At 40.4% G+C, this 115,343-nt stretch carries 114 protein-coding genes, 22 pseudogenes and 1 riboswitch (3 of these 137 running past the window's edge); of the genes and pseudogenes, 36 read left to right on the top strand and 100 right to left on the bottom strand.

Going from position 1 to position 115,343, the window contains the following annotated elements:
- Positions 1-14 carry the 3' portion of an acyltransferase family protein gene (locus G4D76_RS15495; protein WP_250129993.1) on the top strand. It extends 292 nt beyond the left edge of the window, so the window shows 14 of its 306 coding nt (coding positions 293-306); the start codon falls outside the window, past its left edge; the stop codon is at positions 12-14.
- Positions 1-1,699: the 3' portion of an acyltransferase family protein gene (locus G4D76_RS12645; RefSeq protein ID WP_371814698.1), read on the top strand. 5 nt of this gene lie to the left of the window's left edge; only the last 1,699 of its 1,704 coding nucleotides appear in the window; its start codon lies off the left edge, out of view; the stop codon is at positions 1,697-1,699. The genes G4D76_RS15495 and G4D76_RS12645 overlap by 19 nt, the downstream gene beginning before the upstream one ends.
- A gap of 196 nt (positions 1,700-1,895) precedes the next feature.
- Here the strand turns inward: G4D76_RS12645 and G4D76_RS12640 are convergent, their stop codons facing one another.
- Entirely contained in the window at positions 1,896-2,657 is a 762-nt protein-coding gene (locus G4D76_RS12640) for an ATP-binding protein (RefSeq protein WP_213809565.1), read from the bottom strand.
- Positions 2,647-4,175 (bottom strand): annotated as a pseudogene (gene istA / locus G4D76_RS12635) (IS21 family transposase). The gene G4D76_RS12640 and the pseudogene istA overlap by 11 nt, the downstream one beginning before the upstream one ends.
- Before the next feature lie 251 nt (positions 4,176-4,426).
- Here istA and G4D76_RS12630 point away from each other — a divergent pair.
- Positions 4,427-5,574, top strand: a pseudogene (locus G4D76_RS12630) (IS3 family transposase).
- A 291-nt stretch (positions 5,575-5,865) separates the two neighbouring features.
- On the opposite strand, the gene G4D76_RS15490 reads toward G4D76_RS12630, so the two are convergent.
- From G4D76_RS15490 to G4D76_RS12595, 8 genes are all read right to left on the bottom strand, one after another.
- Entirely contained in the window at positions 5,866-6,276 is a 411-nt protein-coding gene (locus G4D76_RS15490) for an SGNH hydrolase domain-containing protein (RefSeq protein ID WP_250130330.1), read from the bottom strand.
- A gap of 47 nt (positions 6,277-6,323) precedes the next feature.
- Complete coding sequence (locus G4D76_RS12625; RefSeq protein WP_213810068.1) at positions 6,324-7,769, bottom strand: acyltransferase family protein; 1,446 nt, start codon at positions 7,767-7,769, stop codon at positions 6,324-6,326.
- 66 nt (positions 7,770-7,835) lie between these two features.
- The gene (locus G4D76_RS12620; protein ID WP_213810067.1) at positions 7,836-8,429 is read right to left on the bottom strand and encodes a hypothetical protein; all 594 of its coding nucleotides are present in this window, start codon (positions 8,427-8,429) and stop codon (positions 7,836-7,838) included.
- On the bottom strand, positions 8,426-9,043 hold the full coding sequence (locus tag G4D76_RS12615) for a heparinase II/III family protein (RefSeq protein WP_213810066.1): 618 nt from the start codon (positions 9,041-9,043) through the stop codon (positions 8,426-8,428). Before G4D76_RS12615 ends, G4D76_RS12620 begins: the two co-directional genes overlap by 4 nt.
- Positions 9,040-9,465, bottom strand: a complete 426-nt coding sequence (locus tag G4D76_RS12610) for a heparinase II/III family protein (protein WP_213810065.1) — start codon at positions 9,463-9,465, stop codon at positions 9,040-9,042. The genes G4D76_RS12615 and G4D76_RS12610 overlap by 4 nt, the downstream gene beginning before the upstream one ends.
- Positions 9,466-9,486: 21 nt before the next feature.
- Complete coding sequence (locus G4D76_RS12605) at positions 9,487-10,293, bottom strand: hypothetical protein (protein WP_213810064.1); 807 nt, start codon at positions 10,291-10,293, stop codon at positions 9,487-9,489.
- The gene (locus G4D76_RS12600) at positions 10,290-11,810 is read right to left on the bottom strand and encodes a hypothetical protein (RefSeq protein ID WP_213810063.1); all 1,521 of its coding nucleotides are present in this window, start codon (positions 11,808-11,810) and stop codon (positions 10,290-10,292) included. The genes G4D76_RS12605 and G4D76_RS12600 overlap by 4 nt, the downstream gene beginning before the upstream one ends.
- 2 nt (positions 11,811-11,812) lie before the next feature.
- On the bottom strand, positions 11,813-12,301 hold the full coding sequence (locus tag G4D76_RS12595; protein WP_213810062.1) for a competence protein ComK: 489 nt from the start codon (positions 12,299-12,301) through the stop codon (positions 11,813-11,815).
- Between the two features lie 215 nt (positions 12,302-12,516).
- Between G4D76_RS12595 and G4D76_RS12590 the strand changes: the two genes are divergently transcribed.
- From G4D76_RS12590 to G4D76_RS12580, 3 genes are all read left to right on the top strand, one after another.
- A complete protein-coding gene (locus G4D76_RS12590; RefSeq protein ID WP_213810061.1) occupies positions 12,517-12,984 on the top strand; it encodes a sigma-70 family RNA polymerase sigma factor in 468 nt (155 codons plus the stop codon).
- A gap of 74 nt (positions 12,985-13,058) precedes the next feature.
- Positions 13,059-13,271 (top strand): DUF2187 family protein, encoded by a 213-nt coding sequence (locus G4D76_RS12585; RefSeq protein ID WP_035785876.1) that lies wholly within the window; start codon positions 13,059-13,061, stop codon positions 13,269-13,271.
- A 120-nt stretch (positions 13,272-13,391) separates the two neighbouring features.
- A complete protein-coding gene (locus G4D76_RS12580) occupies positions 13,392-14,471 on the top strand; it encodes an LCP family protein (protein ID WP_213810060.1) in 1,080 nt (359 codons plus the stop codon).
- 292 nt (positions 14,472-14,763) lie between these two features.
- Here G4D76_RS12580 and G4D76_RS12575 read toward each other — a convergent pair whose 3' ends face one another.
- The 12 genes and pseudogenes from G4D76_RS12575 to G4D76_RS12530 form a co-directional block, all read right to left on the bottom strand.
- Positions 14,764-15,576 carry a metallophosphoesterase family protein gene (locus G4D76_RS12575; RefSeq protein ID WP_213810059.1) on the bottom strand — a complete coding sequence of 271 codons (813 nt, stop codon included), beginning with the start codon at positions 15,574-15,576 and terminating at the stop codon, positions 14,764-14,766.
- A gap of 64 nt (positions 15,577-15,640) precedes the next feature.
- Positions 15,641-16,936, bottom strand: coding sequence for a TrkH family potassium uptake protein (locus G4D76_RS12570; RefSeq protein ID WP_213810058.1), 1,296 nt, complete (start codon positions 16,934-16,936; stop codon positions 15,641-15,643).
- Between the two features lie 178 nt (positions 16,937-17,114).
- The gene (locus tag G4D76_RS15485; RefSeq protein ID WP_250129992.1) at positions 17,115-17,522 is read right to left on the bottom strand and encodes a S1C family serine protease; all 408 of its coding nucleotides are present in this window, start codon (positions 17,520-17,522) and stop codon (positions 17,115-17,117) included.
- Between the two features lie 14 nt (positions 17,523-17,536).
- Positions 17,537-18,556 carry a S1C family serine protease gene (locus tag G4D76_RS12565; protein WP_250129991.1) on the bottom strand — a complete coding sequence of 340 codons (1,020 nt, stop codon included), beginning with the start codon at positions 18,554-18,556 and terminating at the stop codon, positions 17,537-17,539.
- 82 nt (positions 18,557-18,638) lie between these two features.
- Complete coding sequence (locus G4D76_RS12560) at positions 18,639-19,409, bottom strand: TerC family protein (protein WP_026860044.1); 771 nt, start codon at positions 19,407-19,409, stop codon at positions 18,639-18,641.
- Positions 19,410-19,669: 260 nt separating this feature from the next.
- Positions 19,670-21,222: pseudogene (locus G4D76_RS12555) on the bottom strand (peptide chain release factor 3).
- A complete protein-coding gene (locus G4D76_RS12550) occupies positions 21,206-21,466 on the bottom strand; it encodes a YueH family protein (RefSeq protein WP_213810057.1) in 261 nt (86 codons plus the stop codon). The pseudogene G4D76_RS12555 and the gene G4D76_RS12550 overlap by 17 nt, the downstream one beginning before the upstream one ends.
- Entirely contained in the window at positions 21,441-22,940 is a 1,500-nt protein-coding gene (locus G4D76_RS12545) for a UDP-N-acetylmuramoyl-L-alanyl-D-glutamate--2,6-diaminopimelate ligase (protein ID WP_213810056.1), read from the bottom strand. Before G4D76_RS12545 ends, G4D76_RS12550 begins: the two co-directional genes overlap by 26 nt.
- Before the next feature lie 130 nt (positions 22,941-23,070).
- A pseudogene (locus G4D76_RS12540) lies at positions 23,071-23,696 on the bottom strand (twin-arginine translocase subunit TatC).
- Between the two features lie 56 nt (positions 23,697-23,752).
- Positions 23,753-23,917, bottom strand: coding sequence for a hypothetical protein (locus tag G4D76_RS15480; protein WP_250129990.1), 165 nt, complete (start codon positions 23,915-23,917; stop codon positions 23,753-23,755).
- Between the two features lie 17 nt (positions 23,918-23,934).
- On the bottom strand, positions 23,935-25,659 hold the full coding sequence (locus G4D76_RS12535) for a GMC family oxidoreductase (RefSeq protein WP_213810055.1): 1,725 nt from the start codon (positions 25,657-25,659) through the stop codon (positions 23,935-23,937).
- A 235-nt stretch (positions 25,660-25,894) separates the two neighbouring features.
- Positions 25,895-26,593, bottom strand: coding sequence for a gluconate 2-dehydrogenase subunit 3 family protein (locus G4D76_RS12530; protein WP_371814494.1), 699 nt, complete (start codon positions 26,591-26,593; stop codon positions 25,895-25,897).
- A 326-nt stretch (positions 26,594-26,919) separates the two neighbouring features.
- Here G4D76_RS12530 and G4D76_RS12525 point away from each other — a divergent pair, with 326 nt between their 5' ends.
- On the top strand, positions 26,920-27,312 hold the full coding sequence (locus tag G4D76_RS12525) for a hypothetical protein (protein WP_213810054.1): 393 nt from the start codon (positions 26,920-26,922) through the stop codon (positions 27,310-27,312).
- Between the two features lie 27 nt (positions 27,313-27,339).
- Here the strand turns inward: G4D76_RS12525 and G4D76_RS12520 are convergent, their stop codons facing one another.
- From G4D76_RS12520 to G4D76_RS12505, 4 genes are all read right to left on the bottom strand, one after another.
- Positions 27,340-28,116, bottom strand: a complete 777-nt coding sequence (locus G4D76_RS12520) for a M23 family metallopeptidase (protein WP_213810053.1) — start codon at positions 28,114-28,116, stop codon at positions 27,340-27,342.
- Positions 28,117-28,276: 160 nt separating this feature from the next.
- Positions 28,277-29,230, bottom strand: a complete 954-nt coding sequence (locus tag G4D76_RS12515) for an IS3 family transposase (protein ID WP_213810052.1) — start codon at positions 29,228-29,230, stop codon at positions 28,277-28,279.
- Positions 29,227-29,814 (bottom strand): helix-turn-helix domain-containing protein, encoded by a 588-nt coding sequence (locus G4D76_RS12510; protein ID WP_213810051.1) that lies wholly within the window; start codon positions 29,812-29,814, stop codon positions 29,227-29,229. Before G4D76_RS12510 ends, G4D76_RS12515 begins: the two co-directional genes overlap by 4 nt.
- A gap of 100 nt (positions 29,815-29,914) precedes the next feature.
- Entirely contained in the window at positions 29,915-30,817 is a 903-nt protein-coding gene (locus G4D76_RS12505; RefSeq protein ID WP_371814493.1) for an AI-2E family transporter, read from the bottom strand.
- Between the two features lie 268 nt (positions 30,818-31,085).
- Between G4D76_RS12505 and G4D76_RS12500 the strand changes: the two genes are divergently transcribed.
- From G4D76_RS12500 to G4D76_RS12495, 3 genes are all read left to right on the top strand, one after another.
- Positions 31,086-31,874 carry an alpha/beta hydrolase gene (locus G4D76_RS12500; protein WP_371814697.1) on the top strand — a complete coding sequence of 263 codons (789 nt, stop codon included), beginning with the start codon at positions 31,086-31,088 and terminating at the stop codon, positions 31,872-31,874.
- 66 nt (positions 31,875-31,940) lie between these two features.
- Positions 31,941-32,192: a 2'-5' RNA ligase family protein gene (locus tag G4D76_RS15475; RefSeq protein ID WP_250129989.1), complete on the top strand. Its 252-nt coding sequence runs from the start codon at positions 31,941-31,943 to the stop codon at positions 32,190-32,192.
- Positions 32,164-32,448 (top strand): 2'-5' RNA ligase family protein, encoded by a 285-nt coding sequence (locus tag G4D76_RS12495; RefSeq protein ID WP_371814492.1) that lies wholly within the window; start codon positions 32,164-32,166, stop codon positions 32,446-32,448. Before G4D76_RS15475 ends, G4D76_RS12495 begins: the two co-directional genes overlap by 29 nt.
- Positions 32,449-32,475: 27 nt before the next feature.
- Here the strand turns inward: G4D76_RS12495 and fabI are convergent, their stop codons facing one another.
- The 4 genes and pseudogenes from fabI to G4D76_RS12475 all read right to left on the bottom strand — a co-directional run bounded on the left by fabI (position 32,476) and on the right by G4D76_RS12475 (position 36,159).
- Positions 32,476-33,243 carry an enoyl-ACP reductase FabI gene (gene fabI, locus G4D76_RS12490; protein WP_213810050.1) on the bottom strand — a complete coding sequence of 256 codons (768 nt, stop codon included), beginning with the start codon at positions 33,241-33,243 and terminating at the stop codon, positions 32,476-32,478.
- An 82-nt stretch (positions 33,244-33,325) separates the two neighbouring features.
- Entirely contained in the window at positions 33,326-34,705 is a 1,380-nt protein-coding gene (mgtE, locus tag G4D76_RS12485) for a magnesium transporter (protein ID WP_026860032.1), read from the bottom strand.
- 21 nt (positions 34,706-34,726) lie between these two features.
- A pseudogene (locus G4D76_RS12480) lies at positions 34,727-35,520 on the bottom strand (NAD kinase).
- Between the two features lie 18 nt (positions 35,521-35,538).
- Positions 35,539-36,159 carry a GTP diphosphokinase gene (locus G4D76_RS12475; protein ID WP_026860030.1) on the bottom strand — a complete coding sequence of 207 codons (621 nt, stop codon included), beginning with the start codon at positions 36,157-36,159 and terminating at the stop codon, positions 35,539-35,541.
- A gap of 229 nt (positions 36,160-36,388) precedes the next feature.
- On the opposite strand from G4D76_RS12475, the pseudogene G4D76_RS12470 reads away from it, so the two are divergent.
- From G4D76_RS12470 to G4D76_RS12455, 4 genes and pseudogenes are all read left to right on the top strand, one after another.
- Positions 36,389-36,913 (top strand): annotated as a pseudogene (locus G4D76_RS12470) (CYTH domain-containing protein); the annotation flags it as partial.
- A 69-nt stretch (positions 36,914-36,982) separates the two neighbouring features.
- Positions 36,983-37,264 (top strand): globin domain-containing protein, encoded by a 282-nt coding sequence (locus G4D76_RS12465; RefSeq protein WP_371814696.1) that lies wholly within the window; start codon positions 36,983-36,985, stop codon positions 37,262-37,264.
- 134 nt (positions 37,265-37,398) lie between these two features.
- Positions 37,399-38,096 (top strand): annotated as a pseudogene (locus tag G4D76_RS17175) (DsbA family protein).
- 87 nt (positions 38,097-38,183) lie between these two features.
- On the top strand, positions 38,184-38,864 hold the full coding sequence (locus G4D76_RS12455; RefSeq protein ID WP_213810048.1) for a Crp/Fnr family transcriptional regulator: 681 nt from the start codon (positions 38,184-38,186) through the stop codon (positions 38,862-38,864).
- Here G4D76_RS12455 and G4D76_RS17170 read toward each other — a convergent pair whose 3' ends face one another.
- The 9 genes and pseudogenes from G4D76_RS17170 to spxA all read right to left on the bottom strand — a co-directional run bounded on the left by G4D76_RS17170 (position 38,865) and on the right by spxA (position 46,807).
- On the bottom strand, positions 38,865-39,176 hold the full coding sequence (locus G4D76_RS17170; RefSeq protein WP_371814491.1) for a hypothetical protein: 312 nt from the start codon (positions 39,174-39,176) through the stop codon (positions 38,865-38,867).
- A 259-nt stretch (positions 39,177-39,435) separates the two neighbouring features.
- Positions 39,436-39,966: pseudogene (locus G4D76_RS15470) on the bottom strand (SCO family protein).
- A 119-nt stretch (positions 39,967-40,085) separates the two neighbouring features.
- Positions 40,086-41,717 (bottom strand): cbb3-type cytochrome c oxidase subunit I, encoded by a 1,632-nt coding sequence (locus G4D76_RS12435; protein WP_213810045.1) that lies wholly within the window; start codon positions 41,715-41,717, stop codon positions 40,086-40,088.
- A 4-nt stretch (positions 41,718-41,721) separates the two neighbouring features.
- Positions 41,722-42,192 (bottom strand): cytochrome c oxidase subunit II, encoded by a 471-nt coding sequence (locus tag G4D76_RS12430; protein WP_026860022.1) that lies wholly within the window; start codon positions 42,190-42,192, stop codon positions 41,722-41,724.
- Between the two features lie 18 nt (positions 42,193-42,210).
- Positions 42,211-42,360 (bottom strand): hypothetical protein, encoded by a 150-nt coding sequence (locus G4D76_RS12425; protein ID WP_156897234.1) that lies wholly within the window; start codon positions 42,358-42,360, stop codon positions 42,211-42,213.
- Positions 42,361-42,663: 303 nt separating this feature from the next.
- Positions 42,664-44,469 (bottom strand): oligoendopeptidase F, encoded by a 1,806-nt coding sequence (gene pepF / locus G4D76_RS12420; RefSeq protein ID WP_213810044.1) that lies wholly within the window; start codon positions 44,467-44,469, stop codon positions 42,664-42,666.
- Positions 44,470-44,524: 55 nt separating this feature from the next.
- Positions 44,525-45,499 (bottom strand): competence protein CoiA, encoded by a 975-nt coding sequence (locus G4D76_RS12415; protein ID WP_213810043.1) that lies wholly within the window; start codon positions 45,497-45,499, stop codon positions 44,525-44,527.
- Between the two features lie 65 nt (positions 45,500-45,564).
- Positions 45,565-46,236, bottom strand: a complete 672-nt coding sequence (mecA, locus tag G4D76_RS12410; protein WP_213810042.1) for an adaptor protein MecA — start codon at positions 46,234-46,236, stop codon at positions 45,565-45,567.
- Between the two features lie 172 nt (positions 46,237-46,408).
- A complete protein-coding gene (spxA, locus tag G4D76_RS12405) occupies positions 46,409-46,807 on the bottom strand; it encodes a transcriptional regulator SpxA (RefSeq protein WP_026860018.1) in 399 nt (132 codons plus the stop codon).
- Between the two features lie 380 nt (positions 46,808-47,187).
- Here spxA and trpS point away from each other — a divergent pair, with 380 nt between their 5' ends.
- Positions 47,188-48,189 (top strand): tryptophan--tRNA ligase, encoded by a 1,002-nt coding sequence (gene trpS, locus G4D76_RS12400; protein ID WP_213810041.1) that lies wholly within the window; start codon positions 47,188-47,190, stop codon positions 48,187-48,189.
- A gap of 223 nt (positions 48,190-48,412) precedes the next feature.
- Here trpS and fabF read toward each other — a convergent pair whose 3' ends face one another.
- From fabF to G4D76_RS12365, 7 genes and pseudogenes are all read right to left on the bottom strand, one after another.
- Entirely contained in the window at positions 48,413-49,654 is a 1,242-nt protein-coding gene (gene fabF, locus G4D76_RS12395; protein ID WP_213810040.1) for a beta-ketoacyl-ACP synthase II, read from the bottom strand.
- A complete protein-coding gene (locus G4D76_RS12390) occupies positions 49,654-50,610 on the bottom strand; it encodes a beta-ketoacyl-ACP synthase III (RefSeq protein ID WP_026860015.1) in 957 nt (318 codons plus the stop codon). The genes fabF and G4D76_RS12390 overlap by 1 nt, the downstream gene beginning before the upstream one ends.
- A 149-nt stretch (positions 50,611-50,759) precedes the next feature.
- Positions 50,760-52,196, bottom strand: a pseudogene (locus G4D76_RS12385) (oligopeptide ABC transporter substrate-binding protein).
- A 582-nt stretch (positions 52,197-52,778) separates the two neighbouring features.
- A pseudogene (locus G4D76_RS12380) lies at positions 52,779-53,655 on the bottom strand (ABC transporter permease).
- A gap of 251 nt (positions 53,656-53,906) precedes the next feature.
- The gene (locus tag G4D76_RS12375) at positions 53,907-54,836 is read right to left on the bottom strand and encodes an ABC transporter permease (RefSeq protein ID WP_213810039.1); all 930 of its coding nucleotides are present in this window, start codon (positions 54,834-54,836) and stop codon (positions 53,907-53,909) included.
- Between the two features lie 8 nt (positions 54,837-54,844).
- Entirely contained in the window at positions 54,845-55,777 is a 933-nt protein-coding gene (locus G4D76_RS12370; protein WP_213810038.1) for an ATP-binding cassette domain-containing protein, read from the bottom strand.
- Entirely contained in the window at positions 55,774-56,823 is a 1,050-nt protein-coding gene (locus G4D76_RS12365) for an ABC transporter ATP-binding protein (RefSeq protein WP_213810037.1), read from the bottom strand. The genes G4D76_RS12370 and G4D76_RS12365 overlap by 4 nt, the downstream gene beginning before the upstream one ends.
- A 309-nt stretch (positions 56,824-57,132) precedes the next feature.
- On the opposite strand from G4D76_RS12365, the gene G4D76_RS17165 reads away from it, so the two are divergent.
- From G4D76_RS17165 to G4D76_RS12350, 3 genes are all read left to right on the top strand, one after another.
- Entirely contained in the window at positions 57,133-57,243 is a 111-nt protein-coding gene (locus G4D76_RS17165) for a DUF2929 family protein (protein ID WP_371814490.1), read from the top strand.
- 198 nt (positions 57,244-57,441) lie between these two features.
- A complete protein-coding gene (glpK, locus tag G4D76_RS12355) occupies positions 57,442-58,938 on the top strand; it encodes a glycerol kinase GlpK (RefSeq protein ID WP_213810036.1) in 1,497 nt (498 codons plus the stop codon).
- Between the two features lie 28 nt (positions 58,939-58,966).
- Positions 58,967-60,622 carry a glycerol-3-phosphate dehydrogenase/oxidase gene (locus tag G4D76_RS12350; RefSeq protein WP_371814695.1) on the top strand — a complete coding sequence of 552 codons (1,656 nt, stop codon included), beginning with the start codon at positions 58,967-58,969 and terminating at the stop codon, positions 60,620-60,622.
- 623 nt (positions 60,623-61,245) lie between these two features.
- Here G4D76_RS12350 and clpB read toward each other — a convergent pair.
- A pseudogene (clpB, locus tag G4D76_RS15465) lies at positions 61,246-63,829 on the bottom strand (ATP-dependent chaperone ClpB).
- A 163-nt stretch (positions 63,830-63,992) separates the two neighbouring features.
- Here clpB and G4D76_RS12330 point away from each other — a divergent pair.
- Positions 63,993-64,812: pseudogene (locus G4D76_RS12330) on the top strand (undecaprenyl-diphosphate phosphatase).
- A gap of 52 nt (positions 64,813-64,864) precedes the next feature.
- On the opposite strand, the gene G4D76_RS12325 reads toward G4D76_RS12330, so the two are convergent.
- A complete protein-coding gene (locus G4D76_RS12325; protein WP_213810032.1) occupies positions 64,865-65,161 on the bottom strand; it encodes a metal-sulfur cluster assembly factor in 297 nt (98 codons plus the stop codon).
- A 223-nt stretch (positions 65,162-65,384) separates the two neighbouring features.
- Here G4D76_RS12325 and G4D76_RS17160 point away from each other — a divergent pair, with 223 nt between their 5' ends.
- From G4D76_RS17160 to G4D76_RS15450, 6 genes are all read left to right on the top strand, one after another.
- A complete protein-coding gene (locus G4D76_RS17160) occupies positions 65,385-65,531 on the top strand; it encodes an HAD hydrolase family protein (RefSeq protein ID WP_371814489.1) in 147 nt (48 codons plus the stop codon).
- A gap of 116 nt (positions 65,532-65,647) precedes the next feature.
- Positions 65,648-66,085, top strand: coding sequence for an HAD-IIB family hydrolase (locus G4D76_RS17155; protein ID WP_371814488.1), 438 nt, complete (start codon positions 65,648-65,650; stop codon positions 66,083-66,085).
- A gap of 12 nt (positions 66,086-66,097) precedes the next feature.
- A complete protein-coding gene (locus G4D76_RS12315) occupies positions 66,098-66,940 on the top strand; it encodes a DegV family protein (protein WP_213810031.1) in 843 nt (280 codons plus the stop codon).
- 1 nt (position 66,941) lies between these two features.
- Positions 66,942-67,748: an FAD-dependent oxidoreductase gene (locus G4D76_RS15460; RefSeq protein WP_250129987.1), complete on the top strand. Its 807-nt coding sequence runs from the start codon at positions 66,942-66,944 to the stop codon at positions 67,746-67,748.
- Positions 67,708-68,013: a hypothetical protein gene (locus G4D76_RS15455; RefSeq protein WP_250129986.1), complete on the top strand. Its 306-nt coding sequence runs from the start codon at positions 67,708-67,710 to the stop codon at positions 68,011-68,013. Before G4D76_RS15460 ends, G4D76_RS15455 begins: the two co-directional genes overlap by 41 nt.
- 10 nt (positions 68,014-68,023) lie before the next feature.
- Positions 68,024-68,275 (top strand): hypothetical protein, encoded by a 252-nt coding sequence (locus G4D76_RS15450; RefSeq protein WP_250129985.1) that lies wholly within the window; start codon positions 68,024-68,026, stop codon positions 68,273-68,275.
- Between the two features lie 168 nt (positions 68,276-68,443).
- On the opposite strand, the gene G4D76_RS12305 is transcribed toward G4D76_RS15450, so the two are convergent.
- The 28 genes and pseudogenes from G4D76_RS12305 to G4D76_RS12170 form a co-directional block, all read right to left on the bottom strand.
- Positions 68,444-69,646, bottom strand: coding sequence for an alpha-amylase family glycosyl hydrolase (locus G4D76_RS12305; RefSeq protein ID WP_213810030.1), 1,203 nt, complete (start codon positions 69,644-69,646; stop codon positions 68,444-68,446).
- Positions 69,613-69,879 (bottom strand): hypothetical protein, encoded by a 267-nt coding sequence (locus tag G4D76_RS12300; protein ID WP_213810029.1) that lies wholly within the window; start codon positions 69,877-69,879, stop codon positions 69,613-69,615. The genes G4D76_RS12305 and G4D76_RS12300 overlap by 34 nt, the downstream gene beginning before the upstream one ends.
- Before the next feature lie 287 nt (positions 69,880-70,166).
- Entirely contained in the window at positions 70,167-70,307 is a 141-nt protein-coding gene (locus G4D76_RS15445; protein ID WP_250129984.1) for a hypothetical protein, read from the bottom strand.
- A 187-nt stretch (positions 70,308-70,494) separates the two neighbouring features.
- Positions 70,495-71,385, bottom strand: coding sequence for a fumarylacetoacetate hydrolase family protein (locus G4D76_RS12290; RefSeq protein WP_213810027.1), 891 nt, complete (start codon positions 71,383-71,385; stop codon positions 70,495-70,497).
- A gap of 50 nt (positions 71,386-71,435) precedes the next feature.
- On the bottom strand, positions 71,436-71,819 hold the full coding sequence (locus tag G4D76_RS12285; protein WP_213810026.1) for a DUF418 domain-containing protein: 384 nt from the start codon (positions 71,817-71,819) through the stop codon (positions 71,436-71,438).
- 53 nt (positions 71,820-71,872) lie between these two features.
- Positions 71,873-72,532, bottom strand: coding sequence for a hypothetical protein (locus G4D76_RS12280; RefSeq protein ID WP_213810025.1), 660 nt, complete (start codon positions 72,530-72,532; stop codon positions 71,873-71,875).
- Positions 72,529-73,806, bottom strand: coding sequence for a 3'-5' exonuclease (locus G4D76_RS12275; protein WP_256440589.1), 1,278 nt, complete (start codon positions 73,804-73,806; stop codon positions 72,529-72,531). The genes G4D76_RS12280 and G4D76_RS12275 overlap by 4 nt, the downstream gene beginning before the upstream one ends.
- A gap of 82 nt (positions 73,807-73,888) precedes the next feature.
- Positions 73,889-75,982, bottom strand: a complete 2,094-nt coding sequence (locus tag G4D76_RS12270; RefSeq protein WP_213810023.1) for a UvrD-helicase domain-containing protein — start codon at positions 75,980-75,982, stop codon at positions 73,889-73,891.
- Positions 75,975-76,475 (bottom strand): PD-(D/E)XK nuclease family protein, encoded by a 501-nt coding sequence (locus G4D76_RS16250; protein WP_213810022.1) that lies wholly within the window; start codon positions 76,473-76,475, stop codon positions 75,975-75,977. The genes G4D76_RS12270 and G4D76_RS16250 overlap by 8 nt, the downstream gene beginning before the upstream one ends.
- 28 nt (positions 76,476-76,503) lie before the next feature.
- A complete protein-coding gene (locus G4D76_RS16245; RefSeq protein ID WP_213810021.1) occupies positions 76,504-77,184 on the bottom strand; it encodes a PD-(D/E)XK nuclease family protein in 681 nt (226 codons plus the stop codon).
- Positions 77,181-77,672 carry a hypothetical protein gene (locus tag G4D76_RS12255; protein ID WP_213810020.1) on the bottom strand — a complete coding sequence of 164 codons (492 nt, stop codon included), beginning with the start codon at positions 77,670-77,672 and terminating at the stop codon, positions 77,181-77,183. Before G4D76_RS12255 ends, G4D76_RS16245 begins: the two co-directional genes overlap by 4 nt.
- A gap of 5 nt (positions 77,673-77,677) precedes the next feature.
- A complete protein-coding gene (locus G4D76_RS12250) occupies positions 77,678-78,166 on the bottom strand; it encodes a hypothetical protein (RefSeq protein WP_213810019.1) in 489 nt (162 codons plus the stop codon).
- A complete protein-coding gene (locus tag G4D76_RS12245; protein ID WP_213810018.1) occupies positions 78,150-78,554 on the bottom strand; it encodes a 3'-5' exonuclease in 405 nt (134 codons plus the stop codon). Before G4D76_RS12245 ends, G4D76_RS12250 begins: the two co-directional genes overlap by 17 nt.
- Entirely contained in the window at positions 78,551-78,847 is a 297-nt protein-coding gene (locus tag G4D76_RS12240; protein ID WP_213810017.1) for a hypothetical protein, read from the bottom strand. The genes G4D76_RS12245 and G4D76_RS12240 overlap by 4 nt, the downstream gene beginning before the upstream one ends.
- 8 nt (positions 78,848-78,855) lie before the next feature.
- A complete protein-coding gene (locus G4D76_RS12235; RefSeq protein ID WP_371814694.1) occupies positions 78,856-79,296 on the bottom strand; it encodes a hypothetical protein in 441 nt (146 codons plus the stop codon).
- 7 nt (positions 79,297-79,303) lie between these two features.
- Complete coding sequence (locus tag G4D76_RS12230) at positions 79,304-79,444, bottom strand: hypothetical protein (protein WP_213810015.1); 141 nt, start codon at positions 79,442-79,444, stop codon at positions 79,304-79,306.
- A gap of 71 nt (positions 79,445-79,515) precedes the next feature.
- Complete coding sequence (gene lepB, locus G4D76_RS12225) at positions 79,516-80,046, bottom strand: signal peptidase I (RefSeq protein WP_213810014.1); 531 nt, start codon at positions 80,044-80,046, stop codon at positions 79,516-79,518.
- Between the two features lie 185 nt (positions 80,047-80,231).
- The gene (locus G4D76_RS12220; protein WP_250129983.1) at positions 80,232-80,657 is read right to left on the bottom strand and encodes a TVP38/TMEM64 family protein; all 426 of its coding nucleotides are present in this window, start codon (positions 80,655-80,657) and stop codon (positions 80,232-80,234) included.
- Positions 80,658-80,763: 106 nt separating this feature from the next.
- Complete coding sequence (gene trpA, locus G4D76_RS12215) at positions 80,764-81,498, bottom strand: tryptophan synthase subunit alpha (protein ID WP_250129982.1); 735 nt, start codon at positions 81,496-81,498, stop codon at positions 80,764-80,766.
- Positions 81,499-81,539: 41 nt separating this feature from the next.
- Positions 81,540-82,750, bottom strand: a pseudogene (gene trpB / locus G4D76_RS12210) (tryptophan synthase subunit beta).
- Positions 82,734-83,360, bottom strand: a complete 627-nt coding sequence (locus G4D76_RS12205) for a phosphoribosylanthranilate isomerase (protein ID WP_213810013.1) — start codon at positions 83,358-83,360, stop codon at positions 82,734-82,736. The pseudogene trpB and the gene G4D76_RS12205 overlap by 17 nt, the downstream one beginning before the upstream one ends.
- Positions 83,361-83,375: 15 nt before the next feature.
- Positions 83,376-84,121: pseudogene (gene trpC, locus G4D76_RS17150) on the bottom strand (indole-3-glycerol phosphate synthase TrpC).
- Positions 84,118-85,081: pseudogene (trpD, locus tag G4D76_RS12195) on the bottom strand (anthranilate phosphoribosyltransferase). Before trpD ends, trpC begins: the two co-directional pseudogenes overlap by 4 nt.
- Before the next feature lie 1,035 nt (positions 85,082-86,116).
- Positions 86,117-87,361 carry a Glu/Leu/Phe/Val family dehydrogenase gene (locus tag G4D76_RS12190; RefSeq protein ID WP_213810012.1) on the bottom strand — a complete coding sequence of 415 codons (1,245 nt, stop codon included), beginning with the start codon at positions 87,359-87,361 and terminating at the stop codon, positions 86,117-86,119.
- Between the two features lie 58 nt (positions 87,362-87,419).
- Positions 87,420-88,619 (bottom strand): ornithine--oxo-acid transaminase, encoded by a 1,200-nt coding sequence (locus G4D76_RS12185; protein WP_026859986.1) that lies wholly within the window; start codon positions 88,617-88,619, stop codon positions 87,420-87,422.
- A 281-nt stretch (positions 88,620-88,900) separates the two neighbouring features.
- A pseudogene (gene ygs, locus G4D76_RS12180) lies at positions 88,901-89,263 on the bottom strand (S1 domain-containing post-transcriptional regulator Ygs); the annotation flags it as partial.
- A gap of 198 nt (positions 89,264-89,461) precedes the next feature.
- Positions 89,462-89,683 (bottom strand): hypothetical protein, encoded by a 222-nt coding sequence (locus G4D76_RS12175; RefSeq protein ID WP_342664949.1) that lies wholly within the window; start codon positions 89,681-89,683, stop codon positions 89,462-89,464.
- Positions 89,684-89,870: 187 nt separating this feature from the next.
- Complete coding sequence (locus G4D76_RS12170; RefSeq protein WP_213810010.1) at positions 89,871-90,461, bottom strand: peptidylprolyl isomerase; 591 nt, start codon at positions 90,459-90,461, stop codon at positions 89,871-89,873.
- A gap of 204 nt (positions 90,462-90,665) precedes the next feature.
- On the opposite strand from G4D76_RS12170, the gene G4D76_RS12165 reads away from it, so the two are divergent.
- The 7 genes and pseudogenes from G4D76_RS12165 (at position 90,666) to mnhG (ending at position 96,505) form a co-directional block, all read left to right on the top strand.
- Positions 90,666-93,065 (top strand): Na+/H+ antiporter subunit A, encoded by a 2,400-nt coding sequence (locus G4D76_RS12165; protein ID WP_213810009.1) that lies wholly within the window; start codon positions 90,666-90,668, stop codon positions 93,063-93,065.
- Positions 93,049-93,516 carry a Na(+)/H(+) antiporter subunit B gene (locus G4D76_RS12160; RefSeq protein WP_213810008.1) on the top strand — a complete coding sequence of 156 codons (468 nt, stop codon included), beginning with the start codon at positions 93,049-93,051 and terminating at the stop codon, positions 93,514-93,516. The genes G4D76_RS12165 and G4D76_RS12160 overlap by 17 nt, the downstream gene beginning before the upstream one ends.
- The gene (locus tag G4D76_RS12155) at positions 93,516-93,857 is read left to right on the top strand and encodes a Na(+)/H(+) antiporter subunit C (RefSeq protein ID WP_026859980.1); all 342 of its coding nucleotides are present in this window, start codon (positions 93,516-93,518) and stop codon (positions 93,855-93,857) included. The genes G4D76_RS12160 and G4D76_RS12155 overlap by 1 nt, the downstream gene beginning before the upstream one ends.
- A pseudogene (locus tag G4D76_RS12150) lies at positions 93,847-95,336 on the top strand (Na+/H+ antiporter subunit D). The gene G4D76_RS12155 and the pseudogene G4D76_RS12150 overlap by 11 nt, the downstream one beginning before the upstream one ends.
- Complete coding sequence (locus G4D76_RS12145; protein WP_213810007.1) at positions 95,337-95,816, top strand: Na+/H+ antiporter subunit E; 480 nt, start codon at positions 95,337-95,339, stop codon at positions 95,814-95,816.
- A 61-nt stretch (positions 95,817-95,877) separates the two neighbouring features.
- Positions 95,878-96,111 (top strand): Na(+)/H(+) antiporter subunit F1, encoded by a 234-nt coding sequence (locus G4D76_RS12140; protein ID WP_371814487.1) that lies wholly within the window; start codon positions 95,878-95,880, stop codon positions 96,109-96,111.
- The gene (gene mnhG / locus G4D76_RS12135; RefSeq protein WP_213810005.1) at positions 96,089-96,505 is read left to right on the top strand and encodes a monovalent cation/H(+) antiporter subunit G; all 417 of its coding nucleotides are present in this window, start codon (positions 96,089-96,091) and stop codon (positions 96,503-96,505) included. The genes G4D76_RS12140 and mnhG overlap by 23 nt, the downstream gene beginning before the upstream one ends.
- A 447-nt stretch (positions 96,506-96,952) precedes the next feature.
- On the opposite strand, the gene G4D76_RS12130 is transcribed toward mnhG, so the two are convergent.
- The 20 genes and pseudogenes from G4D76_RS12130 to G4D76_RS12050 form a co-directional block, all read right to left on the bottom strand.
- Positions 96,953-97,327: a PaaI family thioesterase gene (locus G4D76_RS12130; protein ID WP_026859975.1), complete on the bottom strand. Its 375-nt coding sequence runs from the start codon at positions 97,325-97,327 to the stop codon at positions 96,953-96,955.
- The gene (locus tag G4D76_RS12125; RefSeq protein ID WP_213810004.1) at positions 97,320-98,807 is read right to left on the bottom strand and encodes a leucyl aminopeptidase family protein; all 1,488 of its coding nucleotides are present in this window, start codon (positions 98,805-98,807) and stop codon (positions 97,320-97,322) included. The genes G4D76_RS12130 and G4D76_RS12125 overlap by 8 nt, the downstream gene beginning before the upstream one ends.
- Before the next feature lie 12 nt (positions 98,808-98,819).
- On the bottom strand, positions 98,820-99,137 hold the full coding sequence (locus G4D76_RS12120; RefSeq protein ID WP_213811052.1) for a YuiB family protein: 318 nt from the start codon (positions 99,135-99,137) through the stop codon (positions 98,820-98,822).
- A gap of 70 nt (positions 99,138-99,207) precedes the next feature.
- Positions 99,208-100,432 (bottom strand): annotated as a pseudogene (locus tag G4D76_RS12115) (NAD(P)/FAD-dependent oxidoreductase).
- A 114-nt stretch (positions 100,433-100,546) separates the two neighbouring features.
- Positions 100,547-100,906, bottom strand: a complete 360-nt coding sequence (locus tag G4D76_RS12110) for a HesB/IscA family protein (RefSeq protein ID WP_213810003.1) — start codon at positions 100,904-100,906, stop codon at positions 100,547-100,549.
- A gap of 88 nt (positions 100,907-100,994) precedes the next feature.
- Positions 100,995-101,240, bottom strand: a complete 246-nt coding sequence (locus tag G4D76_RS12105; protein WP_213810002.1) for a DUF1450 domain-containing protein — start codon at positions 101,238-101,240, stop codon at positions 100,995-100,997.
- Positions 101,241-101,301: 61 nt separating this feature from the next.
- Positions 101,302-101,544 (bottom strand): NifU family protein, encoded by a 243-nt coding sequence (locus G4D76_RS12100; RefSeq protein WP_026859969.1) that lies wholly within the window; start codon positions 101,542-101,544, stop codon positions 101,302-101,304.
- A gap of 93 nt (positions 101,545-101,637) precedes the next feature.
- Positions 101,638-102,165: a biotin transporter BioY gene (locus G4D76_RS12095; RefSeq protein ID WP_213810001.1), complete on the bottom strand. Its 528-nt coding sequence runs from the start codon at positions 102,163-102,165 to the stop codon at positions 101,638-101,640.
- A 100-nt stretch (positions 102,166-102,265) separates the two neighbouring features.
- The gene (locus G4D76_RS16225) at positions 102,266-102,346 is read right to left on the bottom strand and encodes a hypothetical protein (RefSeq protein ID WP_256440586.1); all 81 of its coding nucleotides are present in this window, start codon (positions 102,344-102,346) and stop codon (positions 102,266-102,268) included.
- A gap of 44 nt (positions 102,347-102,390) precedes the next feature.
- Positions 102,391-102,807 (bottom strand): HAD-IIA family hydrolase, encoded by a 417-nt coding sequence (locus G4D76_RS16220; RefSeq protein WP_256440487.1) that lies wholly within the window; start codon positions 102,805-102,807, stop codon positions 102,391-102,393.
- Positions 102,804-103,028, bottom strand: a complete 225-nt coding sequence (locus G4D76_RS15430) for an HAD family hydrolase (RefSeq protein WP_250129981.1) — start codon at positions 103,026-103,028, stop codon at positions 102,804-102,806. Before G4D76_RS15430 ends, G4D76_RS16220 begins: the two co-directional genes overlap by 4 nt.
- On the bottom strand, positions 103,018-103,446 hold the full coding sequence (locus tag G4D76_RS12085) for a DUF86 domain-containing protein (RefSeq protein ID WP_213810000.1): 429 nt from the start codon (positions 103,444-103,446) through the stop codon (positions 103,018-103,020). Before G4D76_RS12085 ends, G4D76_RS15430 begins: the two co-directional genes overlap by 11 nt.
- 74 nt (positions 103,447-103,520) lie before the next feature.
- The gene (locus tag G4D76_RS12080; protein WP_051239074.1) at positions 103,521-103,856 is read right to left on the bottom strand and encodes a YutD family protein; all 336 of its coding nucleotides are present in this window, start codon (positions 103,854-103,856) and stop codon (positions 103,521-103,523) included.
- A 193-nt stretch (positions 103,857-104,049) separates the two neighbouring features.
- Positions 104,050-104,805, bottom strand: a pseudogene (locus G4D76_RS15425) (Na+/H+ antiporter NhaC family protein).
- Between the two features lie 16 nt (positions 104,806-104,821).
- Positions 104,822-105,487, bottom strand: a complete 666-nt coding sequence (locus G4D76_RS17145) for a Na+/H+ antiporter NhaC family protein (protein WP_213809998.1) — start codon at positions 105,485-105,487, stop codon at positions 104,822-104,824.
- 73 nt (positions 105,488-105,560) lie between these two features.
- Positions 105,561-105,727, bottom strand: a riboswitch (Lysine riboswitch).
- Positions 105,728-105,771: 44 nt separating this feature from the next.
- The gene (locus G4D76_RS15420) at positions 105,772-106,224 is read right to left on the bottom strand and encodes a 5'-nucleotidase C-terminal domain-containing protein (RefSeq protein WP_250129980.1); all 453 of its coding nucleotides are present in this window, start codon (positions 106,222-106,224) and stop codon (positions 105,772-105,774) included.
- 146 nt (positions 106,225-106,370) lie between these two features.
- Positions 106,371-106,775 (bottom strand): bifunctional UDP-sugar hydrolase/5'-nucleotidase, encoded by a 405-nt coding sequence (locus tag G4D76_RS15415; RefSeq protein WP_250129979.1) that lies wholly within the window; start codon positions 106,773-106,775, stop codon positions 106,371-106,373.
- A 20-nt stretch (positions 106,776-106,795) separates the two neighbouring features.
- The gene (locus G4D76_RS17140; RefSeq protein WP_371814693.1) at positions 106,796-107,425 is read right to left on the bottom strand and encodes a TSUP family transporter; all 630 of its coding nucleotides are present in this window, start codon (positions 107,423-107,425) and stop codon (positions 106,796-106,798) included.
- Positions 107,426-107,780: 355 nt separating this feature from the next.
- A complete protein-coding gene (locus tag G4D76_RS17135; RefSeq protein ID WP_371814486.1) occupies positions 107,781-107,915 on the bottom strand; it encodes a hypothetical protein in 135 nt (44 codons plus the stop codon).
- Between the two features lie 11 nt (positions 107,916-107,926).
- Positions 107,927-108,774 (bottom strand): annotated as a pseudogene (locus G4D76_RS12050) (DUF72 domain-containing protein).
- A 49-nt stretch (positions 108,775-108,823) separates the two neighbouring features.
- On the opposite strand from G4D76_RS12050, the gene G4D76_RS16210 reads away from it, so the two are divergent.
- The 4 genes from G4D76_RS16210 to G4D76_RS12035 are packed head-to-tail and all read left to right on the top strand — an operon-like array spanning position 108,824 to position 111,196.
- Complete coding sequence (locus G4D76_RS16210) at positions 108,824-109,012, top strand: ATP-binding cassette domain-containing protein (protein WP_256440486.1); 189 nt, start codon at positions 108,824-108,826, stop codon at positions 109,010-109,012.
- Positions 109,013-109,049: 37 nt separating this feature from the next.
- Positions 109,050-109,520 (top strand): ABC transporter ATP-binding protein, encoded by a 471-nt coding sequence (locus G4D76_RS12045; protein WP_256440485.1) that lies wholly within the window; start codon positions 109,050-109,052, stop codon positions 109,518-109,520.
- Entirely contained in the window at positions 109,520-110,278 is a 759-nt protein-coding gene (gene fetB / locus G4D76_RS12040; protein ID WP_213809997.1) for an ABC transporter permease, read from the top strand. Before G4D76_RS12045 ends, fetB begins: the two co-directional genes overlap by 1 nt.
- Positions 110,279-110,326: 48 nt before the next feature.
- Positions 110,327-111,196, top strand: coding sequence for a DMT family transporter (locus G4D76_RS12035; RefSeq protein WP_213809996.1), 870 nt, complete (start codon positions 110,327-110,329; stop codon positions 111,194-111,196).
- A 56-nt stretch (positions 111,197-111,252) separates the two neighbouring features.
- Here G4D76_RS12035 and xylE read toward each other — a convergent pair.
- The 4 genes and pseudogenes from xylE to xylA all read right to left on the bottom strand — a co-directional run.
- A pseudogene (xylE, locus tag G4D76_RS12030) lies at positions 111,253-112,694 on the bottom strand (D-xylose transporter XylE).
- A 20-nt stretch (positions 112,695-112,714) separates the two neighbouring features.
- Complete coding sequence (locus G4D76_RS15405; protein ID WP_250129977.1) at positions 112,715-113,566, bottom strand: FGGY-family carbohydrate kinase; 852 nt, start codon at positions 113,564-113,566, stop codon at positions 112,715-112,717.
- A 33-nt stretch (positions 113,567-113,599) separates the two neighbouring features.
- On the bottom strand, positions 113,600-114,022 hold the full coding sequence (locus G4D76_RS15400; protein WP_305794292.1) for an FGGY family carbohydrate kinase: 423 nt from the start codon (positions 114,020-114,022) through the stop codon (positions 113,600-113,602).
- Positions 114,023-114,211: 189 nt separating this feature from the next.
- A pseudogene (xylA, locus tag G4D76_RS12020) lies at positions 114,212-115,343 on the bottom strand (xylose isomerase); it runs 170 nt beyond the window's last position.

Below are 115,343 nucleotides of genomic sequence, written 5' to 3'. Positions count from 1 at the left end.
TAGAACAATTTTAGATAAAACATTTTATGAGATAATCGCATCTCTCTTTTATTATCAAAATTGGCAGCTCGCTTTTTCTAACACTGATTATTTAAGTCAGGAGCAAATGAGTACCCCACTGGAACACTTTTGGGCCATGTCTATTCAAGGACAATTCTATCTTATTTGGTTTGTTTTATTCGCATTTGCATTCTATTTATTAAAAAAGAATATTAATTTAAATGGTGTGAAAATAATAAATTATATATTAATTATTTTATTTATATCTTCATTTACATATTCTATATATTTAACATCAGTTAATCAGCCATGGGCATACTTCGATACATTTACGAGAGTCTGGGAATTTTCTATTGGCGGTATACTTGCAATAAACTTATCAAAAATTAAAATCAATTCGTTTATAAGTAATATTCTCGGATGGCTTGGATTCATTGGGCTATTATTAACGGGTATTATATTTGATGTTTCAACGATGTTCCCGGGTTATATCGCATTGTGGCCGACACTTTGTGCAGTCGCAATTTTAATTGCTGGGAACAGTTCAAGTAATACCGGAGTTACTAAATTCCTTGGATCTAATTTAATGGTTAAACTTGGAGGTATCGCTTTCGGTATATATTTATGGCACTGGGTGTTGTTATCATTCTATAATTATCATTCGGAAACAAATCCAAGCATCCTCATAGGTATAACAATTATAATCACTTCTATTGTTCTCGCCTTGTTTATGTCCAAATTCATTGAAACACCTTTTAAAAACATGGAGATATCGATAAGACCGTTAAAATATATTGGTTACGGAATATTGATTAATTTGTTTATATTAATTGGATTGTTTACTATTTATAATAAATCTGCGCCAAATATTGAAGAATTAATAAATGACCCTGACTATCCTGGTGCATCTTCAATTTTCTATGATATGGAAGTACCGAACGCCACTCCTATCCCAACCCCAGAGGAAGCTATGGACGATCTTGCAGAATCTTATGATGACAAAATGAATCAATCTAAAAACGTAGGTTCTTTAAAAATTGGGGAGTATGGTCAATTGGAAAATAATCAATACACTGTAGCTTTAGTAGGTAGTTCCCATTCTGCGCATTGGCTTGGTGCGTTACAATATTTTGCAGAAGAAGAAAATATAAAAATTCTTAATATAGTTCAGGTAGGAAGTCGCTTTTCTTCAACTAACACATCAGACACCACTGCAGATTGGAATAATAATGTCATGAATTACTTAGAAGATAGTAAAAATGAAATTGACTTAGTCGTTGCTACTTCAGATATCGGGAGCGTAGATTCCCCTCTCCCACCAAAAGGTATGGCTAATCAATTAAATACTATTGGTGATGAGATAAAATTACCTGTAATGGCTATACGTGACACACAACGTTTTGGATTTAATATTCCTGAATATTTAGATCAACATGGTTATGAAGCTACAAAAGAAAAAATGAATTCTATTGAACCTATCAGTGAAACGATGCCTTGGGAGAAAATAGATTATAAATCTCCATTAGTCCACCCTGTAGATTATAATGATTACTTTAAAGTTAATGGTGAGTACGAACCTGTTATTGGAAATGTTCTTGCGTATTTTGATGGAAGTCATATTACGAATACTTATTCAAAAACAATGGGACCAGTGTTACGTGAAGATGTTATAGAATTGCTTGATAAATATTCTTCGTAAAATTTAATGGTGAGCGTTATTAATCTCCAACATCAAACATTCTATGAAAATATAAAAAAACTACCTCAGGTGCTGTAGTGCACCCAAAAAGTTGAACTTTTTTGGACTTGGTATAATAAATTGTGCATACGGCGCTGCTAAGTTACCATAAAAACGCGATTTACGATACCACGTAAATCGCGTTTGTCATTACCACTTAAATCGACGTATCGATACCATCGATTTTACGTAAGGATTCACCACTTAAGATGAGTTTATAGGATTTTGAACATGCACGATCTAAAATAGCGTCCGCAATCGCACCGCCACCTAATTTTTTGTGCCATTCTGCTGAAGACATCTGTGAACACAAAATTAAAGATTTCTCGCGACTCCTTAACTCAAAGACTTCCATCAAATGCTTTTGCTCCTGTTCTTTAGTCGACGTTAAGAGAAAATCATCAATCACCAGCACATCTATTTTCATGAGTTTCTTCAACAATTTATCTAACGTGCCATGAAATTCAGCGAGATCAATATCATTCAATAATTCAGTCATCCGATAATATTTACCTGTAAATCCAGATTCAATCGCATGATTGACGAGAGCGTTGGCTAAATAGCTTTTACCTGTACCTGTCGCCCCTTGAACAATGACATTTCGATGATGTTGAATATAATTGTTGGTTGATAATTGTTCAATACTTTCTTTGCGTAATCCTCTGGTCGATTCATAGCGGATATCTGAAATCTGTGCCTCTTTATGTGACAGAGTGGCTTGTTTTCGATACCGTTCAATGCGATTATCTTGTCTGATTTGATACTCTTCGTTAACGATTACTTCTAAATAATCCAGTGGCGTCAACGCATGATTCTGCTCTGACAAATACATACTATGGAGCTGATCTGCCATTGTTGTCAGTCGCATCTCACGTAACTGACTGATAATCATTTGTAAGCGCTGTTGATTATTGCTCATAATAATCAGCCCCTCTCAAAAAGGATTGTTCCGGACTTTCCGGGGTGCTAGACTTTAAGTGGGACGTGCCAGTGTTCAGTAATTGCGTGATTAAGCGATAAGCTGGATGAGATGTACGTTCTAATGCATGATGGCAGGCAACATTCAGGGCGGAATCTGAATGAGTGTCTGCCAATTTCAATAGTGCGTGGACCCGTTTGTAGTGTGTTTGTTCCGGGCCATCCGAAAACATCTTTTCAACGACTAAATGGACGTCGGGACCAATATGTCGCGCCCACTTCAAATAGCGTTGACTATTCCACTCGCCATGTGTCGCACTATTTTTAGGTAAGTGCTCGAGGACCGTAGTATAGCCGCCCGGCAGTTTATTCAATGTCTCATGCTCACATAACATGCGGTCTTGATACCATACCTGGATCTTTTTCGCATAAATTTTAAGTTTGAGACGCTGACCGATATATTGATACGGCACAGAGTAATGGTGCTTCTGATAACTGATATGCGCATTATTATAACCTTCACTGTTTTATATTCACAGTACTCAAATGGGACAGTTGGCAAAGATTGAAGGGCCGTACGCTCCATGTCGTTAAACATAGAGAATCGAGAGCCTGGCTTCTTTTGAAACGGTTTTTGATTAAAACGATTCAGTTCTTTTCTTAAGTAATCATTGTAATCATCCAAGCCAAAGCATTGATAATTCCGCATGCGTGCAATAATGTGGGTCGTTAATGATTTGACCGTATTTTCAACAGTCGCCTTATCCTTTGGCTTGCGTACCCGAGTCGGTAAAATAATCGTGTGATAATGATTCGCCATCGATTCGTACGTTTCATTTATTTTAAGCGTCGTTCGGGTATGCTTCGTTACGCCTGTTTTCAAATTATCGGGGACCAGCACGGTCGGCACCCCTTGAAAATATTCAAACATCTGAAGATGTGCATTAATCCAACTGGGCTGCTTCATATCATGACAGCCCATCGCAAATCCATATCCACTGAAGGGCAACACAGCGACAAACAAGTACCCATAAATCACTTCACCGGTATCTGGATCGATCCAGCGTATTTTTGTGCCGGCCCAATCCACTTCCACACGTTCACCTGCTTTGTGTTTCATGACATGCGTAAATGACTTCTGACTCAGATAATCATTAAAATACTTTTTAAATTGCGTCAAACGATAGTACGGTTGACCAGTATGCCGGCACATATCGACATACTCTTCCCATAATAACTGCATTGTCACACCCGGCTGGGCGAGCGACTTGGATAACGATGCGTAATCCGGCAAGGTGTAATGCATGTCTCGTTGAGTGGGTTTGGATGGCCTGGGTCCAAACAATGTATCGAGCCGGTCGGCATCCCAGCCACTTAATTCTTTGTAGGTTAGTTTGTGCTGACTGGCGGTATCGATGGTGCGTTTAATGACGGGCCGACCGGATCCGACCATGTCACTGATTTTCCTTTGACTGAATGATAATTCATTCAATCGGACAATCTCTAAATAATTGGGCATTGACTGCCACCTCCATAAATATTTTATGCCGCTGTTGTGCGACATAAAACATTTATAGCACTAATGAGATTGAAAAAGTAAGTCATAAAAAATAATCCTCTATCAGAGGATTAGGTGCGTCTATATTATCCGATTTAGGTGGTAACGAGCGGTGCGATTTGGGTGGTATCAAACGCAACGACGCAGTGGTAACTTAGCAGCGCCGTAAGCATAAATTGGACATTAAGTTAAGAGAAAATGGGGAATTTATTATGCCAAGAAGAACCTATGATAAACAATTTAAGATTCAAGCCGTTAAGTTAGTTATGGAAGACGAGTTTTCAGTTAAAGAAGTATCAGAACAATTGGAGGTCCATCATAACAGTTTATATAGGTGGGTCAGCGAGTACGAAAATATGGTGATAGTGCGTTTCATGGCAAAGGTAGCGCACTTTTTGATTTGCAGTATGAAAATAAGAAGCTAGCCAAAGAAAATGAACGGTTAAGAGAGGAATTAGAGCTTTTAAAAAAGTTCCAGGTCTTCTTGAAGCAAAACAAGAAATAAGATTTAAGTACCTTAAAGCGCACCGGTCTGAACTAAATATTAAACGAGCGTGCAAGATACTGAATGTATCTCGCTCAGGGTTCTATGATACCTTCATAGACAAAAATCCAAAAGACAAATTGAAAATGAAGTTTTAAAAGAAAAAATCAGTAAAATATTTCACGAACATCATGGTCGCTACGGAACGATTAGAATCACAAAAGTTTTAGACAAAGAAGGTATACATGTCAATCGCAAACGAGTCGGTCGTTTGCTTCATGAGATGGCGCTGTATGCCAAAGGAAGCAGGTACAAATATAAATACAAAAATCATAAAAGACCCTCACTGATTCATCCTAATTTAGTCAATCAACCATTTCTAGCCACACGAAAGAACATCATATGGCTAGGAGATATCACTTACATTAAAGTCTCAGAACGGTTTCTATTCTTAGCTGTTTACATAGATGTATTTACTCGTAAAATTGTAGGTTGGTCATGGATACACGTATGAAAGACCAGCTAGTTATTGATGCTTTAAATCAGGCTGTTGGCAAGGAACAACCACAACCCGGCTTAATTATTCATCAGACAAGGGTCACAATACACAGGTAGTCGATTCCAATCTTTATTACGTCAACATAATTTTAAAGCCAGCATGAGTCGAAAAGGTAATCCTTATGATAATGCATTGATGGAGTCCTTTTATAAAACCATAAAAGAGAGCTTATTCATGATGCCAATTTCGCATCGATTGAACAAGCTCAGTTAGAAATATTTAAATATATCGAAACATATTATAACACTAAAAGATTACACTCTTCTCTTGGATTTCTATCCCCCAAAGAGTTTAAAATTCTAAATAATCAGGATTAACTTACAAAAGTCTCTTAACCTCGTGTCTAGTTTTTCTTGACAAGTCCACCCTAAAGTTGAATTTTGGAGTTCAACTTTAGGGGTGCACATCAGTGCACGATTGCGCCTGAGGTAGTTTTTTATTAAGAATCAGTACTCGTGTCCCAGCTCAGAAAAAAGACTATTATTTTTATCTGTATACATGACAGCGACAGTTAATATTGAAGTTACAATGATTTTTGCTTTAACGTAGTAGTATTTTTTCAATGTCTTTTCGAATAATTGGTGCAAAAGTTTTGTTAAAAGTTTCAGTCATATGATTTTGTCTCGATAAGCTAAAACATTTCCAACTATAGGGGGACACGTAGTTCCGTCACACAAGTAATCTGTATAATCCACATATGTTACGTTCTTCGGCGGATTTGACAACTTCTCCCATGCAGATATAGGAGCTAGAGTTTTAGATTTCTCTATGCTGCACTCACCAGGTTCATTCGCCTGACTCAAACATTCCACAACGTCTTTCTCGAAATAAGGAGTATCTCGAATAGCTAGTATGGGAATATTATAATCATTTAGTCTTTCAAATTGCTTAAGAAAACCTTTCGGAACTTCTTCATATTCCCTATCTGCAATATCTGCTAATGTTATTACTAAATTTGGTTCATACTCTGCAAGCTCATCTACTACTTTAGTATTCCACTCATAACAATCGTCTGCAATGCCTTCACTGTTATCTAAAGAGAATCTACACCCGCTCTTTGTAACATTCAGTATCTATAATTATCTCCAAGATTTTGAAGACTCGGCAGCCAATGCGTTGATTTCGATCCTCCTACTAAAGCAACCGTATGTTCATAGTCATCAGTATTGCCATACTCACAAACTTTAACTTCGGATTCTCCAGGAGAAAGCTGACAACCGTCAGCATATGGAGAGGGGGTGTCTTCCTTAGCAGTTTCGAGAGACGGTATAGGTTTTGAACCTTCAGGAGAGAATGATATGTCTTCTGAAAGAGCCCCTGGGTAATCGCTGTTACCTAGAAGCTTCTCCTGATTTGAACTCTGCAGTTCGCCTGCTCCATACCATGCTCCAAGCAGAGTGAGCACTACACCTAACTGAATTGCGATAGGTATGAACTTTCTAAACGTAAAATTATTTTTTCCAATTAATTTGTTGATTGGTGTTTCTAAAAATTTGTTCCCCAGATAGCTTAAGATTAGTGATATAAGTATGATTAACATCCCATGTAATATACTGACATCAGTCGTGTCAAAAATTACGTAATAAAAGCTTAATAATGGCCAATGCCATAAATATAATCCGTAACTCAATCCACCGAGCCAGACCATTAATTTACTGCCCAGAAATTTTTCTACACCCAGTTTCGATGAGTTTTCTCCTGCTACTAAAATGAACACTGCTGCTATTACAGGAAGTAATGCAATGTATCCTGGGAAGCTTTTTTCAACATCTAGCATTAATCCTGTTCCTAACAGAATTAATAAACCAATCCAGCCTATTACCGTGCTTATAAATCCCGGCAATTTAATTTTATATATAATAATTAAAAGTAATCCGCCTATACCAAATTCCCAAACCCTTGTCCTGGTATCAAAATATGCCAGGGGCTGATTGACAGCAGTCAGATATACAGAATAAATAAATGATAATATTATTATAGTTAATAATATTCCTACAAATGACTTTTTAAAATCAACTTTAAATTTCTTGTGGATTATAATTGCTAAGCTTACAATTAAAAACCATATTACATAAAATTGTCCTTGTATAGACATAGCCCAAAAATGCTGGACCGGACTTTTTTCACTTCCCTGATTTAAATAATCTGTTCCTGATACAGCCAGCTGCCAGTTTTCAAAATAAAATATCGATGCAAAAATCTCTTTTATTATTCCAGCATGCCGATACTCCGGCATAATAAAGTAACTTGCTATCAACACAACCGTTAGTACCAATAGAGCATTTGGCAACAGCCTTTTTAGCAAACCGAATATAAAGTTAAAGAAATTAATATATCCATCTCTTGCATATCTTGAAAGCAATGAAGTTGTTATTAAGAATCCGGACACTACAAAAAACACATCTACGCCGCCTGAAACTCGCATCATCCAAATATGATACACCGCTACAAGCAATGCTGCTACTGCTCTCAAACCTTCTATTTCTGGTCTGAATTTACGTTTTATTTCCATTAAAATACCTCGTTACTTTACTTAATCAATAATTAAATTTGTAAATTCAGCTATTTAACTGACTACCTAAATTAGGAACTTTGGTAATTCATAAACCTTATCATCAAATTTCACCTGAATACTATTAGATACTTCAAAGATATTTAATGATTTTGGTTCTTCCAAATGAATGACAAAATAATTATTGAACTCCGAAGCATTTTCTTTGGTATTAAGTATTTGATGAGTTTTTACTACCTTGCCACTTGAAGGCGAATTTACCGCTCTTGGCCACTTAGACTCAGTATTTCCATTTAAAATATTTACATCGCTATTTTCCGGAAATTCTAAAGTAATACTTACATCATCATTTTTCAGCTTAAATTTTTCATCTGATAAGTGTTCCAGCGTTACATTGTGGTCTAGATTTAATCTTTGATGCCAAGTATCAAGATTTTTGCTAGTTCCATTATCAAATACAATGATTATATTTTCTTGATGTAAATAATAGATAGTCCTTCTAAGTCGTGCATCATCATAACCATTGTTATAACCTGAAACAACAGTATACAGACTACTATCTAAAAATTTATCAGTCCAAATTGTTTTATGAATTTTATTTAATTTATCTTTTTTATAATTTTTTGCTAATGAAAAACTGCTGTGTGCTTGTCTTTTCACGATATATTTCTAAATTTACTAGTACTATAATTAAATTTCCCAGGATCTACAAAAAAATCTTTATATTTATAGTTTAAAATAAAACTTAAATCATCAGAATGTTTATGTGTGATTGTAGAAAAACCACATATGAATGCTAAATATAATAAGCTTTCTTTATTTTTTATAATACTTATTCCAGCTGCTGGTTCACTAAAGTTTTCCCATATATTTTCTATTTTATTTGAATTATTTACATGAAAACTATCGCCTATTGGCGGGAATTTATTGTCAGGCTTTAAAACCAATGAATAATATTTTCTTATAAGCGGAAACATGTTAGTGACTTCTACGCCTAATGATCTATTATTTCTTTGTAAATACTCTTCCAATCCCTCATATAAACCAAATACCATCTGATGGTATTCTGGTGAATTTTCCAAATGAACTCCATTATCTGAGTATGTCACCCAAAAAATTGATTTAACTCGTTCATAGCCTTTAAGAAAAAAAGATTCATTATTTGTTGCCAAACCGAGGACTATTAAGGCTTTGTCCATCATAATCCCGTGATTATTATACCTATGAATTTCGTCATCACATAACAGTTCTGCATGTTTTGACAGTATATTCATATATCTATTTTCATCAATGGATATCTTTTCTTTTTTAGCATTATAAAAAAATCAATAAGAACCTGGCTTCTTGCACCTATAGCATGATCATACCAAGTCATCTTAGTTTCATTGCCGGCATCAATATAATCAAACCAACTTTCTATAATTTCTTTTGATTTAATTATAAATTCATCATTAGCAGTTTCACGATATTGATTTAATAACTCATTAACTACACGTAAGTTTTGAAGATATAACTGATAACTTGTTTCTACTTTTGGATGCTTATATTCCCAATCGAAATCTTTTTTAAATTCTATATCATCAAATTTGGGAAATGGTTCTATAATATTATTCAGTGCCTTTTCTGCAATCCTTTTAGTATTATTTGATGTTTCCAATAATGGAAATACATTGTTTTCATTTAAGTCTAAATTCATAATATTCTCCTTAAGCAATTTTTAAGCCTCCACTATCCGCTTCAGCTGTTCTATCTCGACAAAGCCGATAGAGTTTCTCTCGTTCAGCTGTACATATGACGGCAGTTTATCTGCTGATTCCAATAATTTCTTACTCACCTGGAATTTTCCGATAATCACCATAACCCTGTGTACTAGAGTGGCCAGCTCATCGACGATGTCCTGATTCAGCTTAGACACTTCAAGGTGGATAATCGGATTTTTGCGTTCCTTAGACGGGAACATGATTGTTCGTATCCATTTAAGCTCGCTTGCTGTCAGTTCCTGTTTTGTTTTTAATTCAAGTATCAGGAAGGGGAATCTGTCTTCATCTTTAAACGCATTGTCATACTGCAGTTTAAAATGATAAAATTCAAAACCGTGTTCTTCATATCTGATTAAATACTGGTGTTTTTCCTGCTGAACAAAAAATACAGTGCCGTATTCTACATTTGTACTGTTCTCCAGTTCCTTGAATTTATCAACTACGTTAACGAGCTGCGAGTAGTCGAGCAGCACCTGCCCTGCTTTTTGTCCCTCTTCCGACTTTTTCTGCGTTACTGTAATCTCTGCTTTGTCAGATGTCAGTATCGCTTTTTCCTTGCCGTGAAACAGGGTCGATGTTTTTAATTTGTGAAATTCCCCATATGTATACCCCATCGTTTTGATGCCTGGTAAGTACGATTCAAATATCAGATCTTCCTGCACCAGTTTTCCAAGCAGCAGATCGACTGTGGATTCGGCAGGCACATCTATTTTAATAATTGAAATGCCGCTTTCAAAATCTCTCACTTTAACTTTTAGTTTCAAGTTTCTCTCTCCTTCTCCAACTGGACAAATGATTTTAATATGTCCACTCTTAACGCAACGAGTTCAGCGTCTTCATACATTGATTGTACTTTAACATCGCGCAGTTGAGAACTGTTTGAAGGAATTTTCTCCGTGATAAATTTCATAAATGTAATTGCATAGTCTTCTTTAACATTCGTTGCCTGATACGGAACATAAAAATCCGTTACATTATTATTGTAAAAGCCTTCGAGCTGAAAGCGGCTTTTATCGGAGTTTTCAAGCCATGATTCATCGTACTGCGACCAGAAACGGTCGGCATGATTATCAATAATTGTATCTTCTTTAATACATGTTATATCAGTACTGTCACATGCTTCGTCGAAATCCTCAATCGGCAGTGAGTAGATGTGTCCAAATTCATGTATCAAATTACGATATTGTGTTGCTTTATGTGTATTATCACGTACATCCATCGCCAGCACCGTCCCATCCTTTTCAATCGTCACATAGGCGGCGGTGTTGCCTTCACCATCCGAAAACAAACGGTATTCATTAATGTTCTCTATATAACGATTCGGGAATACTTGCTTGAATACATGCCACATTGATTTAAATGTTTCTTCATCACCGAACGGCAGCGGATTTTTTACATCACTGCCGGTAATTTCAAAGTCTTCTATTTCATAATTGATAAATGTTGTCCGTGTTCTGTTTTCAAAAAATATATGCGGTTCATCCTGCAGGTCAACATATTCCCTGAGGTCTGACAAATAACGGTCACCGAGATCCGCACATGTTTCAACTGTACTGCAGTCATCATGTACAACTTCTTTTGACCAGTCGACCTCTGCTTTAAAGTTTTCACTGTCTGTGCTGATTGATTCCAGCAGTTTAAAACCGCCGGTAAATAACAATATCAGTACTAAAGCGAGTAATAACAACTGGATAAACATCTTCCCCGATTTGCGCAGACCTGTTTCAGGTATTTGACGGTTTTTTGCTGGCGTACTGCTGATAAACTCACGTTCTGTAAGAATTGACTTTATCTCATTTAAATAATGATGATAATTAGGTATACCGCTGTCATCAAGAATAATTAAATCTTCATCATTGACTTGAGGTATATATTCACCGCAGCTAAACACAATTGTCTCGAGCTTTCGTTTACGTGCAAAGTTTAATATATACCTGAAATCCCGTTCACCGATATCTGTCGTTAAGATAATTTTATCAAGCTGCTGTAAATACTTTGCTTTCGGGTTAAATGTTTCATACACATTAGAGTTAACGATAAACTCATCAGCGCTGACGATACCGTACGGGGCTGATACTGCCTGTGCACTTGAATGAGTGACTCCGCTTTTACGCAACGTTTCTTTTAATTCGGCAGTCAGTGCAGTTTCTTCTGAGCTGAAATTAGTATGCAGATACACATCGCTGTATGTATGCTGTGCTGCGAGGGCAGATAAAAATACGCCGCCGGTGAGATTCTGTTTTTGATTTTTATAAATACCGCCGGCTGCGAGTATCGCCATTCTTATCCCTCCCTATCTTTAAAGTACCTTCTGAGCGCTTTTTGATTTTTTACAGATCTGTCGAGTATAAACAGCGTCTTTTCATACTGTTTTTTTGCAAAGTTATAATCGTAGTCCGTTTCCACTTCCCGGCCGTCTATAAATATAATGACCAGTTTGCCGTTCACCATTTTAAAATCAATCAGCTGGCGCAGGTTCACAAAGAATGGATTTTTGTATTTGCAGCTGTGCAGCGGAAAAAATACAAACTGATATTTCTCGTCGATAATAATCGGCTGCAGGCGGTGGACATTATGTATCAGTTTCACGTTCTGACGTTTCACTTTAATACTGCTTGAATAAAAGTATACCAGTGTATCATCAATCCATTTCTCCGAAGTCTTACTACAGTATATTACACCATCAGTATGAACAGCACGGCATAAGTATCCAGGCTCTGCTACCGGTTCAATATAGAGCACCTGCGGAGACAGCTCAGGGACAGTCAGCATATTCTCACCCCATCATCAATTTAATAAAGCCTCTTAATTATAACCTTAAGTTAACTTATTTAATATAAATATAACTATTGTTAACAAAAATAGCATTTAAGTTGTATTAAGCTTACAATTTTAGTTCTTTCTGCGTTTTATCATCTGCATAATGTTTCATATTATAGACATCCGGAAATACAAAATATGAATCGATTCATTTAAGGACTGCTTAAATGACAGTAAACGATAAAATAACTTCCTACGAACCGATGATTCACAGTATCGTGCAGCAGCTGAATATTTTATATGATAAAGATGAGTATATGCAGATCGGCCGTATTGCTGTTTTTGAAGCAATAAATAAATTTGATGTTAATAAAACTTCGTGCAGTGAATCACAGTTTGTCTATACGCTCATACGCCAGCGGCTGATTGATGAGATCAGAAAAGTGTCACGTTATCAGGAACGCTATACACCGGTTGAAAATAACAATCTCGAAACACCTGCTTCAGGGGATTCTTATAATCTTGAAAATACAGCTGCCAAAATACTGAATACACGTGAATACCGGTGGTTTACACTCGCTTTATCAGGATATTCTCTAAAGGAAACTGCTGAAATACTCGGCGTCAGTGTCTCAACTGCAAAAAATATAAGAAAAAATGCGAGAGCTAAGCTCGGGAGAAGCTTATCACATTAAGGGTAAACACTTGTAATTCTCTGTATATATAGTATAATGTCAGTCATTATCACTATTGTAGTGGAGGAATTTACATGGACGCTAAGAAGAAAGAAAAAGAAGAATTAGATGTTAAAGTAGGTAACATTGTTTCATTTGATGACATGATTGGTAAAGTTGAAAAGATTAATGATAATTCCGTCATTGTTGATCTTACTATTAATGATAATTTTGACGAGCATGAAATGTTCGAAAAAACTGTAGTTAATCATAAAAGATACAAAATTATTGATGATTCGACAGATTAATATTTTAAAAAGGCAAATGGCTTTGACCATTTGCCTTTTTTAATACCTTTCATTGACAACCGCAGTGAATTAAATATATATTTACATTAACATTGAAAATCTTCCAAAGTGGGTATTAGTATGAAAAAAATTCTATGGACTATCTTTATCATTTTAGGTGTCGTGCTCCTCGCAGCAGTCATCTATATTCTTTACCTATTTAATGCTTTTAACAGCGGGATATCAGATTCTTATGAGGAAATTGACCGCGACCGTTCTGAACTCCGCGTCGACGATGTCGATGCATCGAACGATAACTTTACTGTACTCATCCTCGGTATCGATGCCGATGCTGAAAGAACACAGGACGGTGAGATTAACGCCGATCACTTCCGTTCGGACAGTATGATTTTAGCAACATTTGACCGCGATAATGACGACGTTAAAATGGTAAACATTCCGCGTGATACGCTGGCGTATATCGATTCGATGAATTACTTCGATAAGATTAACCACGCTCACGCATTTAACGGACCTGTCGGTGCAATGAATGCAGTCGAATCATTATTAAACGTACCGGTCGACCAATTCGTCCGCGTTGATATGAACGCAGTTGTAGAAATAGTCGATGCAATCGGCGGTGTTGAATTCGATGTACCTTATGAAATGAACGGCCTTCAGCCGGGAGTTCAGCACTTAAGCGGTGAACAGGCACTTGCAGTTATTCGCAACAGAAGTATCGACTCAGATTTAGGTCGCGGTGTACGACAGATGGACCTTATTGAAGCAGTGTTTAAACAGGCTCAATCATTCAGTACACTGTCACAAGTTGACGATTTGATTAACATCTTTACAAGCAATACCAGCCATAACTTTGCGACAGGTGATATCCGCTCGCTCGCATCATATTATTTATTCAATGACGTAGCATTTGAATCATCACAGCTGCAGGGTACAGGATTTACAGCTCAGTCTAACGGTATATACTACGCATGGCCGGACGAAGAACATCTCTTCGCATTATCCAATACCATTCGCGATATACTCGGACTTGATCCATCAACAGCCAATGATCTAATCAGCATCAGACTTGGTGAACAAATCCAGCCGGTACAGGAAGTCAGCACAGATTTACTCGAGAACTTTACACTCGATAATCCGCCGGCTTACACTGAAGAAGGCGCACAAAACCAGTACGGTGACGGTTTCGGAATCGAATAATTTTATTATTAAAGCCATCTGCAGCTGCAGATGGCTTTTTTGTGTTGTGTTTATCCGGAATAAACAGTTGTCCTCCGATCATGCCAGTCCCGGAGATTCCGGATACACATGAGACCCGATCATGCCAGTCCCGGAGGTTCCGGATACACATGAGACCCGATCATGCCAGTCCCGGCGGGTCTGGATACACATGAGACCCAATCATACCAGTCCCGGAGGTTCCGGATACACATGAGATCCGATCACGCCAGTCCCAATTAAAAAAACCCGCGAATAGGCGGGTCAATCAATTTCACAAGTATCTGTAAACAAGATCTAGATATTCAATGTCCTCAGCGACTTTGGAGAATTCTTTATCTCTTACAGCTATGCTGTGACCGAGGTACTCAAATGTATTAACTCTCGTTTTAAACCGTATATCGAGTTCCATTATATGTCCGTTATGCACGTGATGATACAAGGGAACTTTCTCCCCGTGTACCCGGGTTGTGCTGAATGCCGGTGTCTGTTCATCATAATTCGCTTCGTAAGCTGAACCGGTAATTACAATCCCGACTCCTTCCAGACTGTTTTTTAATTCTTCAATGCATGCTGAGTCGTCTGTAAAGTCGGACACAAAGACGATAACATAGTCCGGATTTTCTATACTGTGCATATATCGCAGCCATTTTTTTAATGATGCCTGCAGATTCACCACTGAAATCTGCTCTGTTTTATCTTCTCCCGGTCCACCATATCCGCCTACTACTGCAATTTTCATTCTGTTCATATTAAATATTCTGTACGGCTGCCCGTAAAATGGTTCATTCGTATATTTCTGTACTATATTTGTGCTGATCCATGGAAAATACGATGTTCTCATCGCTTTACTCGTACCGCCAATATTATGAAGGTCATTCACATTGAGTGTCGCAAATTTATAGCGCAGGTGATTCATGCTCATAATATGAGGATTTTGCGGCCCCTTTGTATTTACAGAATTTCCGACCGCTCCGCCGAGATCGCAAAATATCGGCCGTTCGTATTCCTTCATATTCATACTGTTAACCGCGCTGGATATTTTACCGAATGTAACACCTTCTCTTTTACCGAGACGTTCATTCATATGCTGTGTAATATTAATTTAACATTTAAAAATTCAGAAACCATTTAGTTCACTCCCTGCTGATTTAGCCTACCATCAGGCGTTCTTCAGAGTATTTATAAGTCAGTTCTCGCTGTCTGCCTGCGATTGACAGTAAGAATGAAACAAATCCTATTCTGCCGATAAACATAAATAACATGATTACTAGTTTACTCAAGGTTGATAAATCTTCAGTTATTCCCGTCGATGTACCCGTCGTGCCGAAAGCTGAAGTTACTTCAAAAATAATCTGGGTCAGTGTAAATTGATGTCCATCTACAATTAATACTGTCAGAATACCAGCGAAAACGAGACCGACAGCGAGAATAAATACTGCAAATGCCCGTTCAATATCTTTTTTTGCAATCCTTCTCTGAAACACATTAATGTGCTGACGCCCTCTTGAGAAAGATATAAGGAACAGTATCAGTATAGCAAATGTTGTCGTCCGTATTCCCCCGCCGGCACTGGACGGTGATGCACCGATAAACATAAGCACACTCATAATAAGCTGCGTTGTTTCCGTCATCTGTTCCACACTAACAGTTGTTATCCCCCCACTCCTTGTACTTGCTGATAAAAACATACTCGTCATTATTGACGACAGAATATTTTTATCTTCAAAGTATTTAGCGGACTCGAGGAGAAATATTAAAGCCGTACCAATCAGGAGCAGTATGCCGTATGTTGATGCTGTAACTTTCGTAAATAATGAAAAGCGGAAGCCCGGTGAGTGTTTGCTGAAGAAGTGCTTCAGCTCAATCAACACCGGATAACCGATTGCACCTAATATAATCTGACACATCACAGGTATTTCAATAAATAAATTCCCTTCAAGATGTGTTAAAGAATTACTGTACAAATCGAGTCCGCCGTTCGTCGTTGCGGATACAGATAAAAATGTACCATGGAGCAGTGCATGTGCAAAATCACCCGACTGAATATAAAAGTACGAAAAATATATTATTGCACCGAATATCTCTACAACGATAAGCAGCGTAATAATATCGAGAACAAGCTTCACTGCCCCTGACATTTTATACTGTGCATTGTCGGCAATAATCTGACGCCGTTCTCTGACTCCGATGCGCCGGCCGAGTAAAATCCAGAGCAGTGTGCCGACTGCCATTATTCCGATACCCCCAAGATTCATTAAGAACATCAGCAGAATGTATCCGGGGATATTAAATGTTTCCACAATTGTCACTGTGCTTAAACCGGTAACAGAAATTGCCGATGCCGCGACAAACAGTGTATCGATAAATGGAATTCCATCTCCCTGATAAAATACTGGAAGACTTAATAATGCTGCTGCTGCAGCTAAAGCTAGAAAATAATACATCAGTATGCCTCTTTGTGGGCTCAAGTTTGTAAACCACCGTCGTAATTTTCTCAAAAAGACTATCCCCAATCCAAAAATCAGTTAATAAAAGATTATAGCCACATTATACAATAAAAAACCTTCTGCCGATTAAAAAAAACGGAATCCCTGAGCGGGATTCCGTTAAAATTATTTTTAATTATTCAAGTACTACAGTAGCCGACTGCTGTTCACCATTACGGTAAAAGTCGATTGTCATTTCTTCACCGGCTGCTTTCGCATAATACAGATGCTGTCTCAATTCAACCATATTGTTAATTGGTTCGCCGTCAAGATGAGTAATAACATCGAGTTCCTGCAGTCCAGCTTGTGCAGCAGGAGAATTTTCCTGTACACCGCTGATTATTACGCCGCCTTTAACTTCCTCTGGCAGCTGCAGCTGATCGTACACAGGTGATGATGCAACATTCAGCAGATCCTGCAATGTTATACCGAGGAACGGCCTTGTCACTTCACCATTTTCCTCCAGCAGACTCGTAACTTCCTTCACTTCATCAACGGGAATTGCAAAACCGATGCCTTCGACTGAAGCAATTCCAATCTTCATAGAGTTAATACCGATTAAACGCCCGTTAGCGTTATCAGAGCCCCCCCGGAAACCTGGGTTATTGCTGCATCAGTCTGAAGAACGCTCGCTTCCCAATCTATTGAGCCGTCTCCGTCAAGGTCGACGGGAACAGAACGGTCAAGACCTGAAATGATCCCCTGTGATACTGAACCGGAGAACATTTCACCAAGCGGTGAACCAATCGCAATTGCCGGTTCACCGACAAGCAGATTGCTGCTTTCTCCAAATTCAATCGTCGTTTCTACGACGTCTGATGGAATGCTCAGAACCGCAAGATCTGTCCAGATATCCGAACCGACGAGCTCTGCATCAACTGAGTCTCCGCTTTCCAGATTAATTTTAATCTCTTCAGCACCGTCGACCACATGCTGATTTGTTACTACATAGGCAATATCGCCTTCTGTTTTATAAATTACACCGGAACCGCTGCCCGCTTCTTCTGCCTCGTCGGAACTGGTATTAATTCCGGGTATAATTGACTGAATACGCTGCATGTTAATCACTGATACAACTGCCGGTTTTGCTTTTTGTACGGCTGCTGTTGTATCTGTAATCAACTTATCGGCATTTTCTTCTTCAAGCTGTTGTTTTACTTCAGATAAATCCTGATTGGAATCCACTTCGGATGCCGCCTCTTCGTCCGTTTGCTGTTCTGCGCTCTCTTCTTCGTCTGTGCCCGTAAATAAAAGATACGCACCGAGCACGAGAAGTGCACCGATAATCCCTGCGAGCAGCGGCAGTAAAAATGATTTAAAGCCGCCTCCGCCGGAATTTTTCTGTTTTTCTGTTACAGTACGGTAATTCGAATCTCTCTCAGGTTCTTCTGCAGAATCATGTACTTCTCTATTATCGTAAGTATCATTATCTGCGCCGAACTCCCGCTGCTCTTCACGTGACCTTGTAAATTCAAACTGATTTTCCGCTTCTTCAGCTGATTGATTTTTATCCGTGAAATTTCTTGCTGTCCGTCTGTATTTTTCTCTGTCAATCGGACGTTTTCTTTCATCACTCATAATAATCACTCCATCTGCATACTTTACAAGTAATTATAAGGCCTTTTAAAAATTCATGCCAATTATACGTTTAAAACTATGCTTATTTTTCAGTTTCTTCTTTCTTACCGCCGCCGAACCAGCCGACAAGAACGATGATTAACATTACAGACCAGAAGATAATTTTCCAGGTTGTTGAATGAGGGAATTCAGCCGGAATAATTCCAACTGCTTCGTGTGCTAGTGTCAGTACTGCCAGTTTAACCCCTACCCAGCCGACGATAACGAATGCGGCAATTTCAAGTGATGGACGTTTCGCAAGAAGTTCAACAAAATAGTTAGCGAAGAATCTCATAATGATTACCCCGATAAGTCCACCGATAAGCATTACAGTATACTGTCCTGCGTTAATTCCGAAGAAATCCCCGCCGACTGCAGGCAATGCAAGTGCAATCGCTGCTGCAGCTAAAATTGAGTCTACTGCGAATGCAATATCCGCGAGCTCAACTTTGAAAACAGTCATCCAGAATCCTGATTGTTTCTTATCTTTCTGCTCTCCAATTAGATCATCAGCACTTTTGTCCTTATGTTTTCTAATAGCAATTAAGTGTGATATTGAGACGTAGAATAAGTACAGCGCACCTAATCCTTGAACCCACCACCATTGTACGAGCCAAACGAGTAATAATATCGCAATAACGCGGAACACAAATGCTCCGAGCAGTCCGTAAAACAATGCTTTTCTTCTTCTTACAGGATCTAAATGACGTACCATAACCGCAAGTACGACAGCGTTATCTGCTGCCAGTAAACCTTCCAGACCGATTAATACAATCAGGACCCATGCATATTCCAGTAATACAGCTGTATCCATTTTTATTTCCTCCTTTTTATTTCAAACACAAAAAGAGACCTAAACAGGCCAGTCTGTGCATACAATCTGCACAGCACTGTCTGTTAAGGTCTCACGATACAATAATTTATATTGCTCAATGTACCGGGATTTCTCCGTAATGACGATACACTGATAGTTTCCTATTCGTTACTCCCCTTAAAATACAGGTTCGTTATAAGTGTTTTTTAATTCTTACTAAATATAATTTATTAAATATAAAAAGTAAAGTGAAATTTTATTTACAGCAGGCTGTACAGTTTAATTTCAGGATACTTATCCGAGAACCAGCGCATGGCAAATTCATTTTCAAACAGGAAAACCTGCTTATCAAAGCGGTCGTACACTAAGTTTGCACGCGGCGAGTTCATTGAATCTTTAATATCTTCCTCATTCTCAACCCAGCGGGCAATCTTCTTGCCGACAGGCTCCATAACGATATCCGTATTATACTCATTTTTCATACGGTGCTCGAACACTTCAAACTGAAGCTGTCCGACCGCCCCTAAGATTGGCTGATTCGTATGCATTGATTTGTAATACTGAATCGCACCTTCTTGTACAAGCTGTTCGATACCTTTATAGAAATGCTTCTGTTTCATAACGTTCTTAGCAGAAACATAAATAATTCCGGCGTGAACAGAGGCAGTGCAGCAAAATCACGCGGTTTCCCACTGTATAGAGTGACCCCGATTTGATAGTTGCCTGTATCGTATAACCCGATAATATCACCGGCATATGCTTCATCGATTGTTTCTTTATCATCAGCCATAAACATCGTGGCACGCGAGATTTTTGTCTTCTTTTTAGTGCGGTCAAGTACCGCATCCATACCGCGCGTAAATTTACCTGAAACAATTCTCATAAAAGCAAGACGGTCGCGGTGTCTCGGATCCATATTCGCCTGAATTTTAAAGATAAACCCTGAAAAATCTTCGTCTGTCGGACTTACTTCCGTTCCATCCGTCGTTTCACGGCCGGTCGGCTCAGGTGCAAAGTCAACGTAAGTGTCGAGGAACTCTTCAATACCAAATGTCGATAATGCCGAACCGAAGAATACCGGTGTCAGATCGCCTGATGCAATTTTTTCTTCATCAAAATCGTCTCCCGCTTCTTCCACCAGCATAAATTCATCAATTGCATCTCTGTATGCTGAATCTTCTTCAATCTTATGGCTTTCAGTCAGCTGATAATCATCGTCCAGTGTCAACTTACCATCTTCTCTAAAAGGATTGATCGTCCGCTCGCGGCGGTTAATGATACCAAAGAAACTTGGCCCCATACCGATTGGCCAGGTCATTGGATAAGTTTCAATCTCCAGTGTTGATTCAATTTCTTCAAGCAGTTCGAACGGTTCTTTACCGACGCGGTCCAATTTATTAATAAATGTAAAAATAGGAATGCCGCGCATCTTACAAACTTTAAAAAGTTTTAATGTCTGCGGCTCGATACCTTTAGCTGCATCGATAACCATAACTGCCGAATCGACTGCCATTAATGTACGGTACGTATCTTCCGAGAAATCTTCGTGCCCCGGTGTATCAAGAATATTTATTTTATAGCCGTCGAAGTCGAATTGCATCACCGAACTCGTGACACTGATTCCGCGTTCCTGCTCTACTTTCATCCAGTCACTCGTTGCGAATTTACCGGTCTTCTTACCTTTGACCGTCCCCGCTTCTCGAATAGCGCCGCCGAATAACAGCAGCTTTTCTGTCAGCGTCGTCTTTCCGGCATCCGGGTGGGATATAATCCCAAACGTTTTACGTTTTTGTATTTCATCTTTTATTTCCATTATTGTCTCCTTGCTCAGTTCTTATTACTGATAGTATTACTTTTGCGGCATGTTCACTGTCATCTTCATCAAGCAGCGTAAAGAGATGGATAATCAGCTCATCAGCCATCTCTTCGTCACCGAGATTATTATCCATCTGCATACTGAATGCCAATTCTGGTATGCTGACAATATAAGTTTTTTCATATTCTGAAATATAAACTGGACATGCTGTTCCGCTAAATTGTACCGTTGTTGTTAACATATTCTTCACTCCGGTATTTTCTGTATGCGGCATCCAATGCAATTAAGTCATCTCTGTGCGGCACTTTAACGTAGTTCTCCATAATCTGGTATGGTTCCCGTCCTTTACATGCAAGAATAATCGTATCCCCGGGTTCTGCAATATCCACTGCGTGGATAATTCCTTCTTCCCTGTCTGTATAGGATACATGATTATCGTGGACTGCTCCTTCTTCAAGCAGTTTTACAAGCATTTCAGGATCGTCATTCGCCGGGTTATCAGGAGTGAATACGGCATAATCCGCAAGCGTTGCGATGGCACCCATTTCGGCGCCTTTTGAATAATCCCGTTCTCCTGTCATACCAATCAGACAAATTAATCTGCCTGTCACAAACGGCTTCACTGAATTGATTACTTTACTGAGCGCATCCGGCGTATGTGCAAAATCTATTATAATATCTATCGGCAATGTCGGATCGAGTACTTCAAGTCTGCCCTCAACCGGTTTCATTGCAGGTACTGCCGATAAAATACGTTCAATCTCATAACCCTGCAGCCATTCACTAATAACTGCGCACATTAAATTCTGGATGTTATATTCCCCGACAAAAGGAGAATTTACTTCAAAGCTGCCTTCCGGTGTATTCAATGTAAATTTAAATCCTTCAAGGCTGCCCTGAATATCCGATGGGTAAAAATCAGCTGTGCTGTCCATGCCGTATGAAATCGTTTCAAACGGCGTCATGTCTTTATACACTGAAGACCATGCATCATCGTTATTTAAGATGACGTATTTATGTTTTTTTACATCCTGCCCAAGCTGTGAAAACAGCAGGCCTTTAATATGCCCGTATTCATCCATGCTGTTATGAAAATCCAGATGATCCTGCGTCAAGTTCGTAAATATCGCAATATCAAAGTTGATGCCGAAAGTACGCCCAAGTTTTAAACCGTGCGATGACACTTCCATCGTAAAAACCTCAGTATCATTTTCATGCGCTTCTTTTATGCGTTTATGAAGCCGTGTTGTTTCCGGTGTAGTATTAGCTGACACCATATGCGTCTCATTAATCATGAATCCATTCGTTCCAAGGTAAGCACTTTTAGTACCGAGTGCCATACTCAGATTATGAATCATCATCGAAACTGTCGTCTTGCCGTTCGTTCCGGTCACACCGATCATCGTCTGGGATTCGTGTGGAAAATCATAAATGTATTCGGCAAATAATGCTGCAGTTTTTGACGGGTCTTTCACTACCAGCAGGCCGATATCTGAAGACAGTTCTACATATCTGTCCGCTATAATAAAACGGCAGCCGCGTTTAATTACATCTTCTATGTAATCGAGTCCGTCGGTCTGATGTCCTTTTATTGCTACAAATACAGCAGCGTCGTGCGTTTCCCGGGAATCTGCTGTGATATCTTTTACAGTCTCCGGAAAATTTCCGTACGTGGTTTTTATCTTCAAAAGAGATAGAAGCATATTTGATTTCATCTCAGTTACCACCTTTCAACTTAAATAATTATACATGAAAATACCTGTTTAAAGATAGAGTTATGTCGTTTTTCATTAAAAAACAAGCGGACTGGGCAATAATGCCGAATCCGCTTGTTTAAATATTATTTTATTTATGTTCTTCTTTTTCTTTTTTCTCTTTGGCTTTTTCTTCTTTAGCCGCTTTTGCTGCTGCTTTCCGTTCTTTTCTCTTAATCAGAATAATACTCAGCTCATATAAAAGAATCATCGGAATCAGCGTCACCAGGTGTGTAAACACATCAGGCGGTGCAATCAGCGCTGTAATAACAAGCAGTGTGAAATATGCATATTTACGCATCGTCGTCATTACTTCAACAGTTAAAAGCTCAATATGATGCAGGAATAATGCGACAACCGGCAGCTGGAAAACCAGTCCGAACGGTATCGTCGTTATTAATAAGAACGACATATATTCATCCGCTGTTACAAGTACATTAAAATTCTGCTCTCCCATTTCAATAAGGAAGAAGTAGCTTAACGGGTGAACGATAAAATACCCAAAGGACAAACCGGTTACAAAAGCAGCAGCATAACCGGCAGCGAGCCTTTCAGGAATTGTGTTTCTTTGTCCACAAGACCCGGTCTCATAAACTGCCACAGGAACCAGCATATAAACGGGATGGAAAACCCAATGCTGATAGCCCCGGCTGTTCTTAAATAGAAACGGATGACTTCAAACGGTCCGAGAACGACGATTTCCGCACCTTTTGACACGACAGGAAACCACCAGCCGACAGTTGAAAAGATAATTAGAAACCATATTGTAATCGTCACCGCAGAGACTTAATCAGGACTGATCTTAAATCCTCAAGATGATCGGTCAGCGGGGCATACGGCTCCTCTTTCGTTACCTTTTTACGTTTAGAGACGAGTTCAGGTTCATTATTTACATGTTTGTTATCAGGATCCCGATTCTCATTATTCTTCGGTTCCATTATACATCACCTTATTCTTATTCTAGGCGTCCGCCATCTTCAGCATATTTAATAATACCATCTGCACAGCGGTATGCAAGTGCTCCTACTGTTGCAGTCGGGTTGTAGCCGCTGTTGTGCTGGAAGTTCCCGGCACCGACAACGAATAAATTATCGCGGTCCCAGTGCTGCAGATAGTTGTTTACCACACTTGTTTCAGGGTCAGCACCCATTGTCGTACCTCCGGTATTATGCGTTGACTGGTAGGGTGCGATATTGTAATCTGTCAGCTCAGCTGAAAGATCAACGTGGGACGCGCCCATTTCTTCCAGGATTTCACCTGCACGTTCAGCAAGATATTTCTGTCTGGCTCTGTCCTGATCAGTAAAATTATAAGTCAGCTGTACCAGCGGCACATTAAAGGCATCTTTATACTCTGTATCCATGCTCAAATAGTTATCCTTGTGAGGACTTGTTGCTCCCTGACCTGAAACAGATAACACACGTGTATAGTTTTTAATAGATTCTTCTTTAAACTCTTCGCCCCATGATGCTGTTCCGCTTTTAACGGGATTACTAAGTATCGGTCTCGCACCGGTTTGAGTTATCGCCATGTTTCCGCCGTGCAGGAAGTCTAAGTCTTCGTGATCAAAATTATCCCCGTTATAATCATCCAGCGCCATACCGAGTGCACCGGCACCCATAAATGTATTGAACTGCTCCTCAAAGAATCCAGTTGCGCCGCCGAAAATCTGGTAACAGTAATTACGTCCGAGCGAACCTTTGCCGGTTTCAGGATCATACTGTTCACCAATATCCGACACAGCAAGCAGTTTATAGTTATTAAAGATGTAGCTAGTCAGAGCGACAATTTCTGCCGGCTGAATAAATTCTTCCCCCGTCAATGTATCGACAAATTTCACACCTGATACTTTCGTATCGTCGTCTTCATCTGTTATTATCTCAACAACGTTAGCATGTGTACGCAGTGTGAAATTATCGCTTTTCTGTGCCGTTTTAATTACTGTAATCTCAGGTGTTGCTTTCGCGTCAAACTCACAGGCAAAACGTTCACAAAAAGCACAGTACTGACAAGCATTAATCGTTTCGCCATCAGGGTTTTCGTATTGCTGGCTAAGGTTTGCAGACGGCATCATAATAGGGTTAAGCTCCATATTATTCGCAGCTTCTTCAAACATTCTGAGCATACGTGATTTTAACATCGGCGGAGTCGGATATGACTCCGAACGTTTCCCTCCAAGAGGGTTGTCTTCACCTGAAATACCTGCGGTTTTTTCAAATGTATTGAAGTACGGCTCGAGTTCATCGTATGTAATTCCCCAGTCCTCAAATTGGTAGCCGTCATCTTCCTGCAGTTTCTCTTTACCGTAGCGCTCTTCTGTCATCGATTTAATTTCAAAATCATAAGGTAAAAATCTCCACGTCTGTCCGTTCCAGTGTGTTCCTGCTCCGCCGAGATTATCACCTAGCAGGAATGAACCCTGCTGGCGCATTGGCAGAGCTTTTTGATCTTTGTTATTTCTGAAAGTAATCGTTTCTTTTGCTATATCCTGCATTAATTCATAACGTACTGCGTATTTCAGCTCATCGTGCACATGCTGATAGTCTGCTGTACCGCGTTTTTTCCCGCGCTCAAGTCCCATCACTGTTAAGCCTGCTTTAGTTGCTTCTGCTGCGATAATACCGCCTGTCCAGCCGACTCCTACTGTTACTACATCTACTTTATCTAACGTTGTTACCATAAATTTTCCTCCTTAAAAAATTTAAATACTGGATTCTTTTAACAATCCTCTCAGTTATTCTCAGTCTGGATTTGTCATTTAATCAAATCCAGACTCCGATGAATTTCATCAGAGTCTGTGAATTATTGGCCAATATATTAGTCAGCCATGCCGAATACCGGTTCCGGCTCAATTTCATGGAACTCATCATCTTCAATGTACTGAATAAATGACATTTGATGTCCAGGGTATTTTTTCATTTTCCAGCCGGCCATATCGCGGTTTCCGCGGTATACCGGTCTGCATAAGCTCCTTCGATTGTTGCTGCACGCAGCATCGTAAAGAAATAACTCGCCGTAGCTGTATGCGCCGGCACGCCTAAATCAACCTCTCCCGATTCAAAATCAGTCAGGATGTCATCCATCTGATCATCTTCAAGATCCGGGAAGTCCGTTTCGTGACGGCTGTTCGCTTCTTCATTAAGTTTGTTAATACCAAGCATAAAGTAGTCTCGGCGATTTAAATTTGACTGGTAACCCTGTGTAGGCAGCGGCTCTCTGAAAGGTCCCTGCATGTATTCTTTAGAGTTAAAGCCGTACTGTCCTGTAAGCTGGCCGTCTAAGTAAAATGCACAGCCCAGTTCGATTGCTCCCGGTCCTGATTCACTTTCCGGGAAAATGCGTTCCATTGCTGCAGATACAGTATTGAAGTCTAAATCGTTATGGAAGAATACACGTGAGTTATCTGTTAATCCGCCTGTATTGCTTCCCGTTGAAGTTTCTTCTGAAGCCGTATCTTCTGTAGTTGCCGCATCCTCTTCGGAAGATGATCCGTCTAGATTGAATCCGACCAGTCCTCCAAGTAAAGAACCTCCGATGATTCCACCTGTTGCCACACCAGTCGTTTTTAAGAAGTCACGTCTTGAAAACTGCTTTTCTTTCGGTTTATTTGCCATTTTCTACTCCTCCTAGTTAGAGTGATTAATTATATATTATATACTTATTTTTTAATTTGTATATTGCTAAATTACACATCTCAAATAAAATGTATTTGTGTTATAACAATATAATACTGCATACCACTACAGCAATAGTGGTATAATGTAAGAACTGTTCTGCTGAAATTAATTATATTGCAGAAGTAGTCAGTTAGAAGTTCACCTGTCATTCAAATACTTATATTATTCAGGTGTGCTGTAAGACTTATTGACCACCCTTCTAAAATAATATGATTAGATTATATACTAAATTTGACAATTTTAACATAGGTGGTGGAAATTTTATGTCATTCTTTAACTTACTAACATGGAATAACAGCCATATGGATTTACGTTTCATGGAAGACGATCTGCACGGCAAGGTAAACATTACTAATGTCTACAATGATGACCGTTACGTAAACATGGACAAAGTGAATAAGAAGTACGATTCCAGACTGAAAGATGCTCAGCGCAGCATCCGCTCAAACAGAATCATTATGCTCGTTCTTTTTACTCTCGCTGTATTCTTACCCGCTGTTCTGCTGGGCGTCATTCAAAGTAACCTGCTCTTAATCGGCGGTATTATCGTTTATGCTATTATTGCGTATTTCTTAATGGAAGCAGTAAACCAGGTGCAGATTAACAAAATACTTCACGATATAACTAACGACAAAGAAATCCATACGCAGCCTTAATCAGGTGCGCATGGATTTTTTGATTTCTTATTCTTTTCCCTTTGCAGTATTCAGTCCGCTTATTGTCCCGTAAAGTTTTGTCTCTTTAAACACAACCCCCGAAACCTTCTTTCCGCACGCGATAAACACTGTACGCTCCTTGTATTTACTCCTGATCCACCAGTAGCCATCGTTATCATACAGCTTATCGAAATAAAATTTCATTTTCTCATTCGTAAAACCAACTCTCGTTCCAGTTAAAGATGGAAATCCACGTATATTTATAACTTTTTTGGAAGTAAAAGTGCCGCTCCACAGCCAGGCCGCGGTATACCCCTTTTTATCGACGTTTATCGTCAGCGGATTAATACCTGTACAGACAAAATCCCGTTCCCCGTTTATATAACCGTATCTTTGAAATTGAATATGAAGATGGCTGTCCATCCTGACGTTCTGGTAATTAGTATTGCTCTGATAACCGATAATATCCCCCGCTTTTACATGCTGTCCTGGACGCACCGTGAGCGGGCGGGCTAAATGTCCGTAGATTGCCTGGAAGCCCAAATTTTTATTAGCAATAACTACAGTACCGCCAAAATTACCGTAACTGTTCGTACCGGCAGTAACCATGCCGTCAAACACTGCAGGAATTGGTGCCCGGTCATACTTCACAAGATCGTAAGCTCTGTGGTAGCCGCCGCAGTAATTGTCGTAATTATATCCATTTACCGTATAATTTCTGAGTCCCCAGATGCCGCTTTTATACTTCGCTGGATCAGATGTAACTTTAAATCCATGACTCACTAAATATGCTATAGGATTCATTTGTCTCCTCCTTTTTACGTTCTAACCTGTATATCGGTCAGGACACTTGAAAAGGACAAACGAAAAACCCGTACGGGATTTGAACTGCTCCCTGTCAAGTAGACAGGTAAAAAAACAAATAGTATTTTGGTCGCACACGACGTTTGTCGTGTGCGTTTTTTTATGCGGGTATCTTTAAGCCCATCTTCAAAGTGACACGCTGCGTATTATAAAATTTGATGTACGCATTGATATCCTGTTTAAGAGTCTCAACAGTATCGTATGAATTTAAGTAATACTTCTCAGACTTAATAATGCCCCAAACATTTTCAATCGGTCCGTTATCAATGCACTTACCTGGACGCGACATACTATGAATGGATTGGGTGTGTTTAATAAAATGATGAAACGCATGAGAAGTGTATTGGGAACCACGGTCTGTGTGAATGATGGTTTGACCTCCGATGATCTGTGACTCTATTTGTTTGAATGTCTGAGTCACCAGAGATTGTTCGCTGTGCGTGTCCATGTGATGCGCAATGATTTTATTCGTGCATAAATCCAACACAGCACTTAAATAGACTTTACGTCCGTCGGTCGTACTGAATTCAGTAATATCTGACACCAGTTTCTGCATCGGTTTAGCTGCATGAAATTCACGGTTCAGTATATTCGCAGCGATATAATCCGGCTTAACTTTCTTATATCTACGTTTCTTTTTACGGATGACCGATTTTAAATTCATCATTTTCATTAGTCGATACACATGTTTGTGATTCACCTTAGCCTGTCTGTAATGATTCAAGTATATCGTCATTCGACGATACCCATAAATGCCATCTAACGCATTATATGTGTCTAACATCATGGTCATCAATGATTGATCTCTATTTTCATACTGTGCAGGTTTTCGATTGAGCCATTTATAATAGCTCGCTCTGGAAATCCCCAGCACCTGGCAAAGATGGACAATCGGATATTTATGTTTTAACCGCTTCGACCGTTTGGTACGACGCTTTTTGGCGGATTCTTGTTTGATCAACTCTCTTTCCATTTGTTCCTGCTTTTTTAGCGTCTCAACTTCCATTTCTAACCACTGATTTCGGACTCTGAGCGCTTCAATCTCAGCTTTCAACTGTTCTTCACCCGTCTGAGCTTCCGATGTCTTCTTCTTACCTCGATTGTCTTCGAGTGCTTTCGGTCCAAATTGTTATACTTTCTCGTCCATGAATAGACGTTAGTGTAGCTGACCTTAAATTTTTCTGCAGCGTCTTTATAAGATAGTTGGTGATTGATGACATACTCCACAATCTCGATTCGTTCTTCGTATGTTGTCTTTCTACTTTTCATTTGATAGACCTCCAGTTTTGGAGAATACGTTCGATTCTCTTTGCCTTCAGTATATCGCATCACCCAGTTTCTAATCGTACGATCACTCGGAATATTATATTTAACAGAGAGACCTTTATAGGACAAATTACTATTGAAGTATTCTTGAACCACTTGATGTTTAAATATTTTTGAATAGTTGCGATTCTTTTGTGATCTCAGTATTCCAGTCGTCCCATGCTGCAAGTATTTATCTAGATAGAGTCGGAAGGTTGATTCGTTTAAATCTAAATCATAATCTTCACGGAGTGCTCGAAACGAAGTGCCATCTAAATATAACTCGATGTATTCAATCAGTTCATTCGTTGAATACCTTATGTTTGATTTCAAGAGAAAACTCCCCCTAAAGTAGTTTACTTTTTTAAGTGTCTACTTTAGGGGGAGCATATCAATTCCACTAAGGAGTCCGTACGGGTTTTATCAACATTATTTAAGTGGTTTTTGACAGATCTGTCAGCATTGTATTTTTCAAGTTTGTACGATATCTCCAGATGTTCTGGATAATAGTTTTAATTACCGCATAGGTCGGTATTGCTACAAGAATACCAATGAAGCCCGCGATATTCCCTGCAGCAAGAACGATGGTAATTACCGTCAGCGGGTGCAGTGCGAGTGACTGTCCCATAACGTTTGGAGTAATTAAGTTACTTTCAATCTGCTGGGCAATCAGCGTGATGAGTGATACCCAAATAAGCATTACCGGATCCTGAATAAGTGCAAGCAGGCCGGCAGGAATAAATGCAACCCACGGACCGACGAAAGGCACGATATTCATAAACAGTGCAAATATTGCTAAAAGCAGTGCATAGTCTAAACCGATAATCGTATATCCGATGTATAAAATAATACAAAGGATAAATGATACCAGCATCTGTCCCTGAATAAATGAACGGAGTGTCTGATCGATATCATGTAATAATTCAATTAAAAACTGTTTGAATGTTCCGCTGAACGGTGATGTCATAGATGGAATGAACTTTTGGTGATCCTTCAGCATAAAGAAGAAGAAGAATGGCCCTAATACTAACGTTAAGAGCACACTTACTGTGCTTGTCACTATCGTAATCGCATTAGAGACAAAGCCGCTCAGCACGTTAGTTCCCATATCGAGCGCATCCTGAGTCACTGACTGCAAATCGATATCAAATGGCAGCCGTTCACGCTGGCTTAATAAGTAGTTTGTTAAATTCTGCACTTCACTTTGCAGTATAGGGAGCCTCGATACTAGATTCTGCACCTGTTCAGTTACCATCGGTGCTACTGTCAGCGCAATAATCGCAATAACTATTAATAATGATAAAAATGGCAAGAATACTGACAAGTCTGTGCGCATTGCGTTTTTCTAAAAAGCGCTGAATCGGTTCGGTTATGTAGTATAGCAGCCCGCCTATTAATACCGGAAAAAATATTGTCATTACTATCGTAATAAATGGTTCAAAAATAACCTGAACCTGCATCGCGATAAGAATAATAACAAAGGTAATAATAAGTGCTATACCGCTTTGAAACCAAAGTTTATTAGTCATAAGGTGGCACCTCTAAAATATATTATTTTGTTCATATTGTATCATTACCGCCTGTAATTTCATACTATATAAAGCATATTCAGAAATACATGTTATCTCGCGCGTCAAATTGGTAATATACTATGTAAGGAGGCGTTAATATGGATAAAACCAGGAAAAGTACATACCACATCCCTTGACTCGGAGGTTTGCGGTGAATCATTCGAAATACAATATTACCTGCCTAAATCGTATTCTGATCTTTATAAATATAATGTTATTATTACTTTCGATTCGCAGGATTTCTTTAAGTACGGACAGCTTGAGCGATTAATTGAAAAGATGGAAACTGATGATGAACTGGAACGGGCAATCATTGTCGGTGTCCCATATCCTTCAGTTGAATGGCGCAATCATTACTTCAGCCCGAACGGAGAACAGCATGAAAAGTTCGTCACTTTTGTCGGGCGTGAGCTTAACAGTTTTATTGACAATAACTTTAAAACTTTAAAAATGGCAAACAGCCGTCTTTTAATGGGCGAGAGTCTCGCCGGCAGCTTCGCTCTGTCAGTTGCACTGACATATCCGAATACGTTCAGCCAGGTACTTGCTTTCAGCCCTTTCGTCGACGAGCAGTTTATCAGCCGTTTTAAAAACAGCATGAGTCTGATTAATTTAAATATTTACCATACAATCGGACTGGAAGAAGACGATTTTAAAACTATTATGGGACAGCAGGCTGACTTTCTCACACCGAACCGGGAGCTGAATGCCGTGCTTGAAAATGAACCTCTTGAATACACATACCGTGAACTTGAAGGCGGTCATATTTGGAAAACATGGAAACCGGAACTAAAAAATGTACTCGAACATTTTTTTAGATAGAAAACGTATACAATTTTTTTCGTATAATGATATACTTGAAACAAATCGTTTAGGGAGGCATTTTAAATGAAATTTGGAATAGCATTATTTCCATCTAAAAAACTTCAGGATACTGTGAACCAATATCGTAAGCGTTATGATGCTAGATATTCATATATCGCACCGCATATTACAGTAAAAGAAGCTTTTGAAGCAGAAGAACATGAAAAACCTCAAATTGAAGAATTTGTTAAGAGTGTGGCTTCAAAACATAAGCCCACTGAGATTGAAATTAAGAAAGTTTCAAGTTTTGCTCCAAAAAAAAGTTGTTTACTTTAAAGTTGAACCTAACGAAACTTTAAATTCAATTCATGACGCATTTAATGAAGGTAACTTTTACGGCGAAGCTTCACATCCGTTTGTACCCCACTTTACTCTTGCGCAGGAAGAAACAGCTCAAAAATTTGAAGATACACTCAGCCATTTACAAATGATTGGTATCGAACATTCTGAAACACTTGATAAAATCAGTTTATGTGTGCAGCTTGAAAACGGCATCTGGCACGTTACAGATACATTTAAATTAGGCCAATAAAAAAACTCCCGAAAGGGAGTTTTTTTATTATGCCATAATGTGGTAACCACTGTCGACGTGAAGTACTTCGCCAGTAATACCGCTAGACAGATCGCTTAACAGGAATGCTACCGTGTTACCAACTTCAAGCTGGTCAACGTTGCGTTTTAACGGTGCACGTTCTGCGATTTCTTTAAGGATTGATTTGAATTCACCAACAGCTGATGAGCTGAGCGTACGGATAGGACCTGCAGAAACCGCATTTACACGAATTCCCTGCTCGCCAAGATCGTAAGCCAGGTAACGTACACTAGCGTCAAGCGCTGCTTTTGCTACACCCATAACGTTGTAGTTAGGCATTGCACGTTCGCCGCCAAGGTAAGTCATCGTTACGATGCTGCCGTTTTCCTTCATAATTTCTTTTGCATACTTAGAAACAATCGTTAATGAGTAAGCACTGATATCGAGTGCCATTTTGAACCCGTCACGTGAAGTTTCGCTGTATCCGCCAGTTAATTCATTTTTATCTGCAAATGCGATTGCGTGAAGAACACCGTCGATGCCATTTGTTTTTTCACCGATTTCTTTAAATGCCTTAGCTACATCTTCATCACTTGTTACGTCACACTCAACGATAATATCGTGCTCGCCTTCAAGGTCAACAAGAAGCTTATCCAGCTCTTTACGGAAACGTTCGCCTAGAATTGTGAATACAAGTTTTGCACCCATCTTATCCAGCGCACGCGCTGCACCCCAGGCGATACTTCTTTTATTTGCTACACCCATAATTACATATGTTTTACCTGATAAATCCATTCAGAAATCCTCCTAATTCATCCCTAGTATTAGTACCTACTACTAATCTACATTTTATTAAGCTCCATTGCAAGAAATATCATTATAATAAGCTCGACATAAATACATTTGCCAGTGCAAAGTATATAAGCAGACTGATAATATCATTTGCTGTCGTAATAAACGGGCCGCTGGCAATAGCCGGGTCAATCCCCATTCTATTCATTAACAGCGGCACTACTGTACCGATAATAGTCGCAACTGACATCGACGCAATCAGGCTGCCGCTGACGATAATACCGAGTACAGGTTCGCGGTACATCACGATAATAATTAGAAAAATAACAATACCGCAGACCATGCCGGTAATAAATCCGGAGCCAAGTTCACGTCCCGCAAGTTTTAATTTGCTGGATTCTTTAATCTCGCCTGTCGAAATACCGCGTATTGCAACAGCGAGCGACTGCGTACCAGTGTTCCCCGCCATCCCGCTAATAACAGGAATAAATGCACTGAGCAGCACAACGCGCGCCAGTGTATCTTCAAAGAACGACAGCATCCACGCTGTGATCATACCCATAAACGTTAGTCCGATCAGCCAAGGCAGACGTTTTTTCGCCGTTTCCATTGCAGTATCGGATGTACTTTCGTTATCACTCATACCGGCAAGCCTCGAGTAGTCTTCTCCGGCTTCTTCATGAATAACATCCATAATATCGTCGGCTGTAATGATACCGACTAAATGATCTTGGAAATCAACAACTGGTACTGCCAGGAAATCGTAATCACGCACAATTTGCGCGACTTCTTCCTGGTCATCTGATACACGTACTGACACGACGCGTTCAGTCATCACATCACCGATGTATTCATCATCATCGGCAACAATCAGTTCCCTGAGTGAAATAATACCAGCAAGACGATTGTCCGAATCGGTAACAAACAGATAATAAATCATTTCTGACTCCGTCGCCATTTCTTTTAAATAGCGCATAGCTTCACGCACAGTCATCTGGCTGTTTATACTGACAATTTCCGTCGTCATAATACCGCCGGCAGTATCTTCTTCGTAGTTCATCAGGCTGCGTATTTCCGCTGCATCTTCCTTGTCCATCAGCGGTAAGTAAGTCGTCATTTTTTCGCGTGATATTTCATTTAAAATATCCACGGCGTTATCATACTGCATCGCGCCGATAATATGAGCCGCATAACGGGCATCAATTTTATCCAGCAATTCTTCATACTCATCCGCTTCAAGTTCAAGCAGATCGAAAAAATCCGACACTTCCCCGGGACTTAAAAACTTATATAAAGTGTGACGCTGTTCATCTGTCAGTGTCTGATAAATTTCACCCTGCTCATAATTGTGCAGGTCCATAAAAATATCTCTGAAACTATCAAGATTCTCTTCATCAAGATATTTAATCAGACTCTGTCTCACTGCCTCAAAATCTATTTCTCTGTCGTCTCTTGACATACTCATACCCACTCTCAACAAAAACTTTTATGAAATGAATGAATCGTGCACTCTTTGCCAGAACGGGAATGGCCTGAAGCGTGCAAAACGTATTTTTTCTTCAGCTACTGAAAACTGAATCGATTTTACACCTTTATGCACTAAGTTTACATGGTCAATTGTCATCTGGTATTCTTCACTGTTTACCGGTCTGACATTGACGAAATGGTGTTTCGGCAGTACGAGCGGTGAGCCCACTGTCCGGAAAACACGGTTGTTTATCGATGCGATTTCAGTCATCTGAACCGCTTCGATGGACGGATGTATAATTGCGCCGCCAAGCGCCTTATTATAAGCAGTCGAACCTGAAGGTGTAGAAATGCACAGGCCATCGCCTCTGAACCTTTCGAAATGCCGGTTTCTAATATCCACATCCATAACGAGAGTCGAGCCATTCGTCATCCGGAGCGTTGCTTCATTTAAGGCGAGATACTTTGTTTCCATACCGACCTGGTCATAATGAATCATCACTTCAACAAGCGGATATTCCACGATTTCAAAGTCATCATTTTTCAGCGCCATTATCAGGCGTTCAACTTCATCCTGTCCCCAGTCGGCGTAAAATCCAAGATGTCCTGTATGCACACCGACAAATGATACTTCACCGACAATATGCTGATAGCGGTGAAATGCTTGCAGCAATGTACCATCACCGCCGACAGAAACGACAATTTCCGGCGCTTTTCATCGAGCACCATATCCATGCCGAGCATATAATTCATCATCTTATCAGTCAGTGCATTCGATTTTGTATCCCCTTTTGAAACTATAGCAAATCTCATATCATCACCTGATTTCATTTATATATTCCGCTTCTTGGAAAAGTATTTCTGCGCTTCCTGAACTTCTTCTCTGATTTCCGACATTTCCTTATCAAGTAAATATGCCGCTTCAGCTGCGTTTTGCAGACGGTCTTTAATTTCCGGTGGATACTCTCCTGAATATTTATAATTCAGAGTGTGTTCAATCGTTGCCCAGAAATTCATCGCGAGCGTACGAATTTGAATTTCAGCAAGAATATTAATCTTGCCATTCACACTCTCAACAGGATACTCGATAATAATATGATATGACCGGTAGCCGCTCTCTTTAGTATTTTCAATGTAATCCCGCTCTTCGATTACTTTCATATCATCGCGTAACCTGATGTGATCTGTAATTACATTAATATCATCAACAAACTGGCACATAATACGTATGCCCGCGATATCGTACATTTGTGCACGCAGATTATCATAAGGAATGTTTCTCGTACTCGCCTTTTCTATTATACTTTGTACGGGTTTGACTCTCGATGTTACAAATTCTACCGGTGAAGATTGACTCGTAATCTGATAGTCTTTTCGAATCCCTTTAAGCTTAATTTTCAGTTCTTCCACCGCCTGTCTGTACGGGGCTAAAAATATACTCCATTCTTCCAATTAAATTCATCCTCCAGACTCCACTGTAAAGGCCGATATTTTTTACATCTGACGTAATTTTTCTACCATATTCCGTGAAAGCTTATATATAGAATCTGTTTGCTTTACAGGTTTAAAAAATTTAAGGATAATAACTGTAAGGAGTGGTAATGATGTTCGAAAAAGAAATAGAGTTTAAAAACTTACTCACGGAAAGTGAATACGGTAAAAACAGAACGATCATTTCTCCGGCGAAAAACCGATGCATTTAACAAACTACTACATAGATAATAATGAGCTTCAGCTTATTCAAAATTTATTAATGCTGAGAATAAGAGTGCAGGATGAAAAACAGCTGATGACTGTTAAAATCCCCGATGAACGTCATGTCGTTTACGAATACTCAGGACTAACAAATATCGATCTCTCAGAAGGTATTATAATAAATGAAAACAACATTCCGGAAAATATACGGGAACAATTAACGAAACGTAATATAACGACAAATAACCTTTCTATTCAAGGTTCCTTGATTACTGAACGTTTTGAAAAACCTTCACACAGCGGACTGCTCGTTCTCGATAAGAGCATTTATCTTGGCATGATCGACTACGAACTCGAATTCGAGGCGCCGGATGTTGGCACAGGAAAGGCAGAATTCACGCAAATTCTTAATAATTATGGTATCGTACGACGAGAAGAAATTGTTAAAAGCGCACGATTTTACAATACACTCAAACAAAAAAGGGGGTTAACTGATGCCTTTAGCATATAAAGAAATTGGTGAGGAAAAGCTCCATAAGATGATAGATATATTTTATGACTATGTTAAAATGACGACCGGATTAATCATCTTTTCCCCGAGGATTTTACCGAAACTGCTTATAAACAGAAACTGTTTCAAACACAGTTCCTCGGCGGACCGAATTTATATAATGAACAATACGGCCATCCGATGCTCCGGGCGAGGCATATGCCTTTTAAAATCTCACCTGCAGCTGGTGAAGCCTGGCTTGAAAATATGAACCAGGCAATACTGGACGTCGAGATAGAAGATGAATTACGTGAGTATTTGATGGCACGCTACACTCTCACTGCAAAGCATATGGTAAACAGTGAACATTAACTGCCTTCAACAAAAATACAGAGGTGAAATACGTGAGCAAAAATAATAGTGAAGACCTGCTGTTATTGGAGCAGTCGGATAATACAGTCGAAATCTTTTATTTCTTTGATCCATTTTCAAATGACTGTATTGCTATGGAACCCATAATCAATAAATTACTGATTGAATACCGCGGACATATTACTATTAAAAAAATTCTGGCTCCGTCGCTGTCTGTTCTGACAAAATGCCAGGCTCAGTCTACGGCAAGTGATGATAATGTTGCGCTTGCTTATAAAGCCGCGGAAATCCAAGGGCAGTCAAAGGCCCGTGCTTTTATCAGATATATATTTAACCGGATTAACCCGGTCAATACAATCTGTACTAAAGATATGATAGAGAGAGTGCGAGACTCGCGGGAATCGATTTAAATTCATTCCATGAGGACCTGCACTCGCCGACACTCGATGCAATGCTGAAGTACGATTTATCTGTCTTCAGGGAAATGGATATCGAAAATCTGCCTGCCATGGTCTTCTTCTCGGGCGATGTGAAATCACAAGGCGTTAAAGTCGACGGCTGTTATCCGTATCACATCTACACTTATATTATTAATGAGCTGATTGGTATTGAAATAGAAAAAAGACAGCTTCCGAGTATTATCGACTACATCAGGGCACACGAACTCGTCAGTTTTGATGAATTGAAAACTATTTTCGAATGGCGTGCTGGATTACTGCTGAATGAACTGAAGAAGCTGCGCCTGCAGCGCCTGATAGATGAAGTCAACTTAAACAATCAGTCTTTTTATCAGCTTAAACAATCTTCAATTCCGCTGCAGACTAAAATATAAATTTAAAAACGTCCCGTACAGCTGAAAACAGCATATACGGGACGTTTTTTGTATTATACTGGAAGGAACAAGGGGGGGTAGAAATCTATGCTTAAAGACTTAATCTCTCAAATCACTATATTTAACACGCTGACTGATGAGGAACAGCAGGAAATTGCTAAAATTACTCATATCAGACATTTCCATAAATCCAATCATTTTTTATCAGCACGATCAAATGGAATATTTCTTTTTTATATCGATGGCAACATAAAAGTATACCGATACAGCGCTGATGGACGTGAACAGATTGTCAATTTTTTCGGCGCCGGGGAAATGGTTCCCCATCATGCAATCTTCCGTGATGATCCTTATCCCGCCAATGCTGTGTCGATGAATGAAATCAGAGTACTCATGATTGGAAAAGCAGATTTCGAAACACTGCTGAAAAACCATAGTGATATAATGATAAAAATGTTTAAATATTTAGGTTCGATGATTGTCGACCTGCAAAACCGTCTATATGATAAAATTCTCCACCCTGCCGATGAACAGCTGCTGAAATCTATTTTAAGACTCGCCGTCAGTTACGGTAAGGATATAGACGAGGACAATTCACTTATTACACTTCGTGTAACCAAACAGGATATCGGCAGCATGATCGGTTTATCAAGGGAAACAGTCAGCCGTAATATTTCACTGTTTAAAAAGCTGGGTTTAATGTATGAAAATAAAGAGGGCTATATTCTCAATACAGTAAAAATTAATAATTATATTACTTTAAAATAACTACCCGCTATCCTGTTCAAAATACTGCCGCTGATCGGTAAACAGCATCAGCAATACGTAAATCAGTATACTTACTGCCAGAAACATAAAACCGTAACCTACAGTTTTCTGATCTGTCATTAAATAGTTGTTGCACAGCGTACTTTCCGAAAAGACATACAAATAGCTTAAAGCTGAAAAGATAACACCAAGTATGAGAAAGAATGAAACCTGTGCCGCTTCACGCAGTTTCGGCCAGCTGTCCCTGAGAGGTACTCCGGCCAGAAACGGCAGCGATATAAACTTGAACAGTTCCACTGACCATATTTCCAATGATCATCCATCGTTCTCGGCAGCATCCAGTAAAAGAGAATAATTAAAAGCAGCAGCAGCCCCGGATACCCCGTTTTGTTAAACTTTGCAAACAGCCCGGGGATTTTCTTCTGTATAAAAGGAGACATGAGAAGTCCTGAAACGAACAGCAGCATCATCTGCATGTGCATGTGCATCGCCATAATAGATTCCATGAGATGACGGACAGGCGGCAGTGCGAGAAACAGAAGGAGTGCCAGACCATAGTAAAATTGTCTCATTACTTTTCCTCCTGTTCTTCAAGATGTTCCGTCAAAATTTCCGCTGCGATATCCGGCTCTTTAAAATTAAGGACTTCTGTTAATTGCCCTTCAGGATTTAAAATATAAAATGACGTATTATGCTGATAATCAGTATCACCTTCAGGTATTACTGTAACTCCGTAAGTATCAAGCAGTATTTCAAGGTCATTATCATCAAGTACTCTTAGCATTTTCCACGATGCGGGATCTGCGTTGAAATATTCAGCATAACGGTCCAGTACTTCAACTGTATCTCGCTCCATATCAAATGACACGCTTAAAATATCAGGTCTTCTTCGAAGTATTTATCGTCTCTTCTCGTATACGTACTTCATATTCGTCGTCATTTCAGGGCAAGCCGCAGCACATGACGTATAGATGAATGTCATTAATACATGCTTTCCTTCAAAATCTTTAAAGTTAAATGACTCCCCTGTCTGATCGACCACTTCAATGTCCGGAAACTTAGGCGGCTGTGTTTGCAAATCCTGGATTCGCTGCTGTTCCATTGTAAATGCAGTAAACCCGTTTGTCGTAAAAAACAGGAGGATGATACCGAATATGACTATACCGATACTTGCAGCAATGTCTTTTTTCACAGTACCCATCCTCCTTTAAAATTTCCGTATTACCATGTTCTGATTGGCGGTGAACCCGGCGGTGCATTTTCGATAATATCAATAATCGGCACGACATATCCCATAGATATAATAACGATTGCAAGCACGACCCACAGTCCCCAGTTTTCCGTCCATTTTGGTGTATGGTGCAGACCTTCATCAGAAGCTGCCATAAATTCCGTATAACCTTTTGGTGCAAAGAACATTAAGTTAAACACTATATAAACCATCAGTAAAGACCGATAAAGCAGCGTTCCGCCTGCACCGACAAACAGCAGGTACGGATCCCAGCCGAGGGCTGTTGCACTATCACCGTATGTTGTATACTCCGTTCTGCGCGGTGACCCCATCAGTCCAACTGCTGACATTGAGATTGTCATGAACAACATTCCTACTGTCCAGAACATCGTCTGCCATATACCTAGATTATGAATTTTCGAAGTCATAATACGTCCCGACAGATGCGGAATAAGCCAGTACATCAATCCGAAGAATGTCAGGACTACGGCCACTCCAACAGTGACGTGGAAATGACCGACAACCCACATCGTGTTGTGAACAACTTGATTCAGCTGATTATTGGTCTGCGCAATTCCCCCTGCTCCCCCGAAGATAAATGAAATCATCGCAAGCATTATCGTAATGAAGCGAACGTCTTTCCACGGCAGTTTAAAGAACCAGCCGAAAAGACCTTTGCCGCCTTTATTACGTCCTGCACGCTCAAGCGTTGCAAACAGTGCAAATGCTGTCATCAGTGAAGGGAACCCGATAGCGAGACTCATAAATAAGTGCATAAACTTAAGGCCTTCAGTGAATCCCGGGTCCACAATCTGGTGGTGGAATCCTCCGGGCACGTTCAGAAATACAATAAGAATCACAACGAGTCTTGCGAGGCTATCGCTGAATATTTTACCGCCGATTACTTTTGGCAGCACGATGTACCAGGCAGATACAGCAACCAGATACCAGACGTTAACGAGTGTATGTCCAAAGCTCCAGAACAACGTTCTTGTAAGCAGGACGTTTATCGTCTCAGTCCAGCCGAAAGCCCATGGAATCAACATTAATACTTCCCACGTCACGCCAAGTGAACCAAATGTCACGAGCACGTATACCCCGACTGCAAAGAATGCGAACAGCGGAAGATGTTTGCCTTTGTTCCGTTTCTTCCATGTGAATGCGCTGATAAATACACCTGCTGCGGACAGCCAGATACTCAGTACTACGAAAACGAGGCCGATGTAGAACCACGGGCTGGCAGCCATCGGTGCGTAAAATGTATACAGTACCGTTGCTTCGCCTGCAAGTACCATTACTGTAACTAGCAGTGCACCTGCAACAAAACTCGAAAAGCTGAGCCAGCCGAGCACTCTCACGGTTTTAGATAATCCGCCAAGCACATAATCTACAGCTGAATACAGATAGCCGTTCATAAATAATGTAGTAAAACCTAAAATTAAAAAGATACCATGTGCAGTCAGCAGTTCGTAATAATTCAGCCCGCCGACAATTTCAAGCACTCCCGCTCTGTTCAATCCTTGAATTAATCCGAACAATCCGCCAAGCAAAAGCAGGATGAACGCGGCCGCAAAGTTAGTTAGTGCCAGAGAACTTACCTGTACTTTTCTTATGCTTTCCATGCCATCACTCCTCCACCGTTATTGTGGCGGACATCATGTTATGTCCGGTACCGCAATATTCATTACAAATCATAATGAATTCTTCTGAATCATGAAATGTCTGTGTAATTTTTTGTATGTGACCGGGCATGACCATCGTATTTAAATTTGTGTGCGGCACGTTAACACCATGAACCACATCTTTCGATGTCATAATAAATGTAACTTCTGCACCTTTTGGCACTGTAATTTCATTCGGTACAAACTGGAAGGCTTCCAGCGTCATAACCACTTCATACTCATTGTCTCCGACTTCATATACTCCCGGATTATCAAAAGGTGCTGTCGTTTCCACCTGTGCAGGATCTATCGTTTCTTTATGACTCGGCGGTCCCATACCGAGAGCAAATGCCTGATAACCTGTAATACCCATAGCAATAATAATTACTGCTACCGATAAAATTAGCCAGATTTCTTCAAATTTGTGCATTTTCATTTCCTGATCCCCCTCTTTTTAAAAACGCATAATAAATAATATGAGCAATACGAGTGTCCATAACACTATAGCTCCTCCGACGAATACAATCGTTGCAAACAGTGTGCCCTTCAGCGATTCTTTGTCATCGGTGATGAGCTCATTTTTTTGTTCGTTTTCCTTACTCATAGACGTCCCTCCCTGATTATTTCCTTACTTCAATTATTATAAATAAAAAAACCATCTGTGACATATATCACAGATGGTTTTATAATTTATAATATTCAGTTAAAAATGCGCATAAAAAAAGTAGCACATCTTCTATAATGTGCTACTCAAACAAAGGGGATGGGAGAAATTTTTCACTGTTAACAAAGGGGTATGTTTCAGTGATAAAATTTTCATGAGTTAAATATAGCATGGTAATAAGCCTCAAGCAACACTTTGAACAGTTTTTCACATTATTGTCATAATGTAAACGAATTCACATACTTATTTTTCTAAATCAGTGAGTAATTCTTCAAATTTTGTCAATTGTGCTTCAAAAACTTCCAGTGCATTTTCAATCGGTTCGCTCGTTGTCATATCGATACCGGCATTTTTTAATATTTCAATCGGGTAATTTGATGAGCCTTTTTTCAGGAACTCATTAATATAACGCTGTGCTGTCTGTTCTCCTTCTTCCAGTACTTGTTTTGACAGACTCGCTGCAGCAGCATAACCTGTAGCATATTGATAAACGTAATAATTCATATAGAAATGTGGAATTCTTGCCCACTCTACTTCAATCGCTTCGTCGTAATTAACCGCTTCACCGAAGTACTTCTTATTAAGTTTCCCGTATACTTCGCTCAGCTTCCCGGCAGTCAGCGGTTCGCCAGATTCTTTCATTACATGAATTGCATGTTCAAATTCCGCAAACATCGTCTGGCGGAAAACAGTGCCTCTGAATCCTTCAAGCTGTTCATTCAGTAAATAGAGCTGCTGTTTTTTATCGTCAAGTTTCTTAAACATATAATCTGCAAGGAGTGCCTCATTAAAAGTACTAGCAACTTCTGCGACAAATATAGAATAACCGCTCGTATTTGCAGGCTGGTTCTGACGTGAGTAATAACTGTGCACAGAATGTCCAAACTCGTGTGCCAGTGTGAACAGATTATTTACATTGTCCTGCCAGTTCATCAGGATAAAAGGATTTGTGCCGTATGTCCCCGATGAATACGCACCTGTACGTTTCCCTTTGTTCTCATAGACGTCTACCCAGCGACTCTCAAGTCCTTCTTTAACGATGTTCACATACTCCTCACCAAGCGGCTGAAGTGCATTAACGAGCCATTCTTTTGCGTTATCGTATGTCATATCGAAATCTGTGTCCTCGACTAACGGCACGTACATATCGTACATTTTCAGTTCGTCAACATTCAAGAACTTCTTGCGCAGTTCAGTATAGCGGTGCAGCAGGTGCATATTGTCGTTAACTGTATTAACTAAGTTGTCATACACCGATTCAGGAATATGGTTATTTGATAATGCCTGGTGACGGCTTGAATCATAGCCTCTGACATCCGCACTGAATGCATGTGTACTCACGACCCCTGCAAGCGTCTGACTGAGTGTGTTTTTAAATTTATTGTATTCACCATATAAATTATTATAAGCAGATTCACGCAGAGTTCTGTCTGATGATTTCAGCATTTCTACGTAGTTGCCCTGAGTCAATTCATGCTCTTTGCCGTCCTTGTCCACTGCAGGCTTAAAGTCGACATCCGCGTTGTTGAACATACCGTAAACCTGCGTCGGCGTGTGCATTACTTCTCCAGCCTGTGCAAGAATATGTTCTTCTTTATCGCTTAAAATGTGCGGACGCTGTTTGTTCAGTTTTTCCAGGTCAAATTTAAATTCGCTGAGACGTTCGTGGTCAGCGTATTCTTTTAATGTCTCTTCCGGAATTGCCATAATTGCCGGTACGAGGAAGCTCCACGCTGTTGAATATTTAACAGCAAGTGATCTTGCACGGCTTTCAAGTGCGCTGTAAGTATCATTTGAAGTATCCTGATCGTGTTTTAAGTGAGCGTAAACAAAAAGCTGCCCAAGTTCTGTATCAAGTGATCTTTCCAGTTCAAGCGCATCCGCGAGTTTTTCTGCAGAATCAAAACCGTCTTTGAATTGGTTATTATCGGCAATCTTATTTTCAAGCGCTTTGTACGCCGCATCGAAATCTTCATCAGATTTAAAAATTGTCGTTAAGTCCCATGTATTTTCCAGCTGTTGTTCTTCTCTAGTAATTAATTTCCCCATAAATAAAAACCTCCGTTTATTAGTAACACAATTTTCTCAATAATTTATTCTTAATTCAAGCAATATCTTTCGAAAACCGAAAAACTTTTAAATAAAAAGTTAATAATGACTGAACAAGCGTTTTTTTATTAGGAATATCTGAGATAGCTCTTAATTTTATAAAGTGAAAAAACTTTTCACGATCAAAAATACCCATCGATAAATGGTAATAAATATATAATTTCCATTCGATTGGAGAGTTTATAATATATCTTTCTTCAAAACTGGTAATATAAAGAAATGCAGGCAGCGTATCCGGTGTCAGACCCAGCTGATACATATAGGTTAAAGTCGGATTAAGTACTGATTTCTGAGCCTTTTCCCGCTGGATTATCTTCTTCACAGTCCCTCTCGTAAGTGTATAGGTTTCGTCCCACACATCACTTTTGACATATGTGAGTATTTCATGCAGCTCGATATTTTCTTTTTTAAACGTAAAGCGGTTGAGACCAGCTGTATGACCGATATGCCATGCGCTAACGTTCAGTGTGTCCGTATTTACCGTATAGACAATATCATTCGTCATTGTCGACAGCTGAAAATGATTTAAATAGACGTGAAGACCTTCCGTTTTGATTTCCTTTTCATCAAGCAGCCACATCACACGCATACCGAGCTTATAATACCCCGCTGTACGCGACAGAATTAATTCCGGACTGATTCTCGATAACTGAATTTCAAGAGCAAGACGCTGCTCTATAAGCAGGTCCGGTATCTGCTCGATACTTTCAAGGTAATATTCCATTGCTGTGACGTAGAATCGGTTCAGCTCCAAATATAAATCATGTTTCAATTTTAAATGCAGCAATGACTCTCTTTTGTATAAATACCTGCTGCACTGCAAAATATGATGGTGTGAAAAGTGCGGAACCTTCACGCTTCCAGCTTTCAGGACGACCGGTGTGTCGCAGACAGGACAATAATACCTTCCGTTTTTCACTGCATTATGTGCTAAAATCTGTGTACCCTGTTCATCATTTGCAATATACATAAAAAAACCTCCTTTACCTATATATAGGGAAAAAGGAGGTTTTATTTTTTTTTCGTACAAGTTAATTAATTTTCTTGAAAATATCTTCTTACCTGGGCACGAACGTTATTACTCATTATAATTTTTCCATATTCATCCAGTAAGGCACTGGCAATCGAAGTCGGCTCACTGTATTCCAGCAGCTTTGATTCAATACCTTCCATACTGTCAAAATGCGTTCTGTAGTCAAAGAAGACCTGATAATAATATTTACCATCAAGTACATAAAGTAAATCTTCATACAATGTTTCATCTACTTCAACTTCATGAGTATATTTTATTAGATTTTCAAAGTCATTAAAGTAAACCATCAGCGGCTCATTAATGACTGGAAAATCAAAATTATTAGTGTTGTCAGTTTTACGTTCATCGATGGTTTTATCGATAAATGACTCGATTTCCCGGTTTTCAATATTCATGGCATAAGGCTCCATGCCATACGGATCATGTTCATTCTGGGACTTAGACACAACGACTTCTATACCTTTGTCGAACGCGTGCACTTGAATCCATAATGGACCATCCATAGCAAAATCATCAGTTTGCTCGTTGTTTACTTCGTCCATAATCGTCCAGAAAAATTCTTCGCCGCGCTGACGGTTCATCCATAAATCTTCTTTATTAAAGCCTCGGCTTTCTATATCGCTGTATGTTAAAAAGAATTTAATGGTCGAGTCGTTCACTCTTTCAATTCTCATCCTGCTCACTCCCTTACCATCATTTCTGCTTATTATACTAAGGATTACAATATAATACCAAATTTTAGATTTGTCTTATTATTATATGTTAAAACGCCCGCAGATAGCAAATCATCTGCAGGCGTACTGAACTTCATACATATATCAAATTAATCATCGTACTTATATTAAATTATAGTTCTGCTAGGCGTTTAGCTTCGATTAGATGCAATGTTCTAATACTGCGTGGCAAAAAGCGTCTGATCTCATCTTCGTTGTAGCCCACTTGTAAACGTTTTTCATCCATAATAATTGGACGTCTCAATAATCCAGGGTTCTCCATAATTAAAGTATACAGCTCATTCATAGGAAGGCTTTCAATATCAACATTTAATTTTTGGAAAGTTTTAGAGCGAGTCGAGATAATTTCTTCAGTCCCGTACTCTGTCATTCTTAAAATAGATTTAACTTCGTCTAAAGTTAACGGTTCAGAAAATACATTGCGTTCCGTATAAGGAATATCGTTTTCCTGCAACCATGCTTTTGCCTTACGACATGACGTACAACTTGGAGAAGTAAATAGTACTACCATGTAACTCACACTCCAATTTTTTATTTCTAACAAGAGTCTATACCCGTTTAAAGCAACCTTTAAACATCTCACCAGTATGTAACTCTGCCTCTTGTTGACAATTCTTATTATAGGCAACAAACATTAAAATAAAATGAGAATATTGTAATAATCTTAAAAATTATTAATTAATCTGACATTAAATATTACTGTCTTCAACTTAGTTACCTTATACTTATAATAACATCAAAATTGGTCAAAGTATATAGTAATAACGTATGAATACTGTATAATCACCATTTAATTTGACATATATTTATGTTAAATTCTCCACGTGATTGCACAACTGCTAAAAGAGTATTAATATTAAGATACTAACTAAAACTATGTAGGTGACATTAATGAAAACATTATTCTCAGGCGTACAGCCAAGCGGTATTCCGACTATCGGAAACTACATTGGTGCCTATAAACAATTCGTCGAATTGCAGGACGAATACGATTCATATTTCTGTATCGTTGATCAGCATGCAATAACTGTTCAGCAGGACCGTTTAAAACTCCGTGAAAACTCACGCGCACTTGCGGCAATTTATCTTGCTAGTGGACTTAATCCGGACAAGATCTCATTATTTATACAAAGTGAAGTCTCAGCACATGCTAAAGCTGCATGGATGCTGCAGTGTACTTCTTATATCGGCGAACTGGAACGCATGACACAGTTTAAAGATAAAGCACGGAAGCAAAACCAGCGAGATGGAATCTCTGTCGGACTGCTGACGTATCCTGCTTTAATGGCGGGCGATATTTTACTCTATAACTCTGACGTTGTACCCGTCGGTGATGATCAGACCCAGCATATTGAATTTACCCGCAATATTGCCGAACGCTTCAACTCTAGATACAACAACATCTTTACACTGCCTGAAATTAAACTTCCTGCAGTCGGCGGACGTATTATGAGTCTGAATGAGCCTACTAAGAAGATGAGTAAAAGTGATGACAATCAAAAGTCATTTATTACTTTACTCGATGATCCGAATCAGGCAGCGAAAAAAATCCGTTCTGCAGTGACTGACTCAGATACGGAAATTAAATTCGATAAAGAAAACAAACCGGGAATTTCAAATCTCCTTACTATTTACAGTTCATTAACTGATAAAACAATCGATGAACTGGTTCAGGAATATAAAGACTCAAGTTACGGGGACTTTAAGAAAGACCTCGGCGAAGTCGTCAAAGAATTCCTGGTCGGTTTCCAGGAAAAATATAATTACTATCTGAACGGCGATGAGCTTGATGATATTCTTGATGCAGGCCGCGACAAAGCAGCACGAAAAGCAGATAAAATGATTGAAAAAATGGAACGCGCGATGGGACTTGGCAGAAAGCAGAGAAAATAATAAGTAATCCTGACAGAACTTTGATTCTGTCAGGATTTTTTGTGGGTAAGCGGTGTCTCATTGCGGAGCAAACGGCTTTACTCGGGAATGACACAGCTTCATTGCGGAGCAAACGGCTTTACTCGGGAATGACAGGGTCTCATTGCGGAGCAAACACCAAACATCCGCACAAACCAAAAAAAGCACGCTCCACCCGAGGCAGAACGTGCTTCAAAATATATTTTTAGTCTTCGTATTTTTTAAATACTAACGATGCATTGTGCCCGCCGAAACCTAAGCTGTTTGATACAGCATATTTAAGGTCAGCCTTTTCCACACCGTTCGGCACGTAGTTAAGATCACATTCCGGTGCCTGATTTGTTAAGTTGATTGTCGGGTGAATTTTCCCTTCACGCAGACTGTAGGCAGTAATGATTGCTTCCATACCGCCTGCACCGCCGAGCATGTGGCCCGTCATTGATTTAGTCGAGTTCACAAAAAGATTATCCGCGTGTTCTTTAAAGACCGTACGGATTGCCATTGTCTCAAATTCATCATTGTACGGCGTGCTCGTACCATGTGCGTTAATGTACTGCACTTCTTCAGGTTCAATCCCTGCATCTTTCAATGCTTCTTTCATTGCGCGTGCGCCGCCTTCACCGTTTGGTGCCGGTGCTGTAATGTGGTGTGCGTCACCTGTTGAGCCGTAACCGACAATTTCAGCGTAAATCTGTGCACCGCGTGCTTTCGCGTGTTCAAGTTCTTCTATTACAACGATACCTGCGCCTTCAGCGATAACGAATCCGTCTCTGTCTGCAGAGAATGGACGCGATGCGTATTCAGGGTCGTTTGAATTTGATAATGCTCTGTTCGCCTGGAATCCTGCGACACCCATATTAGTAATTGGTGCTTCAGTACCGCCCGTTATCATCGCATCCGCCTGACCGCGTTCGATAATTTTAAATGCATCACCGATAGAATTCGTACCGGTTGCACATGCTGTTACCGTTGCGCCGTTTGGTCCCTTCGCACCTTCACGAATAGATACCTGGCCGCTCGCCATATCCGGGATCATCATCGGAACGAAGAACGGACTGACTCGTCTTGGGCCTTTAGTCGTCAGCGCGATAAAGCCTTCTTCCAGCGACTGAATTCCGCCGATACCGGAACCGATCCACACGCCAATTCTGTCGGCGTTGCTGTCGTTTATTTCAAGCCCTGAATCTTTTACCGCTTCTTCTGCCGCAATAACAGCAAACTGCGTGAACTTGTCCATTTTACGTGCTTCTTTTCTCTCGATAAAATCTTCAACATTTAAGTTTTTTACTTCTCCGCCGATATGAACATTAAACTGTTCCGTATCGATGTTTGTAATTTCTGCTATACCATTTTTACCCGCTAATGCATTCTGCCACGTTTCCTTTGCTGTATTACCAATCGGTGTCAATGCCCCTGCACCGGTAATTACAACTCTCCTTTTAGACATTAAGAGTCCTCCTTCTTAGTACCCCATGTTAAACAAACTGCGCCCCATGTTAAACCGCCGCCAAACCCGACTAAGACAATATTGTCTCCCGGTTTGATACGGTTTCTTTTTACTTCATAATCCATGCTGAGAGGAATCGATGCTGCCGAGGTATTTCCGTATTTATCTACAGTTACACTCATTTTATCATAAGGCAGACCCATACGTTCTCTTGCCGCATTCATTATTCTAATATTTGCCTGGTGTGGAATCAACATATCGATATCTTCTTTAGCAATACCTGCTTTTTCTGATACAGTAACGCTGGATTCACCCATCTGTCTCACTGCAAATTTAAAGACTTCACGTCCATTCATACGAATATATCCTTTTTCTTTATCTCCGTATAAATATTTTCCGCCCGCACCCTTGCTGCCGAGTTCGAATGATTTGATGCCAAATCCTTCTTCAACTTCGCCAACAACAACTGCACCGGCACCATCACCGAATAACACAGCCGTAGAACGGTCTTCAAAGTCAGTGATGTCCGTTAATTTATCAGCACCGACAACCAGAATATTTTTATAATTGCCGGATTTCACGAACATTTCCGCTGTCGATAACCCATATATAAAACCTGTACAGGCAGCCAGCTGATCCATAGAAGGAATATTGTTCAAGCCAAGTTTCTCCTGAATCATATTCGCAACTGACGGAAACTTCTGGTCTCCTGTAGAAGTAGCTACAATAACAAAGTCAATATCTTCTTTTGCAACGCCTGAATCTTTTATCGCTGCATCAGCAGCATAAAAAGCCATTTCGCTCGTTTCCATATCTACAGCGAAACGTCGTTCTTCTATACCTGTCATTTCTCTAATCCATTCATCAGAAGTATCAAGAATTTTTTCAAAATCAAAATTCGTAAATACTTTTTCTGGTGTATATGAACCAATGCCGAGAATCCCTACATTTTTCATGCTTCTCACACCTTATAGTCTCATTATATTACTAGGTACTAATTTATCATAATTTACAGGATTGTTCAATTAAAAGCAAACCTAAAATTTTAAATAAACAGAAAAGAAACCGGAGACTTTTATCTCCGGTTTCTTCCTATTAGTACTTATTATTCTGCGTCTTCAACACCAACGCGGTACCATAACAGATCTTCGTTCCACTCGTAATCTTCAGAGTAGTTGATTACTCTTTCGTTTACTGGTGTAACAAATGCACGGTAAAGAGTTGGAATTACAGGGATATCTTCAACCATAAGTTCTGACCACTGGTTATAAATATCTTTTCTGTAATCAGTATCAAGTGCTTCTTGTGAGTTACCTGCTGTTAATAATTCAGTACTTTCTTCTGTTTCATAACGAGTGTAGTTAAATGGTGCTTCCGGACCGTAAAGACCTGAAGGGTCTACGTCAGATCCTACACCCCATGCACCCTGATAGATATCAATTTCAGGATCGTCATTTTCAACCATGTCGTAGAATGAGTTAAACTCGATAAGACGACCGTTAGTTAATTCAACATTTAAGCCGATATCTCTCCAAGACTGAATGTAATAGTTTGCTAATGGTTCAGCAATGTCCCCGCCTGACATAGATGCGAAGTTAATGCTTAATGGTTCGCCTTCAGGGTCTTCTCTCATGCCGTCGCCGTCTACGTCTTCGTAGCCAGCTGCGTCAAGAATGCTGTTTGCTTCTTCCGGATCGTATGCAGGAACTTCTACCTCTTCATGCCAGTTAGCATGGTAAGGCGTAATTAATGAAGTTGCTTTCCAGCGAAGACCGTTGTAGAAACGTTCACCAATTGCGTCGTTGTCAATTGCATGCCACATCGCGCGGCGTAATTCTACGTCACCCATCTTCATTTCTTCAGGGTGTAATTACTTACCTTCCTCAGCATCCCATGAGCCGAGTTTGAATCCGATATAAGTGTATGCTCCGTCGATATTAGCTAACCATTCCACGCCTTCCATATCCGCAACATCCGGATACTGGTCAGACGGGAAACTCTTAGCGATATCAATGTCGCCTGATTCAACTGCACTTGCAATTGAAGATGGTGCGATTACACGTACTGTAACTTCTGAAAGTCCAGGTTCGCCGCGCCAGTAGTCTTCGAATTTAGACATTGAGATTGATTCACCTGGAACGATTGAATCAACTTTGTATGGCCCGATACCGATTGGGTTTTCGCGTGTTTCAGGTGCTGCAGCCATTTCTGAAACTTCCATTCCCTCATATTGATGAGTCGGGAATGCGTATGACCAGAACCCGCCTGCTGTTAATGATGGAGCAAGTTCTGTATAAGTAAATACAGCTGTCTGTTCATCGACGATTTCGATACCTGAAATAGAATCAGCATCGCCGCTTCTATATTCTTCGTAACCTTCGATTAATGTAAAGCCGTCTGTAGAACCACGTACACCGTCGTAATCAGGGTGTCCGATGATTTCATATGAAGAAACGTAATTCTGGATAGTTAATGGCTGACCATCATGCCACATAACACCATCTTGTACAGTGAACGTTACAGTGTTATCATCTTGGTTCATTTCATACTGTACAGCACCTTCGTTCGTGTACTGGAAATCCGCATCCATTGAAAGAACAGCTTCATCAAAGTATGCCATCATGTCTGCATCTGGAGCCCCTTGGTAAAATGCCCAGTTAAGTGTACCTTCAAATGGAGTATCTGATGAATAACCAATGTTTAAACTTCCTTCACCTGATGGTTCTCCTGTTTTAGATACCGTTTTTTCGAAGTCCTCATAGTTGTAAACTTCCCCAGTAGCAGAATCCCCTTCTTCACCAGATTCCTCTGATGACTCTTCATCTCCAGATTCTTCTGTTGAAGCATCATCTGTAGATGTATTCTTCTGAAGAATCTCCCCCGCATGCTGCCAGCGCTAAAACAAGTGCCAGCGTCATAAGGAAGCAAAATCTCGACCAAGAAATTTTAGTCATTTTATTTCCTCCTTTGTTTTTCACTGCTTGATATATACAAAGTTCAGAGTTCCGAACTTTAGTATCAAAATTCAATTTCTTCCATAATATGTTTGTAAAGTTTTCTTAATATTCATATTAGCATAGTTATGCATTTTTACAATAAATTTTTAGAAGATTGTGTTATTTAATTATGCATTGCGCTGACGGGCATCTCCGGCACGTCTGAACGCTTCTCCGATGTTTCTTACACACAGCATTAAGATTAAAATAAGTATTGCAGCAGGGGCCCAAATCCACCATCTGTTCTGCAGTGTCTGTGTCTGAATCGCATACGCCATCAGTGTACCTAGTGACGGTGTACTTTCAGGGAAACCAAAACCGATAAATGACAGTCCCGATTCAATCCCGATATTCGCTGCTAATGACAATGTGGCGTTAACAATAATCAGACCAACCATATTTGGCATCAACTGCTTGAAAATTATTTTAATGTTCGAGCTTCCAAGCGTTCTTGATGCATTGATATAGTCGAGCTCTTTTTCCTGCATTGCCACTGAACGTATCAGTCTGGCAGTACCTGTCCACAGGAAGGCTGCCATAATTAATGAGAACGTCCAGATATCATATGAAGGAACGATTGTTACAAATACAACTACGATCATCAGGAAAGGGCAGTACCATGAAGAAGTCAACGACACGCATCATGGCGTTATCAATATGTCCTCCAAAGTAACCTGAGACAACACCGTAAACGATACCAAAACCGACACTTAAAGCCGTTACAATGAAACCGATAGCAAGCGAGTTTCTCGTTCCGATAATAAGCTGTCCGAAGATATCCCGGCCGCCGTAATCCGTGCCGAGTCTGAAGTCATCATTTGGCGGCTGGTTAATTGCGAATAAATCTACTTTGACGATTGCCGCCTGATTCAGAAACATCGTTAAACCGAATACATAAGATGTAATAATCACTAATATAATAAGAGAGAACAATGCGAGTTTATCGCTGATTAATTCCTCAAATATAATTTTCCAGCCGGGCTTCGAGCGCGGGAGGTTTTTCATGTCGAGTGCACCATGCCCCACTGCACCGTGCGGCAAATCTGCTTAACGCTCATATCGAGCTCTTTACTTTCACTGCTGTCTTTATCACGCAGTGAAAATGCATCCCCCTTTTCAGCGGGGTGTGTTCTCTGTTTTCCGACTCTTCATTGAACTTATACGTGTCTCTTGATTATCTTTTAATCTGTTTTTGTCTTCTCTTTCGTTGCCAAATATACCACCATCCTTACTTAATGGATACGCGGATCCACTATTTAAAATAATACTGACAATAATGTACCGATGATCGCGAGCATTCCGTACATAAGTATAAGTACGTAGCTACTGAGAAAATCACGGATTGATATTGATTCAAGGAACAATCGTCCCATGCCCGGATAGCCGTAGATTGTTTCGATAAACAGCGATCCGCCCAATAATGCAGTGATTTCATAACCGAAGAATGCAGCAATCGGTAAAATTGAGTTTCTGAAAATGTGTCTTGTATACACTTTGCCTTCTGTTACCCCTTTAGCACGTGCTAAAGTGATGAAGTCTTTTTGTTTAGTTTCAATAATACCGCTCCGCAAGTACTGCACTGTACCGACCAGCCCGATTAGAGCTATTGCGAAACTCGGCAGTATAAGGTGCTGAATCTTACTGACTACATATTCAAATGTACCCGGTGTAATACCTGCCCCGACTGAACCGCCTGTAGGGAACCAGCCCAGCGTGTAGCCAAATACCAGCAGTAAAACTAAACCGAAAATAAATGTTGGTGTTGCAAACCCTAAGTATGTGTTACCAGTAATCAGACTGTCGAGAGGTGAGTCGTTCCATCTTCCTGAAACAAGGCCTAATGGAATACCGATTAAGTATATTAATACTGCTGAGAATAACGACAGCCATATTGTGTTCAGCATTCTGTCACCGATAACATCAAGCACCGGCTGCTGTTTAAAGAATGAAGTACCGAAGTCCCCCTGAAGCATTGCAAATATCCAGTCTCTGTACTGTATGTACCACGGATTGTTTAAGCCCATCTGCTCACGCAGACGTTCAATCTGTTCGATTGGCACTGTCGGGTCAATCAGACCGCTTAAAGCATCTCCCGGCATTAAAGAACCGAGGAAAAATACTAAAATACTTAATAAAATAATTTGCGGAAACGATATAATCAACCGTCTTATAGTAAATTTTAACATTCAGCCATTCACCCCTTCTGAGGCAGTGCTGCTTTATGTGTCGCCGAAATGTCTATCAGCGGCAATGCTCTGCCATCTTCATCTAAATATTCATGGAAATGCTGATCGTATTCTTCTTTCACCGATTGGCGAATATGCAGATTTTCATCAATTTTATCTACATTTGTATCTGGAATCGCAGCGATTAAACGCTTCGTATACAGATGCTGAGGATTGTTGAAAATGTCCTCCGCTGTCCCTTCTTCAACGAGACGTCCCTGATACATAATGCCGATATGCTGGCACATGTGCCGTACAACGCCTAGGTCATGCGCGATAAACAGCATCGTTAAATCCAATTCTTCCTGAATATCCTGCATAAAGTTAAGGACCTGTGCCTGTACTGACACATCTAGTGCTGAAACCGGTTCATCTGCAATAATCAGCTTTGGATTCAGAGCAATTGCACGCGCTACACCGATTCTCTGTCTTTGTCCGCCTGAGAATTCATGCGGATACTTGTACAGTGAGCCCGGCGGCAAACCGACTTTCTGCAGCAGACCGAGCACTTCAGCAATCAGTTCATCTTTTGTACGTTTGTGATAATTTCTAATCGGCTCGCTGACGATATCAAATACACGCTTACGTACATTTAATGAAGAGTATGGATCCTGGAAAATCATTTGAATTTCCTTACTGTTTTCAACAGATTTCCCGCTGCCGCTAATCGGCTTGCCGTTAAAAAGGATCTCTCCTTCCGTGATATGATTCAAACCGATAACTGCCTTGCCTGTCGTTGTCTTACCTGAACCAGATTCTCCAACAAGTCCGTACGAAGTACCCTGAGGTATCGTCAGCGACACACCGTCAACTGCTTTAACATGGTCCTTAACAGTGTTGAAAAAACCGCCTTTTATCGGGTAATACACTTTTAAATTGTTTATTTCAAGAAGGTTAGTCATTCTTTCACCTCTTCTGCCGCATCAATTTCCATCTGCTGCTGTTCTACGTGAAGTCCGATATCCTTATCAGTTTTTAAATAGAAGTCTTTATAGCAAGTACAGCGGACAAAATGTCCCGGACTGATTTCCCGAAGCTCCGGATTATGTTCATGTGATTCATTCGGAATCCACGGAATGCGCGGTGCAAACCGGCATGAATCTCTGTCCATTTTATTCAGTGACGGTACAACGCCTTCAATAACGTGAAGTTTGCTGCCCATTTGAGCTTCGTTCGGCAGTGAGTTTAACAGAGAACGTGTATACGGATGTTTCGGATCTTTAAATAATTCTCTCACCGGTGCAATTTCTACAATCTGTCCGGCATACATTACAGCTACCCGGTCCGCCATTTCCGCTACGACACCAAGATCATGTGTAATGAGCAGTACGCCTGAGTTTAAGTCTTCCTGCAATTCTCTGATTAAATCGAGAATCTGTGCCTGAATCGTTACGTCCAGTGCTGTCGTTGGTTCATCTGCAATCAGGAGACGCGGTCTGTTCGCAATCGCAATTGCAATAACAACACGCTGCCTCATACCGCCTGACAGTTCGTGCGGGAATGCTTCTCCGACACGTTCCGGATTCGGTATTCCTACTCTCGACAGTAATTCAATTGCATAGCTTTCTCTTTCACTTTTAGCTTTCGTCTTATGTATTTTCAAAGTTTCTATTATCTGAAGCTTTATTTTCATTAACGGGTTCAGCGCTGTCATAGGATCCTGGAAGATCATAGCCATTTCGCCGCCGCGTATATTGTTCATCCTTTTTTCATTGAACTGCAGCAGATTTTTCCCATTAAAATCTACCTGACCTTCAATGCGTGCATTTCTGTGAAGTTTCATTAATGAAAATGCCGTCGCACTTTTTCCTGATCCTGACTCTCCTACAAGTGCCACCACTTCATTCGGCTTAATATCCAGTGATACGCCGTCAACGGCAGGATAATAAGTACCGTCGATTTTAAAGGATGTCGTTAAATTTTTAATGCTGAGTAGTTCTTCTCCCACTTAAATCACCTTAACTTTCCCTTTGTCAAAACTTTCTCTTTTCTTTTCAAATTATGTAAATTCTTATGTTTGTTTTTCTATTGTATAGAGACACTGTCAAAAAGGCAATATGAATTATCTAAAAATTACAAACTTTCTGTATGAAATTTATTAATATACACTAATGCATAATCACTTGCATCCTTATTCTATGAGACCGCTTTCAATATTGCAAGCGTTTTCATGATTTTTTTTTTTCATACTGTACTTTATATACTTTTTCATGTAAAATGAGTGTATAAAATACGTTAAATCGGAGGCTTCTCACTAATGAGATATCTCGTTACATTTTTATGGGCATTCATGCTCACACAGATGGTTAACTTCATACTTAACAGTCTTGCTGGCGGCGGTCCTTTAAACTTCTGGATCGGGGTGTAGTCTTAGCTGTAATCATTACACTATCAATCTTCATTCTTGATGGATTGACTAAAATGTCAGCAGATCCGCATGCAGGCGACGAACACTAAACTGGATTTCATATGAAATCCGGTTTTTTATTTGAATTTTTTAACTTTACTGTAAAATGGGTATAATAATTTTATATTCAATTCCATCTTTTTTGGAGGTCATCTTATTATGAAGAAATATGTCATGTCCATCGATCAGGGCACGACGAGTACACGTGCCGTACTCATCGATAAGGAAGGTAAAATTGCCGCTTCAAATCAGCGGGAATTTACGCAGCACTTCCCCCGTTCAGGCTGGGTTGAACATAATGCAAATGAAATATGGAGTTCTGTACTGTCAGTCGTATCCGGAGTAATGATAGAAAACAATATTACACCGGCGGAAATTGATTCAATCGGCATTACAAATCAACGGGAAACTGCAGTTGTCTGGGATAAACATACCGGGCTGCCGATTTATAATGCGATTGTCTGGCAATCCAGGCAGACCGCGGATATTTGTTTTGATTTAAAAGAACAAGGTTATGAAACGCTGTTCAGAGAAAAGACCGGGCTTTTGATTGATCCCTATTTTTCGGGCACTAAAATTAAGTGGATTCTCGACAATGTCGACGGCGCTAAAGAAAAAGCTGACAGCGGCAATCTTTTATTCGGCACGATAGACAGCTGGATTATATGGAAGTTCACTGAAGGTGCTACTCATGTAACGGATTATACAAACGCGAGCCGGACGCTTTTATACAATATATACGAGCTCAAATGGGATGAAGAACTTTTATCGATTTTAAATATACCAGCTCACATGCTGCCGGAAGTGAAGTCATCAAGTGAAGTTTACGGCTACACGACAAAGTCTCACTTTTTCGGTTATAACATTCCAATTGCCGGCATTGCCGGGGATCAGCAGGCGGCGCTTTTTGGCCAGACGTGCTTCAATGAAGGTGATGCAAAGAATACGTATGGGACGGGCTGTTTCTTGCTTTTGAACACAGGTGAGGAACCGACTTCAAGCAGTAACGGACTGTTAACGACAATCGCTGTCGGTATTAACGGCAAGGTAAATTATGCACTGGAAGGTTCTATTTTTGTTGCCGGCAGTGCTATTCAATGGCTCCGTGACAGTCTCGAATTTTTCAGCGATTCTAAAACGAGCGAACGGTATGCACTGGAAGTGGACTCTTCGGCAGGAGTCTATGTCGTCCCCGCATTTACTGGTCTCGGAGCACCCTACTGGGATTCAGAAGCCCGGGGTGCGATGTTCGGACTGAGCCGCGGTGCAACGAAAGCACATATCAGCCGTGCAACTCTTGAAGCTGTTGCTTATCAGACGAAAGATGTCCTCGATGCAATGCAGCTGGATGCAGACATTAAAATCGACAGACTGCGGGTAGACGGCGGTGCTTCTGCCAACAACTTCCTTATGCAGTTTCAATCGGATATTTTACAGACAAAAGTTGAGCGTCCGGAAATATTGGAATCAACTGCGCTCGGCGCTGCTTATCTTTCAGGTCTTGCAACAGGATTTTTTGAGTCTCAGGAAGCACTGCAGGAACTCAGTAAAACAGATTCTACATTTACACCGCTGATGGGCGATGATAAACGTGAGTCGCTGTACAGCGGATGGCAGAGTGCCGTCCGTGCGACACAGATGTTCAAACCAGATTGATAATAAAGTTTTATAATACAGGAGGAGAATTATGTTAAACGCACTTACACGCAAGCACCAGCTTGATCATATGTCGAAATTTGAATACGATTTACTTATAATTGGCGGCGGAATTACAGGCGCCGGGATTGCCCTCGATGCATCTATGCGCGGTTTGAATGTAGCGCTTGTTGAAATGCAGGATTTCTCCCAGGGTACAAGCAGCAGAAGTACGAAATTAATTCACGGCGGTCTTCGCTACTTAAAACAAATGCAGGTCAATGTTGTTCGGGAAACAGGACGTGAACGCGCCATCGTTTACGAAAACGGTCCGCACGTTACGACACCTGAATGGATGCTTCTGCCATTTCATAAAGGTGGTACATTCGGTGAATTTACTACAAGTCTCGGACTGAAAGTTTACGATTCTCTCGCTCAGGTAGATAAAAATGAGCGCAGAAATATGCTGACGAAAAAAGAAGTTATTGAACGTGTGCCAAATATTAAGACCGACGGCCTGCAGGGCGGCGGTCATTATGTTGAATATAAAACGGATGATGCGAGACTGACTGTTGAGGTCATGAAGAAAGCCGCTGGATATGGAGCCGATGCCATCAATTACGTTAAAGCAGATGGATTTTTATATGACAATGGTACAGTTACCGGTATTATTGCAAAAGATGTACTTAGAAATGAATCCTATGAAATTAAAAGTAAGGCCGTCGTTAATGCAACCGGACCTTGGGTCGATGAAGTACGCAAAAACGATAAGCTGGGTAAACAGACGAAGAAACATTTAGTACACACTAAAGGTGTTCATGTCGTCTTTAAACAGGAAGATTTCCCGCTGACACAGGCAGTCTACTTTGATACTAAAGAAGATGGGCGAATGATTTTTGCCATTCCGCGTGCAGGTAAAACTTACGTTGGAACAACGGATACGTTTTACGGTGAAAACAAAGCAAATCCGACAGCTGATGCTGAAGATAAAAAATATCTGATCAATGCCATTAACTTTATGTTCCCAGGATTAAATGCAGATGTGTCGATGATTGAATCATCATGGGCAGGCATTCGTCCGCTCATTCAATCCGGCAGTAAAAATGCATCAGATATTTCACGTAAAGACGAAATCTGGCACAGCACGAGCGGTCTAATTACAATTGCAGGCGGCAAGCTAACAGGTTATCGTCATATGGCAGAGGAAATCGTTGATAATGTTTCCGACTACTTAAAGAAAAATCATAAGATGAATATTAGAAAAGTCTCTACTAAAAACGAACCGGTCTCAGGCGGTGACGTCGGAGGCAGTGTCGGCTATCAAAACTATGTCGATAACATCAGCCGTAAAGCATCAAGCTACGGCCTCAGTCTGGAAGAAGGACATCACCTAGCAATGAAATACGGCAGCAATGTTGAAGCGGTTTATCAATATGCTGGTATCACGAACGACAATAATGAAAAATACGGTTTGCCGAAACCTTTATATGCAGAAGTGATTTACGGCATACTGCATGAAATGGTTATCAAACCGACCGACTTCTTCGTCCGCCGTTCAGGCAAACTTTACTTCGAAATTGAGGATGTGCTGGAATACCGCGACGGAGTTGAACGATTACTTCAGGATACTCTAGGCTACGATGATGAAATCAGAAAAGTATTTTCAAATGAACTCGATGAGGCGATTGAAGATACAAGAAAATAATTATTTAACTTAAAGGAGCGGTCAATTCATTAGAATTGGCTGCTGTTTTATTTTGAATGTTTTCGTCTCTTATATGTTGCTGGATACACATGAGAGACCGTCATGCCAGTCCCGAGGAACCCGGATACATATGAAACCCTGTCACGCCAGTCCCGAGGAACCCGGATACATATGAAACCCTGTCATGCCAGTCCCGATGAACCCGGATACACATGAAATCCTGTCACGCCAGTCCCGATGAACTCGGATACACATGAAGCCCAGTCATGCCAGTCCCGATGAACCCGGATACATATGAAACTCTGTCATGCCAGTCCCGAGGAACCCGGATACATATGAAACCCTGTCATGCCAGTCCGGCGGGGTCCGGATACATATGAAACCCCGTCATGCCAGTCCCGAGGAACCCGGACACATATGAAACCCTGTCACGCCAGTCCCGAGGAACCCGGATACACATGAAGCCCAGTCATGCCAATCCCGAGGAACCCGGATACATATGAAACCCTGTCACGCCAGTCCCGATGAACTCGGATACACATGAAACCCTGTCATGCCAGTCCTGTATTCAACACAAACAAAAACACGCCTGAAACAAAAGTTTCAGGCGTCTTTTCACATTCTTATTCTATTTCAAATACTAATTCACCCTCGATATAGTCTGCTTTAATGTGCAGTCCTTCTGTTATATCTGTCGCAATGAGTTTTCTTGCGAGTGGTGTTTCGATATGTTTTTGAATAAATCGTTTCAACGGACGAGCACCGAATTGCGGTTCATATGCACTTTCAGCTACCCAATTTTTTACATTATCTGTGACTTCAAGCGACATATGCTGAGCGTCGAGACGTCTGTTTAAATCTATAATCAGACGATCGACAATGGCACCCATATTTTTCTGAGTTAACGGGCTGAACATAACAATATCGTCCATCCGGTTAATGATTTCAGGTTTAAAGTGCTTGTGTACTTCGCTCATCACTATATCTTTTGTTTCATCGTTCAATTCACCGTCCGCAACAACAGTGTCTAAGAGATGCTGAGAGCCGATATTTGATGTCATAATGATTATTGTATTTTTAAAGTTGACGCTGCGCCCTTTAGAGTCTGTCAGACGGCCTTCGTCCAGCAGCTGAAGTAAAATATTAAACACATCCGGGTGCGCTTTTTCCACTTCATCCATTAAAATAACCGAATATGGCTGACGGCGAACGGCTTCTGTTAATTGCCCGCCCTCTTCGTGACCGACATATCCCGGCGGTGCACCGATCAATCTCGACACTGAATGTTTTTCCATATATTCACTCATGTCGATGCGAATCATATTTTTTCAGAGTCGAACATCGTTGCAGCGAGTGTCTTCGCAAGTTCTGTCTTTCCGACACCTGTCGGTCCTAAGAACAGGAAGCTGCCGATTGGTCTGTCCGGATCTTTAATGCCCGCACGTGCTCTAATAACTGCATCTGCTACAAGATCAACCGCTTCATCCTGACCGACAACGCGTTCATGAAGTATATCTGAGAGTTTGAGCAGTTTATCTTTCTCAGTCTCGACGAGTTTCGTTACCGGAACTCCTGTCCACTGGCTGACGATAAACCCAATCTCCTCTTCAGTCACAACTTCTCTTATAATGCGTCCTCCACCTGCTGATGCTTCCTGCATATCTTCTTCATATTCAGCCAGCTCTTTTTCAAGCTGCGGCAATTTTCCGTGGCGCAGTTCCGCTGCACGTTCAAGTTCGTAATTATTTTCTGCTTCTTCAATTCTTGACGCGCTTTATCAACTTCAGCACGTTTATCATTAACTCTTTGAATCTGTTTTTTCTTTGCCGACTTTATTCTGCAGTGTTTTCTGTTCTTCTTTAATATCTCCGAGCTCGGTTTGCAGTTCTGCCAGGCGGTTTGCCGATACCGTATCCTGTTCACCTTTCAACGCCTGCTCTTCAATTTCAAGCTGCATCACACGGCGGTTAATCTGATCCAGTTCCGTCGGATTAGAGCCCATTTCTGTACGGATTGTCGCACTCGCCTGGTCCATCAGGTCAATTGCTTTATCCGGTAAAAAGCGGTCTGTAATATAGCGGTCCGAAAGTTCAGCCGCCGCAACGAGTGCGCGGTCTGTAATTCTTACACCATGATGGACTTCATAGCGTTCTTTCAGTCCGCGTAAAATTGAAATTGTATCTTCAACATCCGGCTCAGGCACCTGAACTTTTTGGAAACGTCTCTCAAGTGCTGAATCTTTCTCAATATATTCACGGTATTCGTTAAGTGTTGTCGCACCGATACAGTGGAGCTCCCCTCTTGCCAGCATCGGTTTCAGCATATTGCCCGCATCCATAGCACCGTCTGTTTTACCGGCACCAACGAGCATATGAATCTCATCGATAAACAGAAGAATTCTGCCATCTGATTCTTTAACTTCTTTTAATACTGCTTTCAGTCTTTCTTCAAACTCGCCTCGGTATTTTGCTCCCGCAACAAGTGATGTTAAATCGAGTTCAAATACTGTTTTGTCGAGCAGACTCTCAGGAACATCCTTACGGACGATGCGCTGTGCAAGCCCTTCGACAATTGCTGTTTTACCTACACCCGGTTCACCGATTAATACCGGGTTATTTTTCGTTTACGGCTTAAAATACGAATGGTATCACGGATTTCTTCATCGCGGCCGATGACCGGATCCATGTTCCCCTTACGTACCTCTTCTACAAGATCACGCCCGTACTTTTCCAGGGCTTCATATTGATTTTCAGGATTTTGTGACGTCACATGATTTCCCCCTCTGATTTTTTTCACAATTTCTTTAATAATTTCTTTATTGCCGACTGCTTCTTTTAATATGCTGTCCTCTTCAAGAGCAGCAAGCAGTATGTGTTCCTGCGAGATAAATGTATCTTCCATCTCTGCCATTTTCTTTTCTGCATTATTATATAATCGCGAAAAGCCGTTCGACATATATACGCCGTATTCAATGCTGTCTCCGGTTACTGCATTATAAGTTTTTAATTTTCTGTCGTATTCTTCAATAATTTCTTCAGTGTTAACGTTTGCTCTAGTCAGTATATCGGATGCCATGCTCTCATCTGCTGTCAGCATAGCTTTTAATACTGTTTCCAATTCAATGGACTGCAGTTTCAGCTCAACAGCTTCCTGCTGTGCGCGTTCAATAATGTTTTGTACTTTCAAAGTCATTTTATTAATATCCAATTTACTTCACCTCAGTTAAGTAAAATTAGGTCTAAAAGATGTTTGACCTTTTTTGACCTTAATTTAATTATACTCTTTTTCTTCTTTAAATCAAGTAATTAATAGCAATATTGAGCAATTTATCATATATTTAGTGATGGGTATTTAAGGAGGAGTTTTAACGTTGGATATTATCACTATTATTAAATATGTATTTTTAGGACTGCTTCAGGGTATTACCGAACCGATTCCTGTGTCGTCCAGCGGTCACCTGGTAATCGCTCGTGAAATGTTTGGCATCGAAGCTCAGGGGCTGTCGTTTGAAATTTTTAAATACAGCTTCGCTGATTGCAATTCTGATAGTCTAGAAAAGATATTATCAGTATTATTCAGAACTTATGGAGATTTGTTTTTAACGGTGCCAGAGATAACAATGCAGTGACCGATTTTAAGTATACAATCTGTCTTATTATCGCTACTATCCCGGTCGGTGTTGCAGGTTGTTATTAAAAGATGTTATCGGCGAAAATATCTCCGTTGGCTTTGTAGGTCTTATGCTTCTCGTTACCGGTCTCGCTCTTTTATTCATTAAAAATAAACGCGGTGTTAAACGAGACGGTGACCTTACAATCAAAGATTCAATTATTGTCGGTATTGCGCAGTGTATAGCATTAACTCCCGGCATCAGCCGCAGCGGCGCTTCAATTGTCGGTGCGATTGCTGTCGGATTAAGTCAGAAAAATGCGCTGCGTTTCGCTTTCCTGTTATACATTCCGGTATCTGTCGGTACTGCAATGATTTCAGTTGGAGATATTGTTAATGATCCGAACATGAGTACTTTATGGCTTGCATATCTTCTTGCCTTTATCGTAACAATTATTGCGACGTACTTTGCAGTTAAATGGCTGCAGAATGTCATGGAACGCGGCAATCTTATTATTTTTGTCTATTACTGTTTTGCACTTGGTACATTTTCAATACTCTACCAGTTTCTCTCTGCATAAGAAAAACCCGCGAAGAAAATTCTTCGCGGGTTTTTCGCTGCTAAAAATAATATTAGCTGACGCCTAATGCAATTTTCGCATAGCGTGTCATTTTGTCTTTATCCCATGGCGGGTTCCAGACGATTGCAATTTGTACATCTTTGACTTCAGGCAGTTCTAACAGAGAATGTTCGACCTGTCCCATGATTTGCGGCCCCATAGGGCAGCCCATCGATGTTAAAGTCATTTCTACTCCTGCGTTTCCTTCGTCGTCAAGGTTTACACCATAAACTAAACCAAGGTTTACTATATCTATACCAAGTTCGGGGTCAATAACGTTTTCTAACGCACCGTACATGCTCTCTTCCATTGCTTATCCAAACTAATCACTCCTAACTGTAGGGATAGAGCATAATAGACTATAACACAAAATTATACACTAATAAATATCTAGAATAAACAGAAAAACAGAAAAGGAGATTTATATGGACAAGCATATCTGTTTAGATTTAGACGGCACTCTATTAACGACGAAAAAACAACTCCGTATACAAAGAAGTGCTTACAACACTTAAACAACAGGGCATGAACTGATGATCTCTACCGGGCGTCCCTACCGGGCAAGTGTTCCATACTATAAAGAATTAAAAATGACGACGCCTGTCGTGAACTTTAACGCGCATTTGTCCATCATCCGACAGTTTCAGTTTCCAAATGAAACACGAAACGCTGGATCTTGATATTACTAAAGCAATTGCGAGGAAATACCGGAACTTAATATTAAAAATATTGTTTGCAGAAGTTAAAGATAATATATATACACTATCATGACAGCGTATTGTTCGATGCATTTAAAATGGGAGATCCTAAAATCAGTGTCGGTAATTTATACGACACGATTAATGAAGATGTGACGAGTATTCTCGTACAGGCTGAAGAGTCTGAAATGCCCCATATCCGTCAAACACTCGATGAACTCTTTGCTGAAGTCATTGAACAGCGCCGCTGGGGAGCACCGTATCCGGTCCTTGAAATCATTAAAAAAGGAATTAATAAAGCTGTCGGCGTCGACTATGCCAGAGAGTTTTTAAATATTCCAAGAAGCCGCACTATCGCATTTGGTGATGAAGATAACGATACAGAAATGCTTCAGTATGTTGAACACGGTGTCGCGATGAAGAATGGTATTGACGACATTAAAGGAATTTCAAATTACGTTACTGAATCTAACAATAACAATGACGGTATTGGTCGTTTCTTAAATGAATTTTTCGACCTGCGCCTGAAACCATAAGGAGGAATTATAATGAAACTTATAATCGACAGCTGTGCTGATGTTTCTTTAGAAAGAGCACGCGAATTAAATGCTGAAGTTCAGCCTTTATCAATCCAGATAGACGATCTCAGCTACATTGATCAAATTGAAATTACAAGCGAAGAAGTTATCCAGGCAATTAAAGATGGCAAGCGTCCAATGACAAGTCAGCCGAACCCTGAGAGTTTTGCTAAAATTTTCAAAAAATATGCAGAACAGAATGAAAGTATTATATATCTCGGTTTATCAAGCGCTTTATCCGGAACATACCAGAGTGCAGTGATTGCCCGAGATACGGTACATGAGGAGTATCCTGATGCTGATATAACATTAATTGACACATCAGCAGTCAGCTATGGCCTTGGTCTTATCGTTGAACGTGCGGCCGGCTATATAGCACAAGGTGACGATAAAGATACAGTTATCTCAAAAGTTGAAACAGATATTTCACAAATCAGACACCTGTTTACGGTGAATGACTTAAACTATTTAGCTGAAGGCGGCCGTTTATCGAAAGGTTCAGCTTTCTTAGGCGGACTGTTAAACATTAAACCGCTGCTGCACGTTGAAGATGGGAAATTAGTTCCCCTCGAAAAACACAGAGGTCTTAAAAAAGTGTTTAAGCGCATGACTGAACTCGCACATAAAGAAGGTGCATCCGGCACAGGACATATCGTTCATGCTGACGCTGAGAAACTTGCGAATGATTTGAAGAAACAGCTGCTGGACAACACTGCAATTGAGTCGATTAATATCTCCAGTATCGGACCAACAATCAGTTCACATACAGGCGACGGCACCATCGCCCTTTTCTATTTTAAAGACGTTAAGTAATATGACTAAAGTTATAGTGGTTGGAGGTGTCGCAGGCGGTGCCACTGCTGCATCCCAGCTGCGCCGGTTAAACCCGGAAATTGAAATCGTCATTTATGAACGCTACCGCGATGTCAGTTACGGATCATGCGGTATGCCTTATTACATCGGCGGAGAAGTCGAAAAATGGGATAGTCTGGTAAACATGACTCCGGAGAAATTCAAAGACAAAGATATCTTTGTGAAAACGGAACATGAAGTCATCGCTGTTAATTCTGCAGATAATACTGTCACTGTGCTTGATAAAATAAATAAGCAAGAATTTACCGATTCATATGATTACCTTATTTTATCTCCAGGCGGTTCACCGAAAAAGCTATCTTCTGTAAAAGGCTCAGAACAGGTATTTTCGCTTCATAAGCTAGAAGATCTGGACTATATAATGTCTTATATAGAAGATAATAAAATTAAAGAAGCAGTGCTCGTAGGATCCGGATACATCGGTCTTGAAGTTACCGAGAACTTAACTGACAAAGGCATTCACGTTACGATTCTGCAGCATGATGAACAGATATATAAAAACATTGAAGCGGATATGAACGGCGTACTCTATGAAGCAATGACCGAACACGGTGTTACACTGAAGTTAAATACGGAAATCGACAGTATTGAAGGTAAAAAAGCAGTATTAACAAACGGTGAAACGATTGATGCACCACTTATTATTACTGGCGTCGGCATTACACCGAATACAGTATTTTTAGAGAGTTCAAACGTCATTTTAAACGATGGACTTATTCCTATTAAAAAACGGTCAGACAAATATTGATAATATATATGCTCTCGGTGATGCGACTGTCACGCATTATCAGCATGTACCTGAGCTGACAATGCAGGCAGCACTGGCATGGCCGGCGCACAGACTTGCACATATTATTGCCAACCAGATTGCCGGGGACAAGTCGATTACACATGAAGGATTTCTCGGAACAAACATCGTTAAATTTTTCGACTATCATATTGCGATATTCGGTTTATCTGAAAAGAAGTGGCGGACATTCCCCACTTTGTTGTCGATCAGAAACAAAAGATAAATCCGGCTACATGAACAGTGCAGCACCGATACATGTGCGCGTATATGTCTCAAAAGAAAGCGGAATTATATTAAGAGCGGCAGTCGTCGGAACCGGCGGTGTCGATAAACGCATTGACGTATTATCGGCACACACCAGACTCGGCGGCACAGCATACGATCTGATCAATATTGAAGTCGGGTATTCACCACCCTTCTCCAGTCCGAAAGACGTTATTAATATGGTAGGCTATAAAGCGATTGAGAAAGCCAAGGAAAAATAAGTTGAAGGAAGCCGAATTCATTTCTAATGAATTCGGCTTTTTTTGTGCTGCTTGCAAGGAAAATTTTCTTCCTTTGCCTGCGAGAGGCTGTTGAAGGCAAAGGAGAAATTTCTCCCAAATCAAAAAAACGCACCTCCATTAAAGGAAGTGCGATTCACTATCTATTGCTTATTTATTATTCTTTTCCAGCTCTCTTTGTGCTTTATACTTTCTGCTGCGTGCTGCAACCCAGATAAATATCGCAAACAGTCCAAAGACTAATAAGGCTGAGTATAAGTAGCCATTGTTAAAGCCTGCTTCTTCAATAACTGAATACAGTTCTGTTTCTTCTCTATCAAGTACAGCGATATATTCTCCATCATGAGGGCGGATCATATCCCCGATAAGCATTCCGCTGTATACTTTACCTTCTTCTTCAGCTGACTGCTCAAATGTAATAGATTCTGTTTCAGCCGTATTATTTACATTCAATATATAATCAACGTCATCTGTGTAGTACTTAACGACATAGTGTCCATCTTCGTTCAGGATTGTCTCAGTTTCTGATTCAGGTGCCTGCATAATCGCGTGGTTCCTGTATACTACTGCGATACTCTCAAGATACTCAATAACTTCCTTATCACTTCTAAAGTCCATTTGCGGGTGAATTTCCGGATAGCTGCTGCCGTTAAATGCAACTTCTGTACCGTACGTCATCGCGCTCGGTCCCTGATAAGCGTATAAATAGTTCCCGAGCTGCTGCACTCTTGTGCCCGGGAACATATTCTGTTCTGCCGCGTGGTACGTAAAACGTTCAGAGAACCAGTGGTCTGCCATAATCATCTGTTCATCTTCAGGGAATTCAGGAAGCTCCTGATTAATTCCGCCGTAGGTTTGTGCTAAATCTGCTCTGAATTCTTCCGTTGCTATCGTATCGAAACCTTCAGCAGTTAACCCTTCTGTCGATAAAATTCCGTAAGTATCGATATCTTCAGGTAAAAACTCTTCAGCATTAAGCCCATCCTGATTTATAAACATGCTGATACCGTCTACATCGTAACTATCGATAAAGTTCTGAACCATTGCACGGTATGTGTCCTGGTTATCCGCATTGTTAAGGTCAATTATTTCTCTGTCGATATCTGCGTAGTAATCTGTCTGAATTTCGTTAAATTCAGGCGCTTCTAATGCTGTATAATCATCAGTTGCAACAGCCGGCATATCAACAACAACTTTTAAATCAAGTTCATGTGCTTCATCGATTACTTTTTTGAAATCTTCCGGGCTGCCGTAAGATTGCGCAAGCGCGCCGTAATCCGTTACATCATAGCCGAGATAATCATCTTCGGCGCGCTCCATTACCGGAGACAGCATAATCGTATTAAATCCCATATCCTTAATATATTCAAGAAGAGAAGAACGATACCGTTAAAATCACCGCCGAAAGGATAGTAAGGATCGCCGTCCGGAGTGACTCCGACATCATTACCTGAATTATTATTTAAAAACCGGTCGACAGTAATCATATAAACTCTGTCATATGTATTCTCTTCAGCCGATACTGCATTGCTGCTTACAAACAGCAGTGCCAGAATCATGCTCACAAGCGTTAAAATTCTCTTCATAATTTTATCCTACCTTTTATTCGTATAATTATAAGTATACTAAACTTCAGTTAAATAGTTTCTGTTTTCACTAATTGTTCATAAATTTTATTTTAACACGGAATATAAATTTAATAACTTAAAGATAAAAATGCCGGTCCGTTAAATTTTAACAGACCGGCATTTTAATTAATCATTTAGTTTAGAAACTAAGCATACCTAGTGGCAGCATTGCTCCCATAATTACTGTTGCAACGATAGCGATAAGACAAATAACTAAAAGTACCGTCGCTTTTGCAGAATTTTTCTTAAGTCTTACGATAGACCATAAATCCAATTGAAAGAATTCCAAGCAGTGCTTTTATGCCGTACTGCATATGTGACCCTGCATTGCTGATGCCTTCCATATTGCCGACGTAAACCATGATTCCGCTGAATAATACAAGCATAGAACACTCTTAACACCATATGCATAATAAATGCCGGTTTGTTTTCAGCAGTATTGTTCTTTTTGTACATAAAGTAAACTGCAATAAACAAAATGAACGAAACAATAATTGCCGTTAAGTGTAAATGTAACATAGTCTGATTCCCCCTCTACATTAATGATTCCTGTAGTAGTATATCATGGAATGTTTACTCTATGTGTGTCGTTAATGTTCCAATTCCATCGATTGAAACACGTACTGTGTCCCCTGATTTTAAGAATCCTGCAGGATCCATTCCCGCACCGACACCAGCTGGTGTACCTGTTGCGATAACGTCTCCCGGCTGAAGCGTCATATATTTAGAGAGTTCTGCAACCAGTTCATCAATTTTTCTCACCATTAATGATGTGCTGCCGTCCTGACGGATTTCATCATTAACTTTAGTAACAATCGTTGTATCCTGCGGATTTGGAATTTCATCCTTGGTTACGATATAAGGTCCCATCGGTGTTGCCAGACTTTTCGACAAGAAGGCCTGTTTGTGTGATTTTTGTAATTCTCTCGCTGAAATGTCATTGACGATTGTGTAGCCGTAAATATAATCATAAGCCATTGAACTGTCTATGTTTTTTGCTTCTTTCCCGATAACAACACCGAGTTCCCCTTCATAGTCCAGCTGCTCAGTCATAGCTGTGAATGAAGATATTGTATCTTCATCTCCGACCAGGCTTGAATTTGCTTTTGTGAACACATACAGCTCAACTTCACTTTTCATTTCTTCAGTATGAGCTTTGAAGTTACGGCCAAAACCGATTGTATTATTCGGCGGTTTAACCGGCGCTAAAATATTAATATTTTCAAATGGCGCTTTGTACTTATCAGCATTATCAGATGCTTCTGCACTTTCAACAAGCTTTCTGACAAGTTCCTGAAAATCCAATGTGTGGTACTCAGTAATGCCTTCCAGTAATGTTCTCGGATAATCCTTAACATCACTGAAATCCTGGAATAAGAGCGGAATAATCCATGCACTATCCTCACGTTTTACTTTGACACCATAATAATTCTTTTCTTCAAATTCAAAAGTTAAAAATTTCATTGGACAATCTCCTTTGTTTTCTTTCATACAGTATAACAAACATTATTTAATTATTCTTGTTTCATTTTCTCATTTATCAGAAAAGTTCGTTCTAATGCGGGAATATTATATTTAGCCAGCACATTCGACACAATAAGCAGCAGAATATAAAGTGCTGCGACGATAAGCAGCAGCATCTGTACGGAGATCTGACCGTACATCGCCATGCCGAAACCGTAAAATATAAACATCATCAGAATATTAAATGCTATATATGAAGTTAATCCGTATCTACCCAAATTAGAGAACAGGTTAAACACCGGTTTTGGAATGCTGTCTGCAATATATGCCAGAACCATAAAGTAGCCGATTGCTGTTACCGGACCGCCGAATCCTTCTCCAAGTGTTTCACCTACAGTTGTACCGAGAGAAAGCACCTGCAGAAGTTTTTGCAATACCTCCGGCCAGCAGCACCATAATAATTCCGCCGCTGATATACGGACTGTCTTTAATGAATCCTGAAAAATTCAGCTCTCTTAATGCGATACCGAGTAAGATTGAAGGTAAGATGATAAAGACCGCTGTACAGGGAATCCGTACCGTGCCCTGTCAGTATATCTACGTTCATATTGATAATCGCAAGGTAGTCTGTGCTTCTGTACGTACTGATAAATTCATTGACCCGCTGAATACCGGAATACATATGCTGAATATTAGAATTCAGCCCTGTAATAATTTCCAGCACCACATTAAACATTAAATGGAGTGCGTATAACACCAGCGATGCCGCCAGCGTTATTATCCAGTGGCGGCCGACAAAAATCAGGCCGATAAATCCCATAAGAATTATAAACGGCATCGCATCAAAACCGAAAATAAGCACTGCATTTAAAAGTAATATTACGAGTGCGGTGCCAAGCACTTTGGCCAGATGTTTTTTACCGGTATAGCCGTACTGGCTGAGCATATAGCCAATAATAATACTGATCAGCGGTATTGCTGAACCGCCCGTAATAATATCAGCAATATTAAAAACGTTCAGGTCCCGGCCGAAGAAATATTCGAACGGGTTAAGTTCATTAAGCGGCATCATAAAATATAAACCGCTGTATATAAATAGCAGTATCAGCGATACACCGCCGATAAAAAATATGTCTGTTTGAATCATTCAACTGGAATCACCCCATAATCAAAAAAGTAAAGCACGGCAGTGACCGGCTTGCCAAGTGAGACCTGCGCTGATTTTGTATATATGTCCATCTGCGTGCTGTATCTGTCAGCCAGCTGTTCACCTGTTAAATTCGTTCCCGCTACACGGTCTGTCTTGTAGTCAATAATAGTATAGTGATCATCATACTCTAACAGACAGTCGATAATCCCCTGGACAATCTGTTCAGGGTGTTCTGCATAACCGATTGCCTCCTGGCTCATTATAAACGGCAATTCTGTATAAATACCCCGCTGTTCATTCAAGAGCTCATTCATCTTGCTGTCGTTAAAGAACCGTGCAGCATTTTCTTTCATTTTTTTAATATGCACTGTGCTTAACAGCTCGTAGTTCTCACTGTAATTATCGATGAGTGTTTCTATATATGCAGTTTTCGCATTGTCATCCATCAGGCTGAGCGTCTGCCACTGATGCATAATATGCATCATCATTTCGTGCATAATCGTCCCGAAAATCGGTGCTTCAAGAGAATCCGCCAGGAAATTCGGTTCCCTTAAATTCACTTCGCTTGTATGATTAATGTACGCAGCACCGTCAGGAATCGTTTCATTTCTCCGTTTAATAGACGTTACGGATTCCTTGGTTGTAACTTCAGTGTCATCGGTATTCGGATAAGTGTAAAATAACCGCTCACGAACTTCGGGTATAATATCCGCATGCAGTGCATCGATATCTTCGAGGTCCGCATACTCTATCCGTTCGTTTTCCACGGCAGCTGAAAATTCTGCTTCTTTCACTTCGATATATGGAACATCAGATTGCATTAATACCGGAGCTAAAAAGTCCATTGCCGAGCGAAGCTCCGCACGCGTTTCAAAAGAAGGTTTTTCCATGCGGCTGAAATCGTATTTGTAGGCCGCTTCACCTTTAAACATCAGCGGCAGATATAATTTCTCCTCGGCCCTTGTCAGAGCAACGTATATCAGTCTTAATTCTTCACTCAGCTGTTCGATATTCAGAAAATCATTTGCGATAAAGCCGTGAATACTCTCATAGTGATAATTTAACTCATCATTAAAATTATTAAATACAATACCGAGCTTTGGATGCACGTATACACGCGTCACTTTAGTCAGCGTATAGTTCTGTTTCAAGTCCGCGTATATTACATGTTTAAACTCCAGCCCTTTAGAACTGTGAATCGTCATTACGCGTACTGCATCATCTGTATTTTCAAGCGAACCTTCTTCTCCGAAATCTTTGCCTTCTGAAATTAAAAATCAATATAGCTGATAAACTGATATAAACTCGTATTGTTCATCGACTGAAATTCGAGGGCTCTGTCAATCAGCCCGTTCAGATTTGCGCGTCTTGCAGAACCACCCAGCAAACCGCTGAAGAACTCCAGAATATTGAGCTCAAATATATTTCAGAGATGAGTTCCGGCACGCTTAAATATTTCGCATGCAGCTTCAGCTCTTTAAATGTGCCGACAAACTCCTCTATTTTTCTTAATATAAATTCATCACCGTTATATTCTGTCAGTGCTTCATATAAATATTTTTCTTCTGAAGCAATCCGAATCAGCGAGATTTCTTCTTCACTGAAACCAAACATGGGCAGACGCATCACTCCGGCTAAGTGGTCATCCTGCAGCGGATTGTCTATCAGCGATAAAATACTCCGCATCGTTAAAATCTCAAAGGTTTCAAAATATCCTTTGTTGACGTCGATACTAATAGGAATATCTGCTTTCTGGAATTCATGGCGCATAACGTCAGGTGCGAAACGGTTTCTGTTTAAAATAACGATATCCTGATACCCCGCACCTTTTTTGTAGAGTTCCTGCACCAATTTAACAATCTGTTTAATTTCTAGTTCATCTGCTTCCGCCGATTTTAAAGTCTTATCGTAAATAACCGGCAGCACTTCAACAGTCGATTCCGGCTCTGCTGTCTCGATGCCTTTAATTAATTTTTCCTTCTCAGTGTAATCAATTTCACCAAGTTCTTTATCCATAATATTTTCAAAAATTAAATTTGTTGCGTCGAGTATTTCAGAGCGCGACCGAAAATTGCGGTTAAGCTGAATCAGCGTGCCGCTGTCCTGTTCATTAAATCGTTCGCTTTTATCGATAAATAAGTCTGGTGCTGCCTGTCTGAAGCGGTAAATAGACTGCTTTACGTCGCCGACCATAAACAGGTTGCCATCTTCTTCTCCGCCGGATTTCAACAGCTGGATAATCGCTTCCTGCACGCGGTTAACATCCTGATATTCATCGATCATAATTTCTTTAAATTGTTCTTTGTAACGGTTGGCAATTTCAGATTCGTTGGCCGTTAAAATTCCGAGCGCGTAATGTTCATAGTCATTAAAATCCATCTCATTAGATGACTGCTTATCTTTTCTATACGCTTCAATCACTTCTGACACAATATTGATTAATTGATTATTCATGCCGTTCAGCGGTGCGAGTTCTGCTTTTACGTCGTCAAATGTGTACTGTTTTAAATTGCTGATTTCCTGATAAAGAGCATTCGCCGGCTTATTAAAACGTTCATTTAATTCATTTCCGAAAGCTGTCGCACTTTTAATAAAAGCATTTGCCCCTGTCACCAGTTTTGCTGACGGCAATTTGAAATTCCCTTCATTATTGAAGCTCTCAAGCGCCTGCAGCACGTATTTATGCATAACAGCCAGTTTTTCGTAAGCATCGTCAATCGGTTTTTCTTTTAATTCTTCATCCCGTTCAGCACCATCGTATTCTGCTCTAAGCGTATACAGATCCTGGTCCAATTTTTTTAATTTCCGCTCTAGCACTACTTTATAGCCGTTCAATATATTTGTCAGTTTATCTTCAGACATATACTGATCAATTATATTATTTACAAATTCACCCGGTTCCTTGGTTGCAATGGCAACATGATACAGCTGGGTCACAAGCTTATGAAGCTCACTGTTATCTTTATTACTAGTAACAAACTGATCGAGCTTTAAAAAGTCTTCATCGGCATCGATATAAAATTGTTCCAAAACGTTGCTTATAATTTTCTGCAGGCGGATTTCCGTCTCGACCTGGCCGAGTGTGCGCATGTCCGGCGGCAGACCAATCGCGTTATAGTGTGTCTGAATCAAATACAGACAAAAACTGTGCAGTGTGGATATATGTGCATCGTTCAGTTTAATAATCTCTTCATTCAAACGAGGATCAGGCGTGGCATTATATGTCTCACGCAGTGCGCGTTCGATTTTGTCTTTCATATCTTTTGCGCTCTTGTTCGTAAACGTCGACACGAATACTTCGTCGATAGAATAATTACCTTCGATAATATTCTGTTTAATACGTTCTACGAGCACCGCTGTTTTACCCGAACCCGCCGCTGCGGATACTAATACATCCGATCCTTTAGTCTTGATTGCCTCTTCTTGTGCGGCAGTAAATTTAACCATCGTGCACCTCGCTTTCAAATGCCTCTATATCTTCGTCCGAAATACGATTCGTCCGGTAATCTTCTGCATTTATTAATTTATCGATGTGGCAGGCCGCCTTAAAATCACAGAATTGGCACGGCAGACCGCCATTCGTATCAATCGGATTGGCAAGCGTATTGCCATCGTAAATTTCATCAGTTGCTGTTTTAAATTTCTCCATAACGTATTCTGAATAATGTCTGAACATATCTGAAGACATCACCCGTTTTTTCGAGTGGCTGTTAAAAGTACCATCCTTCTTCTCCTGCAGCGGAAAATATTCATTAAGGTATTCTGTATCTGTAATTAAATTCTCGAGTCCTCTGTTGCCGTCGATATTTAATGTATTATCGTCTGCCACGAACAGACCTTTAGGCTTCAATGCGTTTTGGCGTTCTTTTTGTGCTTCAGCAGCATCCTCAGCTTTAACTTTCGGTTCGCTGACATGATAAAACAGCATGGAGTTCGGCATAATTTCTCCTCCGAGGAGATCCTCTGCTTTATATCAGTACGTACATATACGTAATAATCTGCAGCTCGACTCCGTTAAGCACATCGGATTTTCTTAAGTCTCTTGCGCTCGATTTGTAGTCGATAATATTTACATAAACTTTACCGTCTTTTTTATACGTATCCACCCTGTCAATTTTACCGCGCAGAATGATTTTTTTACCGTTCGGACTTGCCAGAATAAGCTCGCCGAGTTCATCTGATTTTTTACCAAAAACCGTTTCAATCATTGTCATCTTATAATTGCCGAGCGTTTCGATATCTTTCATAAAGAGCAGCGTTGTCGTAATTGCCTGCACTGCTTTCTCCTTCAGTGATAAATAATATTCGGACCGTTCAAAAATACCGTAGCTGATCGTTCTGAGAACAGTTTCCACTGCATTTTTCACCGTGTTTTTAATCTTTTCATCATCATGTTCGAGCGTCATATTTAAATCGGCAGCGACTTTTTCCAGTGCATTATGGTACAAGTTACCAATTTCAAGCGGCCTTACCGTATAGTTCTGTCTGACGTTGAGTTTCAGACCGTAATTTGAAAAATGCTGGAAATTACAGTTGAAATACGACTGAAAACGCGACACACTTGCTTTCATTTCTCCGCCGTATAACTGTTCTGCCGTAGCATTGTTAATTTTACGTGCTTTATTATCATAGGTCAGATTTCGTCTCAAACGTTTAATAACGGCCTGTCTGTCACCTGTTTTAATAACTGATAGACAGAAATAAAATGCCTGTACTGGGGCACACTGCTTAAATCCTGCAGATATTCTTTATCCGTCGACATGAGCTGGCGGAGCTTAAAATGCTCCAGTGCTTCCATACTGCGTATACTCGAAATTAGCCGGATTGAGCTTTTCACATCATAATGTGCAGTTTTGCGGTACGTATAATTCAATACATTCTCCGTGTCTCCCGGTAAAAATTCCGCAACGAAGGGACTGATTTTAGTCGCTTCTTTACTTTGCAGTGTCGATGACCAGCTGATGAACAGCTCATCTGTCGGACGCGTCACTCCGAGGTAAAAGACGAAGCGCTCGTCCTGTGCAAGCGTCCGTGCACTTGGTGATAATGTAATGCCGCGCTGGCTCAATACGAGTTTTTCTTCATCAGTTACTATCGTCGTACTGCGGGATTCCTCGGGCATCACATTGTAGTTCATACCCACTATAAAATATACTTTTTATTCTCCACTTTAGCGAGATCCAGCAGCCCGATAATTACCTGGTCAATCGTTGCAGGTCTCGTATTAAAAGTAGCAGATTTTAAGCCGTCAATAAATGTTTCATAGAATAATGAAAAGTCTATTTCTTCATCTTTAAACACAGTATAGCTGTCGTCCAAAAGACGGATAAATAAATTATACGACTGTTCAGTTTCGTTTCTTAGACGGACATCTGTTTCTTCCAGCTCGTGAATTTCATCTTCGAGTTTAATTAAAATTCCATTATCCACGATGAAGTTATAAATTGCTGTAACGTAATCTTTAACCGTCTCACCTTCATTTAAGGAATTGAAAAATGCTTTCAGCTGCTGGAGTTTACTGTTCTTATAGTCAATCATCTCACTCAGTGATTCCGTATTATCAATCCGGTCAATCATACCCTCTGCATCGAGACGGTATTCAATCGCAAACCGTTCAATCGAACAGCTCATACCCTGTCAGCCCCCGTTCGATAATAATATTTTCAAGGTGAGCAAGCAGCTGATCGTCACCTCCATTATTTAAGTATCCGGTTTTAAGAACATTCAAAAATGATGAGCTCTGAAAGCGGCTCTTATAGCATTCGAGAAGAGCAATAATCAGCTGTGTAAACGGGTTGCAATGCATAAAATGCTCAGCGTCCATATGATAGGAAATATTGAAGCGCTTAAATGTCGTTTTTATGTGTTCCTCATAGCTTGAATCACGGTATAAAATACCGATATCGGAATATTTTGCGCCTTTTTCTCGTACCAGTGTCTCAATATTACGTGCAATTTCAACGACTTCTTCCTGCACCGAAGGTGATTCTGTAATTGTAATACCGTCGAAGTTCGTCATTTTTTACCTGTTGTAATGAAACTTTCAAGCTGCGTCAGTCCAGTGCGTTTTGCACGCAGGAACTCATCATCGAAATGACGGAACTGAACGTAATGCTCACCGAACAATTCCTGGAGTCTTGTAATTACCGCCTCAGTTTTCCTGAACAGCAGTGTATCCCTGCGCGCCTGCTCGCCGCCTTCTGACTTGCTGTGAGTTAAGAGCAGATTAACTTCTCCTACCTTACCTTCAAGCGCATAAATTAAATCGAATTCACTTTCAGTGAAGTTGTGGAAACCATCGATATAAATCACTGCATTATTTAAGTACGTATATTGTCCACCCGGTTTATATCGTCTATAAAATTTTGAATCATATTTAAATCTTCAATATTATATTCCGCAATCTGTTCTGACCACATGGAATATATTTTATTTAAGTCTTCATATTTTTCTGTCGTTCTGCCTCTCTCAAACTGCATATCAAAAAGCTGTTCAGGCTGGACGCTGTATGCTCTGAATTCTGTAATCTGCTCCAGCACTTTCTCAGAAAATTTTATGTAGCCGCCGGATGTATGATAATAATTTAAAACTTCTTTCATATCATTCATCAATTTATGCATGAACATGACGTGTCCCGCTTCTGACAGTGACTCTTTTTCGGGCTGGCCGAGTTCATTGTAAACGTGCCACATCAGTCTGGTAAAACTGAACACGCTCGTCCGCATACTCCCGGTAACGAAACCATTTTTTGGCTGGGTAATAAGCTGTTCATAACTCAGTGTATTTTGCGTCGGTGTAACGATATATATTCGAACCGAGCGGTGAATCCTTCGTCAGTGCTTCAATTTCATTAAACATAGTGCTTGTTTTACCGGTACCGCTCGTGCCGGTCCATAATGTGATTCCCATACAATGTGCCTCCTGACTTGAATAAAGGAGATATTAGATTCCCTAATATCTCCTTTTAGTAATATTTATAATTAAAAATCAATTGCTATTTCATTCAGCGGCCAGAATCTGAGCTGGACTTCGCCGATAATAGAATCCTCGGTGATTAAACCAAAGTCTCTTGAGTCCCTGCTGATTGGACGGTTATCACCGAGCACCAGATAGTGACCTTCCGGAATTACTCCGTCTTCCACACCCAGATCGCTCAAGGTGAAATTATCCATATAGGATTCACCCTGGTGGGTGACATAATCTTCCTGCAGCGGTTCACCGTTTAAATATACAGTACGGTCTACCATCTCCACATTATCACCAGGCACACCAATTACACGTTTAACGTAAGCTGAGTCTTCATTTGAATTAAATACAATTACATCGTCCTGTTCAACATCAGTCAGGTCGTATATAAATTTATTTACTACTACTCTGTCGCCATCTTCTAATGTCGGATCCATGCTTAGCCCATCGACTGAAAATGAGACAAAGAGAAACATTCGTATGACAGCAATTACCACAATTGCAATTAAGATTGCTACGGCCCATTCGCGAATTTCTTTTGCCAATTATGACACCTCTTATTTATTCATTTTTCTTTCCAGATATTTCTGATACCATTTTGAAAGCAGATATAACAGTACTAAAAATACCAGCGAGAGTATGAGTTTTAACGGTGAGTCAAAAAATGAAGTTATGTCATAACCGACAAGTGTCATCGATAATATCATAATAAATTTTGACGCTAATAATATTATAAGTATACATGTCTTCTTATATTAGATAAAGCTGTGATAACATTTACGACTGATGACGGTGTAAACGGCAGTGACAGTAATATGAATAAAAATGTAAATCCCCGTTCATCGATAAACTTCAGCATTTTGTTAAGCTTGTCGTGCTTTTCTATATATCTTTGTGCCGGATGCCTGAATAAATTGCGGACAATTAAAAACACTAAATAGCTGCCCGCCACACTGGCGGTGTAACTCACGAGGAAACCGACAATAATACCGTATGAGTTAATATTTAAAATAACAATTACGACAAGCGGTAAAAACGGCAGGAACGCTTCGATAAACACGAGCAGAAATCCTACGATAAAACCTAAGTCTTCAAATTTTTGAAATAGCGTCTCTATCCCCTGTTCAGTCGTCAAAAGTTCGATTAATTCGTTCAAGTGTTTTCCCTCACTGTAAAATACTAAAAGACTATATTTGTAATAGTCTTTTAGTATAGATTATCAATTAATTCATTTATTTAACATGATTAATGATGATTTATCGCTATTTAGCATGCACGGCATTCTTTTTAGGAATAAGTTTTTTAATATTATCTTCTGCATTATTAAACATTTCTACAATTGCCGAGCCGACGATAACACCGTCACAGTGCTCGCCAAGCGCTGCTGCAGCGTCTCTTGAGTTAATTCCAAATCCCGCACATACCGGTACTTTGCTTTTATTTTTAATACGACTGAGATTATCAAACACTTCCTGGCTGTAGCCTGCTTGTTTACCGGTCACGCCGTTAACAGTTACTGCATAGATAAATCCTTCCGCTTCATCTAACAGCTCTTTCAGCCTGTCATCTGACGTCGTTAATGTCGCGAGACGGATAATGGCAATATCACTACCTTTTAATACTGTTTTAAGTTCAGCTTCCTCTTCAAGCGGCACGTCCGGCACAATAATTCCGCTGATATTTGCAGCATCTGCATCTTTTGCGAATTGCCCTAGTCCGTAATTAAAGACCGGATTATAATAAGTCATTAAGACGTAAGGCACATTTATTTCATCTTTAATTTCTGTAAGCTTTTGCAGTATATCCCTAAGACTGACATTGTGTTCAAGTGCGCGTAAACCGGCACGCTGGATGACAGGGCCGTCTGCTGCAGGATCGCTGAACGGAATACCAATTTCAATCAGATCCACTCCCGCTTCTTCCAGTGTTTTAATCTGAAAGGCAAGTTTATCGAGTCCGCCGTCTCCTGCCATATAACGCGATAAACGCTTTATCATCTTGACTGTTTAGTGTCTGGAACATATTTTCAATACGAGTTTTAGTCATTTGTTCTTCTCGCCTCCAGTTCTCTCTTCACCATTTCAACATCCTTATCCCCTCTGCCTGATAACGACACGACGATAATTTCATCTTTTGGAAGTTCAGGTGCAATCTTCATAACATATGCAATGGCATGCGAACTCTCCAGTGCCGGAATAATGCCTTCTGTGCGTGACAATTTCTGGAATGCATTCAGCGCCTCTTCATCTGATGCATATTCATAACTCGCACGTTTCGTTGAGAATAAAAAGCTGTGTTCCGGACCGATTCCGGGATAATCGAGACCTGCTGAAATTGAATGCGTTCCCTGCAGCTGACCGTTTTCATCCTGCAGCATATGCATTTTTGCACCGTGTGCAATACCGACTGAACCGCGGTTGATTGCAGCAGCCACTTTATTTGTATCGATGCCTTCTCCTGAGGCTTCTACTCCGATTAATTCAACATCTTTGTCTTCGATAAAATTATAGAACATTCCCATCGCATTACTGCCGCCGCCGATACATGCAACAACTTTATCCGGCAGACGTCTTCTTTATCTAATATTTGCGCTTTTGCTTCTTTTGAAATAATGCTCTGGAAATCACGTACAATTTGCGGGAACGGATGCGGACCAAGTACTGATCCTAGTACATAGTGTGTATCTTCCATATGCTGAACCCAGTATCTCATCGTTTCGTTTACAGCATCTTTTAAGGTCGCAGTGCCCTGTTCCACTCTAATGACTTCTGCACCTAAAAGTTCCATTCTGAACACGTTAAGCTCCTGGCGGTCCGCGTCTTTCGCCCCCATAAACACTTTACATTCAAGGCCTAAGAGGGCTGCGATTGTCGCCGTCGCGACACCGTGCTGTCCGGCGCCTGTCTCCGCAATTACTTTAGTTTTACCCATATATTTAGTCAGCAGTCCCTGGCCAATAGCATTATTAATTTTATGTGCACCGGTATGATTTAAATCTTCGCGTTTTAAATATATTTTGGCTCCGCCGAGTTTCTCTGTTAAGCGTTCCGCATAGTACAGCGGATTTTCACGGCCGACGTATTCTTTCATTAAATAATCAAATTCACGCTGGAATTCCGGATCCTCACTTGCCTTTTTATATGATTCTTTTAATTCTTCAAGTGTCGCAATTAATGATTCAGCTACGTAAGTGCCGCCGAATTCACCATATTTACCATCCGCACTTGGATATTTATAAGTTTCTGTCATTTTGTCCACCTCTTATATTTTTTATAAATGCTGCGACTTTTTCAGGATCTTTTTGACCGTCAGTTTCTACTCCGCTGGATACATCGATAAGTGCAGGACCGGCAATGGCTGCCGCTTCCTTAACGTTTTCGGGATTTAACCCGCCGGCAAGGGCCAGTCTGGATTTATCAATTTCAGCTAAAGGCAATTCAGACCAGTTAAATGCAACACCGCTGCCCCCGTAATATTTTTCTCTCGGACTGTCGATCAGTATATACTCCGCATCGTAATTAAATCGTTCTTTGTACGACAATTCCGAGTTCGAAGGAAAAGCTTTAATCGCTCGTCCTTTATATTGTTCAACAAAATCTTTGTCCTCGTCGCCATGAAATTGTATAAAATCCAGACCCGCTTCGTTTAATGCGGCATCCGCCTCTTCTTTAGAAGGATTAACGAAAACACCGACAGTTTTTATACCAGTTCCTTTTAAGCTCTCAGTAATTGCTGTCACTGTCTCCAGATTAATACGGCGCTTGCTCGGTGCCAGTACCATGCCGATAAAGTCCGGCTTTTCTGCTGCTGCCAGCTGCGCTTCTGCTACTGTTTTAATTCCGCAGATTTTAATTTTCATACACTTCACCCGATTTCAGTTCTTTAATTTTTCTGCGATGCTGTCTGCTCTCATTAACGATTCTCCGACGAGCATTCCTGCCGCGCCCGCCTGCTTCATGCGCCCGGCATCAGCTTCTGTATGAATGCCGCTTTCGGCGATGAAATAAATATCATTCGTTCCGCATTTTTAAGGAGCCTTTCACTATTGCCGATATCAACAGTAAACGTTTTTAAGTTTCTGTTGTTAATACCGATAATCTTCGGTGAAATTTTCAGTGCGCGTTTTAACTCGTCTTCGTCATGAACTTCAACGATAATATTTAAGCCAAGCTCTGTTGCATAACTGTATAAATCCTGCAGTACTTCGTCTTCCAGTATAGTGACAATTAACAAAACAATATCGGCCCCGTGGTTATAGGCACGGTTAATCTGCCGCTTATCGATAATAAAATCTTTGTTCAGTACCGGGACATCTACTTCATCAGCAATTTTTTTTAAGTCATCAAAGTACCTTTAAAGAAACTTGTGTCCGTCAGCACGCTGATCGCATCAGCTCCGCCTTTGACATGGATTTTGCCTGAGACGCGGATCCATCACTGCATTAATGTCACCTTGTGACGGTGAAGCGCGTTTCACTTCGCTGATTAGAGCGATACCGTTATTACGGTCAAGCCTGCCTGTAAAGTCCAGCGGTTTTTCTCTTGTAATTAATTCAACTTCCTCCGGATATTTCAGAAGTTCTTCTTTTTTCACTTTTACAATGTCGTCTAATATTGTCATACTTTCGACTCCTCATTATTTTTAATGACTTCCTGCAGTTTGTTATATGCTTTCCCCGACTGAATCGCTTCTCTCGCTTTTTGGATACCTGCACCGATTGATTTTGCTTCATCTGCGACGAACAGACCAATGCCTGCATTCAGCAGTACTGTTTCGATTTGTGCACGTGTTGCGGTTCCTTTTAATACTGATTCGAGAATTTCTTTATTCATAACCGTCTCCGCCTGCAATGTCACTCTTATCGCACAGTGTTAATCCGTAGTCTGTCGGATCGATAACGACTTCTTCTATTTCACCGCCGCGTAAAAATACGAGATGGTTTTCTCCAAGCAGTGTTGCTTCGTCCATATGGCCTGCACCGTTCATTACTACTGCATTTTTACGTCCTAAACGCTGCAGTACTTTCGTAATTGTCATCAGCTTTTTACGGTCGTAGATGCCTAAAAACTGATAGTCCAGATCGAGCGGACTAATACATGGTCCGATAAAATTAAATACTGTCGGACGTTTTAAGGTCTGCCTCACTCTCATAATCTGTCGCATTTTCGGATGTACATGCGGTGCACTTAAAAATGTAATATTTGACTCGTTTAATTCTTTCGCAACTCTGTCAGCGTCGAAATTTAAATTTACGCCAAGTGCCTGCAGTACATCTGAACTTCCCGTCTTACTCGTAACACTCTTGTTGCCGTGTTTTGCGACAGTCACTCCGCAGCTTGCCAGCACAAAAGCTGAAGTTGTTGAGATATTGAAACTCCGGGATCGATCCCCGCCGGTGCCGCAATTATCCATTACTTTATTATTTACATTTGGAATATCTTTCGCATATGACTTCAATACTTCGGCAATCGCTGTAATTTCATCTACTGTTTCACCTTTATCGCTTAGTGCGATTATGAAATCTCGGAGTTCATCATCTGTTATTTTACCGTCTAACACTTCTGTAAAAAATTCTTGCATTTCTTTATACGATAAATCACTGCCGTCTTTTACTTTTATCATTGTCTTTTCAGTTACTGCTGCAATATTTAATGTCATAATATATTCCTCCTAAAAATTAAAAATCCCCCATGACAAAAATGTCATGGAGGACGATGTTAAACCGCGGTACCACCTCAGTTGAAGTTTTCACTTCACTCAAATGCATAACGGCATTACCCGAGCAAACCTAAAAACCGGAACCCAATTCACTGCAGAACACGCTGCCGGTTTCCACCATATCCGGCTCTCTGTTAACGTAAGACTGCTGCTACTCAATCCATTTGCTGATATTAAATTAGTATAAATAAAAAACTCTCCATGCTTAATATTAAAAAATATTAAGGACGGAGAGCCGCGGTGCCACCTATATTGACCAGTAAAGCCCGGTCCACTCATTAAAAGTTATATTAAATTAAAGTTTTATAAAAGAAGTCCATTCGCATATATGAAATACCGGTTCACAGCACCACCGCTCTCTTGTAAATCGATATATGTTACTGCTCTTCCTTCGAATTGATTTTAATACTAACAAGTTTAAAATATAAATGCAAGGGTTAAATTCAATTTATCTGAAAATTCATTCTTAATAATCTTTCTGAAATATTGATATGATTGACTTTATCAGGTGTAATAAATTTTTGCAAATTCTTTTTATTTTAGTATTAATTCTGCAATGAAACTCGCTCATTGGTGAGATAATTCGTTACCTCTGACATGAAAACCGCTCATTGGTGAGATAATTCGTTACCTCTGACATGAAAACCGCTCATTGGTGAGATAATCCGTTACCTCTGACATGAAAACCGCTCATTGGTGAGATAATTCGTTACCTCTGACATGAAAACCGCTCATTGGTGAGATAATCCGTTACCTCTGACATGAAAACCGCTCATTGGTGAGATAAACGATTACCTCTGACATGAAACCCGCTCATTGGTGAGATAACTCAAAAAAACTGCAGATAATCAAAAAAAGACAAAACCCAAAAGGGTTTTGCCTCTAAAATAATCAGTTTTATGCCCAACCGCGATAGCGTGAGCCTTCTGCAGTTCTTTTAAGACCTACGATAAATGCTGCAAGTCTCATATCGATTTGACGGTTTTCGTGAAGGTCATAGATTTCGTTAAATGCTGCAACGAGTTTTTGTTCCATTTTCTCGTTTACTTCATCTTCACTCCAGTAATAACCCTGGTTGTTTTGTACCCACTCGAAGTAAGATACTGTTACTCCGCCTGCTGATGCCAGTACGTCCGGAACGATCAGAACGCCTCTTTCAGTCAGGATGCGTGTAGCTTCAGTAGTAGTTGGTCCGTTTGCTGCTTCACATAAAATTTGAGCTTTAATGTTCGGCGCATTGGCTTCAGTAATCTGGTTCTCGATTGCTGCCGGAATAATAACGTCGCAATCAAGTGCAAATAACTCATCGTTTGATAATACATCTTCATACAGATTCGTTACCATACCAAAACTGTCACGGCGTTCTAAAAGATAGTCGATATCAAGACCGTTCGGGTCATGAAGTGCACCGTTGGCATCTGAAATACCGACGATTTTCGCACCTCTGTCGAATAGGAATTTAGACAGGAAGCTGCCTGCGTTACCGAATCCCTGGATGACAATACGAATGTCTTCCATCTTCATATCGCGCTTTTTAAGTGCTTCTTCAAGACAGATTACAACGCCTAGTGCTGTAGCTCTGTCACGGCCTTCTGAACCGCCGAGTACTAATGGTTTACCTGTAATGAATCCAGGCGAGTTGAATTGGTCAATCGCGCTGTACTCATCCATCATCCAAGCCATAATCTGCGAGTTTGTGAATACATCCGGTGCCGGAATATCCTTAGTCGGTCCAACGATTTGAGAAATTGCACGAACGTAACCGCGTGACAGTCTTTCGACTTCATCCATGCTCATTTCGCGCGGGTCACAGATGATTCCGCCTTTACCGCCGCCGTAAGGCAGGTTAACAATACCTGCTTTAAGAGTCATCCACATAGACAATGCAACAACTTCATCTTCTGAAACGCTCGGGTGGAAACGAACTCCGCCCTTAGTAGGACCCACTGCATCGTTATGCTGTGCACGGTATCCCGTAAATACTTTAACTGAACCATCATCCATTTTCACCGGTATACGCACTTTTAGTGTACGTAAAGGTTCTTTGATTAATTGGTACATATCGTCGTTATAACCAAGCTTATCGAGCGCCTCTTTAATGATGCGCTGTGTAGATTCAACTAAACTAATTTCTTCTGACATTTTGATCCGCCTTTTTTTGTAACTGTTTTCATCTCATATTGTATCATAAAGATTATTTTTAGAAAGTATCTTTGTTAAAAACTTTTTTAACTTTATCGAGGGCCCAGTCAAGTTCGTCTTTCGTCACAACTAGCGGCGGTGCAAATCTCACTACCGTACCGTGAGTTTCTTTGCAGAGCACGCCTTCATCTTTAAGCTGTTCACAGAATATACGTGCACTTTTATTAAGTTCCAGACCGATAAAAAGCCCTCTGCCGCGAATGTCTACTATAGCTTCATGGCTGATTTTCTTCAGTTCACCGAGCAGGTATTCTCCGAGCTCCAATGAACGCTCTGACAGCTTTTCATCGATAATCACGTCTAGTGCTGCTTCTGATACTCTGGCCGCCAGCGGGTTGCCGCCGAATGTCGAACCGTGCGATCCTTCATTCAGTACACCAAGTACTTCGTCATCACCAAGTACGACTGATACCGGGAACACGCCTCCGCCAAGCGCTTTTCCTAAAATGTACATATCAGGCACGACTTCATCCCAGTCTGTTGCAAACATTTTTCCTGAACGTCCAAGGCCCGCCTGAATTTCATCCGAGATAAACAGGACATTGTTGCGGTCGCAAATTTCTCTCACTGCTTTTAAATAGCCTTCCGGCGGAATATTAACACCCGCTTCACCTTGAATCGGTTCTAAGATAACTGCAGCAGTATTATCATTTATCGCATCTTCCAGCGCTTCTGAATCTCCGTAATTAACAATTTGGAAACCTTCACCAAGAGGACCGAATCCTCTTCTGTATTCCGGCTCTGACGACATCGACATTGGAATCATCGTTCTGCCGTGGAAGTTATTTTTCATGGCAATTACTTCCGCCTGATTATCAGGCACCCTTTTTACTTCATACGCCCAGCGTCTCGCTGCCTTAATTGCGGATTCAACAGCCTCAGCTCCTGTATTCATCGGCAGGACTCTCTCTTTACCGGAGATTTCACTGAGTTTTTCGAACCAGTCTCCAAGACAGTCGACGTGGAACGATCTCGATGTCAGGGTTACTTTATCCGCCTGATCTTTTAATGCCTGAATAATCTTAGGATGACGGTGTCCCTGATTCACCGCAGAGTATGCACTCAGCATATCCAAATACTTATTTCCTTCAGGATCTTTCACCCATACGCCTTCCGCTTCAGAAATTACAATCGGCAGCGGTTTATAAATATCCGTATCATACCGTTCTGTCTTTTTGATGATTTCTTCACTTCTCATTAATTTCTCCCCCTTTTATGTTTAAAAAGTCATTTAAATATACATTATTAAATATGTATTCATCACCATCATGACTGTAATTAACATTATTATCAAGAGATTTATTAAACCGTGTTCCAATAGTCTTTGCAAAGTTTGAAAACGTATACATTAAACTGGTTTTTATACTTATTAAGCCGTAATTCCAGTGGAATAAATACATTTAGAATGAATATATTCATCGGAAAATAAAATAAAAAACCTGTAATTATTACAGGTTTTACTACTGGCATTATTCTACGTTCTTTTGCCTCTTCTATCCAGAGCGGCATTCGTTCTGCCAGCGTCTGGAAACCGTATTTCTCGGTATCTTTGATCTTCTCTAATACAGAACGCTTATCTCTTTTTTTCTCTTCGTTCTTAAAGTATTCATTTTCTTTCAATGATAAGCTGATTTTACCGTTTTCATCAATGCTGACAATTTTAGCCTTTACTATTTGGCCTTTAGATAAATATTGATTCACATCGTGAACGTAATCGTTCATCACTTCAGAAATATGGATCAGACCATCACGATTATCAGGAGTTTTGACAAAAGCACCGTACGACTGAATACCAGTAATTTTCACTTTGACGAACTGGCCGATCCGGTATTTTTTTGCCATGTTATCCCTACTTATTTACTTCTTTTATTAAATCCATCACCATTTTAACACAGTTAGCTGAAGTAACCAAAAAATAACATAGCAAAACACATACACCAAGATGGCATATGTGCGCGTATTTTTCATATCAGTTATGTAAATCTGCGGAGCTCTGAGGTCGCACACAGAAATAATAGGTTTCTTATTTTAGTTAGATTACTATTTCCGTGTGGAGTCATCCTTATACTCATGTTCAAGTCTTTCGAGAACTTTTTCTTCGAATTCTTTCATCTTCTCTTCTTCATTGCGCGAATATTTTTTAATAAGTTTGTACACGATAAACGCAAGTAATATAAAAAGAAGTAACATGATAAGAGCTGGAATGTATTCCGTTTTATCTTCCGGGAAATAAAGGAACGGCATCATTTTTAAATCACTCACCTTTATACACACAAGTATATCAGAGTGTTTTATGGATTAGATATTATAATAATGACTAATTTGTGATACTTTCAGCAGGATTTTTGTAATATCTTTATTAAATATGTATATATTTCCCTTCTTTTTTCAAAATAAAAATGCACAGCCTGTATTAAATACACGGCTGCACACCTCTTAATTACATATATTATTCTGTTACTTCAATTGTTTCGATGATTACATCTTCAGCAGGCTTATCCTGTCTTCCTGTTTTAACATCAGCAATTTTCTCGATAATATCAAGACCTTCAATAACATGTCCGAAAACAGTATGTCTCTGATCTAACCAGGGAGTTCCACCGTGTTTTTTATAGCTTTCAACGATTTCAGCCGGGTAACCCGCACCTTCAAGTTGTGAAATCATATCAGCCGGTACGTCTTTTAACTGGACGATAAAGAACTGTGAACCGTTTGTGTTTGGTCCAGCATTAGCCATTGACAGTGCGCCGTACAGGTTGAATGCATCTGTTGAAAATTCATCTTCGAATGCTTCTCCCCAAATACTCTCTCCGCCCATGCCTGTTCCAGTCGGGTCGCCGCCCTGAATCATGAAGTCTTTAATTACTCTGTGGAAAATTAATCCATCGTAATATTTATTTTTTGCGTGTGTAACAAAGTTCTCTACAGTTTTAGGTGCAACATTGTTTAACAGCTTAACTGTTACGTCACCCATGTTTGTTTTGATTACCGCTTTTGTTTCGCCTTCTAAAACTTCTGTTGTTAATTGTGAAAATGCCATGAATTCGGCCTCCTGAAAAATTTTATTAATTTCATTTTTGCAGCAGTAATAATGAAACGAAAAATTAAATATTTTAAATTCAGTACTACTTACTACTATATACAGTATACGAGAATAGCCTGAAATTTCAAACCGTAAGCGTTTATTTACAATTAATATTAATGTATAATGATTAAATATAATAACGTTAGAGGAGGATACACTTTGACATTGATACATTTCGCAATATTTTTACCTGTTATTGCTGCAATCGCAATCGCAATAATCTACAGGTATGTTAAAGATGTACATCTCGGTTGGTTTGTTTTACCTATTCCGACTGTGATAGTCGCATACTTATTTAGCTTAATACCTTCTATTGCTAATAATCAAGTTTTCCATCATACATTGAATTTAATGCCCCGTATCGGGCTGAATTTTGACGTCTACATAGATGGTCTCGGCTTACTGTTTGCAATACTCATTTCCGGTATTGGTGCGCTGGTAGTATTATATTCTATCGGCTACTTATCAAAAGACGAAAAGCTTGGCAATTTTTATGTCTACTTGCTTATCTTTATGACTGCCATGCTCGGAGTAGTTTTAAGTGACAATATTTTAATGCTCTACTTCTTCTGGGAACTGACTTCAATTTCCAGTTTCCTGTTAATCGCTTTCTGGTTTACTAAAGAGAAATCGATTTACGGTGCACAAAAATCAATGCTGATCACTTTCTTCGGCGGATTTATGATGCTCGGAGGATTTATTATTCTGCATCTTATTACAGATACGTTCAGCATTAGAGAGATGATTGCCAATGTTGATTTAATCATGGCAAGCCCTCTCACACCGCTGGCAGTTGTTCTAGTACTGCTCGGTGCGTTTACCAAATCTGCACAGTTTCCGTTTTACATATGGCTGCCGGACGCTATGGAAGCACCGACACCGGTCAGTGCTTACCTGCACTCAGCTACGATGGTTAAAGCTGGTCTCTATTTAGTTGCAAGATTTACACCGGTTTTCGCATTCAGCGAATTATGGGTATGGCTGATTTTAGTTATCGGTCTTGTCACACTGTTCTGGGCTTCATTCAACGCCATTAAACAGGATGACCTAAAAGCAATACTTGCATACTCGACCGTGTCACAGCTCGGTCTCATTATGAGTCTCCTCGGAGTCGGGGCACTTGCAGTATCTACAGGTGCCAACGAACAGATTTTCACAGTCGCAGTCGTTGCTGCAGTGTTTCATATTATTAACCACGCAACATTTAAAGGCGCACTATTCATGGTTGCCGGTATTCTTGACCACGAAACCGGTACACGGAGCATGAAGAAACTCGGCGGCTTAATGACGCTGATGCCTATTACATTTACAATGACACTGGTTACAGCATTATCGATGGCAGGTATTCCTCCATTTAACGGATTCCTGTCAAAAGAATTGTTCCTTGGGGCAATGTTTGAAATAAGCAATGCGAACTTCAGTGTGCTGGCTGACTGGAGTGTACTGTTCCCGATTCTTGCAATCGTCGGCAGTATTTTCACATTCGTTTATTCTATTAAATTAATTCACGGTGTTTTCTTCGGCAAACGTACACATGATACGCCGAAAGAGCCGCATGAAGCTCCAAAATTATTACTGGCTTCACCGATTATTTTATCGTCACTGGTTATAATTTTCGGATTGTTCCCGAACATTCTGTCAGGTTCAATTATCGATCCTGCAGCAATGAGCATACTCGGTACAGATACGGCATTGAATACTAAAATTTCACACTGGCATGGATTTGATAATCCTGCACTGTGGGCGACAGTCGCCATAGTTGTAATCGGTACAGTGCTTTACTTATTCAGAAGCAGCTGGATGTTCATTTACGATTATCACAAAGAGCAATTTACTTTGAATCATTTATACGATCAGGGTCTTATATACAGCCAGCTCGGCTCAGCTAAAGCGACAGACGGTATTATGAGCGGCTTCCTGAGAGATTACATGGTTTATATTTTCGGATTCTTCGTCGTTCTCGGTATCGTTACGACTTTCTATACGGGACTGCCGATTACATTTGATGACTTCGCTGAAGTCGGTATTCAGGACATGGCTCTCGTACTCATCATTTTAGTGTCTCTAGCAATTATTATGATGACACGCTCACGCATGGTTTCGATTATTATGCTCGGGGCAATCGGGTTTTCAATGGCATTGTTCTTCGCATTCTTCAGAGCGCCGGACCTTGCACTCACTCAGCTTGCGATAGAAACAGTAACGACGACATTATTCCTCGTTTGTTTTTATCATCTGCCAAAACGCTCGAAACATGAAGAAAGCATTAAATTTAAATTTACGAACTTTATTGTCTCTGCAGGTGTCGGAGTTATCGTTATTCTGTTTGGTCTGGCAGCATATTCAAACAGACTGTTTGAATCGATCAGTCAGTATCACATTGATCACGTCTATGATCTGGCTGCCGGAGGTAATATGGTAAACGTAATACTGGTAGACTTCCGTGGTTACGATACCTTAATGGAAACTCTGGTCTTCGGAATCGCTGGAATTGGAATTTATGCATTGATGAAAGCAAAAGTATCAAGAAAGGATGATGACAATGAAGAGCACGCTTAAAAGAGCTGGCTACAGTAAAGTTCAACGCCAGATGAATGATGTGTTTATACAATTCACTTCTAAAGTGATATTTCTCATCATCCTGTTGTTTGCTGTAAACCTATTTCTGGCAGGTCACTACACACCGGGCGGCGGTTTCGTCGGCGGTCTGCTTGCGGCTTCAGCCATCATACTGCTGCTTATGGCCTACGACTACAAAACAGTTAAGAAAATGATTCCGGTCAACTTTCATTTAATGATCAGTGTTGGTTTGGCATTTGCAATTCTCGTACCTACGCTGCTATTTTTCTTCGGCGTTCCTTTCTTCACACACCAGCATACATACATTAACGTGCCGGTGTTCGGAGAAGTTGCACTCCATACAGCAGTACTTTTTGATATCGGTGTATTCCTTATTGTCGCCGGGACATCATTATTGATTATTACACTCGTTGGGGGGACAGAAGAATAATGGAACTCGTCACTATATTTTTATCAGGAATACTAATTGCCAGTGCGACTTATTTAATTTTATCGAAAAGTGTGTTGCGTATTATCATCGGCCTTTCGATTCTGTCTCATGGAGTACACTTAATGATTCTGACTATGGGACAGTTAAAACGGGGCAGCGTGCCGGTTCTTGATGAGGCAGTTACTTCTTATTCTGATCCACTGCCCCAGGCTTTAATTCTGACAGCAATTGTAATTTCATTTGCACTGACTTCATACAGTCTCGTACTTCTGCTCAGAAATTATAAAGAGCTCGGTACTGATAACACTGAAGATATGAAAGGAGTTCCACATGACGACTAACATACTACCTATGCTCCCAGTCATACTTCCGTTCATTGCCGGTGTCATTATGCTGTTTATCGGCAAACGTCCGATGCCTCATCGAATTATATCGGCTGTAACTGGTTTAATTTTGATTGGTTTTGCAGCATTTAACATCTATTATGTATATATTAACGGTACGATGGTTACTTATCTTGGTAATTGGTCAGCGCCATTCGGTATTAGTGTTGTTTATGATATGACCGCTGCTCTTTTAGTGTTTACAACATCAATTGTAATGTTTTTCGTTATCATTTATTCATTCCAGTCAATTGGATATGAAAGAGAGAAATATTATTATTATCCTATGGTTCTGTTTATGATTACGGGAATAAATGGCGCCTTTACTACAGGTGACCTCTTCAATATGTTTGTGTTTTTCGAAGTATTCCTGCTCGCGTCGTATGTATTAATTACATTAGGCAGCCGTAAAGTCCAGCTGCAGGAAGGGTTTAAGTACCTGGTTGTTAATATTGTGTCATCAAACTTCTTCCTGGTAGGACTTGCATATCTGTATTCCGTTACAGGATCACTTAATATGGCTGACATCCATATCAAACTTTCGAGTTATGAAGGCAGCCTTGCCATAATGACAATTATCTCGGTTGTATTTATATTCGTTTTTGCTACAAAAGCAGGCTTGTTCCCGTTATATTTCTGGATGCCCGGCTCCTACAGTGCACCGCCAATTCCGGTAATTGCATTGTTCGGCGCACTGCTAACTAAAGTTGGTGTTTATGCAATTGCAAGAACATATTCACTATTCTTTACAACTGACGTAGCTTACACCCATCAGATACTTCTGCTGCTGGCACTATTAACAATTGTAGCCGGCTGTATCGGAGCTCTTGCCTACACTGATATGAAACAAATTATTATCTATAATATTATGATTGCAATCGGTGTGATTATCGTTGGATTCTCAATGATGGACTACGCCGGCACTGTAGGTGCGATGTACTATCTGATCCACGATATTGTTATTAAAGCAGCACTGTTCCTTTTGATCGGCTTCATTATTTACCGGACAGGTAAAAACGATGCAGCTGATCTTGGCGGGCTGATTAAGCAGCACCCTGTTGTGGGCTGGATGTTCTTTGTCGCCAGTCTCTCACTCGCAGGTGTTCCCCCGTTCCCAGGCTTTTTCGGTAAGTTATTTATCGTCGAGTCTGCATTTGATAACGGGAATGCAATCGCTGCTGTCATCGTATTATTATCGAGCTTAATCGTGTTATACAGTATTATGAAAATATTTATTATATCTGGGGAGAACCGGCAGAGCCGATTGAACTTAAGAATATTAAATCGGATAAACTGCTGTTCTCAGCTATTGGTCTCGTTATTGTTTCAATAGTCTTTGGTCTTTCAGCTGACTTCTTATTCCCAGTCTTTGAAATGGCGGCTGAATCATTCTACAACCCGTCTTCATACTCTAATTATTTGATGGGGGTGGAATAATTGTCATTTCAACTTTTAATTAACATCGTTTTAGCATTTTTATGGGTGTTTATGAATGGAGACTTTACTGTCGGGACATTCGTTACCGGGTATATAATCGGGCTCGTAGCTGTTTATATACTGCGCAACTTCCTGCCCGGCCGTTTTTATCTGAAGCGTCTGTACTGGATGGTACGTCTGTTCCTCGTCTTTATCATTGAGTTGGTAAAAGCCAACGTCGATGTAGTACGCATCGTAATGGCACCTAAAATTGACATTCATCCCGGATTCTATGCTTATCCAAATGATCTTGAAGAAGAATGGGAAGTCGCACTGCTGTCCACCCTGATTACTTTAACACCGGGTACAGTTGTGGTAGCTATTTCCGAAGACTACTCTATTATTTATATTCACGGTCTCGATATGGACGATGCTGATGCAGAAATTGCTAACATTAAAACTTCTTTTGAAAATGTAATAAAAGAGGTGGCTAAACCATGACAAACTTTATCAATATAGTAGTATCATCTGTATCATTGCATTCGCATTCGCAATGCTCGGTATGATTTACAGAGTTCTTAAAGGACCGACACTGCATGACAGAGTTATTACACTAGATGCATTCGGTGTCACGCTGATGGGAATGATCGGACTGGTATCGATAGCACTCGATACATCATACCTGCTCGTCGTCATTATGCTGATCGGTATGATCGGATTTATCGCAACTATCGGCTTTGCCAAATTCCTGGAGAAAGGTGTGATTATTGAAAATGACAGAGATAATAATAGTTAGTCTGATCACATTTTTCTTAATCGGCGGCGCCTTTTTCACAATTGTTTCAGCAGTCGGTGTAATCCGCCTTCCGGATACATACACAAGAGTGCACGCAGCTTCGAAAAGTTCAACGCTCGGTGTTGGAATGACACTTATAGGAGTATTTATATACTTTGCGTATTACCATGCAGAAGTTGATACACAGTTGCTGCTGGCTGTATTATTCATTTTCATCTCTGCACCTGTCGGCGCACATCTTATTGCAAGAAGCGCCTTTCACTCCGATGTTGAACCGTATCAGCTGACAATTCTTAACGAATTGAAACGAGATGAAACAGGCTCTGAAGTTGAAACAGAAGAAACTGTAAGATTAAAAATTGAACGCAGTAAAAATAAAGAACTGAACGATTAATTTAATTTATTCCTCCGGAAATTTCCGGAGGAATTTTTTTGTTTAATAAAGATTTTTCGTGTTCTTGGTTCAGGATACACATGACACCCGTTCACGCCAGTCCCATGTGGCTGGGATACACATGATACCGTTCATGCCAGTCCCGTGAGGTTCGGATACACATGATATCCGTTCACGCCAGTCCCGTGAGGTTCGGATACACATGATATCCGTTCACGCCAGTCCCGTGAGGTTCGGATACACATGATACCCGTTCACGCCAGTCCCGCGAGGCTCGGATACACATGACACCCGTTCATGCCAGTCCCGTGAGGCTGGGATCACATGATACCCGTTCACGCCAGTCCCGCGAGGCTCGGATACACATGATACCCGATCATGCCAGCCCCAGAAAACCACACCAAAAAAGGGAACCCGCAGCCGGATTCCCTTCTAGTCTTTATCTTATTATCTTTTCTTTCTTATTGCCACGGTACATCTGCTTAATGCTACCAGCTCGTCGTCTTCATCGGTCACTTCGATTTCCCATACTTGTGATGTTGAGCCGCCGTGTTTTAAAAGTGCAGTTGCTGTCAGTGTGCCTTCACGTTTCGCTCTCAGGTGGTTGGCATTTATCTCCATTCCAAAGGCAATCTCATCATCGGCAATCATCTTAAATGCACCCATACTTGCTGCCGTTTCTGCCAGTAAAACATTAACACCGCCGTGCACGTATCCGAATGGCTGAAGTACTTTTTCAGTAATCGGCATTTCTACTGCACATTTACCAATCTCATCAACTGTAATTGTAATGCCAAGTGTTTTTAGTACCCCTTTATTCATACAGCGTACCCGATTCGATTAAGTCCACTATCGTCCGAATCATTACACCTGTAGATCCTTTTTTTGCGAATGGTGTCGTACTTGATGTATTGCTTGTGCCTGCAATATCAAAATGTACCCACGGTGTTTCTTCTGTAAACTGGTTAATAAATGCAGCGGCAAATGATGCTCCGCCCGGCTTAAAGTCTGCATTAATTAAATCTGCAATGTCAGATTGTTTTACTCTGTCGTCTTCAAGTTCCGATATCGGCAAGTGCCAGATGTCTTCGCCTGTCACTTTGCTGCTGATTAAAAGGTTATTGATAAATTTTCTGCCCTGGTTTGTAAATACACCGGTGCGGTCTGTACCGATTGCCTGTATCACTGCACCTGTCAGCGTCGCAAAGTCCATCATTATTTTAGGGTTATACGTCGTTGAAGCGTAGTACACAGCATCAGCCAGTACAAGTCTGCCTTCAGCATCAGTATTTGATACTTCAACTGTTTTTCCTGACAGCGATTGATATACATCGTCAGGCCGCATACCATTGCCATCCACCATGTTTTCTGCGAGTGCAAGCACTGCAACAACGTGAACCGGCAGTTCTAATTTCGATATCGCGTCCATCATGCCAACAACGTTTGCTGCACCGCTCATATCATACTTCATTGAGCGCATGCCTGTACGTGTTTTAAGCGAATAACCGCCCGAGTCGTAAGTAATACCTTTACCAACTAAAGCAATCGGTGCATCGTCTCTTGCATCAGGGTGTTTATATTCAATCGTGACTAATCTCGGTTTTCTGACAGAAGCTTTACCGACTGCAGCAAGTAAACCGAAGCCTTCCTGAACGAGTGTATCGAAGTCTTTTACTTCACCTTTTATATATGGGCGTTCTTTAAACTGCACGGCCACTTCATCGGCAAAACTTTCCGGATACAGCAAGTTAGGCGGCATTGTCGCGAAATCTCTGGCAAGTATAATGTTGCCAAGTGCTGCTCCGTGATCGTAACCAGCTTTCACATCTTCTTTTGTAATCAGTGTGACATCCAATTCATCGCGGAACTGCTTTTTATCCGCCGTATCATAACCCATCAGTACGTGATTGCTTACTGCAGACATCATGCCTATTGCATCAGCGACTTCTTTAGGTTCAAAAGCAAATGTATCTAAAATAAACTGAGCTTGGCTGTCTTTTTCCCCGTCCATAAACTGGAACAGTTTACCGACAGCTTTTTGTACTTTCAGCGCAGTTAATTCACTGCTGTCTCCTAAACCGACAGCTATAACTTTACGGTATTGACGCTGAATAGTAACACCGGTCGTTGTCACTTTACCGAATGTATCAGACAGTACGTTTGCCGAAATAATCTCTTCAGTTAAACCATTTAATAATGTATCGAGTTCATCGAAATTCTTCAGCTCTTTTATATTTTCAGGTAGACCGATCACAATTGCTGAATCGTCAGCAATGTATTTTTCTTCAAATTTAATTTTCAAAATGTGTTCCCCCTAAAACATTTGATAACCTGCTTTTCTTAAGTAGCGTATTGTCATGCCTGCTAGAATAATTCCGATAAAACCACTGCCTAAAATGACGACATCATATATTGATATTCCGATGATATTCTCCCATAAAATACCGAATGATTCACCGGGACTTGCTATGTAATCAAATAATGATACTCTGCCGATAATCCATAACACAATTACCGGATAAACATACGCCATAATCCAAGTCATCTTCAAAATCATGTTCAGAATAAAACTGATCCCATAAAATAAGACGAAGTACAGCAGTACAGAAATAAAAAGCTGGACTATATTCATTGCCATAATTATTTCCTCCAAAAATAAAAGCATGGGCATTATATACCCATGCATAATGCTGAATTTTAAATTACAGGAATTTTCCTTTTGTAGCACCTAATACTGCGCCGCCGATTTTCAGAACTGCACGAGTATCGATGACTTTCTTCATGAATGATGCTGATTTCCCTTTAATTTCACGACCGAAAACTACACCAAAAACTACATACAATTCCATCTTTAGAGCCTAAAGAACATACTGTTCCTTTATCGTCATAAGAGAATGCCGCCATTTTCTCGCCGTTTAAGTTAAGTTTAATATTTTTAGCAGTGTGTTCACCTAATTGCATTGCAATTTGAGCAGTTGTCGGATATGGACGGGCGTTTTCGCCAGTACCATTCATTACAGCTGCTACGTCACCGATTGCAAAGATATTCGGGTAACCGTCAATTGTCAAATCTTCTTTAACGATAATGCGTCCGCGTTTAACGCCTTCAAAAGATTCTTCCATCAGACGTGAACCGCGTACACCCGCTGTCCATACTACACTTGAAGCTTCAAGCTGAACTTCTTCGTCGTTAACTTTAACAACGAAACCATTTTCATTTGCTGCAACAATTGCAGTACCAAGCATAAATTCAACACCGCGTGATTCAAGGAAATCAACTGCGTACTGAGTTAATTCATCCGAAAACATTGGCAGCATTGAAGGCATTGCTTCTACACACGTAATTTTAACGTCGTTGTAGTCGATACCATGTATTTTGCACAGCTCAGGTAAAGTTTCAACAAGTTCACCCAGGAATTCAACACCGGTAAAACCTGCTCCACCGACAAGAATAGAAAGATCTTTAGGGTCTTTTGATGTTTTATACTTGATAAAGTTCTGTTCAATCTCTTCGCGAGTCGTTACAGCAGTTTCCGGGCTGACGATTGTCGTTGCAAATTCGTCCATTCCTTTAATGCCGAATGATTCACTTTCAAATCCTAGTGCCACAACAAGCGTATCGAATTCGAATTCGCCCTGAGTTGTTTCAACAACTTGCTGATCGCGGTTAATTTTAGTTACTTCTGCAGGAATAAAACGTACTTTCATGTTATCGACTACTTTCGCAATCGGATACACGCCGTCTTCCCAGTTCATTGAACCTGCTGCAGTTTCATGCAGCCAAGTAGATTCATAGTGGTATTCATTTTTGTTAATTAAAGTAATGTCCGCTTCCTGGACTCCAATAATTTTCTGCAGTTTACTAACTGTAGATAAACCTGCATAACCGGCACCAAGTACTAAGACTTTTTTTCTTTCATAGCTCATAATTTATTTTCCTTCCCAGCGAATAAGTTTATATGTTTTATACTGTTATATCAGTTTCTATACCAGTTTATATATTAGCACTATATGTTAATATTTCAAGCGTTTTCACTAATTTTAACAGTCTCCCGGAGCTCCCGCATTTGCTTTAGTTCTAAATGAGGAACCGCAGCCGCATGACAAGCTTGCATTCGGGTTTTCAATCGTAAACCCGCCGCCGATAAGCGACTGTTTAAAATCAATCACAGTACCGTCTACAACAGGCAGATCCATTTTGGCAACGAGCATTTTAACACCGTGAAATTCGAATACTTCATCCTTTTCCGATGCTTCACCTTCCGCCGCCATGCCATAAGTTAATCCTGTACAGCCTCCGCCCTGAACTTTAAAACGCAGAAAACCGTCGACCATGTCATTCGCTTCCAGCATATCTTTAACTTCGTACGCTGCACTTTCTGTCAGTGTTACTGATGACATAAAAATCACTCCTGTTCTAAATACTTTGTTATAAAAATCTCAATATCTTAATTATACTATACGAAAAACGTTAGCACCAATGATGAGTTCACTCATCAAATGCCTGATTATTTTTATCGATCCGTTTATACGTTTTTTCAAGAAGCTGCTCATTATTTTTAGCAGCTACGATCTCCCCGTCTACGAGAACGAAAAAACTTTTACTGCATAAACCGCAATTATTTGTGCATTCATAATCAACGACATCGATTGCCGGATTTTTATCCAGCTGAGCATACACATCGTGAGTTCCCTTTTGCATATTAGCGTTGCAAAATTCTACAATTGTATACATTGGTCATGCTCCCCACCTTAAAAAATAAAAAAACTAGAGACGTCACGTCTCTAGTTGCAATTTAAAACACTTGCTCGATTTCAACAAAACCTGGTACTTCTTCAAGAAGTGCACGTTCGATACCGGCTTTAAGAGTAATCGTTGAGCTTGGGCATGTTCCGCATGCGCCTAGAAGTCTGAGCTTCACAATACCGTCTTCAACATCTACGAGTTCAACGTCTCCGCCATCACGCAGAAGGAAGGGACGTAATTTATCTAATACTTCTTCAACTTGTTCATACATTGTATCCTGACTGACTGCCATTATACTTCACTCCAATCATTTATGAGCATTTTCTATATACAGTACATTATAATAGAAATTCTCTTAAAAATCCATCATTTGAAAGTCCTATTTTTACGCCAGCATAAGTCCTCTCTGTGTTAAAGTCTTCGCAAACATGACCGTTAACACGGCTAATATGACATCCTTAATTAAAAACGGTACGACCGCAGCCATTAATATTCCGTCAGAGACATAGGAGTTCCGATTACCGTATTCATAATAAACGCGAAATAAAGCACACCGCATATAAATCGTCACCATACCTAAGAGCGTAAAGGTAATCATTCGTCCCGCATGTTCATTGCCGCCGACAGCTGTAATCACTACACCGGGAATGAAACCGAGCACAAATCCGAATGACGGTGATACGAGAGACCCTAAGCCTCCGGCGCCTGCAAAGACCGGAATACCGATCAGGCCGATGAATATATATGCTGTAATTGAAATTAATCCCAATTTCTTCCCAAGCAGCATTCCAGCCAGGAGCACCATCGGCACCTGCAGCGTAAACGGTATCGGGCCAAGAGGAATTCTGATTTGTGCACCGACAGCAATCAGTGCAGTAAATAATGCAGCAAAAACAAGATGTTTAGTTTTCATATTATTACTCCTGTAATTTTGATTAGTTATATCATAACAGGAAAAAACCCTCGTGTTAACCTAATATTTAAAATGGTTAACACGAGAGCGTTACTTAAACTTATAACTGCCAGTCACAAAGCGTATCAATTACATGTGACGGCGGTATTTCTTTCGTCATTACTTCTTCTTTAGAATGCACACCTGTACCAACATGAATCGTATCCAGCCCACCGTTAATTCCCGTTAAAAATCAGTGTCGTAATTATCACCAATCATTACCGCTTCACCCGGCAGCAAATTTAACCGTGCTAAAGCACCATCTAAAATATAACGGTTTGGTTTGCCGGTAATGACAGGCTCGACTCCAGTAACTTCACTGACCAGTTTTACGAATGAGCCGTTCCCAGGAGAAAAACCAAAATCCGTTTTAATCTTTATATCAGGATTTGTCGCAAGAAAGCGCGCGCCTTCCTGAATCAGCCGGCAGGCAGTAATAATTTTATCAAACGTAATTGATGTATCGAGACCCATAACGACCGCATCCGGTGCCGTCTCAGTTAATACAATACTGCTATCTTTAGTCAGCGTGTTTTTAAAACTGTCAGTCCCGACTATATATACTCCCGGTGAATTGAATTCCTGTTCAAGATAGTTTTTCATTGCAGCTGCCGACGTGTTATATGATTTACTGTCGTTGTAAAGCCCATCGTCTCAAACTTTTGAAGAATTTCTTCAGGATGTCTGGTCGCATTATTCGTCAGAAATAAATAGGGAATGCCCGAAACATTTAAACGGTCGATAAAATTAATAGCACCATCAATGACCTCGTTACCGTTAAACATCGTGCCATCAAGATCGATTAAATATCCTTTATACATCATCGTCCCCGCTGAATGCCGTTACGGCCTGCGAATCATTTTTGTAAAAATATTCAATGCTCTTCTTAAAATCTTTATAAGCACTGATGTTCTCTTTAAAATCTGCACGCATTGCTTCGTGATTCACTGCCTGATAGTTTCTCGTCAGTTCTTTTCTCCACTGCAGCGTATTTTTAAACTTCTCTGCATCTTCAGGCCCTATTACTTTTTCCTGAGCCAAAATATCAAGCACATCCTGATAGTTACCGGGATCTCTTAATATAAACGCATCGATAATCATATTACCTACATCGACTGTCGCTTCTATAAGCATGTGACAGGCTCTTTCAAGCGCTAGATTATTCTCAGTGTCAATCGTTTCTGCAAGTCCTTCAATGTAGTCGAGACGCTTGTTTAACAGTTTTTTTATCTCAAAATACATTTCTACACCTCATCATTATTACTCTCTTATCATATCATATGCCTGCGCCCAGATAATAAAAAGAGACCGGTCCATTACGGCCCGGCCTCTTCCTGAACTTCTTCATCAGACTCTTCAGTCTGTTCTTGTAATTCGTGTTTTGAAACTTTTCGTAAAATAAAGTACGCACATCCGAAGTTGCAGTATTCATTTAAATACTCTTCGATAGCATTGACCCGTTTGTCCGGTTCCACTTTACGTTTTCCATTTCTATAAAAACCGGCAAGCCTCAGTTTTTCATAACCGACATCACCGACGATGTAATCATACTTGTTCAGCAGTTCGCTGTATTTTTCAATAAATATTTCTTCATCAAATGCATCGCGGTAATTTTCCACGAGTTCAAAGTTCATATGATCAATCGTAATCATAGACGCACACCCTTTAATCAAACTAATACATCCATGATAGCATAATTTTTACCATTATGCGTTCTGTTTAGCTACCGGGCGGTACATAAATTTAACGATAACAAACACTACAAGAAGGCCGCCGAAAACGCCCGCTAGTGCCCATAGTACAACTCGTAGTAATTCCCAGTATGAATAAAACCGGCAAGTCCGATTAATGCTGAAATAAGCGCATATGGCAATGCGTCATAACGTGGACGATGTGATCACTGCCGGATCCTGTAGACGACAGAATTGTCGAATCGGAAATTGGAGACAGTGGTCACCGAACACAGCACCGGCCAATACTGCTGCAAACTAGGCAGTAAAGAGCTCAGTTGCATCAAGTGAATAATAATTTCGCCGCAACAGGAATCAGAATACCGAATGAACCCAGCTCGTACCTGTAGCAAGCGCCATAATACATGCAGATAAATATCACAGCCGGCAGAAGGACTACTGGCAGATTCGAATTTTCAACCATTGCACCGAGCAGTTCACCTGTGCCCAGCTGACTGATTAATCCGCCGATCATCCATGCGAATGTTAATACCATCATCGCAGGGAACATGGCAAGAAATCCTGTTTTGATGCCAAGCAGAATATGTCTGCCGCTGAAATCATTGTCATTTTTCGTCTGCTTGAAATAGTAAACCAGCGTCAGCACCAAACCGGCGATACCGCCGATTAACAGTGCGTGTGTAATTAATGTGTTTTCCATTACAGTGAAGACGCTCCAGTCTCCGCCTTCCATTGCGCCTGTAATATACATCGCAACGATAACGGTCAGTGCAAGACCGGCAATCGGCACGATTAATGCACTTGCGCTTGAGCCTTCATGGACAGGCAGGTCTTCATCCTGCTCTGCAAATTCAGGTACCTTATCGCGCAGAATACCTTCATTAATTGCCAGCTCTTCTTGTTTTCGCATCGGTCCGATATCGAACTTAAAAAATAACGATAAACATCATAACAATTGCCGCTATGACATAGAAGTTCATAGGGATCATATACATAAAGCTCTGGAACGGTGAAATATGCGTCATACCTGCTCCGATTAAAAGCGGTGCTGTAAGCCCCATAATTCCTGCACCCCAGCTGGATACAGGCGACATCACCGCTACCGGTGAGGCTGTAGTATCGACCAAGTAAGCCAGTTTCGCTCTTGAAATTTTATACTTGTCGGTAATCGGTTTTGCAACCTGACCGACGATTAATGCACTGAAATAGTCATCGATAAAAACGATAATACCGAGCATTCCGGTCATTAGACCTGCACCGCGGCGGGATTTAACTTTAGTCAGGGCCCAGTTAGTAAATGCACGCGCACCGCCTGACATATTCATAAATGCTGTCATAATTCCGAGCAGTGTTAAGAAAATTAATATGTATGCATTCCACGTGTTCAAACCGCCGTCTTCAATAAATATTGCCAGAAATGAATCAACTACCAATGTGAAAAATTCACCAATTTGGCCGTTCGCAATAACAAATGCCGAGGTAATAATTCCTGCACCTAAACTAATGCCGACTTTTCTTGTTACTACAACAAGAATAAGTGTAAGCAGGGGCGGGATTAACGGCATATATTCCCAATTTAAAAATGATTCCATCTTTCTTCCTCCTAATTTTTTCAATAAAAAAAACCACAAATACGCTGACAGTACACGCATTTATGATTTATCTATTAAATGTAGCGCATCATGTAACTGACAGTGCCCAGCCTGTTTAACTGAACCCCAGAACAAATACCTGCCGGTACTATCCTTCGGCACTTTCCCCTTTCAAGTATTTTCTAAACGCATGCCTGCTGAAATACTTTACTGTTGAAAAGTGCAACCTCTACTTTTTCTTTATTCAATTATTTTACATTATAGCATATTCAGGATTGAAAAGACTATACCGCTTCAAGATAATTTTTTATGATATCTCGCAGCAGGTCCGGCACCATATATTCTTTTTTCGAATATCTGAACTGCGGAAAAATTCTGCCAAACGTATACATGTCAAGTGTTCCAAGTGTATATTTCTTCTTTTCATCAATGAGTTCGTCACCGATATAATATTCGCGTTCCGACTGGATATAATGAATATTATCAGTAACGAAACAGCCGAAAATATCTCCTCTAAAACCCAGTCCCCGTACGATTTCATCTTTATACTCATGTCGGTTTGCCTGAGTAAACACTTCTTTCATTTCGCGCCCCGTGAGTTCTATCTGGACTGCATTAATCGCATGCGGCAGCACTTTATGAAGTGAGTATTCAGTCAGTTCGCCGCCTTCAAACGGACTTGCTATAAGCCCTGTATGAATGAGTCCGGCATCGCTTTTAGTAAAATCTTTAAGCATATATGCCAGCAGAGAACTGAACCGTCCTGCTGAATACAATCTCCGGTCGATCGGCAGTGCATCTTCTTTTACGACAGTATTTTTTAAAATTGCTTTACCTTTATTATAATAATCGTTTTCAACCTGGGATAATATATCCGATTCAATCAGGACCGCTTTTTGCCGGTGAGCTCACCATCTTTAAATTCAAGCGTCACTTCGCCGATGTATTCTCCATATCTGCCTGCTGCTGCAAGCAGCACACCGTTGACACGTTCACCTTTATCAAAATGATGATGCGTATGCGAGGATAAAATCAAATCAATTTCAGGAAATTTGTTTGCGAGTGATTCATCGTCGTACATACCTAAGTGACTCATCATCACGATAACATCAACCTGGGGCTGCAGTTCCCGTAAATACTTTTCTATCCAGTCAAAAGCATTTGCCACTTCCCAGTCTAATGCCAGATAGAAGGGTGTAAATTCCACTGTCGCTGCGATAAAACCTATTTTTATACCGTTTGTTTCTTTAATAGTGTAAGGTTTAAAATACGGTTCTTTACTGCCCACTTCGCGCAGATTCGCACAGATTACATCGAACTCGGCATCGTCGTACAGATGCTTAAGCTGATTTTTGTCAGGGTGATTCCTTCATTATTTCCGAGCGTAGCCACGTCACATGTAGCATTATTCAACAATTCAATATTGCCTTTTCCGAGTGTCGCTTCTGTATATGGATGCGAACGGTCGACATGATCGCCGATATCGACATAAAACATATTGTCTCTGAACTGACGTCTTTTATTTTTAATGAAGCTCGTGAACTTCATGTAATTATGTAATGCACTGTGTATATCATTAGTATGATAAATTTTTACTTCCATACGAGCACTCCTTAAAGAATTGTTTGTAAAATCAAGTATAATCCCAGTAAACAAGACGGTACGAAGCAGTACAACTAAAGCATCCGAACTGAACCGCTGATTAATTTTCACACCGATAGTCGCTCCAACGACCGCTGCCGGTACGAGCATTAGTATATACCAATAAACGATTATTCTGCAGTACGTGCCCGAATGCCGACGATACACCGGAGAAAAATACATCATCATACTCGTACCGATGGCAATTGTCGGCGGCATACGGAAAACCATCAGCATTAAAGGTGTCATCAAGACACCTCCGCAATACCGAAAAGGCCTGTTATAAAAACCGACGATAAATGTTATCGTAATAGCAAGATACGGCGGAAAGCCGTAGTGATAAATATACCTGTTTATCGCGGTGAGGTTTTTAAATACTTAGGGTTTTGGAAAACTTTCATCGGCTTAATTTTGTTTCTGATTACTAAGAGAAACTGATAAAAATTAAGAATATCCCGAAGTATAAGTTGAAACTGTCAACTGTAAACAAGCTGCTGGCATATGAGCCTGCAAATGCCCCCGGCATTAACCCGATTAAAAAACAGAATACCATTCTGCTTATCAACCTGCTTGTTTCGCGCATATGAAATCATCGCGCTCATACCTGTAAATATTAAAAGCATACTCGATGTACCGACCGCCGTCTGCGGTGTTATTGCCGCAGCAGGCCGAGTGTCAGCCCAAAAAACATTAAAGCCGGAACAACGATGACACCCCCGCCGATACCGACGAGAGAGCCCAGTATAGAAGAAAGTAAACCAATTAGTATAAGCACGATAAATTCCATGACCCAGCCCCTTAGAATAGTTTCAGCTGCTTCGGCGCGAGTCCGCTGTATTCTATATTCAGCATGCTGATTAACTGTTTGCATTGCCAGCTGCGTGACCTCCTGAGTTATTGTTAAAAACGATATAGATATCTTTCGTTTTATGCTGCAGTATATTGATTGTTTTTTTTAACCACTCGAGTTCCTGTCTGTTATAATCGTATAAATAACGCACGTCCCGCCACTCTTCGGATGTACGGTTCTGCTGTGTCCAGCCGTGAACGTTCCGGCCATGCAGGCGTATAAATGCTGTATCATCCGTAACGCGGTTAACGAAAGGAACTGAACCGATTCCTGCCTGCGGTTCATCACAAATACTGTGAATGACCTGGCTGTCATGCAGAAATTCCAGTGTATGTTCTCTAAAATCATCACGGAACCATGTCTGATTACGAAATTCCACTGCGACTTTAAAAGGTTTCAGCAATTCGATTGCAAATTTTACATAGCGTATGTTTTTGCTGTTGCAGTCAAACCACGGCGGAAACTGCAGCAGGACAAATGCAAGTTTATTTCTGTGAAACATAGGCATCAGCATTTCTTTATAGGCAGAAAAGACATCTTTGATAGAATCGTAATGCTCTCTGTAGTCGCTGTGCCCCGTCATGAACTGATGAGCTTTCACTGCGAATTTAAAGGTATCAGGTGTCTGATCGCACCATTTTTCCACCGTTGACTGGCGCTGCACCGCATAGTATGTTGAGTCGAGTTCAACAATTGAAAAATGTGAAGCATATGTAATTAATTTATCTTTTTTATTTGAGAGTTCGGTGTACAGCGAATCGTGGTCGCCCCACCCTGTCAATCCTATATAAATCATTAAATCACCTTACTTCATTTTAGCACATTTACATTGGAGGATTTGAACCATGGAGATTATTGACTTTCAAAATGTCAGTTATCAATCGATATTGCACAATATAACAGGGTCTTTCAGAGAAAATAAAATTACGACTTTTATCGGCCCGAGCGGGGCTGGTAAAACAACGTGCCTTAAACATATTAACGGACTGATATCTCCGGATGCCGGCAGTGTTTTTACCGCGGTGAAGATATAGCCGGCATCGACATTACCGCTCTCAGAAAAAAGCCGGCATGGCATTTCAAAGTGCGCCGATGCTTAGCGGCACAGTGTACGATAATTTAAATCTGCCGCTGCAAATATTTGAAAAGCTGAGTCATGAGCGTGCCGCCAGACTTCTCGGCATGGTCGAACTCGATGAATCATTTTTATCGCGTAAAATCAAAACACTGTCCGGCGGTGAAAAGAGCCGTATTTCTTTAGCGCGCACATTCGTCTCAAAACCTGAAGTACTGCTGCTCGATGAAATTACATCGAGTCTTGATTACACACTGGTCAGAGAAATTGAACGGCTGGTAATGAAACTGCAGCAGGAACATCAGCTGACTGTGATTTGGATTACACATGATCTCGCTCAGGCTGAACGCGTCAGCGATGATATCTGGTTTTTAAATCATGGTAAGCTGCTCCTTCAAGGCTCAATTGATACATTATACAGTTCAGAGAATACAGTTATCCAGCAATTTTTAAGAGGTGAACGCTAATGGGCTTTCAGGAACTTCTGCTCTCCGGTGTCTTTGTTATTATTCCTCTTCTTATTGCTGTTGTACTGAAACTGGGGCTTACGAAAGATATTGTTATCGCTTCGGTCCGTTCTATTGTCCAGCTGCTTATTGTCGGTTTGATACTGACTTTTGTCTTCGACAGTGACAGCAGCATTTACATGATTTTAATGATAATAGTAATGATTGGTGCTGCCAGTCAGAACGTTATTAAAAAAGGTACGCGAATTCCCGGTATCAAATGGATAATCATTTTAACCCTGACAGCAGTTGAAGCTGTTTCAATGACAATTATGCTCGGGTTCGGCATTCTCGATTTTGAACCCGAACAGATTATTCCAATCAGCGGCATGATTATCGGTAACTGCATGGTGCTGTCATTATTGTTCGTCAGTAAATTTACCGATGAACTTGAAAACAGTGAAGAAATGATAGAGCTTATTTTATCATTTGGCGGGCAGCCGAAAGATGCGGTTTCCCGAAGTTTAAAATCAGCAATTCAAACAAGTATGATACCGACGATAGAATCACAAAAAACTATTGGACTTGTCCAGCTTCCAGGCATGATGAGCGGGTTGATTATCGGTGGAGCCGCGCCGATGGAAGCTGTCATGTATCAGCTGCTCATTTTATTTTTAATACTGACCAACGCAACTGCCGCTTCTGTTATGGTCGGATATTTATCGTATCCGAAACTGTTTAACAGCCGTCTGCAATATATGGGTTTGAAAAATGAATAAAAGGCGGGATTGCTATGAAAAATTCAGCTCATGTTAAAGGGTTAATTTTTGTTATTATCGGGGCCGCGCTTTGGGGTATCGGCGGGACTGCGTCCGATTATATTTACCGAGACACCAGTCGACGTTAACTGGTATGTTACAGCCAGGCTGACGATCAGCGGTATTATCCTATTATCTATATACACTTTATTTTTCCGGAAGAAACATCGTACAGTCTGGAATAAACATACAGTGCTCATGTTCTCAATATATTCCATCCTCGGCATGACGATGGTGCAGTATACATTTATGGCGGCAATCGGCTACGGCAATGCTGCTATTGCTACTGTGCTGCAATGTACCGGACCGATTTATATTATTCTGTATGCAGTGATAAAGAAATACAGACCATGGACAAGAGCAGAGGCTTTTATAATCGGTGCAATGATTATCGGAGTTATTCTAATTGCTACAAACGGCAATCTGGTCAACCTTGCAGTATCGCCAGCTGCATTGATGTTCGGGCTCGCATCCGGTGTTGCACTCGCCTACTATACATTACATGCACCAGTGCTGCTCCAGCTCATACACCCGCTTCAGCTTGTCGGCGGATCAATGCTGACAGGCGGTATTATTATGAACTTCATTCATCCGATATGGGTGTTTGATTTTTCATTTGACTGGACGGCAATGCAGATTATTATACTGGCATTGTCCATACTGCTAGGAACAACGCTCGCGTTCTACTTGTACATTACGAGCATGAAGTACATCAGTTCAACAGAAGCCGGGATACTCGGTTTGCTGGAACCTGTATCTGCAGTGCTGACGTCTGTCATCCTGTTAAACGTTGGTCTCGGCATGTACCAGATTGCAGGTATTATTTTAATACTCGCAGTCGGAGTATTTATCAGTACGAGAAAAGCTGAAGCAGCGTAAAAAAATTGAACAATAAAAAATTCCGTCCTCATAATGAGAACGGAATTTTAATTTTATTATTTTGTTTCGACTGCAGCTTCGTTAGAAAATACTTCTGAAGTATCTTCTTTTTTCTTCCACAGTTTTTCAAGCTCTTCAAGAGTTTTACCTTTAGTTTCAGGAAGAAATTTCCAAACGAACAGTCCTGACAGTACACACATCAGGCCGTAGAACCCGTATGTCATTGCACCGCTGACTTCCATCATGTACGGATAGAATGAAGTAATGGTAAAGTTTGCAAGCCATTGTACCGCAACTGCAATTGCCATAGCAGCGCCTCTGATTCTGTTAGGGAATATTTCTGATAATACAACCCAGACAATTGGTCCCCAGCTCATCATAAACGATGCTGTGAATATTACGATAAATACCAGTGTTGATATACCGATTACGTTAAACCCTGACAGCAGGCTGACTCCGCCCATACCGATTGCCATACCGATAGAACCGACAATCAGCAGAGGTTTTCTTCCAATCTTATCAACATATTTTATAGCAATAAGTGTAAATATTACATTTACAAGCCCCATTACTACAGTCTGTACCATCGATGCATCTGCACCCGCTCCGAGATCTTCAAAAATTCTCGGCGCGTAGTAAAGTGCCACGTAATAATACCGATAAATTGCTGGAAGAATGACACCATAATGCCTACGATAATCACTGTTTTACCAAATGCAAACAACGGTGTTTTTTTTTCGTTGTTTCCAGTTTACGTGTTTGTACAATATCTGCCAGCACTTTTTTAGAGTGATCTGCAGAATGATAAATTCTGTTTAATACAGCCATCGCTTTATCATCCTGTTTGTTGAGCGCAAGATATCTTGGTGTTTCCGGTACTGCGAACAGCAGCAGGAAGAACAGAAGTGCAGGAACTGCTTCTGTCAGGAACATGTATCTCCAGCCTATAGTTTCCATCCATGATGCAGTTTCCCCAAAAGCGATGCCGTAGTTAACAAAATAAACTACGAGCATACCGAAGATAATTGCAAACTGGTTCCATGAAACAAGTTCCTCTAATTCCTGACGGCGCCATTTCCCCAATGAACATCGGTGTAACAGCAGATGCCAGGCCGACACCGATACCGCCGATAATACGGTAAACGTTAAACATGATAAGAAGACCTAAGCTTGCTTCTCCCACTTCAAAGAACAGAAGTTCTGGATATGCTGAAAGCAGTGCTGAAACAGCAAGCAGAACAGCTGCAAGCTGCAGTGATCTCTTTCTTCCGATTCTTTCCGCAATTTTACCTGAAAGAATTCCCCCGATTACACAACCGATTAATGCACTCGATACTGTTACCCCGTGTATGAATGAATTATAGTCGGCTGTTATGTACTTTTGAAGAGATTGTTCCGCTCCGGATATAACAGCTGTGTCATATCCGAATAACAATCCTCCCAGTGTTGCAATTAACGTCATCGTGATTAAAAACTTCACATTATAATGTGGTCCCATCACATGACACCCCCAAAGTTTTATTTAAATTCTAATAATTTGCTTGTGAGCCCCTGTGTCTTCTCATAAACTTCTCTGTATAATTCAAATAATTTCTTATATTGCACTTTGTTTTCATTGTTTGGACTGAATGTCTCTTTGTAATCAATCCATTCCTCAGTAACTACTGAAAAATCTTCAAACCATTGTTCACCGACAGCTGCAATCATTGCGGCTCCAAAGGCAGGTCCTTGTTCTTCAGTACGCGTCATAATCTCTGCATCGAAAATATCCGCCTGCATCTGCAGCCATTGACGGTTCCCTGCACCGCCTCCGATAGAAACAATACGGCTGATATTCTTGCCGTTTTTACGCATAATTTCAATACTCTCGTTAAGAGAGAAAGTAATCCCCTCGATAACCGCTCTCTTCATGTCGGCAGCATTCGTATTCGCATCAAGTCCGATAAAGCTGCCTCTGATTTCTGCATCGTTGTACGGCGTTCTTTCACCGAGAAGGAATGGAGTATATAATAGTCCTTTCGCTCCAAGCGGTGATGTTTCTGCTTCCTGCATGAATTCACCAAATGTTTGATCATCACCAAGCATTTTTTTCAGCCACTGAAGGCTGTATCCAGCTGATAATGTTACACCCATTACATAATTCTGACCGCTGACACAGTGGTTAAAGTAATGTACTGAGCCGTCGTTCATGTAATCATCTTCTTCCTCAGAAGACAGAACCACACCGGATGTACCGATACTGACCAGCTGTCTCGTTGAATCAGTAATACCGGCTCCCAGAGCACCGCAGGCATTATCTGCCCCACCCTGATAGATTGAAATATCCTGCTCCACATCAAACATCTTTGTTAAGAATGCCTGATTTACCATGTGAAGGAATCACTTCAGGACAGATATTTTTATCTATTCCGAGCTGATCCAGAAGGGCTTTTGACCATTCGCCCTTTTCACATCGAACATTACTGTGCCGGCTGCGTCAGAAGGCTCTGCAAAAACATTGCCTGTCAGACGGTAAATCACATAATCTTTCGGCATCATGAATTTATCGATTGATTTAAAGTTTTCAGGTTCGTTCTTTTTAATCCACATCAGTTTAGACAGTGTAAAACCTTCGAGAACTGTATTCTGAACCTGACCAAGCAGGTTGTCGAGACCGATGCCCGTGATGATTTCCCTGCACTCTTCTGATGTTCTCGTATCATTCCGAGAGTATTGCCGGTGATCTACTTCACCGTTTTTGTCGATGATAACCAGGCCGTGCATCTGTCCGGAAAAACTGATTCCTGTAACTTTGCTGCCATATTCACTTTCAAGCATGCGTTTCAGACTTCCAATTGCCGCTTCATACAGTCTTCAGGATTCATTTCACTGTATCCCGTTTTCTCATGAATGGTATCATATTTAACTTTGTCACTTTTGACGACTTCTCACCCGCGCTGACTATAATACTTTTCATCCGCTCGTGCCGATATCAATGCCAATTACGTATTCCAATGTTAGACACCTCTGTTGATATTAGAATATCTGATTGATTTGTGATTTACTCATTCAAGATGATCTGAAGTATTTGTAATTTCACTGTTATTAAAGCATACGTTTCGAGTTCTTCAAGGCTTGTTTCACACCATCTAAAATTTGACGTCCGATACCTTCATGTAAGATTTATATTTTTCAATCAACAATATTTTCAAAAAGTTATCTTCAATCATCTTATATGCACACGAAGTCCAAGTGCAAATGCAATCCATTCCTGCTACGTGCGAAAGAATAAGATCTTTCTGTTCGAATGAAGTACGTCTCGGTTTCGCATCGAAATTCAGGCCCGCCTTTTTCAAGTCCGCCGTTTTTAAGAATTTCGTACATTGCCATAGTTGTTTCATACACATCTGTCGGGAATTCATCAGTATCCCATCCAAGAAGCGGGTGACCCTGGTTAGCATCCACTGAACCAAGCATATCGTTGTCGCGTGCATATCTAAGTTCGTGCTGGAAAGAGTGACCTGCAAGTGTTGCATGGTTAGCTTCGATATTGAATTTGAATACATCTTCCAGACCGTGTTTTTGTAAGAATGCATGGCCGCTTGCCACATCAAAATCGTACTGGTGAGATGTCGGCTCTTTCGGTTTAGGTTCAATCAGGAACTGTCCTTCATAGCCAATCTTATCTGCATAAGCCTTAGCTAATTTGAAGAAACGTGCCAGGTTGTCTGTTTCAAGTTTCATATTTGTGTTAAGAAGACTTTCGTATCCTTCACGTCCGCCCCAGAATACGTAGCTGCTTGCGCCAAGTTCTTTAGCGATATCAAGCTGCTTTTTAACTTTAGCTGCTGCATAGGCAAATACATCTGCATTTGAAGAAGAAGCCGCACCATGTACAAAACGCTCATGTGAGAAGTTGTTCGCTGTATTCCAAAGCAGTTTCTTGCCTGTTTCATCCATCTTTTGTTTGATAAGTGCAACGATTTCATCAAGGTTGTCATTTGTTTCTTTTAAGTTTTTTCCCTCAGGTGCAATATCTGCATCGTGGAAACAGAAATACTCAACATTCAGTATTTCAAGCAGTTCGAACATCGCTTCTACTCTTGCTTTCGCTTTGTCCATGCCTTCAAGATGATTCCAGTCGCGTTTTGCAGTGCCGCCTCCAAAT

The sequence above is a fragment of the Jeotgalicoccus sp. WY2 genome (genome assembly GCF_018437745.1).
GTDB lineage: Bacteria > Bacillota > Bacilli > Staphylococcales > Salinicoccaceae > Jeotgalicoccus > Jeotgalicoccus psychrophilus.
The sequence above is the reverse complement of the archived record's forward strand: the minus strand, read 5'-3'. Positions and strand labels throughout refer to the sequence as shown.

Coding starts and splice junctions, on each gene's coding strand:
- G4D76_RS17155 (WP_371814488.1), top strand. CDS start 65,648: ATGGGAGATCCTAAAATCAGTGTCGGTAATTTATACGACACGATTAAT.
- G4D76_RS17145 (WP_213809998.1), bottom strand. CDS start 105,487: ATGGAATCATTTTTAAATTGGGAATATATGCCGTTAATCCCGCCCCTG.
- G4D76_RS12110 (WP_213810003.1), bottom strand. CDS start 100,906: ATGTCATCAGTAACACTGACAGAAAGTGCAGCGTACGAAGTTAAAGAT.
- G4D76_RS15455 (WP_250129986.1), top strand. CDS start 67,708: ATGGACTTATTCCTATTAAAAAACGGTCAGACAAATATTGATAATATA.
- G4D76_RS12105 (WP_213810002.1), bottom strand. CDS start 101,240: ATGTATACAATTGTAGAATTTTGCAACGCTAATATGCAAAAGGGAACT.
- G4D76_RS12230 (WP_213810015.1), bottom strand. CDS start 79,444: ATGGGAATCACATTATGGACCGGCACGAGCGGTACCGGTAAAACAAGC.
- fetB (WP_213809997.1), top strand. CDS start 109,520: ATGGGCTTTCAGGAACTTCTGCTCTCCGGTGTCTTTGTTATTATTCCT.
- G4D76_RS15475 (WP_250129989.1), top strand. CDS start 31,941: ATGAAATTTGGAATAGCATTATTTCCATCTAAAAAACTTCAGGATACT.
- G4D76_RS12430 (WP_026860022.1), bottom strand. CDS start 42,192: ATGAAAATGCACAAATTTGAAGAAATCTGGCTAATTTTATCGGTAGCA.
- G4D76_RS12390 (WP_026860015.1), bottom strand. CDS start 50,610: ATGAAAAATGTAGGGATTCTCGGCATTGGTTCATATACACCAGAAAAA.
- G4D76_RS12325 (WP_213810032.1), bottom strand. CDS start 65,161: ATGGAAGAGAGCATGTACGGTGCGTTAGAAAACGTTATTGACCCCGAA.
- mgtE (WP_026860032.1), bottom strand. CDS start 34,705: ATGAGTATGTCAAGAGACGACAGAGAAATAGATTTTGAGGCAGTGAGA.
- G4D76_RS12585 (WP_035785876.1), top strand. CDS start 13,059: ATGGACGCTAAGAAGAAAGAAAAAGAAGAATTAGATGTTAAAGTAGGT.
- G4D76_RS15480 (WP_250129990.1), bottom strand. CDS start 23,917: ATGGAACCGAAGAATAATGAGAATCGGGATCCTGATAACAAACATGTA.
- G4D76_RS15460 (WP_250129987.1), top strand. CDS start 66,942: ATGACTAAAGTTATAGTGGTTGGAGGTGTCGCAGGCGGTGCCACTGCT.
- G4D76_RS12525 (WP_213810054.1), top strand. CDS start 26,920: ATGTCATTCTTTAACTTACTAACATGGAATAACAGCCATATGGATTTA.
- G4D76_RS12185 (WP_026859986.1), bottom strand. CDS start 88,619: ATGAGAAGTGAAGAAATCATCAAAAAGACAGAACGGTATGATACGGAT.
- G4D76_RS12565 (WP_250129991.1), bottom strand. CDS start 18,556: ATGAGTGATGAAAGAAAACGTCCGATTGACAGAGAAAAATACAGACGG.
- G4D76_RS12600 (WP_213810063.1), bottom strand. CDS start 11,810: ATGGCGATACTCGCAGCCGGCGGTATTTATAAAAATCAAAAACAGAAT.
- G4D76_RS12550 (WP_213810057.1), bottom strand. CDS start 21,466: ATGTTAACAACAACGGTACAATTTAGCGGAACAGCATGTCCAGTTTAT.
- G4D76_RS12045 (WP_256440485.1), top strand. CDS start 109,050: ATGGCATTTCAAAGTGCGCCGATGCTTAGCGGCACAGTGTACGATAAT.
- G4D76_RS15445 (WP_250129984.1), bottom strand. CDS start 70,307: ATGCTTGTATTATTCAGCGGAATCATGGTTTACGTCGGCAATATGGAA.
- G4D76_RS12615 (WP_213810066.1), bottom strand. CDS start 9,043: ATGAATATACTGTCAAAACATGCAGAACTGTTATGTGATGACGAAATT.
- G4D76_RS12080 (WP_051239074.1), bottom strand. CDS start 103,856: ATGATTACGATTGATCATATGAACTTTGAACTCGTGGAAAATTACCGC.
- G4D76_RS15450 (WP_250129985.1), top strand. CDS start 68,024: ATGAACAGTGCAGCACCGATACATGTGCGCGTATATGTCTCAAAAGAA.
- mecA (WP_213810042.1), bottom strand. CDS start 46,236: ATGAGAATTGAAAGAGTGAACGACTCGACCATTAAATTCTTTTTAACA.
- G4D76_RS12610 (WP_213810065.1), bottom strand. CDS start 9,465: ATGAATTTAGACTTAAATGAAAACAATGTATTTCCATTATTGGAAACA.
- mnhG (WP_213810005.1), top strand. CDS start 96,089: ATGACAGAGATAATAATAGTTAGTCTGATCACATTTTTCTTAATCGGC.
- G4D76_RS12120 (WP_213811052.1), bottom strand. CDS start 99,137: ATGAATATAGTCCAGCTTTTTATTTCTGTACTGCTGTACTTCGTCTTA.
- G4D76_RS15430 (WP_250129981.1), bottom strand. CDS start 103,028: ATGATGTATAAAGGATATTTAATCGATCTTGATGGCACGATGTTTAAC.
- G4D76_RS12435 (WP_213810045.1), bottom strand. CDS start 41,717: ATGGAAAGCATAAGAAAAGTACAGGTAAGTTCTCTGGCACTAACTAAC.
- G4D76_RS15420 (WP_250129980.1), bottom strand. CDS start 106,224: ATGCTTAAAGATTTTACTAAAAGCGATGCCGGACTCATTCATACAGGG.
- G4D76_RS12305 (WP_213810030.1), bottom strand. CDS start 69,646: ATGGGATTTAATACGATTATGCTGTCTCCGGTAATGGAGCGCGCCGAA.
- glpK (WP_213810036.1), top strand. CDS start 57,442: ATGAAGAAATATGTCATGTCCATCGATCAGGGCACGACGAGTACACGT.
- G4D76_RS12560 (WP_026860044.1), bottom strand. CDS start 19,409: ATGGATACAGCTGTATTACTGGAATATGCATGGGTCCTGATTGTATTA.
- G4D76_RS12580 (WP_213810060.1), top strand. CDS start 13,392: ATGAAAAAAATTCTATGGACTATCTTTATCATTTTAGGTGTCGTGCTC.
- G4D76_RS12455 (WP_213810048.1), top strand. CDS start 38,184: ATGCTTAAAGACTTAATCTCTCAAATCACTATATTTAACACGCTGACT.
- G4D76_RS12290 (WP_213810027.1), bottom strand. CDS start 71,385: ATGAAATTTTTAACTTTTGAATTTGAAGAAAAGAATTATTATGGTGTC.
- G4D76_RS12155 (WP_026859980.1), top strand. CDS start 93,516: ATGGAACTCGTCACTATATTTTTATCAGGAATACTAATTGCCAGTGCG.
- G4D76_RS12375 (WP_213810039.1), bottom strand. CDS start 54,836: ATGTTAAAATTTACTATAAGACGGTTGATTATATCGTTTCCGCAAATT.
- G4D76_RS12505 (WP_371814493.1), bottom strand. CDS start 30,817: ATGCGCACAGACTTGTCAGTATTCTTGCCATTTTTATCATTATTAATA.
- G4D76_RS12415 (WP_213810043.1), bottom strand. CDS start 45,499: ATGTATATTGCAAATGATGAACAGGGTACACAGATTTTAGCACATAAT.
- G4D76_RS17135 (WP_371814486.1), bottom strand. CDS start 107,915: ATGGAATTTATCGTGCTTATACTAATTGGTTTACTTTCTTCTATACTG.
- G4D76_RS12535 (WP_213810055.1), bottom strand. CDS start 25,659: ATGGTAACAACGTTAGATAAAGTAGATGTAGTAACAGTAGGAGTCGGC.
- fabI (WP_213810050.1), bottom strand. CDS start 33,243: ATGGATTTATCAGGTAAAACATATGTAATTATGGGTGTAGCAAATAAA.
- G4D76_RS12140 (WP_371814487.1), top strand. CDS start 95,878: ATGATTTACAGAGTTCTTAAAGGACCGACACTGCATGACAGAGTTATT.
- G4D76_RS16250 (WP_213810022.1), bottom strand. CDS start 76,475: ATGCCGAACTCCATGCTGTTTTATCATGTCAGCGAACCGAAAGTTAAA.
- G4D76_RS12085 (WP_213810000.1), bottom strand. CDS start 103,446: ATGTATTTTGAGATAAAAAAACTGTTAAACAAGCGTCTCGACTACATT.
- G4D76_RS12640 (WP_213809565.1), bottom strand. CDS start 2,657: ATGAGCAATAATCAACAGCGCTTACAAATGATTATCAGTCAGTTACGT.
- G4D76_RS12170 (WP_213810010.1), bottom strand. CDS start 90,461: ATGGCATTTTCACAATTAACAACAGAAGTTTTAGAAGGCGAAACAAAA.
- G4D76_RS12190 (WP_213810012.1), bottom strand. CDS start 87,361: ATGTCAGAAGAAATTAGTTTAGTTGAATCTACACAGCGCATCATTAAA.
- spxA (WP_026860018.1), bottom strand. CDS start 46,807: ATGGTAGTACTATTTACTTCTCCAAGTTGTACGTCATGTCGTAAGGCA.
- G4D76_RS12205 (WP_213810013.1), bottom strand. CDS start 83,360: ATGAAAATTAAAATCTGCGGAATTAAAACAGTAGCAGAAGCGCAGCTG.
- G4D76_RS17160 (WP_371814489.1), top strand. CDS start 65,385: ATGATCTCTACCGGGCGTCCCTACCGGGCAAGTGTTCCATACTATAAA.
- G4D76_RS16210 (WP_256440486.1), top strand. CDS start 108,824: ATGGAGATTATTGACTTTCAAAATGTCAGTTATCAATCGATATTGCAC.
- fabF (WP_213810040.1), bottom strand. CDS start 49,654: ATGTCTAAAAGGAGAGTTGTAATTACCGGTGCAGGGGCATTGACACCG.
- G4D76_RS12530 (WP_371814494.1), bottom strand. CDS start 26,593: ATGGCAAATAAACCGAAAGAAAAGCAGTTTTCAAGACGTGACTTCTTA.
- G4D76_RS12250 (WP_213810019.1), bottom strand. CDS start 78,166: ATGAGCTGTTCGATTGAACGGTTTGCGATTGAATACCGTCTCGATGCA.
- pepF (WP_213810044.1), bottom strand. CDS start 44,469: ATGGGGAAATTAATTACTAGAGAAGAACAACAGCTGGAAAATACATGG.
- G4D76_RS12595 (WP_213810062.1), bottom strand. CDS start 12,301: ATGCTGACTGTCCCTGAGCTGTCTCCGCAGGTGCTCTATATTGAACCG.
- G4D76_RS12280 (WP_213810025.1), bottom strand. CDS start 72,532: ATGATTCAAACAGACATATTTTTTATCGGCGGTGTATCGCTGATACTG.
- G4D76_RS12570 (WP_213810058.1), bottom strand. CDS start 16,936: ATGTATTATTTTCTAGCTTTAGCTGCAGCAGCAGCATTATTAAGTCTT.
- G4D76_RS12625 (WP_213810068.1), bottom strand. CDS start 7,769: ATGGAAATAAAACGTAAATTCAGACCAGAAATAGAAGGTTTGAGAGCA.
- G4D76_RS12315 (WP_213810031.1), top strand. CDS start 66,098: ATGAAACTTATAATCGACAGCTGTGCTGATGTTTCTTTAGAAAGAGCA.
- trpS (WP_213810041.1), top strand. CDS start 47,188: ATGAAAACATTATTCTCAGGCGTACAGCCAAGCGGTATTCCGACTATC.
- G4D76_RS12575 (WP_213810059.1), bottom strand. CDS start 15,576: ATGAATGAACGTCTCGGTAAAAGAGAAGGTGTTACATTCGGTAAAATA.
- G4D76_RS12255 (WP_213810020.1), bottom strand. CDS start 77,672: ATGAACTACAATGTGATGCCCGAGGAATCCCGCAGTACGACGATAGTA.
- trpA (WP_250129982.1), bottom strand. CDS start 81,498: ATGATAAAGCGTTTATCGCGTTATATGGCAGGAGACGGCGGACTCGAT.
- G4D76_RS12425 (WP_156897234.1), bottom strand. CDS start 42,360: ATGAGTAAGGAAAACGAACAAAAAAATGAGCTCATCACCGATGACAAA.
- G4D76_RS12370 (WP_213810038.1), bottom strand. CDS start 55,777: ATGACTAACCTTCTTGAAATAAACAATTTAAAAGTGTATTACCCGATA.
- G4D76_RS12590 (WP_213810061.1), top strand. CDS start 12,517: ATGACAGTAAACGATAAAATAACTTCCTACGAACCGATGATTCACAGT.
- G4D76_RS12545 (WP_213810056.1), bottom strand. CDS start 22,940: ATGAAATCAAATATGCTTCTATCTCTTTTGAAGATAAAAACCACGTAC.
- G4D76_RS12095 (WP_213810001.1), bottom strand. CDS start 102,165: ATGAAAACTAAACATCTTGTTTTTGCTGCATTATTTACTGCACTGATT.
- G4D76_RS15405 (WP_250129977.1), bottom strand. CDS start 113,566: ATGGTAAATCAGGCATTCTTAACAAAGATGTTTGATGTGGAGCAGGAT.
- G4D76_RS16220 (WP_256440487.1), bottom strand. CDS start 102,807: ATGAAAAACTATCTTGAACAGGAATTCAATTCACCGGGAGTATATATA.
- G4D76_RS12160 (WP_213810008.1), top strand. CDS start 93,049: ATGAAGAGCACGCTTAAAAGAGCTGGCTACAGTAAAGTTCAACGCCAG.
- G4D76_RS12130 (WP_026859975.1), bottom strand. CDS start 97,327: ATGAATAAAGGGGTACTAAAAACACTTGGCATTACAATTACAGTTGAT.
- G4D76_RS12100 (WP_026859969.1), bottom strand. CDS start 101,544: ATGGCAGTCAGTCAGGATACAATGTATGAACAAGTTGAAGAAGTATTA.
- G4D76_RS12245 (WP_213810018.1), bottom strand. CDS start 78,554: ATGACGAACTTCGACGGTATTACAATTACAGAATCACCTTCGGTGCAG.
- G4D76_RS15485 (WP_250129992.1), bottom strand. CDS start 17,522: ATGAAGATTGGAATTGCTTCAGTCGAAGGCATCGGTTTTGCAATTCCC.
- G4D76_RS12270 (WP_213810023.1), bottom strand. CDS start 75,982: ATGGTTAAATTTACTGCCGCACAAGAAGAGGCAATCAAGACTAAAGGA.
- G4D76_RS12520 (WP_213810053.1), bottom strand. CDS start 28,116: ATGAATCCTATAGCATATTTAGTGAGTCATGGATTTAAAGTTACATCT.
- G4D76_RS12300 (WP_213810029.1), bottom strand. CDS start 69,879: ATGAAGAGAATTTTAACGCTTGTGAGCATGATTCTGGCACTGCTGTTT.
- G4D76_RS17165 (WP_371814490.1), top strand. CDS start 57,133: ATGAGATATCTCGTTACATTTTTATGGGCATTCATGCTCACACAGATG.